This is a genomic window from Geothrix sp. (assembly GCF_020622065.1).
GTDB lineage: Bacteria > Acidobacteriota > Holophagae > Holophagales > Holophagaceae > Geothrix.
Genome location: NZ_JAHRYQ010000002.1, coordinates 64,867 through 174,782, shown reverse-complemented (window position 1 = coordinate 174,782; position 109,916 = coordinate 64,867). Strand labels below are relative to the sequence as shown.

Below are 109,916 nucleotides of genomic sequence, written 5' to 3'. Positions count from 1 at the left end.
ATGGCCGACAGGAAGACCGAATCTTCGTCATCCAGGCTGGCCGGCCCCTCGGGTTTGGGTACGGGCTTGGGCAAGGGCTTGGCGGCCGGACGCGCCGGGTCTTCAGGAGCCAACTGCTGCTTCAACTTCGCCAGATCCTGCTTCCACGCCATGAACCATCCTCATTCTGTCCAGAGTAGGCCATCGCGGCCCAGGCCCAAAGCCCGCTGTTGCAATTGCACCGCCCTGAGGCAAAACGCCGCGGTGGCTCTCCCCCTTCAACCGGAGTAAGCTGCGCGGGATCCAAGGATTGACGCCACTTGGCGTAACCTGGCACACCCTTCGCTCCGTAGCCATCCAAACCGCTCTTTCCTGGAGGCCCCATGCGCCGTCCCGCCCCGCTGCTCCTGCTCCCCCTGCTCCTTGCTTCGGGAGCCACCCTCTCGGCCCAGAGCCCGCACATCGGGTTCAGCCTGAACCTGCTCTTCCCCACGGGGGACTTCGCCAGCCAGACCTATCCCGCCTACTTCAGCCCCAGCGCCGGCCGAGTCATCGCCCCCCAGAAGGAGACCTACGATGTGGGCCTGGGTGGCAGCTTCACGGTCAGCTTCCCCGTGGATCGCAGCTTGGCGATCCGTCTGAACCTCAGCGGATCGGCCGAAAACGGCACCAACCGGGCCCCGGGCGAGACCAGCATCAACCTCCGCCACTCGCAGTTCAACCTGGGGGGCGACCTGCAGATCTTCCCCCAGGGCACGGCCTTCCGGCATCGCGGGCTCTATTTCGTGGCCGGTCTTTCTGCGGACTTCGAACAGTTTGATCGCAGCTTTGGCGACCCGCTGTACGACTACACCGACACCACGCGCAAGAGCCGCATGGGCGGTTCGCTGGGCCTCGGCCACAGCTTCGGTTACGACGCGGGGATGCGGTTCACCCTGGAAGCCACCTTCCACAAGACCCTGACCAGCCACGATGTCGCCGCCGGCGATCCCCCGGCCACCGACTTCGTGAAGGTGGGGTTCGGCTTCGTCTTCTAAACAGTCCCCGTTGCTGCGAAAAAGCGGCCCATCGGGCCGCTTTTTCGTAGCAACAAGGCCGGAGTATCAGCCTTTCTTCTTGGGGGCGGACTTCCGCTTCTTCGCGGGTTTCGCCGGTTCGGGTGCCTCATCCTTGCCCAGGAGGCCGTTCACCAGCCGGACGACATCCTTGTTGGCCGGGTCGAGCTTCTGGAGACGGCGGGCGTAGGTGAGCCGTTCGGATTGGGGACGGGCATCGTCGGCCTTCACCTGCTCGAGCTTCTCGGCCACGAAGCGGGTGGTGCCGCCGGCTTCGGCCATCTCGGCTTTCTCCTTGGCAAGGAACGCCTGCCAGTCGGCGGCGGCCTTGGCCGTGCTGTCCTTGGTCTGGCGGAGCCGGGTCAGGATGCCCTCGATGTCCTTCAGGGCCCGCTCACTGTGGGCGATGGCGGCCTTCTGCTCATCCATGAAGATCTTCAGCTGCTGACGGACCTTCATCTGATCCTGGGACAGCCCGGGTGCCTCTTCGAGTTCCTTGAGACGGGGGGCCTGCTTGGCCATGGCGTCCTGGAACTCGCGGAGCTTGAGCTCATGCTCCATGCGCGTCTTGGCCAGCAGGGGCTCGGCGGTGTGGAGGTTCTCCTCGGCCACCGCCTGGGCCTTCTGCAGGTGGACGACCGCGTCCTCCCAGCTGCCCTCGGCCACGCAGGCGCGGGCGGCCAGGCTGCGCAGGGCCACCAGGGCGTGCATGTCGTTGTAGTCCGAGGGATTCACGGTGAGACCTTCGCGGCCCAGGAGGGCCTCGACGCCCCGGCGCACGGTGGGGGCATCACCCCGTTCCAGCTGGATTTCCCAGGGACCCCTCACCTCCTTGAAGCGGTCGGTAAGGTTCTGGGCGCCCAGGCTCGTGGCCAGGGCGCAGGCAAGCAGGAAACCGAGGCGGCTCATGGACGCTCCTTCCAGGTGGGGTTCGGCGCGATCACTTCTTCTTCGCGCTGCCCTTCTTCGCGCCCTTGGCTTCCTTCACGAAGGGCTCCTTGCCCTGCTTCAGGTTGTCCAGGGCCTTCTGGGCACCGGCATTGCCGGGATCGAGCACCAGCAGGCGGTTGAGGAAGGCCGCCTGGGCCTGGGAGCCATTGAGCTTGGTGACATTCTCGGGGTTGCGAAGCACCGCATCGACCCAGTTCTTCTTGCCGACGATCTTCACCTTCTTGATCACCTGCTCGGTGTTGAACTTGGTGATCTCATCGTTCTGGCTGGCCAGGACCTCCTTGGACTTGGCGGCGGCCTCCTCTGCGGCCTTCAGCAGGCCGTCGGCCTCCTTGCGGTTGTCGGCGAGCACCTTGGTGATCTTGGGGGCATTGCCGAGGTTCTGCTTGTGGACGGGCAGGGCCGCGGCGATCTGATCGAGCTCCTGCTGCTCCTGGGGCGCCTTGGCGATCCGCGCCTTGAGCTCCTCCATGCCCTTGGCATCCAGCTTCTTCGTTTTGGCGTTCACCGCGGTCACATCCTCCTGGAGGGCGCTCAGGCTGGCCTGCAGCTCCTGCTGGCGGGAGGCGTTCTTGGCGAGGTAGTCCTGGGAATCCTTGGCGGCCTTCTCCCACTGGGCAGCGATGGGGGCCTGGGCCTTGTCCAGGTCGGCGCGGATGGCCTGGGCGGCCTTGACCCGCTTCTGCTGGATCTCCACGGCCTTCTCCCACTGGCCGGATTCGGCGGCCACATTGGCCCAGAGGCGGTAGAGGGACATGAGGCCCTGGGCGTTGTCCAGGCTCAGGCCGATGGTCTGGAGGTTCGCGCCGTTGAAGGCAGGGCGCTCGGCGGGAACCAGGGTCTCCATCTTCACCAGCGCTTCCTGGGCCCGGAAGGTCTTGAGCATCTGGTTGATGCCGGGCAGCTCGGTGTTGAACCGCTGGGCGAGATCGGCGCTGGCGGGGGCCTGGGCGACCAGTGCCACGGCGGAGAAAAGAACGATAGGCATCGGGCGCATGGCCACTCCACAAAAAAGTCCAGGTCCCAGGGTAGCGAAAAGGCCCGCGAACCGCCCGGTCCGAGGCAAACTTGTGATGGGATCAGGCCCCCCCACGCTTCTCCTCCAGATCCAGCCATTCCAGCTCAAGGACTTCCTGCTCGGCCCGGACCGCCTCCCGGTCCCGGAGGGCCTGGTGGCCGGGGCCGTCGGAGGTGAGGAAGGCCGAGGGGTCCGCCAGGCAGGCATCCACGGCGGCCAGCCGGGCGTGGAGGGCGTCCAGGGCTGCCTCCACCTCCACGAGCCGCCGTTGTTCCTTCTGGGACAGACCGGGTTTCCGGGGCCGGGGCGAATCGGCCTTGGGGGCCGGCCTGGAGGCCTCGGTCTTCACGGGCTCCTGAGCTGCCGCCCGGGCCTCCCGGAGGCTCCGCACGGTGGAGGGGGCCCCCTCGTACAGCTCCCACCGAGGGGTTCCCGCGGGGTTCCAGGCCAGGGTGTGCGTGGCCACCTGATCGAGGAAGAAGCGGTCGTGGCTCACCAGCAGCAGGGTGCCCCCGAAGCCGAGCAGGGCTTCCTCGAGGTTCTGGAGGGTGGGGATGTCCAGATCGTTCGTGGGCTCATCCAGCACCAGCAGGTCCGCGGGGCTGAGCATGGCCTTGGCCAGCAAGAGGCGGTTGCGCTCGCCGCCGCTGAGGGTGGCGGCGGGTCGGGCCTGCTGATCCACGGGGAAGCCGAACCGGGTGAGGTAGACATGGGCCAGGATGGTGCCGTTGCCGGTGTCCACCAGCGCGGCCCGGTCCGCGAGGTTGTCGAGGATGCTGCGGGCGCCATCCAGCTCACCCCGACCCTGGGAGATGGTGGTGGCGGCCATTTTCGGGTGCCGGACCACCTCGCCGGCCGTGGCTTCCAGCTCCCCGAGCAGAACCTTGAGCAGGGTGGATTTTCCGCAGCCGTTGGGCCCCAGCAGGGCGATGCGCATGCCGCGCTGGAGGGAGAGGTCCAGTCCGCCCAGCAGCTCGGCCCCTCCGGGGTAGGCGAAGCCCAGGCCCTCGGCACGGATCAGGGCATCGCTCCGGTTGCCGCCGGCGGCGAAGGTGAGGCCTTGCCGGATCTCCAGGCGCGTGCGGTCGTCCACCGTGTCCTTCAGATCCAGGACCTCCTGGATGCGGAGCTTGGACTTGCGGGTGCGGGCTTTGGCCCCGCGGCGCAGCCAGGCCATCTCGCGGCGCAGGCGGTTCTGCATGTGCTCGGTGAGGCGCGATTCCCGGAACTCCCGGTCGGACTTCTCCAGCAGGTAGTCGCTGTAGCCTCCTTCGTAGCTGCGGAGGGCGCCGTCCTCCAGCTCCAGCATCCGGGTAGCCACGGCGTCCAGCAGGTGGCGGTCGTGGGTGATGAGGAGCAGGGCGCCTTCGTAGGCCTGCAGCCAGGCCTCGAGGCGCTCCACCTGGTCCGGGTCCAGGTGGTTGGTGGGCTCGTCCAGCACCAGCACATCGGGCTCCTTGAGCCAGGCCTGGGCCAGGGCCACCCGCTTGCGCCAGCCGCCGGACAGGGATTCCACCTCCGCCTCCAGGTCGTCCAGGTTCCAGACGGTGGCCGCGGCCTTGAGGCGGGGGGTCAGGTCCCAGCCCCAGCGCTCGAGGTGATGCTCCACGCTTTGCAATTCGTCAAGAAGACGGGCCTCGACCGCCCCGGAGGCCCCGTGGAGGGTCTCGTGGATCTGCTGGTGGCGGGCAAGGAGGAGCGAGTGATCGGCCAGAGAGGCTTCCAGAGCCTGCCGGATCGTGGCTCCCGGGGCGAAATGGGGTTCCTGGCTCAGCCGCGCCACCCGCAGCCCCTGGGTGAGGACCACCTCGCCGGAATCCGGCGTCTCGTCGTTCGAAAGCAGACGGAAGAGGGTGCTCTTCCCCGCGCCGTTGCGGCCGATGAGTCCAACTTTTTCGCCCTGGAAGAGACCGAGGCTCAATCCATCCAAGATGGCTGTCGCGCCATATCGTTTCGTGACATTGATCAAACTCAGGGCGATGGACGGCAAGAAAGGCTCCTCGGACCTTTCAGATTCCCATAGTTGGAGTGATCCTTGGCGCGAAGATGCCGAGGAATCCATGACGCTACAGGAAGAACTCCAGTTGTCGAAGCTCCCGCCCCCGGGGGTCCAGCTGATGCTTCAGCTGATGCTCACGCGAGAGGCGGTGGTCCGGGTTCAGGAGCGGCTCTTCGAGGCGCACGGCCTCACCATCCAGCAGTACAATGTCCTGCGCATCGTCCGCGGCGGCCCGGTGAAGGGTCATCCGATCTACGAGATCGAGGGGCGGATGATCTACCGGTTCGCCAATGTGACTCGGCTGGTGGATCGGCTCGAGGTGCAGGGCCTGCTGAAGCGCGTGGCGGATCCCAAGGACCGTCGCGTGAGCCGAGTGGTCATCACCCCGAAGGGCCGTCGCCTCATGGAACGCCTGGATGAGCCCGTCCAGTCCCTGTCCACCCACATCACCAGCTGCTGCGACGAGTCGGAATGCCTGGCCATGGCCGATCAGCTGGAGCGCCTGCGGGAGCACTGCCAGCAGCAGGAGGGCATGCCGGAAATCCTGGTGGGCGCCGTCAACTGACCTTGACCATCAACCGATCCAGGAGGGTGTAGGCGGTTCCTTCCGGTACATCGTCCAGGCGCAGCCAGCGGCCACCGCCCAGGTTCATCCAGAGCCGCCGCTCCGAGGGATTCCACCAGCCTTCCCGGAGGGTGCGGGGGCCCGCGAGTTTTTGAGCGCCCTTCAGCTGGGCCGAGGTCGGCCGCGGGGTGGCCTCGACCGTCCACGCGCCCAAAGAGAGGACGCCCTTTTTCAGGCTCCACTGTCCGCCCGGAAGCCGCAGCTGGCTGCCGTCCGGGGTGGTCACCTGGTCGCCTTCGATGCGGATGCCGGCACCCCAGGGGGCCGGGCCGTCCTTTTCGGGGACCCAGCGGAGGCCGGAAAAGGCCATGGCCGCGCCTTCCCAGCCCACGGTGCCGAGGTCCGCAAGGTCCGTGTCGCCGAGCTTGATGCGGAGAGCCGAGGCGGGCGCCTGATCGAAGGTGGGGTCCACGGGTACCCAGCGGTCCTGGAGCTTCACCTCCACCCAGAAATGCAACCCCAAGGTCTCGCCCAGACCCACCCACCCCGTGACGCCCCGGGCCGGCACGCCCAGGCGCCGCAGGAGCGCCACCGCCAGCACACCGTGTTCCGTGCAGTCTCCCCGGGGGGTGCGACAAACCTCCAGGGCCGAGGCGAAGCCCACGGTGAAGTCCTTGTCCGTGATCCACTCGAAGACAAAGCCGGTCACCCGCTTCGCCAAGTCCCACCGGGATAGCCCCGGGGGCAGGGCCAGGCGCTGGAGCAGTCCGTCGAAGGCAGGATCTTGGAACGGCACCAGGGGGCTCGGTGCCAGGTAGCGAGCCTCCGCCGCGGCCGGCGGACCGGTCACTGGCCGCTGAACTGCCTCGCGGGTATCGGGGGCTGCGGCGCGCCGCAGGTGCCAGCGGCCCCCGGGCAGGCGCTGTTGCTGGGCATCCTGGGGCAGGTCCGGTACGGTCCCCTCCGCCTTCAGCGTCGCTTCCCGCAGCCAGGACTGGAAGGGATGCGGCGGCAGGGTCTGGAGGGTGCGTTCGAAGAATCCTTCCGACCCCTTGGCCAACGGCGCCGGAGGGGGCAGTTCCGCCCGCTGCATGAGGAGGGTGAGTCCGCCCAGCTCGGTCTTCTGGCGCAGCTCGCCGGCGGTCGGAGAGATCCAGGTCTCCACGGGCGTGGTCGCGGTGCCTTGGGTTTCCTGGCCCTTGAACCGCACGGCATCGGGGAACCCAGGCAGGGGGTCCGGCCCCACCGGTTCCAGGCTGAGGGTGCCCCACTGCTGGACGGGGAAGGAGAAAGTGGTGGCCGTCACGGGCCGGCGCAGGCGGGCGGCCTCCATCAGACGGGCGTCGAGTTCCTCGGGCCAGAGGATGGCCCCGGTGGGGATCTCCTTCTGCAGCGCCGCCCCATTCACGGGATGGAGCCGGAGGATCCCGGGGTTCGCGGGCGACCATTCCGCGCGGCCCTCGAAGGGGTCCCTGGAGAGCTGGAGTCGCCAGGTGAAGGTGATGGCCCCATCCGCGGCCCGGCGGGCGGTCTGATCCACCTCCTGGCGGATCTCCTCTCCCAGGCGGGCCAGGACCATCCATTCGCGGCTGCGGACCTCACGGAAACCGCCTATGCTGCGGGCCTGCTGGGAGGCTCCGCCCATCTCCTGGCCGCCCACCCATTGGCGGAAGCTCCGCAGGGGCGCCTCCTGGGCGAAAAGGACGATTCCGCTGAGGGTCACCACGAAAAGGGGGGATGCGCGCATCCCCCCAGTCTATCGGCCGGATGGCCCGGGAGACCGGCTTCAGCTGGTCATGCCCGCGGCCTTGCGCAGGTGGTGCATGCGCTCGCGGCGGTGAGCCTGGGCGGTGCCGCGCAGGTCGGCGGCCTTGGCCCGCTGTTCCGGGGTGAGGACGGCATCGACCTCCTGGCGGATCGAGCGGCCCGCCAGCATCATCTCGAAGCGTGCCGCCGAGGCCTTGTCGTGGAGGGCGCGCAGCTGGGCTTCGGGGGTGGCGGCCTCGCGGAAGGCCGTTTGGAGGGCCGTCTGGGCCTGGCGTGCGGTTTCGCGGCGGGCGGCCATCTCGGGGCGGTGCTTCTCGTGGATGGCGTGGATGCTGCTCTTCTGGGCTTCGGTCAGGTCCAGGGCGCGGGCCATGCGCCCGCCCCGCGGGCCGGAGCCCAAGCCAGAGCCGGGGCCGGGCATCTCGACGCCAGGCTGGGCCAGGAGGGGAAACACGCTGAAGGCGAGGACCGCGAGGGAACGGGTCAGAGGGGTCATGGGCTTCTCCTGCGAGGCCGTCATCGGCAGCCTCGTCATGAGAGACACCGGCGGAGCAGAGAGGTTGAATCCGGGCAGACTGGAAAGGTGATCCGTACCTGCGCTGCGATCGTCCTCAAAGCGGTCCCCTTTTCGGAGGGTGGGGCCGTGGTGTCCTTTCTGTCCGAGCACGGGGAGCGGCTCAAGGGCCTCGCCAAGGGCGTGAAGAAGCCCACGGCCAAGTGGGTGGCGGCCTTCGAGCCCCTGGGCATGGTGCGGGTGAGCTTCTTCGGGAAGGAGCAGACTGAGCTGAAGCGGGTCACCCGCTGCGAACTGACCTTCAGCCCCCTGACCCTGGGTCACCTGGAGTCCAGTCTGGTGATGGCCTGCCTGGCCGATCTCTTCGACCGCGTGGCCCGGGAAGGCGTGGAGGACGACCGGCTCTACCGCCTGCTGAGCGCTTGCGGACGGGCGCTCAAAGCCGAGCCGGACAATGCCCTGGGCATCCTCGCCTACGCCGAACACTGGCTGCTCCACTGCATGGGGCTGCTCCCCCACCCTCGGATCTGCGGGCGTTGCGGGAACGAGACCGCCCCACTCGCCCTGCTCAGCCCGGATCAGGGCTGGTGCTGTACGGCCTGCACGCCGGTGGACCGTGCCGAGGCCCTGCCGCCTGGAAGCCGTGAGTACCTGCGGCGGTTGCGGGTCGGGGGCGCCGAAACGGCTCCCAGGGTGGCGGCCGCCGACGAGACCCAGACCGCCGTGACGGCCCTGCTCCGGGCCCGGCTCCTCCAGGAACTCGGCGGGGGGCTCCGCAGCTACGATGTGCTCTGGCAGACACTTTGAGGGGCCTGGGCGCCCGTGACCGGACCAAACTTGGCCCTGGAACGGCCCGTGCCGATGGGGCTTCCATGGCTTTGAGGACGGGCATGGGTCAGAACGGCTCCTTCTGGAAACGCATCGTGGCCCGTCGCTGGACGGCGGATGCGGCCATGCTTCCGATCCTGGGCCTCGTGGCCTACCTGCTGTTCCGGGCCTCGGCTTCGCTGCGGCCCGCCGAGGGGGCCGCCTTGATGATGGTGGCCGTGGGATTGATCCTCCTGGGGCGCCGCTGGTTCTTCTGGTACCGAGATCTGGTCCCGGACGGATTCATCGCCGACTGGGCCCATCTGATCCTCCAGGGAGACCGGACGCCCCACGCCCCCCCCGCGGGGCTCCGCGAGGAGGCGAGGCTGGCCGCCACCGCCCTGAACGCCCTGATCGAGGACTGCCTCCGGACCCGGAAGGACCTGGAGCAGCTCCAGCAGGCGGTCGGACGGGAGTGGCGGGACCTGGACGACCTGCTGGGCCAGGCCCACCGGCAGCTTGCGGAAGAGGCGGAAGCGCGGGATTCCGCGCGGGAGCGGCTGGAGACCTTCGGCCGGGATCTCAAGCGCAGCATCGAGGGCCCCCTCCGGTTCGATCAGATCGAGTTGAACTACCGGCTCCGCCTGGATCAGCATCGCCTCCAGGGGCAGGCCTTCCGGACCTCGCTGGAACAGGCACAGGGGGGGCTGGATCAGTTCGAGAACCTGCTGGAGGAACTCCAGGATTCGTTCCCCCGCCTGCGCCGGGAGGAGGATGCTCTCGGCCGGCTGGCGGACGCCAGCATCCGTCAGGGCGCCCGGCTGAGCCTGGCGGTGAAGGGGCTGGTGGCCCACACGCCGCGGCTCCTGGAAGAGACCAAGGCCCGGACCGACCAGCTCCAGCAGTTCCGGAAGTCGGCGGACGGGGTGCGGGATCAGGCCGAGGCCCTGGCGCGGCGGATCGATGCCTTCCGGGACGAGTCCCAGCAGCGGATCCGATCGTTCGGCGGGGCGCAGGGATCCCTTCGGATCATCGACCAGGCGGCCCAGCAGACCGGGCTCCTGGCTGTGAATGCGGCGATCCTGGCCCAGCAGGGTGGCGGCGGGGCCGGGATGCAGGCCGTCGGCGGGCGCCTGCGCAGCTTGGCGGAGCAGACTTCGGGCGGCGCCTCGAACCTGGAGCGCGCCCTGGACCAGCACCAGCTGGAACTGGAACGGGAGAACACCGGCCTCTGGGACCTCCAGGAGGTGACCCAGCACCTGCGTTCCGGCATCCAGGAGCTGCTCCGGGTGGCTGGGCATTTGGACCAGCAGGGGCAGGACATGGAGCGGGCCCTGGAAACCCACCTGGGGCTGGTGGATCAGGTGCGCCAGACGGCGGATCGAGCCGAGCTCTCCCTCCACGAGGTACGCGAGCGCTCGGCGGCGATCGAAGCGGCTCTGGAACGGCAGTGGGGCGTGGAGGCGAAGGTGTTTCCGGAGCGGGAACGCCTGGCCCGGATCGCGCACCACCTGGTCGAGGTGGGCGATGAATTCGCCCGGGTCAGCCAGCAGAACATCGACGAGACCTGGCACATCCTCATCGGCCATCAGGAGATCCGGCGCAGTGAGGCCTACCTCCAGATCGCCTCGGGCGGGCTGCCGGGTCTTCTCGGGCCGACGGACCCTTCGGAATCCCCCGGGAACCGGCTCGTCTGGGCCCGGACCCAGCGCCACCCGCGTCTCCTGGTCGGACCCGGCGGCCAGCTGCCCATGGGCCGTCGGGACGAATCCGGTGGGGTGCGCCTGCGGCTGATGGGGCTGGATGCACTGGACCGCCCGGAACCTTCGGCCGTGGAAGCGTGGTCCTGCGATGCGGACGCGCGGATCTGGAGCCTGAAGCTGATCGAACCGCTGAGAACCGAGGACCATCGGCTCTCCCTGCTGGAAACCCTCAAGGAAAGCCCTCTGGTGGCCTGCCTCCCAGGGCTCGATCTGCGGATCTCCCCCGAGGGCGCCGACATCCTCCTGGCCACGCCCTATCCGGGGCTTCCCGTCTTCCTGGGTGGGCTCCGGCTGGAGATGCCGGTCGAAGTGGAGGCCTGGACCCAGGGCTTCCGGGAGATCGAGCACCGGGCCCCGGTCCACCAGCAGCTGATTTGGATCGGCCCCGAGGTTCACCCGGAGCTGCGGCAGGGTCTCATGCGCCTGATCCACCACTGGGTGCGCGACGATCACCGGCACGAGAGCTTCATGCCATGGCTGCCTTACGAAGGGCACCGTCCCCCTTGCCCCTGGCTTTCCGAGGGTGAGGTGACGGACCGCCTCGAGGGCTGGCCCGGGATCCGCTGCCTGGGTGTCGACGCCGATCCGATCCTCCTGCATCCCCTCAGAGACCGTCTGATCCAGGCGGGCGCCGTCGAAGGGGCGGAAGGCGCCGTGCTCTGCGCCATGGGGCTCGCCCACGCGCATCCCGAGGCGCTGCTCCTGAGGCTCTTCCAGGCCGACCTGGAGCTGGCCGGGGCCTTCCATCCCGAGCTGGTGCCCTTCCAGTCACGGCTTCGCGATGAGGTGCTGGCGGCCGAATCAAGCGATCCCTATCGGGCGGCCTGGCAGCTCCTGGAGGACCTGCAACGGAAGGGCTGGGCCCTTCCGTTGCCATCCGCATGACGAGCCTGTGACGAGCGGATCTGCTGAATGTTTCCCATGGGGTTGACAGCCGCGCTGCGCTGCCGATACCTGATTAAAGCGATCTTTGGACCTCCTCCAGACGGTGTGTGATCCAGGGCCCGGGATTGCCGCCAACCGATGTCCACCACCAGCGGTGGCTGCCGGATCTGCGGGAGGCCACGGAACGCCACCCACAGGAGATGTCATGTTCCCTTTCGCGTTCCCGCGCGGCCAGGGGCCTGCCTACGCGGACCTGCCGCCCACCCTCCAGCCCTGCGCCATCGCGGCCTCGGCACCCCCTTCCGAGTACCGGCTTGCGGCGACCCTGTCCGGGCTGGTCTACCTCCTGATCGGAGGCGCGGCTCTGGCGCTGGCGTCGCTCGCGCCCGCCGCCATCCTGCAGGTGAATCGCCCCACGAGACCCGAGCGGATCATCGAGTTCGAGGGGCCGCGAATGCCGCGGATCATCGAACATCGGCTTCCCGCTTCCGGGAACCCGGGTGGAGGCCTCGCCTTCCCCACGGCTCCGGTCGTGGCAGCGCCCCGCGTGGATCCTGAGATTCCCGCAGCGAGCCTCCCCACGGAGAATCATCGCGGGGATCTTCCGGTGGCGGGGCCCGGGCGCGCCGACTCCCTGGCCCAAGCCAATGGATCGGCCCAGGCCAACGGATCGGTCCTGTCCGTGGGAACGGCCGGCCCCGGGGTTCGAGACTTCACCATGATCGGGCTGAGGGAGCTTCGCCGCGTGGAGCCGGTGTACCCGGACTTCGCCCGCCGCGCGCGCATCCAGGGCTCGGTGGTCCTCTCGATGACGGTGGACGATCAGGGCGTGCCGATCCAGGTGCAGGTCCTGGAAGGTCCCCAGGCCCTTCACGAGGCCGCCCTGCAGGCGGCGCGGCAGTGGCGCTTCGAGCCGGCCCGGATCGATGGCCGGTCCGTGGCCGCCCGCTTCAAGCTCACCTTGAACTTCCGGCTGAGGTGATACCGTGAAGGTGTGGGTCAGGGCGTCGCTGTCCGCAAGGGCAGAGGAAAGTCCGGGCTCCGCAGGGTGCTGGGCCTGGTAACGCCAGGGCGGGGTGACCCGACGGACAGTGCAACAGAGAACAGACCGCCGATGGATCCTCGGATCACAGGTAAGGGTGAAACGGTGGGGTAAGAGCCCACCGCCGGACTGGCAACAGGACGGGCATGGTAAACCCCCCAGGGAGCAAGACCAAATAGGCCGGCGCACCGCGCAAGCGGCGAGGGTTGACCCGACCGAGCCGGCGGGTAGGTCGCACGAGGTGGGTGGTGACATTCATCCCAGAGGAATGACGCTCCACGACAGAACCCGGCTTACCGATCCACCACGGCCTCCGCAAGGGGGCCGTGCTTGTATCCTCCGGGGGTTCCGCGCTGCGCGCACACCCCCGGACCCCCACGCTCGGCCCGGCGAAGCCGTGCTTCGCTTTGCCCTGATTCCATAGCTCCGCGCTGCGCGCACACCCTGGACTCCGCGCGAAGCCCAGCGGGGCGCTGCTTCGCTTTGCCCCGATTCCAGGATTCCGCGCTGCGCGTATTTGATTGGAGTAGGCTGGTCTCCTCTCTGGATAGGCCTCTGATCAGCACCTCCCATCGCCACCTCGGCACGCCTGGAACGGGTGGTGGCGTCGTGCGCCCCGGCTGACGCATGGGCGCGGCATCGCACCGGGCCGCCATCGCGGCGGCCGGACGGACCTGTTTCCCGGAGATTCCCATGTTCCATGACCTACCCAGCCTGGCCCGTCGCCTCGAGGACGCCCAGGCCCGTCAGAACGAGCGCTTCAACCAAGCCGCCGGTGGCCGCAGCCTCTCCGTGGGTGGCGGCTTCGCCCATGCCCGCGGTCCGGGCCATCCTCTGAATCAGGCGTTGGGTCTGATCGACCCGATCGCCGAGGCCGAGCTCGAAGCCATTGAATCCTTTCTCGGCACGCCGACCGTGCTGGAGCTGAGCCCCGGCGCCGCCCCGGATCTATGGCCCCTGCTCGCCCGGCGGGGCTATCGCCTGCAGCAGTTCCAGCAGCTGTGGATCCGCTCCCTGGCCGAGGTGGAGGAGGCGCCGCCGCCATCGGAGGTCCGCAGAGCGGAACTGGAGGAGGCCGGCTCCTACAACCGAATCGTGGCGGCGGGATTCTTGGGACGGGACGACTGGCGCGGTCTGGTCCCTCCCTTCGAGGTTTCTCTCTCGGTCCCAGATGCCTGGGGGTTCCTGGCCGTCGTGGACGGAGAACCCGCCGGAGGCGGCATGCTTGGGATCGTCGACGGCGTGGCCCTCCTGTCGGGCGACGCCGTGATCCCCCGCTTCCGGGGCCGGGGCCTGCAGAAGGTGCTCATCCGGGCCCGCTTGGCCTTCGCGCAAGGGCGCGGCTGCGACCTTGCCTGCGCCTCCACGGCGCCGGGAACGGCCAGCCAGCGTTCGTACGAAGCCTGTGGCTTCCGCGTGGGCTATCCCAAGGTGGAGATGGCCCGGGACTGATCGGCGCGATGCGATAGTGGGGGGATGCGTCGCCCCGCACCCCCCACTGCTGCGCTCCTCGTGACGGCCCTTGCCTTTCATGTGGACATGCTCCTCTACTACCTGCTGGTACCCCTTCTGCCGCGGTATGCCCGCGACCTGCAGCTGAACCAGATGGAGGTGGGGATCCTCTTCGGCAGCTACGCCGTGGCGTTGCTGCTGGCGACTTTTCCCGTCGCTCTGCTCACGGACCGCTACGGCCGCCGCGGAACCATGCTCTGGGGTCTGGCGGGACTGATGGTCACGACGCTGGTGTTCGCGGTGTCGAAGCAGTACTGGCTGCTGGTGCTGGCGCGCTTCCTCCAGGGCGTGGCCGGCGCGGCGACTTGGCTGCCGGGCATGGCCCTGCTGGCGGATCACTTTCCGGCCGAATCCCGGGGAAAGGCCATGGGCACGGCCTTCGCCGCCGCGAATCTCGGGGTGCTGATCGGGCCTCCGCTTTCGGGTTTCCTCGATCAGCATGGCGGTCCTTCCACGCCTTTCCTGCTGGGCGCGGTCCTGGTGGCTCTGGACGCGGCGGGCCGGGCCTTCCTGTTGCCGGTGACGGAACCGAAAAGGGGCCCGAAGCTCCCTTTCCGACAGCTGCTGTCCAACCGGACCATCCGGGTCTTCGCCGGCGCCATGGCGCTGGGCTCCTGCCTGTGGGCCCTCCTGGAATCCACCCTGCCACTGGATTTCAACCGCAGGCTGGGCCAGTCTCCGACGCAGATCGGCCTCTGTTTCGCGGCGGCGGCCGTGGCGCACACCCTCACCTCGCCCCTGATGGGCCGTTTGTCGGACCGCATCGGCCGGGCCCGGGTGTTGCGCGTGGGGCTGGTCCTGGCGGCGATCCTGCTGCCCCTTCCCGCCCTGCTGCCCCGGTCCTGGATGGTGGTGGTGGCCATGATGGGGCTGGGCAGCACGGCGAGCTTCATCATGAGCCCCTGCAGTCCCGCCGTGGCGGACCAGGTGGAGCGGCTGGGGAGCCAGAGCTTCGCCTCGGCCTTCTCCATCCTGAACCTGGCCTACTCCGTAGGCATGATGGTGGGCCCTCTGGTGGGAGGGGCTCTGGTGCAGGGGTTGGGGCTGGCCTGGGCCCTGGGTCTGTCGGGTCTCGGCTTTGCCGCCTACCTGCTGGCCATGAAGGGCATCAGGACCTGACGGCCCGGTAGATCCACCGCTCGGCCGCGGCGTCCCAGGGGCGCCCATCCAGGCCACCGTAGGCCTCGATGGCGCGGAAGCCGGCCTGTGCGAGACAGGCTTGCACCTCGGCATCCGTGGGTATCCAGATGTCGTGGCGGAAGCCCTGGCCCTGGCAGCGCCGCTCGGTGAGGATGCGCCGGTGGTCGGGGCTCCAGGTGGCGCGCTCCTGGTAGCCCTCGTGGGGGAAGTCCAGCCAGTAGCCTTCCACTTCGGCCACGGAGGCCCGCAGGAAGTCCCGACCCACCAGATCCAGGAGCAGGGCGCCACCGGGGCGCAAGACCCGGCCGGCTTCCGACAGCTGGCGCAGGTTCTCCTCCTCCGTGGCGAAGTAGCCCCAACTCGTGAACGCGCAGAAGACGCCGTCGGCGCAACCGCCGCGGAAGGGAAGGGCCCGGAGGTCCAGACGGGCCAGGGGCGCCGGGTGTTCCTCGGCGTGGCGGCGCAGGTTGAGGGCGCTCAGGTCGCCTCCCACCACCTCCAGGCCCCGGGCCTTCAAGTGGGGATGGAGGCGCCCCCAGCCGCAGGGCAGGTCCAGCACGCGGCTTCCGGTCGGGAGATCCAGCAGGGCCGCGAGGGCAGGGCCTTCCAGGGCGGCATCGGCCGCCTTGTCCGCGTAGATCTGGAAATAGGCGGGGTGATCGAAATCCCAGGCGAACCAATCCATAGCGCGAGTGTGGCAGGGCATGGGACTTCCGGTGCATCAAAGCAGAAGCCCGGCTTAGCCGGGCTTCTGCGCATGCGTTGGGAGGGAACCTCCGGAGAGCATTACTCCTCGTCCGACTCCGCCTTCACCAGCTTCACCGCGGGAGGCACCTGGGGCGTGTTCACCATGCCCTTCCAGACATAGCGCGTGCCCCGCTTCTGGCCGCTCTTGGTGATGAGCTTGGCTTCCTCCAGTTCCGTGAACAGCCGGCGAAGCGTGGCCGGCGCCCAGTCGCAATCCTTGAGGTCCAGGGCCACCTGGGCCTCGAAACTGCTGAGGGAACCCTTGTCCTGCAGCTTCTGCATCAGGCCCTGCTTCAGATCCTCCAGTTCGGGTTTGGAACGGCGGGCCTTGGTCTTGAAGCCGGCGGGTTCCCCGGCCGCCACCGGGGCGGCGGGCTTTGCCGCGATCGGCGCAGGAGGCTGAATTCGGGCGGGGGTTTCGGCTTGGACCAGCAGGCCATCCAGATAGATGTCGCCCCGCTCGGGCCGGAACATCACCACCACGGAACCGGGTGCGATACCTTCCTGTTGAAGGGCCGTAATGATCCGCTCGCCGATGCGGGTCTCCTGTTCCGGTGCAAGATTGGGGGACTGGATAATGACGATGGCCATGGCGGCTCCACTATGTATACGATGAATTCATCATACCCTTTCTTTTTTCAGCAGTAAAATGCGATTAGCCGGGTGGACCGGATAGACTTCCCCACCGAGGATCCCATGCGAAAGCAGAAGACCGACCGCCCCGAAGAACAGCAGCGTTTCGAGACCTTCCTGCGCTCGCGCCAGTTGAAGTTGACAGGCGAGCGGCTGGAGCTGGTGGAGGAGGTCTTCGGCCAGGCCCACCACTTCGACGCGGACCAGCTCCACATGGCCTTGAAGCAGAAGGGCAAGGCCATCAGCCGCGCCACCGTCTACCGCACCCTCGACCTGCTGGTGCAGTGCGGGCTGGTGCGGAAGAGCAGCTTCGGTGACCAGCACGCCCACTACGAGGCGGTGCGGAGCGATGAGCACCACGACCACCTGATCTGCCTGAACTGCGACGCCATCATCGAGTTCTTCCGGCCCAAGCTCGAGGCGCTCCAGGACACCATCTGCCAGGAATACGGCTTCAAGCCCATGCACCACAGCCACCAGATCTTCGGGCTCTGCAAGGACTGCCAGGCGCTGGAGACCGACGCCCCCACCCTTGCCCACCGCCTGAGCCAGCTGAATGTCTGAAGGGTAATCCAGGGCTGCTGCATGTCCCTCGGCCTCATGCTCCAGTCTCATGGCCGTAGCCCGCGGCCCTGCGAGGCGCTAGGCTAGGCCATGCCGAAACTCACGCTCCAGGATCTCCAGCGCCTTCCCAAGACGGACCTGCATGTCCATCTCGACGGCAGCCTCCGCATTCCCACCATCCTCGAATTGGCCGAGCAGCAGAAGGTGAAGCTGCCGGCGGACAGCATGGAGGGCCTGCGCCCCTTCGTGGAGGTCGGCGAGGACTGCAAGTCCCTCGTGGAGTACCTCCGGGCCTTCGATGTGACGCTGTCCGTGATGCAGACCTACGAGAGCCTGGTCCGCACCGCCTTCGAGCTGGCCGAGGATGCGGCCAAGGAGAATGTCCGCTACATGGAGGTGCGGTACAGCCCCATCCTCCATCAGCAGAAGGGGCTCACGCTTCATGCCATCGTCCAGGCGGTGCTTGAGGGGCTGGCCCAGGCGGAGCGGAAGTACAACATCAAGACCGGCGTCATCCTCTGCGGCATGCGCCACATCTCGCCCGACATCTCGCTGCGCCTGGCGGATCTCACCGTGGCCTTCAAGAACAAGGGCGTGGTGGGCTTCGACCTGGCGGGCGCCGAGGAGAACTTTCCCGCCAAGCGCCACAAGGATGCCTTCGGCCGGGTCCTGCAGAACAACATCAACTGCACCCTGCACGCGGGCGAGGCCTACGGCCCCGAGAGCATCCACCAGGCCATCCACCTCTGCGGGGCGCACCGCATCGGCCACGGCGTGCGGCTCATCGAGGACGGCGACCTGCTGAACTATGTGAATGACCACCGCATTCCGCTGGAGTGCTGCCCGTCGAGCAATGTGCAGACCAAGGCCGTGAAGAAGATGGCCGATCACCCGATCCGGCTGTTCTATGACCTGGGCCTGCGCGTCACGGTGAACACGGACAACCGCATGGTCACGGCCACCACCGTGAGCCGCGAATTCCAGGTCATCCACGAAGAGCTGAACTTCAACCTCGAGGAGATCAAGGAGCTCATCATCATGGGCTTCAAGAGCGCCTTCCTGCCCTACGCCCTCAAGCGGGCCCTGCTCGCGGAAGTGGTGCACGAGCTGAAGGCCTTCAAGCCGGGCAGTCTGGAGAGCAAACGGGAGCAGCTCTGATATCCTGACTTTCGAGGTCAGGATTCATGCTGGATCGCTTCGCCGACTTTCTCGACCGCCACACCAAGGTCCTTCTCACCACGCACGAGAACCCGGATGGGGACGGCGTGGGCGCGGCGATCGCTCTGGCCGCCCACCTGAAAGGGCAGGGCAAGGCGGTCCGCATCGTGGTGACGCCGGTCCTTCCCGAGAACCTGCGCTTCCTGGATCCCGAGGGCTGGATCGAGGCCTTCGAGCCCGGCGGTGTCCATGCGGACCTGGCCGCCTGGCCCGATGCCTGGCTGCTCATCGACGCCTCGGAACCCCACCGGATGGGGCCGCTCTTCGCGGCGTTCCAGGGCACCGGGGCCGAACGCGCCTGCCTCGACCATCACCTCAAGGATGCCCCGCAGGGCTTCGATGACGAATTCACGGATCCCACGGCCAGCGCCAGCACGGAGCTGGTCTACGACCTGGTGCGGCCCCGCCTCGGCGGCGACCTTCCGCCCGTGATGGCCCAGGCCCTCTACGCCGGCATGGTGAGCGACACCGGCAATTTCCGGCACTCCAACACCACGCCGAAGATCCACCATGCCGCGGCCGATCTCATCGCCCAGGGCGTCCACCCCGCCCGCACCTACAACGCGCTCTATCAGACTGCCACGCCTGCCAAGCTCAAGCTCTTCGGCCGGGCCATGGGGGGACTCCAGCTGCGGGACGCCGGCCGCTTCGCCTATGTCGCCGTGACCGCGGCGGATCTGGCCGCCTGCGGCGCCACGCACGAGGATCTGGATGAGCTGGTGGAGGAACCCCGCAAGCTGTTCGGAGTGGAAGTCGCGGCCCTCTTTTCCGAGACCGCGGATGGCCGCGCCAAGGTCAGCCTGCGCTCCCGCGAGCGGGTGGATGTGAACGCGGTCTGCCGTTTGTTCGGCGGTGGCGGCCACCGGCTGGCTTCGGGCGCGAAGGTCGCGCAGCCCCTGCCAGCCTTCATCGCGCAGGTGGAGGCCGCCGTCCAGGCTCAGATGGCGAAGGATATTGTCTAGATTATAAGTAGGACACTATGGGGTTGCCCTGAACAGACCCTGACTTCAGACTTCTTATTCCCCTGGGCGGCATCCAATGGCGTGGACGCACCCCTTCCTGGAATCCCATGACCCCCAAAGAACCCAGCAGCGCCCCGAAGCTCGAACTCTTCTGCAAGCTGCAGGCGGAGAAGGTCCCCTTCATCGCCAAGGCCAATGTCCCGTCCATCTTCGGGAAGTTCACGGTCTACGGCTTCCTGGAGCACGCCACGGGCAAGGAGCACCTGGCCATCGTGGCGGGAGAGATCGACGCCCGGCGGCGCATCCCGGTGCGCATCCATTCCGAATGCTGGACGGGGGATGTGCTGGGCAGCCTCAAGTGCGACTGCCGGCAGCAGCTGGAGGAAGGCCTTCGCCATGTGGCCGAGCATGGTGGCATGGTGCTCTACCTGCGCCAGGAGGGCCGCGGCATCGGCCTCCTGAACAAGCTCAAGGCCTACGCGCTGCAGGAGCAGGGGCTCGACACCGTGGAGGCCAACCACTCGCTGGGCTTCCCCGATGACCTCCGCACCTACGACTGCGCCGTGGAGATGCTGAAGTTCTTCGGCATCACCAAGGTCAAGCTGCTGACCAACAACCCGCGCAAGATCGGCGCGCTGGAATCGGCGGGCATCGAGGTCGAGCGGGAGCGCCACCAGCTGGCTTCCAATCCCCACAACCTGCGCTATCTCAAGACCAAGGCCCGCAAGAGCGGCCACATGCTGGATTTCGAGGAAGAGGCGCTCTAGCGGATTCGGCGTTCAGCTGATAGCTATGTAGCCATGCCCGCACCCGTCTCCGACCAGACCATCTACGACATTTCGCATGTCATCCAGCTCTCGGTGGCGCCGGTCTTCCTGCTGACTTCCATCGGGACGATCCTGGGCGTGCTGTCCACGCGGCTGGCCCGCATCGTGGATCGGGCCCGCGCGCTGAAGGAGCTGCTCGAGACGGCTTCGGAAATCCGACTCGCGGCCATCCATGATGAGATGCACACCCTGGCGCGACGGCGGAACCTGATCAACCTGGCCATCACCTTCGGCACCACGGCGGCGCTGCTGGTCTGCGTCAGCATCGCCACGGTGTTCCTGGGCGCGGTGATGAAGGCCAGCGTGGCCGGGGCGGTGGCCTCGCTCTTCATCCTGGCCATGGCCGCCTTCGTGGCGGCGCTCGTGTTCTTCCTGCGGGAGATCCTCCTGGCGGTCCGGAGCCTCCACCTGGCCTGAGGCTACAGGCTCTTGATCGCCGCGATCTCCTGGGGGCTCAGATAGCGCCAGGCGCCGGGCTTCAGCAGGGGATCGGCCAGGGGGCCGAACTGCACCCGGCGCAGCTTGCTGACGGGGTGGCCCACGGCGGCGAACATGCGACGAATCTGCTGGTTCTTGCCTTCGGTGAGGGTCACCTTCAGCCAGGGATTGTCACCCTTCTCCGCGATCTCGATGTGGCAGGGCTTGAGGCGGCGCCCGCTGAGCAGGAAGCCTTCCTGGAATTCCTTCAGGAGTTCGGGCCGGGGGTTGCGGTGCACCTTGACGAGGTAGACCTTGGGAATCTCGTGTTCAGGTCCCATGAGCACCTGGGCCAGGGCCCCGTCGTTGGTCATGAGCAGCAGCCCTTCGGAGTTGAAGTCCAGGCGGCCCACCGGGTAGAGCCGGCCCGGCACGCCCTTGAGCAGCGCCATCACGGTGGGGCGGCCCTGGTCGTCCCGCACGGTGGTCACATAGCCCTTCGGCTTGTTCATGAGGATGTAGACCGGCGCCTCGCGCTGGATCTCGACCAGGTCCACAGTGATCTCGTCCCGGCGGGGATCCGCGCAGGTGCCCAGCTCGGTGACGGTCCTCCCGTTCACCTGCACACGGCCGTCGAGGATGATCTGTTCGCAGGCCCGGCGGCTGGCGATGCCCGCGGCGGCCAGGATCTTCTGCAGGCGGTCCTGCCCGGTCCGGGGAGGACGAGGCGAGGCGCCACCGCTGGGGTGAGGGGCTGCGGCTTTGCGCGGGGCCTGCTTGGCCGCGGGTCGGGTCTTGTCGATGGCCGGTCGCCGGGTGGGAGCGCCGGCAGAGGGGCGGGCGCCCGCACTCGAGGACGGGCGGGAGGCGGACGGTGACCGGGCTGGACCTGGGGCCGGACGGGCGGAAGCCGAGCCCCGAGTTACGCCGGCGGCCGGACGGCCGGTGGCAGGCTTGCGGGTGGTGGGCGCGGTGCGGGACCCCTTCGGGGCGGGCTTTCTCATGGCAGCTCCTTCGGCGTCTCCCGACGCGGAAGAGCCAGTCTATCAGGCCACGGGCGTCCGCGTGGCCCGCATGAAGTAGTGGATGCCCGAGGCCAGCACCAGGGCGGCCACCAGCCAGTACATCTCGGGGAGGAAGGGATCCATCCAGGGCCGGTAGCCCAGGGCGTTGAAGAGCAGGCCGAGCGAGACGGCGATCAGCTGCATGGCGGTACTGAGCTTGCCCAGCAGGCTCGGGTGGAACTTGCTGTCGCTGAGACGATCGACCGAGGCGAAGGCGTAGAACGAGATCACCAGATCCCGCGTGATGGCGAGGATGGCCACCCACACGGGGATGGGCGCGGCCATGCCCTGGGTGCGCCAGGCCAGGAGGATGAAGGCCGTGGTCATCAGCAGCTTGTCCGCGGCCGGATCCAGCACGGCCCCCAGGTCTGAGCGCTGGTTGAAGGCCCGGGCGATGAGGCCATCCAGCAGGTCGGTGAACCCTGCGGCGGCAAAGAGCCCGAAGGCCTGCCAGTGGTGGCCGTACCAGACCGCGATGGCGAAAAAGGGGATCGCCAGGATCCGCAGCAAGGTCAGCGCGTTGGGCAGAGTCAGTGGGCTGGAGGAGGTCATGTCCGGTCTAGTTTAGACGGAGATCACATCCTTTGACTTCCGGCTTGTAGCACCCTGAGGCTGAGCTACACTGGATCGTGGAGTTGAGATTATGACTCAAAATCTATCAATCCCCCTGAGCGACCTCCAACCGGGGGACGAGGGGGAGGTCATCCAGGTGCAGGCCCAGGGTCAGATCCGTCAGCGTCTGCTGGAGATGGGCTTCATCCGGGGGGCGCGCCTCCGGGTTGAGAAGCTGGCGCCGCTGGGCGATCCCATGGAGCTCGTGATCAAGGGCTACCACCTGTCGCTGCGGCGGGACGAGAGCGCCTGCATCCTCGTCCAGCGGGTGGCCTGATGGCCCTGACCATCGCCCTCGCGGGCAATCCGAACTGCGGGAAGACCACCCTGTTCAACGCCCTCACCGGGGCCCGGCATCATGTGGGCAACTGGCCCGGCGTCACCGTGGAGCGGCGCAGCGGAACCTTCGAGCAGGACGGCTCGACCCTGGAGGTGGTGGACCTGCCCGGCACCTACTCGCTGGCCGCCCGCAGCGAGGATGAGCGTGTGGCCGCCGGTTTCCTGGCTTCGCCCGATGTGGACCTGGTCCTGAATGTGCTCGACGCCTCGAACCTGGAGCGGAACCTCTACCTCAGCACCCAGCTGCTGGAACTCGGCAAGCCCGTGGCCTTCGTCCTGAACATGGTGGACGATGCCGAGAACCGCGGCGTGCGCATCGATGTGCCCGCCCTGGAGACGCTCCTGGGTGGCCCCGTGATCCCGACGGTGGGCAACCGCGAGCAGGGCATTCCCGAACTGAAAGCCCTGCTGGCCGCCCTGGCCCGGGGGGAATCCACCCGCTGCCGGCGCGTCACGGTGGACTACGGGCACGACATCGAGGGCGAGCTGCGGAAGCTCGAGACCGAGATCTGCCGCGACGAGCTGCTCGAGGCGGCCATGCCGCCCCGCTGGTTGGCCCTCCAGCTGCTGGAGAACAATGCCGATGCCAAGCGCCGGGTGTCGGAGAGCCACGCCAACGAGGCGATCAGCCAGCAGCTGGCGAAGAGCTTCGCCTTCCTGGAGCCGCACCTGGGCGCCGACGGCGCCACGCTGGTGGCCGAGCGGCGCTACGGTTTCGCACATGGCCTGGTGAAGGAAGTGGCCACGGCGCCGGACGAGGGCCGGACACCCACCTCCCGGCTGGATGCGATCCTCACCCACCGCCTGCTGGGCATCCCCATCTTCCTGGGCATCCTGGCCCTGGTGTACTCCGTGTCGTTCATCCTCGGGAAGATCCCCCAGGATTGGATCGCCGAGGGTTTCAAGGCGCTGTCCGGCTTCGCGGAAGCCCGCCTGCCCGCGGGCGAGCTGACCAGCCTGCTGGTCGATGGCGTGATCCCCGGCGTGAGCGCCGTGATCGTCTTCGTGCCCGTGATCATGATCCTCATGGGCTGCATCGCCTTCCTGGAGGACACGGGCTACATGGCCCGGGCGGCCTTCATCATGGACCGCCTCATGCATGTCATGGGCCTCCACGGGAAGAGCTTCATCCCCCTCATCATGGGCAGCGGCTGCAATGTGCCGGCCATCCAGGCGGCCCGCACCATCGAAAGCCGCCAGGACCGCCTCATCACGATCCTCGTGACGCCCCTGGTGAGCTGTTCGGCGCGCCTGCAGGTCTACATCGTCATCGCCGGGACTTTCTTCACGCCCTTCAAGGCGGCCCTCGCCATCATCGCCATGCACTTCCTGGGCCTGGGCCTGGCGGTGCTCATGGGCCGGCTGCTCCGCAGCGCCCTGTTCAGCGGACCCAGCTCGCCCTTCGTGATGGAGCTGCCGCCCTATCGGCTGCCGGTGCTGAAGGCCACGCTCATCCACATGTGGGAGAAGGGCTCGATCTTCCTCACCCGGGCCGGCACCACCATCTTCGCGGGGGCCACGCTGATCTGGTTCCTGTCGCGCTATCCCGGCATCGCCAACCGCGAATGGACCCTGGAATACCAGCAGCAGCGCCAGGCCGTCTCGGTGCTGGGCCTGCCGCAGGCCGAATCCGACGAGCGCCTGAGGGCCCTCCAGCTGGCCCACGAGAGCCGCATCGTGAACACCAGCCTCGCCGCCCGGCTGGGCCAGAAGGTGGAGCCCCTGCTGCGGCCCATCCTCGACCCCGACCACAAGCGGGCCGAGGCCTGGAAGGATGTCATCGCGCTCACGGCGGGTTTCGTGGCCAAGGAGATCGTGGTCTCCACCATGGCCGTCATCCATCAGGCCAGTGACGAGCCCAAGGAGGGCGAGCGCCTCAGCCCCCTGCAGGTGGCCCTGCGCGACAACTCCGGCCTGAGCCCCCTCACCGCCCTGGCCTTCATGGTCTTCACCCTGATCTACACCCCGTGCCTGGGCACCATCGCCATGATCCGCCGGGAGGCAGGCAGCTGGGGCTGGGCCGGCTTCACCGTGGCCTACGGGCTGGTCCTGGGCTGGGGGCTGGCCTGGGTCACCGTGGCCGTGGGCCGAGCCTTCGGATTCGCGTGAGGTGGCCATGAGCGTCCAATCCTTCCTCGCAGCCTCGGCGGCAGGCCTCGCGGCCCTCTACTTCCTGCGCGGAGCGGTCCAGGATCTGCGTGGAGGCAAGCCCGGGGGGAGCTGCGGGAAATGCTCTTCGGGGGGCTGCCCGGCCGCTCGGCGGAAATAGGGAACAGGCCCTAGAATCCATGGGTGGAGAAGGTGTGCCCATTGGTGGAACGCGGAAACCTGGAGATCGTCGTCCGAGGCGCGGAGGAACATAACCTCGCGGGCTTCGATGTGCGGATTCCGCGCCGGAGCCTCACGGTCATCACGGGGGTGTCCGGCTCCGGCAAGTCCTCACTGGCTTTCGACACCTTGTTCCGGGAAGGGCAGCGCCGCTTCCTGGGGACCCTGCCGTCCTACGCCCGCCAGTTCATGGGCGGGCTCGCGCGGCCGGCGGTGCGGAGCATCAGCGGGCTGGGCCCAGCGGTGGCCGTGGGCCAGCGCGCCAGCCTCGCCCATCCCCGGTCCACGGTGGGGACCCTCACGGAGGGATGGGATCTGCTGCGCCTGCTCTTCGCACGCCTGGGCACGGCGCCCGAGGGCGTCCATCCGACCCGGGGCCTGTTCTCCTTCAACGGCGAGGAGGGAGCCTGCCCCCACTGCAAGGGGCTCGGCGTGGAGGACCGCCTGGACCTGAACCTGCTGGTGGCCGATTCCGCCAGGTCCTTGAGGGACGGGGCGCTGCGCGTCAGCACCCCGAACGGCTACCTCATGTACTCGCAGGTGACGCTCCAGGTGCTGGACTCCGTGCTGCGGGTCCACGGCGGATCCGTGGACATCCCCTGGAGGGACCTGAGCGAGGAGGCGCGCCAGGTGGTGCTCTTCGGCTCCGACCGGCTGAAGATCCCCTACGGCAAGCATCCTCTGGAGTCGCGCCTGAAGTGGACGGGGATCACGGCCCGGCCGCGCCAGGAGGGCTTCTACCGGGGGCTGGTGCCGGTCATGGAGGAGATCCTGCGCGGCAAGCGCAACGATTCGATCCTCCGCTTCGTCCGGAGCTCCAGCTGCTCGGCCTGTCAGGGCGCGCGGTTGCGGCCCGAGGCGCTGGCGGTGACTTGGCGTGGGATGCGCATCGTGGACCTTGCCGCCATGACGGTGCGTGAGCTCCGGGACCACCTGGCGGGGGTCGTGTCCTCGCCCGGGGAAGCGCCCGTCCTGGAGCCCATCCGGGCCGACCTGCTGGCCCGCTGCGAGCTCCTGCTGGAACTGGGGCTGGGGTATCTGACCCTGGACCGCCCGGCCCCCAGCCTCTCCCGCGGCGAGGCCCAGCGGCTGCGCCTGATCAGCCTGGCGCTGGGGGAGCTGCGGGGCCTGCTGGTGGTCCTGGACGAGCCCACGGCCGGCCTCCATCCTCACGAGGTGGGTCGCCTGATCGCGGTGTTGAAGCGCCTCCGGGACCAGGGCCAGACGGTGGTGGTGGTGGAGCACGATGCCCTCGTGGCCCGCTCCGCCGACTGGTTGATCGACCTGGGGCCCGGGCCGGGGCGGGAGGGCGGGCAGCTGCTGTGGAGCGGCCCGCCTTCGGAACTCCTCGCGCGAAAGACCGAGGGGCCACCCACACCCACGCAGACCTGGCTGGCGGCCGGGCTGACGGGACCCGGGACCATGCCCCCGCGCCGACCCCGCGCGGACCAGGGAATCCTGCGCGTGGAGGGCCTGAACCGGAACAACCTCCAGAACCTCTCCCTGGAGCTGGAACCGGGTGCCCTCCATGTGATCTGCGGGGTGTCCGGAGCGGGGAAGACCTCTCTGCTCGAGGAAGTGGTGGCCCGCATCCAGGCTGGCCAGGTTCCCGGCGCCGCCTTCCGCCGCATCGTCCAGGTGGATGCCGATCCGATCGGGCGCACGCCCCGCTCCAATGCGGCGACCTACACCGGGGCCTTCGACCTCATCCGCGACCTGTTCGCGGCCACCGCCGAGGCCAAGGTGCGGGGACTGGGCAAGGGGCATTTCTCCTTCAACACGGCCGGGGGCCGCTGCGAGGCCTGCGAAGGCGCGGGCGTGCAGGAAATCGGCATGCGGTACCTGGGCAGCGTGGATCTGGTCTGCGACCTCTGCGGGGGGCGGCGCTTTCATCCCGAGGTTCTGGCGGTGCAGTACCGGAGGCGGAACATGGCGGACCTCCTGGAAGGGAGCATCGCCGAGGCTGCGGACCTCTTTGCGGATCACCCGAGGCTCCATCGCATCCTGGATGCGCTTCTGAAGGTGGGGCTGGGCTACCTGCCCCTGGGCCAGCCCGCCACGACGCTTTCCGGGGGCGAGGCCCAGCGGGTGAAGCTGGCCACGGAACTGGCCAAGGCCGACAAGGGCCCGGCCCTCATCGCCCTGGACGAGCCCACCACGGGACTCCACGCCGCTGATGTCGCGGTGCTCCTGGCAGCCTGGGACCACCTGCTCGCGGCGGGCCACACCCTGCTGGTGGTGGACAACGACCGGGAGGTGGTGCGTCGCGCGGACCGCGTGCTGGACCTCGGTCCAGGGAGCGGCCCCGAGGGGGGGCGCGCGGTGGCCTCCGGCCCTCCGGCCGCCCTCGTCGCGTGCCCGGACTCGCTCACGGGCGCCGCGCTGCGGGAGGTCCTGCCGCCCCTGCTCCCGACGGCCATCCGCGAGGACGATCCGCCCATCGAGCTGCTGGGGGTGCGCACGCACAACCTCCGGAACCTCGACCTGGTCATCCCGGCGCAGGGCCTGACCGTGGTGACGGGGCCTTCGGGATGCGGCAAGTCCTCGCTGGTCATCGATACGCTCCTGGCCGAGGCCCAGAACCGCTTCGCGGACCTGATCTCCCCCTGGGCACGGCGCCTCTTGCCGCGGAAGGGCGGCGCCGAACTGGACGCCGCCCGGGGGCTCCAGGCCGCCGTGGCGGTGCCCCAACGGGCGGGCCGTCGGAATCCCCGCTCCACGGTGGGCACCGTCACGGAGCTGGACGAACTGCTCCGCCTCCTGTTCGCCCGGGCCGGCGAGCGCCCCTGTCCCGCCTGCGAAGCCCCGGCCCAGGGCGACCGCTGCGGCTGCGGGCAGGGGCTCCCCGGGCTCTGGGCCTCGGATTTCTCGCCCCATTCGGAGCGCGGTGCCTGCCCGTCATGCAAAGGATTGGGTTTCCTCCAGCGCTGCGACCCCGAGCGGCTGGTGAGCCACCCGGACCGCCCTCTGGATGGGGGCGCCATGGACGGCACCCGCTTCGGCGCCTACCTGGGGGAACCGGACGGGCAGTTCGTGGCCACCCTCCGGCGCGCCGCGGAAGGGGCCGGGCTGGACCTCGGCCGGCCTTGGCGGGAGCTGGGGCCCGAGGAACGCAGGCTGGCGATGTCCGGCACGGGCAGCACGGTGCACGAGGTGGCCTGGCACTACCGGCGGGGGAAGGTGGTGGGCGTGCACCGGCTCCAGACGGAGTGGCCGGGTTTCGCGACCCTGGTGGATCGGGAATACGAGCGGATTCATGCCGACCCCAAGGGGGAGGAGTTGGAGGCCCTTCTGGTGGACAATCCCTGTCCAGAGTGTGGAGGGGAGCGGCTGAAGGCGGTTGCCCGGAGCGTCCGCTTTGGCGGACTGCGATTCCCCGAGGCCACGGGGTCGTCCATCGACCAGGCTCTCGGATGGCTGGGCGGGTTGGACATCCAGGGGCTTTCCCCGCGAATGGATGCGCTCACGCACGATCTCCGGGAAGACCTCCGCCGGCGGTTCCAGGCCCTCGCGGACGCTGGCCTGGGGTATCTGTCGGTGCGGCGGGAGATGGCGAGCCTCTCGGGTGGCGAGGCCCAGCGCGTGCGTTTGGCGGCCGCCCTGGACGGGGGCCTCGTGGGGGTCACCTACATCCTGGATGAGCCCTCCCGGGGGCTCCATGCACGGGACATCCAGCGCCTGGGCGGTGTGCTGAAGAAGCTCGCGGAGGCCGGCAATGCCGTCGTGGTGGTCGAGCACGAGAGCAGCCTCATCGCCGCGGCAGACCAGATCCTCGAATTGGGGCCCGGGGCAGGGCCTGAAGGGGGGCGCCTCCTCGCCGTGGGCACGCCGGAGGATCTGAAGCAGCTCCCGGGATCCCGCACCGGCGCCCAGCTCCGCCGCTCCCGCACCGTCATTGGCGGGCAGGGCGGGGCCACTCGGAGCCCGGCCGTCCGGGTGCGGGGAGCCCACCTCCACAACCTCCAGGGCATTGATGTGGCCTTCCCGGCCGGTGTCCTGGTGGGGGTGACGGGCGTATCTGGAAGCGGGAAATCAACCCTCGTCCTGGATGTGCTCGCGCCCTCGCTCCGGAATCACCTGCAGGGCCGGGGCCCCGTCGGCTGCGAGGGCATCGAGCTGACCACGGACATTGGGGAGGTGATCACGGCGAATCAGGAAGGCCTGGGCCTGGTGGGCCGGAGCACGGTCCTCACCCTCTCGGGCCTGAGCGAGATCCTCCGCAGGCGCTATGCGGCGACTCCCCGGGCCAAGGCCTCGAAGCTCTCGGCGAAGCATTTCTCCACCGCCGCTCCGGGCGGTCGCTGCGAGGCCTGTGAGGGGCGCGGCGTGATCACTGTGGCCATGGATCTGCTGCCGGATGTCACGGTGGGCTGCGAGGTCTGCCTGGGCCAGCGTTTCCAGCCCGAGGTGCTGGCGTGTCTGGTGGCAGGTCGGTCCATCGCCGCCACGCTGGAGGCCAGTGTGGCGGAGCTGGCGGAGGCCTTCGCCCAGGACGCCGCGGTGAGCAGGAGCCTGGGGGCGCTGCGCGAGGTCGGCCTGGGCTACCTTCGACTGGGGCAGGAGGCGGGCACCCTGTCGGAGGGTGAGCGCCAGCGCCTCCGCCTGGCCGGCCTGCTCGCCGCGCCCAGGAAGGGGAGGGTCGCCGTCTTGCTGGATGAGCCGACGCGCGGTCTGGGCTTCGAGGATGTGGACCGCCTGCGGGCCGCACTTCGTAGACTGGCGGGAGAAGGCCACCTCGTCGTGGCGGTCGAGCACGACCTGGATTTCATCGCCGCCTGCGATTGGATCATCGACCTGGGCCCCGAGGGAGGTGCCGCCGGGGGACGCGTGGTGGTCGAGGGGTCACCCGAGCGGGTGGCCGCCTGTGCCGCATCCTTCACGGGGCAGGCTCTGGCGATCCTCTGAACGGACGGATGGACCTACTCCCCGTGGGAACCTCGGCGGTCCTCTCCTGTGGCAGGACGGGGCCCATGGGTTTGCCGGTCCATCCCGATGGCGGAGATGTGCTAATTCTCCGCGGAGGGGTTGTCCACGCTGGCTTTTTGGAGGAGCAGCGCAATGTCCCTGGTGGGGGCATTTCCGAAGTAGCGCCCGTACTCCCGGGTGAACTGGGACACGCTCTGGTAGCCGACCTGGCGGCCGGCGCTCCCGGCATCCAGCTTCGTCAGCAGCATGAGGCGCCGGGCCTCCTGCAGGCGCAGCGCCTTCTGGTACTGCAGGGGGCTCATGTCGGTGACGGCCTTGAAATGCTGGTGGAAGGAGGAAGGGCTCATGTGGACGAGCGTGGCGAGGCGCTCGACATCCAGCGGTTTGTCGAAATGGGAACGAACCCACGACACCGCCTTGGAGATCCGATGGACCTTGCTCTTCTCCTGGCCGATCATCGCAAGCCGCAGGCCGAGGGAGCTTCGCAACAGCCGGATCAGGATCTCGTCCATGACCAGGGGCGCAAGCAGGTCGGCCTCCCCGGGCTGGGACGCGAGCTCCATGAGTCGTACGACCGCGTTGATCACATGCTCATCCACCTGGTCCACGCAGATGGCATGGCCGTCGTCCCGCTTCGGCAAGCCAAGGGGATAGACCTTGGCCGTCAGGTCGGCGACGCGGGCAGGGTCGAGGTCCAGCCGAATGCCAAGGTAGGGCGCATCCAGGCTGGCCTGGGTGACCTGGGCGGTGATGGGGACATCCACGGAATAGACCAGCATGCGCGAGGCGTCGTACTCGTAGATCTCCTTCCCGAGGATGACCCGCTTGGCGCCCTGGGCCACCATGCACAGGGCCGGCTGCATCACGGCGTGGTGCATCTCCTTCTCGATGCGGGAGGCCTTGGATACATGGACGCCCGAAAGCCGGAGGTCGAAGGTCCCGTCGTAGGGGGCATGGGCCATCAACCGGCGCGCGAGCTTGGCCAGATCGGTCGAGTCTTCTTCCAGATCCGTGGTGCGAGGAGAGGCGTGCAGTCTGGTCATGGAGAGTGTCCGCAGAACGACAACAGTTGTGGTGGGATGTTCGTCCCCGCAGGGTCCCTTGTGAATGAGCGTTCGGCGGTGGCACCTGGATCGTGGGGCCAGCGGGAGGGCTGAGACCTTACCATGACCGCCTGGGGGCCGGGGTTTAGGCTGATGGGTCCTGCGCATGACTGACCTTCTCCAGCCAGTTGAGCGCCTTGCCCTGGCTCTGCGCCTGGAGGACGATGTGGGTCATGGCCGTCGTGGGGGTAGCTCCGTGCCCGGTCACAGGCAGTGCTTCTCCAGATGGGATCTGTAGTCCTCCAGCGCACGCGGGATGTCGGGGGTCTTGAAGATGTCGAACACCCCGAAATCCGGGAGAATGTCGAACCCGATGAATTTGTAGTTCGAGGTGATGTGGAGGAACAGGTCCGCCGTCCCCTTGCCGCCGTATAGAAGGCTGTTGGGGTTATCAAAGGTTTCTTTTGGCGCATTCCAGGTGGCGGAGATCATGAACTTCTTTCCCTGCATGTGGCCACCCGAGCCGTACTGCCGAGTCGGGTCCTGGCGGGTGCGGCCATCACCTTCGAGCAGGGCCTTGGTGGTCAGTCCCAGATTGAAGACCTCATCCACATATTTCTTGTAGATCCATGGTGCAGAGAACCAGTTGACCGGCGTCTGGAGGAGGACCAGGTCGGCCGATACATGCTTCTGGACTTCTTCTTCCGGCTTATAGCCCCGCTCAATGTAGGTCTCGGCGACCTGGTGTCCCCGTTCGGCGAAGAACGCCTTGGCCTGGTCCATGAATGCCAAGTTCAGCTTGCCCTCGGACCAGCCAGGGTAGGAAAGGTGGGCGTTGATGATGAGTATGTTCATGGAAATCCTCTCCTGAAAATCGGGGGTCAACGCCCCACCAGCCGCTGCAGGTGCGCCGGATAGCGCTCCCCCCGCAGCTCAATCCCGGAGGCGGCGGCGCCAATGGCTTTCAGGTCCTCGGGGGTGAGTTCGAGGGCGGCACCCCCGAGGTTTTCTTCGAGCCGGTGCTGCTTCGTGGTGCCCGGGATGGGGACGATCCAGGGCTTCTGGGCCAGCAGCCAGGCCAGTGCGAGCTGGGCAGGCGTCGCATCTTTGGCCGCAGCGAGGCTCTTGAGTACCTCGACCAGGGCGAAATTCGCCTTGCGGGCCTCGGGCGTGAAGCGCGGAACGACATTGCGGAAGTCCGTGGGGTCGAAGGTGGTGGTCTCGTCGATCTTCCCCGTGAGGAAGCCCTTGCCCAGGGGGCTGAAGGGGACGAAGCCGATGCCCAGCTCCTCGAGCGTGGGGATGATCTCCACCTCCGGCTCCCGCCAGAACAGCGAGTACTCGCTCTGGAGGGCGGCCACCGGCTGGATGGCGTGGGCCTTCCGGATGGTCTGCACGCCGGCTTCCGACAGGCCGAAGTGCCTGACCTTGCCCTGCTGGATCAGCTCCTTCACAGCGCCTGCCACATCCTCGATGGGAACCTCGGGATCCACCCGGTGCTGGTAGAAGAGGTCGAGGGTCTCCACGCGGAGGCGCTTCAAGGAGGCCTCCGCCACGGCCTTGATGCGCTCGGGACGGCTGTTCAGGCCACCGGGATTCTGGCCGCTCACCTGATCGATGGCGAAGCCGAACTTGGTGGCGATGGCCACCTGGCCGCGGAAGGGCTCCAGGGCCTCGCCCACCAGCTCCTCGTTCACCCAGGGCCCGTAGACTTCGGCCGTGTCGAAGAAGGTGACGCCCTTCTCCACCGCGGCCCGGATGAGGGCGATGCCTTCCTGTTTGTCGACGGCGGGGCCGAGGCCGAAGCTCAGGCCCATGCAGCCCAGGCCGAGGGTCGAGACATTCAGACCGTGGGTGCCGAGGGTTCGCATCTTCATGGTGGTTCTCCTTGTCAGGTTGGTGAATCAGGACGCCTGGTGGATGCCCAGACTGCGTGGAGGCTCTTGGTCATGGAACGACTCTTTGGAGGAAGGCTCGGGCCACTACAGGGACAGGCCCATCTGGTAGGCCTCCTTCATGGCAGGGCTGCCCTTGATGTCCCCCATCTCCCAGGCGCCGGTGCCGTAGACGACCCCCTTTTCCTGGGTGTGGTCGAGGCAGGAGGTGAAGCCCCGGAACCCTTCGAGGGTGCGGTGCATCGCCTTCTTGTGGCCATCGGCGGCGGCCAGGATGAAGTAGAACTCCTTGCCGGAGATCTCCTGGTAGCGGGCGCAGGTGCGGTCAATGAGGGTCTTCATCTGCGCGGCCATGGTGTAGAAGTAGACCGGCGTGGCCATGACGATGACATCGGCGTGGACCATCTGGTCGAGCAGCCTCGCCATGTCGTCCCTCTGGGAGCACGTCTTCGCCCCCTTGGTGCAGGCGCCGCAGCCGGTGCAGTAGCCGATGGTCTTGTCTTTGAGGAAGACCTTCTCGGCGGCATGGCCACCCTCCACGGCGCCTGCGAGGAAGCGGTCGCAGAGGGTGTCCGAGTTGCCGCCCCTCCGAGGGCTGGAGGACAGGATGAGCACCTTCTTCCCCATGGCCGCCTCAGGCTTTCAGGGAGGCCAGGTCGAGCACGAAGCGGTACTTCACATCGCCCTTCAGCAGGCGTTCGTAGGCGGCGTTGATCTCCTGCACGCGGATCACTTCCACGTCGGAGACGATGCCGTGCTCGCCACAGAAATCCAGCAGCTCCTGGGTCTCCTTGGTGCCGCCGATGAGGGAGCCGGCCACGGACTTCCGGCCCAGCACCATGGGCGTGGTGTTCAACAGGCGCTCCAGGCCGCCCAGGTAACCCACCAGCACCAGGGTGCCGCTTGTGGCGAGGGTGGGGAGGTAGGGGTTCAGGTCGTGAATGTAGGGAACCGTATCGACGATCAGGTCGAAGCGATCTGCAACGGCGGCCATCTGGGCGGGATCCGTGGAGAGCACGATGTGGTCCGCGCCCAGGCGGCGGGCATCGGCCTCCTTGCCCTTGGAGCGGGTGAAGAGCGTCACCTCGGCGCCCAGGGCCTTGGCCAGCTTCAGGCCCATGTGGCCCAGGCCGCCGAGACCCACCACGGCCACCTGGCTGCCCGGGCCCACCTTCCAGTGCCGCAGGGGCGACCAGGTGGTGATGCCCGCGCAGAGCAGGGGCGCGGCGCCCTTCAAGTCCAGGCCATCGGGAACCTTCAGCACGAAGCGGTCCGACACCACGATCTGGTCCGAGTAGCCGCCCTGGGTCGTGGTGTGGTCGTGGCGATCCTGGCCGCCATAGGTGAAGGTGGAGCCTTCCTTGCAGTACTGCTCCTCGCCCTTCTCGCAGGGCTTGCAGTGACGGCAGGAATCCACCATGCAACCCACGCCCACGGCATCGCCGACCTTGAAGCGGGTCACCTGGGCGCCCACCTCGCGGACGCGGCCGATGATCTCGTGGCCGGGGACGATGGGGTAGGTGGTCCAGCCCCAGTCGTTCCGGGCGGTGTGCAGGTCCGAGTGGCAGACGCCGCAGTAGAGGATGTCGATCACCACATCGTCGGGGCGTGGGTCGCGCCGCTCGAAGTGGAAGGGGGCCAGATCCGCGGTGGCGGACTGCGCGGCGTAGCCAAGGGCGTTCAAGGGCATGATTCCTCCGATCCGGGGCCGACTCACCGACCACCGGTCACAGAAGGAAGTCTAGGAAACGGGCTGGGACCCAGCTTGCCCATTCCTCTGAAATCCTTTCCCAATCCTACGGACGAGCGGCCGACGACCCCTTCGCAGCCTTCCCGTCCCTGCGGGAGAGGCCTTGACGCATGGAGGGCGCTTGTTCAAACTACACCCCATGGGGTACTAGTTTGAACTCGTCCATGTATGGGGCCGGCGCCGAATACGCTCTGCATTCGCTGCTCACGCTGGCGACTCAGCCGGAGCCCGTCAGCGTGCGGGATCTTGCCACCTATCAAAAAATCCCCGAACGGTTCCTTGCCAAGATCTTCACCCGCCTGAAAAAAGCGGATCTCGTGAAAAGCATTGAGGGCATCTCAGGGGGCTTTTCGCTCGCCCGGCCAGCTGGAGAGATCCGGGTGATGGAGGTGCTGGCGGCGGTGGATCCGGACCGGACCTTGTTCGCCTGTGCCGAGATCCGCAGCCAGTGCGCCCTCTTTGATGCCACAGCCCCCGAATGGGCCACCGCGGGGACCTGCCGGATTCATGCCTTCATGCTCGACGCCGAGCGCGTCCTGCAGGAGTTCCTCGCCTCGAAAACGCTGGCGGATCTGGCTTGCGAATTCAAACGCAAGGCCCCGAAGGCCTTCACCCGGGAAACGGGAACCTGGTTCCAGCAACGCAAGAACACCCGGGTTCGACGACATCCCCGCAACCCGAACGGTTGATCTGCAGCAGCAGCGACCTTTCAAAAGCACCGCCGCTCCACCGCCCATGCCAGGAGGCAGTCATGGTCATCCCCGAAAAACTTATAGAAGTCCTGAAGCAGGATGGGGTGGTCGCCATCGCCACGCTGGGCCCGGACGGCCCGCACATGGTCAATACCTGGAATAGCTACATTCGCCTGACGGAAGATGGGCGGTTGCTGATCCCCGCCGGCTACATGAAGCGGACCGAGGCCAATGTCGCCTTCAACGACCAGGTGCTGGTCACCCTGGGGAGCGCCAAGGTCGCCGGCCAGCACGGCCCTGGAACAGGCTTCCTGATCAAGGGCCAAGCGGCTTTCCTCACCTCCGGGGCCGATTTCGAGGTGCTGAAGGCCAAGTTCACCTGGGCCAGGGCCACGCTGGTCATCACCCCTGAATCCATCACCCAGACCCTCTGAGCAGGCGCTCTGAGCCATGGCAACCTTCCTGGATCGCCTGTCGATGGGATCAAGGCGCATCCCGGATCGTGGCCTCGGCCCGCGCTCCCTCGCCCAATTGCTGCCGCCTCCAGACCGTGGGGGAGAACCCCGTCTCCTTGCGGAACCTGCGGGCGAAATAGGCCTGGGAACTGAAGCCGAGGTGCTCGGAGATGGTGCCCACGGGGAGGCTCGTATCGCTGAGCAACTGGCAGGCCCTGTCGAGTTGCTGCAGAAGGCGATAGCGCTGGGGGGTCAGGCCCGTGTGGTTGCGAAAACTTCTGCGGAACCACGAGTAGCTGACGCCCAGGTCTCCGGCGAAGGTCTCCAGTCCCATCCGGCTCCGCTCCGGATCCCCAAGAAGCCGATAGGCGTCCTGGATGAGGCCCTGCTTTCGGCTGACTTCACTGCCGGTGCGGTTGGCGCATTCCAGGCGGGCGAGCAGGTTCCCGAGCACCCCAGCCATCAGACGCCCTGAATCCGGCCCAGGAGCCTTGGCCAATTCCATCAGCTTCACCAGAAGGCCCAAGAGGCTTTCATCGAAGCCCGCCCGGATCACCCGGGGAAGTACGCCGAAGAAGCCCGCCTCCTCCCAACGCTCCATCCAGGCGCCACCAAAATCCACCTGGTGGATGCGGCAAGTCTGGTCGGGATCGGGCACCAGGTTTCCCCCGCTGGAGGCCGAGGAAAGGACGACATCCCCGGCTTCGACCCGCTGGCGCCGGCGACCCGGCGCCACCAGGATGGCGGCGCCCCGCACGACCCATCTCAGGCGCCAACGCCCCGAGGGCAGTCCCGGCTGATCCTCTCCCGAGGCGACGGCGCTCACATAGAGCCCCCAGGCCTCGTCCAGGTGGGTCGAGGGGATTCTCCAGACGGTGGCATGGGATTCGGGCACGGGGCGTCTCCGGACGCACTCATGATGGTGCCAAAAAATGCAAATGAACGGACAGAACTCCCCCTTTTTGAGAAGCCATCCCGGCGACTACGCTGTCAGCGAGTCCTCAGGAGCCGACATGCATGCGAGCCTTCAGCGCCTGAAGACCTACCTGCTCTGCGGCGTCTCCCATGTCATCCCCTTCGTGGCCTGCGGCGGCATCCTCATCGCCGTGGCCATCGCCTTCGCGCCCATGCGACCCGGCACCGGCCCGGACTTCAGCCAGGCCCCGGTCCTGAAGGTGATCATGGACATCGGCCTGGCCGCGTTCTCCCTGGTGGTCCCCGTGCTGGCGGGCTACATCGCCTTTGGCATGGCCGACCGTCCGGGCCTGGTACCCGGCTTCGTGGGTGGCTTCATCTCCAATGCGGTGGGGGCCGGATTCCTGGGAGGGCTCGCGGCGGGACTCCTGGCGGGCGGCGTGGTGCTGCTGTTGAGGCGGCTGCCGGTACATCGGCTGCTGCGGCCCATCATGCCCATCCTGGTGATCCCCGTGCTGTCCTCTCTGGTGGTGGGCCTGGTCATGTATGGCCTGCTGGGGGCGCCCATCAAGGGACTCATGGCCTGGCTGGCCCAGGCGCTCCAGAACCTGGGCAGCGGCAACCAGGTGCTCCTCGGCCTGGTGCTGGGCGCCATGATCGCCTTCGACATGGGTGGACCCGTGAACAAGGCGGCCTTCTTTTTCGGGGTGGCCATGATCCGGGAGGGCCATGTGGGCGTCATGGGCGCCTGTGCCGCCGCCATCTGCATCCCCCCCCTGGGCCTGGGCCTGGCGACGCTCCTGGCGCCTGGGCGCTGGACGGACAGCGAGCGTGAATCGGGTCTCGCGGCCCTGGCCATGGGCGCCATCGGCATCACGGAAGGGGCCATTCCCTTCGCCGCCGCCGACCCCGTCCGCGTGATCCCCACCATCATGGGCGGTTCCGCCCTGGGCGCCGTCATCGCCATGCTGGGCAGCGTGGGCGATCACGCGCCCCACGGAGGATTGATCGTCCTGCCCGTGGTGGACCACCGACTCTGGTACCTCGCCGCGATCGCCATCGGCACCTTGGCCGTTGCCGTGGCCATCAACCTCCTGCGGGCCCCCGCCCGCTCCGCCCAGCCTTCCGCGGAGGCCCCATGAAGATTCTCGCCATCACGGCTTGTCCCACCGGCATCGCCCACACCTATATGGCCGCCGAGCAGCTGGAACGCACAGGCAAGCAGTTGGGCCACAACATCAAGGTGGAAACCCAGGGTGCCATGGGCATTGAGAACCGGCTGACCGAGGCGGATGTGGAGGGTGCCGATGCTGTCATCCTGGCCTCGGATCTGCCCGTGCAGGGCCGGGAGCGCTTCGCCGGCATCGCCCGGATCCTCGAGGTTCCCGTGCAGCTGGCCATCAAGAACCCGGCCGAGATCTTCGCGCGTCTCTAGGGCCAAGATGGACTACGCCTTCGACTTCCCCCTGGCAGGCGGCCTCCACGCTTGGCCCGCCGCCGCCCTCCGTGAGCGGAGCGCAGCCCACTCCGCCCGCCTCGAGTTCCTGAATGAGCGCACGGGCCGGACCGCGTCCCTGGACAGCGTCCTGGGACTGCTGGCCACGGACACCCGCAAGGGCGACCCTTGCCGGATCCGGGTGGAAACCGGCGACGAGGCCGAGGCCCACCGCGACCTGGTGGCCTTCCTCCAGGGCCCCTTTCTGAGTTGCGACCGCAGCGCGGTGCCTGGGGCGCGGACCTCCTCCGTCGTCCCGCGCCTGGTGGAGCGAGCCGGCGGCCGCTGGTGGGCGGGGGTGGGCGTCTCCGAAGGCGTGGGCACCGGGCAGCTCGTGCGTCTGACCGTCGCCGCGCCCCGACCGGCCCAGGGGCTCTTGGGCGAAGCGCCGGTCGAGGTCGAACGGAAGGCTCTCCAGTTGGCTCTCGAGACGGTGGGAGACCGGCTGAAGGAGGAGATTCGGCACGCCGCGCATCCCGCTCAGCGCAGCGTGCTGGAGGTGCATCTGGCCCTCCTGGGCGATCCGACCTGGCGCGACGGCATCGAGGCCGCACTGCTGGAGGGCCTTACGGCCGCGGGCGCGGTGGAGGCTGCCACGCGGTCGGCGGAAGGCCCGCTGGCCCGCTCGGAGCATGCCGCCATCCGGGAACGGGCCCTGGATCTCCAGGATGTGGCTGACCGGTTGATCCGCGAGCTCTGCGGCGAGGATCCTGAGGCCTCCCGCCTGCGTCTCACGGCTCCCTCCGTGCTGGTGGCCGACCGGCTGGCGCCCTCAAGGCTCCTTGCCCTGGACCTCGAGCTCCTGCGGGGCCTCGTGCTGGCCGAAGGCGGCGGGACCTCCCATACGGCCATCCTCGCCCGTTCCTTCGGGATCCCCTGCGTGACCGCGCTGGTGCCGGAGGCCTTGGAAGGTCGCCGCCTGCTGGTGGACGGCCTGCGGGGCCTCGTCATCGCGGAGCCTACGCCGGAAGTCGAGGCCTACTACCGTGTCGAGGCAGAGGGCCAGCGCCAGCGGATGGGCCAGCAGAGGGGCCGCCCGGCCGCCTGGGTCGGAGCAAGGACACAGGACGGGCATGAGGTGCGCGTGCTCGGGAACATCTCCACCGCCGAGGAGACCAGCCGCGCCCTGGGGGCAGGGGCCGACGGCATCGGGTTGTTCCGCACGGAGATGCTGTTCCTCCACCGGCCGGCGCCCCCCGGGGAGGATGAGCAGGTCCAGGCCTATGGTCGGGTCCTCCGCGAAGCTGCAGGGCGGCCCGTCACCCTGAGGCTGCTCGATGTGGGGGGGGACAAGCCCCTGGCCTACCTGCCGCTGCTTCCGGAAATGAATCCCTTCCTGGGACGCCGGGGTGTCCGTTGGTATGCGGAGCAGGTGGATCTGGTGCGCACTCAGCTCAGGGCGGCCCTGCGGGCGGCGGCCCATGGCCCCCTTCGGCTCATGATCCCCATGGTGGCCGAGGTGGAGGAACTGCGCTGGGTCCGGGCCCTGATGGAGGAGGTGCGGGCTTCGCTTGTCGCGGAGGGCGTGAACCTTCCGGAAGTTCCCCTCGGCATCATGGTGGAGGTCCCCGCGGCCGCCTTGAACCTCGAGGCGCTGGGCCGGGAAGCAGATTTCCTCTCCGTGGGAACCAATGATCTGGTGCAGTACCTGTTCGCGGCGGATCGCGGGGATGCCGGCGTGGCGAAGGCCTGCCACGAGTGGCACCCGGCCACCCTGCGCCTTCTGGCCCACATCGCCCAGGGCGCGCGGGCTGCCGGAAAACCCGTGAGCATCTGCGGCGAGATGGCCAGCCGGCCGAAGCTCCTGCCCCTCCTGCTGGGCCTCGGCTTCGACGACCTCAGCGTGGCGCCCTCCGCGGTGGCCGCCATCCGGCACGCCCTCGCCCCTCTGGATCTGGAAGCCTGCCTCGACCTGACCCGGAGGGCGCTCCGGGCGGCCACAGCCACAGAGGTCGAAGGACTCCTGGACGAGGCCCTGAGGCCCGGTGTGGCTCCACCCCTTCTGGATCCGGACCTGGTGGTGCTCGAGGCCGCCTGCGGCACGAAGGAGGAGGCGATCAAGCTCCTCGTGGAGCGGCTCGCCAGCGCCGGGCGTACCCGGGATCCCCTCGATCTCGAGGAGGCCATCTGGGCCCGGGAGGCCGCCTACGCCACCGGCCTCGGCTTCGGCTTCGCGGTACCCCACTGCAAGAGCCCGGCCGTGGCCGCCAACGCCATCGCCATCCTGAGGCTGGCGGCCCCGGTCGCCTGGAGTGACGATGCCGAGGCGCGACTCGTCTTCCTCCTCATCTCGCGGCCCGACGGGGAGGACGAGCACCTCCGCATCTTCGCCCGCCTGGCCCGTCGCCTCATGGATGCGGGCTTCCGCCAGGGCCTCCTCGAAGCCCCCGACACCGAAGCCCTGCTCGACCTCCTCCGTCCGGACCTCTCGGCCTAAGACCACCCACGCCATTCCAGGAGCCCCCATGCGCCTTCTCCGCACCGCCGCCCTCACCGGCCTGGGCCTCGCGCTCGCGGCCGCGCCTCCGGATCTGTCGAAGGAGCGGACCCTCTATGTGATGAACTACTCCCACCTGGACACCCAGTGGCGCTGGTCCTACCCGCTGGTGGTCCGGGAGATGCTGCGGAACACGCTGTACGACAACTTCGCGCTGATGGAGCAGCACCCGGAGTATGTCTTCAATTGGAGCGGCGCGGGCCGCTACCAGATGTTCCAGGAGTATTTTCCGGGCGAGTACGCAAGGTTGAAGGGATATGTGGCCAAAGGCCAGTGGTTCCCCGCGGGCTCCGCCTGGGAGGAATCGGATGTGAATGTGCCGTCCTCGGAGTCCCTGATCCGCCAGCTGCTGCTGGGCCACACCTTCTTCAAGCGGGAATTCGGCACCGAAAGCTCCGAGTACATGCTGCCCGACTGTTTCGGCTTTCCCGCCTCCCTGCCGTCCATCCTGGCCCACTGCGGCCTGAAGGGCTTCTCCACCCAGAAGCTCACCTGGGGGTCGGCCAACGGCGTGCCCTTCAATGTGGGTCGCTGGGAAGGCCCCGACGGCCGCTCGATCATCGCGGCCCTGAACCCGGGGAGCTACGACGCGCACCTCACCACGCCCCTCACGGGGGAGGCCTGGGTGAAGCGGCTGGATGCCAACGGCGTCAGCAGTGGCCTGAAGGTGGACTACCTCTACAACGGCAACGGGGACGAAGGGAGCGCGCCCTTCGACGACTCGCTGCGGACCCTGTGGCAGGGCCTCGCGGCCAAGGGGCCGGTGAGGGTGATCGCCGGGAGGGCCGACCTGATGTTCGAGGCCATTACGGAAAGTCAGAAGGCCAAGCTGCCGGGCTACAAGGGGGACCTCCTGCTCACCCAGCACTCCGCGGGCTCTCTCACCTCGGCCGCCTTCATGAAGCAGATGAACCGGCAGGACGAGCTGCTGGCGGATGCGGCCGAAAAAGCCTCGGTGGCCGCCGACCTGCTCCAGGCCAGCCCCTATCCGGCCACGACCCTTGAGAAAGCCTGGGGCCTCATGCTGAGGAACCAGTTCCACGACATCCTGCCGGGCACCAGCCTGCCCAAGGCCTATGAGTATTCCTGGAACGATGGTCTCCTCGCCGCCAGGGCCTTCGAAGGCACGCTGGGGGACGCCGTGGGCGCCGTGGCCCGGGGCCTGGACACGCGCGTGGAGGGCGTGCCGATCGTGGTCTACAACGCCCTGGGCATCGCCCGGAAGGACCTGGTGGAGGCCCTGCTTCCCCGTGAACTCGAAGCCGAATCCCAGGTCACAGCGGTGGATGCCGCGGGCGCGGCCCTTCCCACCCAGATGACGACGGGGCCCGATGGCCGCCGCCGGGTGCTGTTCCAGGCCCATGTGCCCAGCCTGGGCTTCGCGGTGTACGGCCTGCGGCCGGGCAAGGCCCCCGCGGCCGGCGAGCTGAAGGTGCAAGGGCGCATGGCGGAGAATGCCCGCTACCGCGTGAAGCTCAACGGGGCCGGGGACATCGAGAGCGTATTCGACAAGCAGCTCAAGCGCGAGCTCTTGTCCGCACCCGCCCGGCTGGCCTTTCAGTCTGAGAAACCGCAGCGCTGGCCGGCCTGGAACATGGATTGGGCCGACCGCCAGAAACCTCCCCGCGCCCATGTGTCCGGTCCGGCCGCCATCCGTGTGAGCGAGGACGGGCCTGTCCGCGTCGCCTTGGAGGTCGTCCGGGAAAGCGAGGGCTCGCGCTTCGTCCAGACCATCCGGCTCGCCGCCGGGGCCGCCGGGGACCGCGTGGAGATTTCAAACCTCGTGGACTGGAAGACGCCGGAGGCCAGCCTGAAGGCCACCTTCCCCCTGGCCGCCGCCCATGCGAAGGCCACCTACAACCTGGACCTGGGCACCATCGAGCGGGGCAACAACGACCCGAAGAAGTACGAAGTGCCCACCCACGGTTGGATGGACCTCACGGACGCCCAGGCCGGGTACGGCGTGACCCTGCTGACGGGAGCCAAATACGGCACCGACAAGCCCGATGACCACACCCTGCGGCTGACGCTGCTCTACACGCCCGGCGTCGGCAAGGATTACCGCGAACAACGCTGGCAGGACTGGGGTCGCCACAGCTTCACCTACGGTCTGGCAGGCCATTCCGGGGGCTGGCAGGGCGCGCCCTGGCTCGCCCTGCGCCAGGATCAGCCCTTGGCCGCCTTCGCCGTCCCCAAACATGCGGGCTCGCTCGGCCGCAGCTTCAGCCTTCTGCGCACATCCACGCCGGATGTGGCCATTCAGGCACTCAAGCGGTCGGAGGATGGAACGGCCATCGTGGTCCGCCTTCAGGAGCTCCGGGGTTCACAGACTGAAATCGATCTCAGGGCCGCGGGTCCGATCCGCAGCGCGAAGGAACTGGATGGCCTCGAGCGATCCTTGGCTGAGCTGCCGTTGCAAAAGGGGACCCTGAAGCTGGCTTTCACGCCCTACCAGCTGCGGACGATCGGCTTGCAGGTGGAGGCTCCCGCCCGTCTGACCCCGCCATCGGCACAGCCCCTGCCGCTCCGGTTCGATGCGGCGGTCTTCAGCACCAACGCGAACCGCATGGAGGGCGGGGCCATGGAGCCCTATGCAAGCTACCCCTCCGAAATGATGGGCGAGGCGGTGGAGGCCGGCGGCATCCGCTTCCAGATCGGCCCCCGCGGTGACGGCCAGAAGAATGCGCTCACCTGTGCAGGCCAGACCTTGACTCTTCCCGAGGGAACCACGCGAGCGCACCTGCTGGTGGCCGCGACCAACGAGGATGTGAAGGCCGCTTTCATGGCCGGGGACCGGGCCGAGTTGGTGGAGGTCCCACGCTGGACCGGCTATGTGGGTTCCTGGGACAACCGCGTGTTCAAGGGCGAGGTTGATGAGAAAACCTACTCGATCAACAACGATCTGGAGCGCATCGCGCCGGCTTTCCTGAAGGCCGGCCGCCCGGTCTGGTGGGCCTCCCATCACCACGCCAAGGGCCAGGATGATGTCTATGCCTATTGCTACCTGTTCGCCATCGCCGTGGACATCCCGGCCGGAGCCAGGACCCTGACCCTCCCCAAGGATTCGCGGGTGAAGGTCTTTGCGGTCACGGCCACGACGCAGGACAACGCCGACATTCGTCCGCTGCAGCCCCTGTTCCCGGATCTCGCCAGGGATGCCGCCTTTAAGACCCGTTTCGACAAACCTTGATCACCCCGCCAAGCTCACGGGCCCATCGCTGATCGATCCATCGAGGATGCCCAGAAGCGATCTCCTGGACTCGCCGGGAACCCATGGGAATACCTCAAGTTCAACGGAGGAAGTCATGAAGAAGGCCCCGATGCTTTTCCAAGTGGACGAATCCCGAGACGGCAAGTTGCATGTCGCGGTCGCCCGGGACAAGAAGGGGGGATTCCTGGGTGTCGTTAGCGAAGCATCCAAGGAAGAGGCCCTCCGCGAGGTCAGGGCTTTGGCTCTGGAGGCTCTTCTGGATCAGGCGGATGCCGGGCATCCGCCACGGGACTTCCTGTTGCAGACGCCTTCCAGCTCTGGGACCTCCGTGGCCCTTTCGCTTCAGGAACTCACCCCGATCATTCTTCGCTACGAGCGCCGCATGCGTGGGATGCTGCCGGGGGGACCTTTGCGCAGAGGATGAGGATCAAATTAAATACAATAAAATAAATGACTTATTTACTTAAAAACAAGTAAAGGACTGGATTTGAACCGTCGCCGTCGCGGGGCGCTCATCCGGCGGCTGCCACTCGCAGGTCCAAATCCCGCCTGTCAGGTACGGGCGTACGCGAAAACCGGAGCACTCGGCTCCGGTTTTCATGCGTTTGGTAGCGGGGGCAGGATTTGAACCTGCGACCTTTGGGTTATGAGCCCAACGAGCTACCGGACTGCTCCACCCCGCGGTAGGAACTTGAGTGTAGCAGGGATTGCGGGAACGGCAAGGACGCACCTTGGGCGGGTGTTGGTATGCTCGACGGACGCTCGGGAGGTTCGATGAGACGCCACATGGTGGCTGCGTTGGTGCTGCTTGCGGCCACGGGGCTGGGGGCGGGGCCGCGGACCTGGACGCCGGAGAAGTGGTTCGACAAGGCGAAGTCGCCGAGGATCGCCAACTACCGCATCGAGGCAACCCTGGACTTCGAGCACAAGACGCTGGAGGGAACGGAGACCCTCTCCTGGCGCAACACGGGCACGGCCCCCACCCAGGAGCTGCCGCTGCACCTCTACCTGAACGCCTTCAAGGGCCCCCAGAGCCTGTTCGTGAAGGAAAGCGGCGGGCGCCTGCGCTCCGATCATCAGGACAGGCCCTCCGAAGCTTCCTCCTGGGGCTATTGCCGGCTCATCAGCGTGCGGATGGAGGGGCGGGAGCTCCAGGGCCATGTGGGCGAGGACGAGACGGTCCACTGGTTGAAGCTGCCGCGGGCCGTGGTCCCTGGCGAGACCATCCACCTGGAGATCACCTGGGAGAACCGCTATCCGAAGGTCTTTGCCCGCAGCGGCTGGGCCGGCGACTTCCTCATGTCCGGCCAGTGGTTCCCGAAGGTGGGCGTCTATCAGGGCGATCGCTGGAACTGCCACGCCTATCACGCCAACACGGAGTTCTTCGCCGATTTCGGCGTCTACGATGTGGCCCTGTCCCTGCCGAACGCGCTGGGGCTGGCCCATACCGGCACCCAGACCAACTTCATCACCGAGATCGAGAAGGATCCCAAGCGGCCGCTGAATGTGATCTGGCGCCTCCATGCCGAGGATGTCCATGATTTCGCTTGGGCCGTGATGCCCCGGGAGAGCTGGCGGAAACCCGCCATGCACGAGTATCGGGGCGTGCAGGTGTTCTACTACATCGACGACCGCCACCGGGGAAGCTTCCAGCGGCAGCGGCGCGCCGTGGAGAACGCCCTGCGCTGGAGCGAGGAATGGTACTTCAAGTACCCCTATCCGACGCTGACGGTGATTGACACACCCGAGCAGGCCGAAGGCGCCGACGGGATGGAATACCCCACCCTCATCACCGCCGGGTCGGTGGGGTTCGACCCCCTGCAGCGCCGCCTGGAACCCGAGCAGGTGACCGTTCACGAGTTCGGCCACCAGTTCTTCTACGGCATGCTGGCCAGCAACGAGTTCGAAGAGCCCTGGCTGGATGAGGGCTTCAACACCTGGTTCACGCACAAGGCTTTGGAACGCACCTATCACAGCCTGTTCAGCAGCCGGAGGTTCCGGGTATCCACGGATTTTCTGGAATGGGTGGGCTATTGGAACCAGCCCTCCGCGGATCCCCTGACGCGTTTCGGGTTCAAGACCCTCAACGCCCAGAGCTACTTCGTCACGGCCTACGGCAAGGCCACCCAGGTCCTCAACCAGCTCGAGGCGATGCTGGGCCGGCCGGTGATGGAGCAGGTCATGCGCGCCTACGCCCAGGAGATGGCCTTCCGGCATCCGGTCCGGCAGGACTTCAAGCGCATTGCCGAGCGGGTGTCGGGCCGTGATCTCTCAGGGTTCTGGCGGGATTTCGTCGAGGGTACCGAGGTGCTCGACTACGCCATCCGCGGCGCGAAGTCCCAGGAGGTCACCCAGGGCGGCTGGCTGATCTCGGAGAAGGGGCCTGTCTTCGCCGCGCCGCAGCCCGCCGCGCCTGGCCGGGTGGGTTCCATCACCCTCGAGCGGAGGGGGGGCCTCAAGGTGCCGATCACGCTGTGGGTGCGGCTGGAGAACCGGGAGGAGCAGCGGCTCGTCTGGGATGGCCAGGATCGGTGGATCACCTACGAGTTCAACTCGCCCGTCGTGGCGGCGGTCCTGGATCCCGATGGCAACTACCCGATGCTCAAGGACCGGCTCCACGCCAGCTACACCGCGAAGCCCGTGCGGCGGGGGTTCCACTACTGGTCGCACCTGGTCTGGGGCACGGTGGCCGGCTGGCTGCAGGGCTGCGGGATCGGGTGACATCCCCTTCGCGGGATGGACTCAGGGACGCGGTGGTGCCGCGTCCCCCATGCGGATGGTCCTGACGGTTCCCTGGGCGTCGAGGTCGATGAGGATGGGGAACCAGACCAGACCCAGCGCCTCGAAGGCCGGGCGGCTGGGGGCGAAGCGGGCGGTCCTCCCCGCGGCCAGGAGGCGCGTGGCGAGGGCCCGGCCCTCCTCCAGGAGGTGTTCGGGAAGGCTGGCACTGCGGGCATCCAGGCTGGCCTCGGCGCTGGGGATGACCCAGGCCACGCGGGGCGGAAGGTCCGGCAGCGGTCCCTTGCCGGCCGGGCAGATCCACACCTGGGGAGCCCCCAGCTGGTCCAGCCGCAGGTCCTGGTAATCCAGGCCCGGCAGGTTCCACAGGCGCAGGTCGGGGGTGGGGCCGCCCAGCAGGCCGAAGAGGCGCTGGAAGCCCGCCACGATGGATTCTGTCTCCAGGGTGGCGAGGGCCTTGAGCGCGGCGAACCGGGTCTCGTCCTTCTCCGCCAGGGCCCAGCAGAGGGCGTGGCGCAGGGCATAGCCGCGCGTGAGGGCCGGGCCGGCGGCCAGGAGGCGGTCCTCCCAGGCCTGCCGCACCTCGAGGGGGAAGTGCCCTTGGCAGACCTGGGCCTGGCCCCAGCGCCAGAGGGCCAGGGTCGTGCCGGATTGGCGGAGGGGCAGGGCCGCGAGGCGCCTCCCGAGCTGACTGGGGGGGGCCTTCAGGAGGGCCCGCAGCGCTTCCGCCTCCCGGTGGGCCGCCCCCGGGGGGAAGGGGTTGCCCGGCAGGGCGGTTCCGGGGTCGAAGGTGGCGGCGGCCCGCAGCCAACGGTCGGCTGCCGCGCCCGGACCGGGCTGCGCCGGGGGCAGGGGGCGGCCCCAGTCGTAGGCCTCGAGCAGGCGCTCCTCCCGCTCGGCGGGCGTCGGCGGCGCGGGCCGGATCTCAGCCGGGGGCGAGGAAGGGGATGGAACGGTCAGCAACACGGAGCTCCCTTGATGGCAGAATGATCCTCCGCATCATACGGGAGTCGTCTTGAGCCCTGCCCCTGCCAACCTCACGCCCCGGGAGCGCCTCGTGGTGGCCCTCGACCTGCCCACGGCCAAGGAGGCCCTGGCCATGGCGGACCGCCTGGCGGGCCGGGTGGGCATGCTGAAGGTGGGGCTGGAACTGTTCTGCGCCGAAGGGCCCGCCTTCGTGAAGGCGTTGCAGACCCGGGTGCCGGTGTTCCTGGATCTGAAGCTCCACGACATTCCCACCACCGTGCGCCGGGCCCTGGAGGTGCTGCTCCAACTGGATCCCCGCCTCATCAATGTCCACGCCCAGGGCGGCCCCGCCATGCTGGAGGCCGCGGTCGAAGCCGTGCGCGCCCATCGGGCCGCCGGGGGCCGCACGGAGCTGCTGGCGGTGACGGTGTTGACCAGCCTGGACCGGGAGGCCCTGGCGGCCCTGGGCCACGCGGGCCGGCCTGAAGATCTGGCCCTGGCCTACGCGAAGCTGGCCCAGCAGGCCGGCTGCGGCGGCGTCGTCTGCTCGGCCTGGGAGGCGGACAGCATCCGCGAGGCCTGCGGCGAGGCTTTCCATCGCTTGACCCCGGGCATCCGGCCCGCGGGTGCCGCCACCCAGGATCAGGCCCGCGTCATGACGCCCGCCCAGGCCCTGAAGCAAGGCTCCACCTGGCTGGTGGTGGGGCGGCCCATCACCCACGCGGCGGATCCCGCGGCGGCGGCGGAGGGCATCGTGGCGGAGATGGAAGGCCGATGACCGTCGGTTCCCCCCTCGTCTTCCGGCCCTCCTTCGCCCAGCGCGCCATGGCGGTCCTGCTCTTCGCCGGTTCCTGGCTGGTGGGGGTGCGCGCCCTGGCCCAGATCCTCGAACGCCTTCCTGTGCTGCGGGCCTCCCTGAAGGTGGCCGAGGCCGCGAGCGAACCCACCTGGTCCTTCTGGGTTGCGGTCATTGCGGCCATCGGCGCCGTGGTGGCCGGCAGCCTGCTCCTCATCGGCACCCTGCTGGGGGTGCTGCTGGTGGAGGGTTCCCAGGTGCTGGTGGATGAGCTGGGCCTCACCGTCGAGCACAACGCGCTGCCGGCACCGCTGGCCAGGAAGCTGGGCGCGGGGCGCCTGCTCTGGAAGCGGATCTCCCGCCTGGAGCGGTCGGGCCCCTTCTTCGTGCTGCGCGGGGGCGGCGAGCCCGGCCGCACCGGCCCCGCCGACCCGGTTCTCCGCTTTCTCCTGGTGGATGAGCTGGAGCGGCTGGTGCTCATGGTGCTGGAGCGCAGCCCCAACCTGAAACACGAGGACTGATGCCGGGTTGGATGGAGGTCTTCGGGTTCCTCACCGGGGCCGCCTGCGTGGCCCTGCTGGTGCGCCAGAACATCTGGAACTGGCCGCTCGGCATCGCCAATAACCTGGTTTTCATCGCCCTGTTCTACCGCACCGGTCTCTACGCGGATGTCGGGCTGCAGGGCTTCTACATCGCCATCTCGATCTACGGGTGGTGGAGTTGGCTCCACGGGGGGCGGGACCATGGCGCCCTGACCGTCACCCGGGTCAAGCCGGCGACGGCCGTCTTGCTGGCGGGGGGTGTCGCGGGCATCACGGTCGCTTTGACCTGGCTGCTCCGCCGGTACACGAACAGCACCGTGCCCGTGCTGGATTCCCTGATCACGGCCCTCAGCCTCGTCGCCCAGTTCATGATGACCCGCAAATGGATCGAGAACTGGCTGGTGTGGCTCACGGCCAACTGCATCTCCGTGGGGCTGCTGATCTACAAGGGGCTCTATGTGACCAGCGCGCTGTATCTCGTCTACCAGGTGCTGTGCGTCACGGGCCTGCTGGAATGGCGGCGGGCGCTGAAGGCGGAGGCTACATCTTCGGCCGGCTGAGGTAGGCTTCGGCGCCCTTCATCTCGGCGGTGGGGCCGTGGGCGGGTTTCTTGGTCCGGGCCTTGGTCTTCTTGAGGCCCCACAGGCCCGCCAGCTCGGTGGCTTCGGGATTGCCGGGGGCCAGGGCCAGCACTTCGGCCAGGTCGGCGCGGGCCCGGTCCAGCTGTCCGAGCTTCTCCCGCAGCAGGGCGCGCTTCATGAAGCCCCAGGGATTGGCAGGTTCCCGCGCGATGATCTCGGCGTATTCGGCTTCGGCTTCGACGAAGCGCCCTTCTTCTTCGGCGGCCTCGCCGCAGAGCAGGTTGGTGACGGAGCAGAAACCCAGCCAGCGCTTCTGCTCGGCGAATTCGGCGGGCGTGAAGCGGGACTTCGCCTTGGCCTGCTGAGCCACCTGGTCGATGTGGCGCAGGGCCTTCTCGGTGTGGGCATCGACCCGCGCAAAGACCTCGGCATCGCCGCTGGCCCGGTAGAAGTCCTTCTGGATGCGGCCCTCGGCACGGTACTGGTCGAACATCCGCGTCCCCGGGTAGAGGGCCAGGGGGCTGATCTGACAGTCCTGGGGCCGCGTGTCCCGGACGAAGGTCGCAGTCTCCTCCACATCCGCCCAGGTCTCGCCGGGGATGCCGGTGATGAGGTAGATGCCCAGGTTCATGCCCACCTTGCGCACCAGGCCCAGAGCCTTTCGGGCATGCCGCAGGTTGGTGCCCTTGTCCAGCAGCTGCAGCACCCGCTCGCTGCCGTGCTCCACGCCGAACTGCATGAACTCGCAACCGGCGCGCTTCATGGCCACCAGGCGATCCTCGTCCACCAGGTTCACGCGGCTCTGGCAGTTCCACAGGGGATGGAGGCCGCTGTCCTGGATGCCCTTCATGAGGGTGAGCACGCGGTCGCGGTTGGCGGTGAAGGTGTCATCCCGGAAGCTGAAGTAGGTGAGGCCGTGCTGCTCCCGGAGCAGGCGCATCTCGCGCAGCACCGACGGGGCGCTACGGAAGCGGATGGAGGTGCCCCAGAACTCCGGGGTATTGCAGAAGTTGCAGGTGGCGGGACAGCCGCGGCTGGTGCTCAGGTAGGCCAGCTGGCCCACATCATTGAGAAAATCCGCCTCCAGGTGCTCGGCGGGAATGCCCACGCCATCGAGGTCTTCCAGAGGCGGCTGAGGCAGGGTGGGGCCTTCGCGGAGGATGAGCCCCGGCGTTCGCCGCCAGAGATCCGACCCTGGGGCCGTCTTGAGCCGCTCGGCAATCCCCAGGAGCACGGCCTCGCCCTCGCCCTGCACGATGGCGTCCAGGGCGGGGCAGTCCTCGAAGACCTCCTCGGCCAGATGGGTGGGGTGGGGGCCGCCGGCCAGGAGGATGGCCTCCGGGCAGGCTTCCCGGGCCCAGGCCAGCAGCTCGTAGGATCGCTTCCGGTTGAAGGTGAACATGGAGACGCCCATCACGGCTGGATTCTGGGCCTTCAGGTAGGCCAGGACCTCCTTCCGGCCCCGGCCGCTCAGGTTGGCCACCCGGCAGGGGAAGGAACGGGACTTCAGCATCGCCTGCAGATAGCCGAGACCAATGGGAAGGAAAGTCATCCATTCATCCCCGAAACCGCTTCGGGGGGCGCTGTAGGTGAGGAGGGTGCGGGGCGGGGTCATGGGGTCCAAAAGCAGAGCTTTTCAGTGTACGGAACGGTACCCATGATGGATACAGACATTCCAGAGACAGCGGGCATTCCGAAGGCGGGGGAGACTTGGCGGGCAACCTGATCCGAAATCCGGAAGCGATCGAGGAGATCCTCAGACGCGCCTGCGACCGGCGCGAACTGATGATCCTGGTCACGCCCTACCTCCGGTTCGAATCGTCGTTCCTGCGTCTGGAGGCCAACGACCTCCAGGCCGCCGCCACCATGGGCCGCGAGGATGCCCTGTACGGCCTGCGCAATACCGATCTGCGCCTGCGGTTCCCCCACGGCGTGAGCTTCCTGGAAGCCTCCACCCAGCTCCTCGGTTTCGGCTTGGCTGAGGGGCGCCGGACCCTCCGCTTGGCGATTCCGGAGACCCTCTACGAGGAAGACCACCGCTCGGCCTACCGGGTGGAGCGGGTGGGCCGGGTGCCCGTGACCTTCAGCACCCCCAAGTACGACCTCGTCACGGGGACCTTGGTGGACATCAGCACCACCGGGGCGCGGATCTACAGCACCCGGGACATCCTGCAGGGAGAACTCCAGGCCGGGGACGAGATGGCCGTGACCATCTCGCTGGTGGAGGGCATCCGGATCAACACGAAGGTCAAGGTCCGCCATGTGCATGGCCGGACCTTCGGGATCGAGTTCCGGCCCCAGCTGGACGAGCGGGTGTTGCACCCCCTCTCCCGCTGGGTCTTCGAGCACCGGGAAGAGGACCTGGAACGCATCTCCCGGCGGGGCATCGAAACCGCCGTGGCCACGGAGGAGTCCCGCGCAACCGTCATCCAGGCGAGAGGGCTCGCGCTGGTGTCCGGGGATGCGGCGCTCGAGGAGAAGCTTCAGAACCTCCTGGGGGGCCTCCAGCCTTTGCACCGCGTGGCACCGACGGTCTCCGCGATCAAGGAGGCCCTGGCCCAGCATCCGGCGCTGCTGCTCTTCCATGTGCCCAGCCTGGGGTTGGACGAGCGGCGCCGGATGAAGGCCCTCCTGGAACCCGTCCAGGGCCGGGTGCCCTTCCTGCTGCTGGGCACGGGCATCGAGGGGGGTCCCCTGCTCGAACTGGGCACCGAGCTGAAGGCCACGGTCTCCATCGTGTTCAACCCGGAACGGGGGACTTTCTTCCAGCGCCTCGTCCAGGGGGTGCTGCGCCGCACCTACGAAGGCGGGGAATCCCCCATGGCGCCGGTGGAGCCCGAACCGTCCTGAAGGATGTCAAGCCTCGTTCGGCCCCGGCGAAACCGCTAGAATCAAGGCTTCCGGAGCCTCCATGTCCGCTGCCCACGAACCGGCTGTCACCGAATCCCTGGCCCTGGAGCTGGGGCTGTCCAAGGACGAGTGGCAGGTGCTCCTGCGTCTTCTGGATGGCCGCCTGCCCACCTACCCGGAACTGGGCGTGTTCAGCGCCATGTGGAGCGAGCACTGCTCCTACAAGTCCAGCCGAGTCCACCTGAAGAACCTGCCCACGGAAGGTCCCCGCGTCCTTCAGGGCCCTGGCGAGAACGCGGGTGTGGTGGACATCGGCGATGGCTGGGCCGTGGCCTTCAAGATGGAGAGCCACAACCACCCCAGCTTCATCGAGCCCTACCAGGGCGCGGCCACGGGGGTGGGCGGCATCCTGCGCGATGTGTTCACCATGGGCGCCCGGCCTCTGGCCAACCTCAACAGCCTGCGCTTCGGAGAGATCGACGCGCCGCGCATGAAGGGCCTGGTGAAAGGCGTGGCCGCAGGCATCTCGGGCTACGGCAACTGCATGGGCATCCCCATGCTGGGCGGCGATGTGGCCTTCGACGCCAGCTACAACGGCAACATCCTCGTGAACGCATTCACTCTGGGCGTGCTGCGCAGCGACAAGATCTTCAAGGGCTTCGCCTCGGGCATCGGCAACAAGATGATGTACATCGGCTCGAAGACCGGCCGCGACGGCATCCACGGCGCCAGCATGGCCTCGGCCGAATTTGGCGAGGGCAGCGAGGAGAAGCGTCCCACGGTGCAGGTGGGCGACCCCTTCACGGAAAAGCTGCTGCTCGAGGCCTGCCTGGAGATCTTCCAGACCGACTGGGTCATCGGCATCCAGGACATGGGCGCCGCGGGCCTCACCTCCAGCAGCTTCGAGATGGCCAGCCGGGCGGGCACGGGTCTGGAGATCCGGCTGGACCAAGTGCCCATGCGCGAAGAGGGCATGACCCCCTTCGAGCTGATGCTCAGCGAAAGCCAGGAGCGCATGCTGCTGGTGGCGCGCCCCGGCTGCGAAGAGAAGATCGTCGCCGTGCTGCACAAGTGGGGCCTGGACGCCTGCGTGGTGGGCGAAGTCACCGACAGCGGCCGCTTCATCGGCAGCTGGCACGGCGAGCCCGTCATCAACCTGCCCATCCAGCCCCTGGTGGATGCGGCGCCCAAATACGACCGGCCTCGCCAGCGCCCCGGCTACCTGGCCGCAGTGAACGCGGCCCCCCTGCCGGCGGACCTCAAGCCTGCGGAAGTGGAGCGCACCCTGCGCCAGCTCCTCCAGGCGCCCACGGTGGCGAGCAAGCGCTGGATCTTCGAGCAGTACGACGGCACCGTGCGTAGCAACACCCTGCTGGGCATGGGCCGAGGCGACGCGGGCATCATCCGCGTGAAGGACGAGGCGGGCCAGGACACGGGCAAGGCCGTGGCCATGTCGAGCGACTGCAACAGCCGCTTCTGCTACCTGGATCCCTTCTGGGGCGCCGCCCATGCGGTGGCCGAGGCCTGCCGCAACCTGGCCTGCGTGGGTGCCGAGCCCATCGGCCTCACGGACTGCCTCAACTACGGCAACCCCGAGAAGCCCGAGAACATGTGGACCTTCGAGCAGGGCTGCCTAGGCATCCGCCAGGCCTGCCTGGCTCTGGATGTGCCCATCGTCAGCGGCAATGTGAGCCTCTACAACGACACCGAAGGCCAGAGCATCTTCCCCACGCCCATGATCGCCGCCGTGGGTCTTGTCGAGGATTGCGCGGGCCCGGTGGCCATCGACGCGCCGGATGCCACGGCCCTGTCGAAGGTGGGCAACCGCATTTGCGGATCGTCTTTCCGCGCGGCCCACGACGGCATCTTCCTGTTGGGCGAGACCCGCGACGAGCTGGGCGGCAGCGAGTACTTGAAGCTCCGCACGGGCAAGGTGGAAGGCGCCTGCCCCGAGCTGCGCCTGGACGAGGAGCTGCGCCTGCAGGCCTGCGTGCGCGAGGGCATCCGCCTGGGGCTGATCCGCAGCGCCCACGACACCAGCGAGGGCGGCCTGCTGGTCACCGCGCTGGAGAGCGCCTTCGGTGCGGATGATGGCGAGGGCATGGGCTGCCAGCTGATGTTGACGAAGGGGGCCCTGCGCCTGGACAGCCTGCTGTTCGGCGAGACGGCCGGCCGCATCGTGGTGAGCGTGGCCGCCGAAGGCGAAGGCAGCCTGGCGACGCTCTGCGCCACCCACCGGGTGCCCTTTGCCAAGATTGGCACCACGGGCGGCGCGCGCATCACCCTGGCCGTGGATGGCCAGCCCCTGCTGGATGCCGAGGCGGCGGACCTGAAGGCGCTGCACGGGGAGGCCCTCGAGAAGTCCCTGACCTGACCCGGTGGCGGTGTGGGTATCCTCTCCCCCCGGGAAGGGGAGGCAGGCATGTCCGAACACCAGAGGTCTCCCCAGCCCCCGCTCCTCTTCCTGGCCTGCCTCCTGGCGGGCTGGGGTCTGGGGTTCCTGCGGCCCCTCGGCACGCACCTTCCGGATGCCCTGAGGCATGGGATGGGCGCCGCACTGCTGGCCGGCTTCCTGGTCCTCGGCGGGTGGGCGTTGATCACCTTCAAGGGCGCGGGGACCACGCCGAACCCCAATGGAGCGGCCACGGCGCTCCTGACCTCGGGCCCCTTCGGGTATTCCCGGAATCCCCTCTACCTGGGCCTCTCGGCCTGCCTCGCCGGGTTCGGGATGCTGCTGGACTCGGCCTGGGTGCTGCTGACAGTTCCCGTCCTGGTGCTTCTCCTGAACTGCCTCGTCATCGCCCGGGAGGAGGCCCGGCTGCGGGCTCAGTTCGGCGCGGCCTACGACGCCTATGTCCGCCGCGTGCGGCGGTGGATCTAGGCACCCCTAGATCCCCATGGCGGCGGGGGTCTTCAGCTTGGCCAGAACCTCCTGCGCCAGGGCCTCTTCGGCCTTGAGCTCCGCCTTGAAGGACCGGCTGTCCGTGTGGTGGATTTCCCGCTGGAGCCCTTCGAGGCGGTGTTCGAGCAGCCCCATCACGAGTTCCGTTTCCTTGGGGTCCAGGTAGACATCCATGGTGGCCTCCCGCGCGGCCCGGCGATCCGGCTGGGGAGCCGCGCCGGAGCCAATATCGGGCTTCAGATCGTTTCCCGCCAGGTTTCAGGCCTCGAAGTAGAGGGCCATCTCGTAGGGATGGGGCCGGTTCCGCACGGCGGCTTCCTGGGCGCGGAGGTGTTTGAGGTAGTCCTCCAGCTGGAGGCGGTCGAAGGCACCTCCCGCCAGCAGGAAGTCCATGTCGCCCTCCAGCGCCTCGCAGGCCTCCATGAGGCTGGTGGGCAGGCTCTTGATCTTCCGGCGCTGCTCCTCGGTCCAGCCGAAGATGTTCTGGTCGATGGGCCCGAAGCCCAGGGCCGTGGGATCCAGCTTCTTCTGGATGCCGTCGATGCCAGCGAGCAGCTGCGCGGCCAACGCGAGGTAGACATTGCAGGTGGCATCGGGCGGCCGGAACTCGAAGCGGGCCGTCTCGGGCTGGTCCGCATACTTGGGCACACGGATGGCGGCGGAACGGTTGCCCAGGGAGAAGAAGGCGCTGATGGGAGCCTCGAAGCCGGGCACCAGGCGGCGGTAGCTGTTGGTGCTGGGGTTCGTGAGGGCCAGCAGGGCCGGGCCGTGGGCCAGGATGCCGCCGATGTACCAGAGAGCCTCCTGGCTCATCTTTCCGTAGCCCTGCTCGTCGTAGAAGAGGTTCTTCCCGCCCTTCATCAGCATCTGGTGGAAGTGCATGCCGCTGCCGGCCTCGCCATAGAGGGGCTTGGGCATGAAGGTGGCCGTCTGGTTCCGGCGGTGGGCGACCATCTTCACGACATATTTCACGATCTGGGTGGCGTCGCCCGCCTTCAGCAGAGGGAAGAGCGGGGTTTCGATTTCACACTGGCCGGGGCCGCCCACCTCGTGGTGGTGGTATTTCACCTCGACGCCCATCTGCTCGAGCTCCATGCACATCTCGGCGCGCAGGTTGTAGAGCTGGTCCTTCGGCGCCATGGCGTGGTAGCCGCCGTGCAGGGGGATGAAGTGCCCGTGCCCCCCCTCGCCGCTGTGCCAGTCCGCCTCGCGGCTGTCCACGCGGTACGAGGCCGTGTTGACCCCGTTCTCGTAGCTCACCTTGTCGAAGACATAGAACTCGTACTCGGGGCCCCAGATGCTCTGATCGGCAATGCCCGTCTCCTTCAGGTAGGCCTCTGCGCGGATGGCGATGTTGCGGGGATCCACGGGGAAGGGCGCCTTGGTATCCGCTTCGTAGGCCGAGCAGATGAAGCTGAGGGTGGGGGCCTCCCAGAAGGGGTCCATGTGGCCGGTGGCCAGGTCCGGGATCAGGACCATGTCGCCGGACTTCACGGACTTCAGGCCCACGCTGGAGCCATCGAAACCCACGCCGTCCCGCATGAGCTGCTCATTGAACTGGGAGGCGGGAATGCTGACATGGTGCCAGCGGCCCCAGAGATCGCTGAAGGTGAGGTCGATCATGCGGACCGAATGGGCCTGGATGAACTGGCGGGCCTGCTCGAAACCGTTGAACACGGGGCCTCCATGGGACCCGGTCATTCTAGATCGATAGATCAACAAAGAATGTGATCTGGCTCAACCCTCGCTTCCCGTCGCTCATCGCCCGAGGAGGCGCGCCGGCAGCAGAAACAACCCCTTCACCAGCCCGAAGGCGCCTTCCACCGCGAAGCCCAGGAGGCGGAAAGGCAGGAGCAGCAGCCAGATCAGCGGGTAGAGGATCAGCGCCAGAAGGGCCAGGGGCCAGCAGACCACCAGCAGGATGAGCCAGAGCAGGAACGCGGCCATGGGAGCCTCCCGGATCACAGGATCCGCCGCCGCCTACCCCGGTGCAGGTGCGGATCGGCGAACGCGCTCCGGGAACCGGCGGACCGGCCGGCGGTATGATCCTTTCACCCCATCGAAGGACCACCCATGCCGCGCGAAGACGATTCCCTGGCTCTCGATCGCCGCTCGTTCCTGGGGGTGGGCCTGGCTACGGGTGCGGCGGCGCTCACCGGGGGCGACCTGAAGGTTGCTCCGGTGAAGGGGCTGGTTCTCGAGGAGGCCACCGTGGCCGGCCTTCAGGCGGGCTTGGCCGAGGGCCACTGGACGGCGGCGGACCTGGTGCGGAAGTACCAGGCCCGCATCCGGGCCCTGGATCAGGCGGGGCCGAAGCTGAACGCGGTGATCGAGCTGAACCCGGAGGCCTTGGCGCTGGCCAGGACCCTGGATGCGGAACGGAAGGCGGGCAAGCTCCGAGGCCCGCTGCATGGCATTCCGGTGCTCCTCAAGGACAACATCGACACGGCGGACGGCATGAAGACCACGGCGGGATCGCTGGCGCTGGCCGAGGCCCCCGCGCCCAGGGAGGACGCCTTCCTCGTGCGGAAGCTGCGCGAGGCCGGAGCCGTGGTCCTGGGGAAGACGAACCTCAGCGAGTGGGCGAATTTCCGGTCCACCCGCAGCAGCAGCGGCTGGAGCGGGCGCGGTGGGCAGACGCGCAACCCCTACGCCCTTGACCGCAGTCCCAGCGGCTCCAGCTCCGGGTCTGGCTCCGCGGTGGCGGCCAGCCTCTGTGCCGTGGCCGTGGGCACGGAAACGGACGGCTCCGTGGTGAGCCCGGCCAACGCCAATGGTGTGGTGGGCCTGAAGCCCACGGTGGGTCTGGTGAGCCGGAGCGGCATCATTCCCATCTCCCACACCCAGGACACGGCTGGCCCCATGACGCGCACGGTGCGCGACGCGGCGGTCCTGCTGACTGTCCTGGCCGGCAGCGACCCCCGGGACGCCGCCACCCGTGAAGCGGACGCCCGGCGGGAGGCCGACTACACCCGCTTCCTCGTGGCGGATGGCCTGAAGGGCGCGCGCCTCGGCGTGGTGAAGAACCTCCTGGGCGTCCATGCCCATGTGGATGCGGTGATCCGACCCGCCCTGGAGGCGCTCACGGCGCAGGGCGCCACCCTGGTGGATGTGGAGCTGAAGTCCTCGGCCTATGACGATGCGGAGTTCGAGGTGCTGCTCTACGAGTTCAAGGCGGACCTGGAGGCCTACCTGGCCGGAAGGGGCGGGGCCGTGAGGAACCTGGAAGGGCTCATGGCCTTCGACGAGCGGGAGAAGGGGCGGGAGATGCCCTTCTTCGGCCAGGAGATCCTGAAGCTGGCCCAGGCCAAGGGGCCGTTGACGGACCCCGCCTACCTCAAGGCCCTGGAGACCTGCGCCCAGGCGCGGCGGGACATCACCAGCCTGCTGGAGAAGCACCAGCTGCATGCCCTGGTGGGGCCCACCGGAGGCCCGGCCTGGCTCATCGACCACCTGAACGGCGACAGCTCCAGCCTCAGCTTCTCCAGCCCGGCGGCCGTGGCGGGCTGTCCCCACATCACGGTTCCCGCCGGGTACGCCTTCGGGATGCCCCTGGGCCTCTCGTTCGTGAGCGGGCCTTGGCAGGAGGGCCCGCTGCTGAAGCTGGCCTTCGGTTTCGAGCAGGCCACGCGCGCCCGGCGCCCGCCCCGCTTCCCGGTCTCCTGCGCCGTCCCCCGTTGACAGTCCCCAGGGTGAGGCCCACCCTGACTCACCTCCCAAGGAGAACGCATGAAACACATCCTGATCGCCCTCTTCCTGGCTGCCTCCGTGGTGGCCACCGCCCAGGAACCCAAGCCCACCGCACCCAAGACCGCTGCCGAGAAGAAGGCTGAGAAGAAGGCCAAGAAGGTCGAGGCCGCGGCTGCGAAGGCTGCTCCCGCGACCGCTGCCACCCCTGCCAAACCTGCTCCGGCCGCGGCGAAGCCCGCTCCGGCCCCCGCCGCGGCCCCGGCGCCCGCGCCGGCCAAACCCGCGCCCGCCGCGGCTGCCAAGGCTGCTCCAGCCAAGGCCGTGGCCGCCTCGACGGCCATCATCGCCAACAAGGACTCCAAGACCTACCACCGGGCCGACTGCAAGGTCGCCGCGAAGATGAAGGATGCCAACCGGACCTCCTTCGCTTCGGCAGCCGAGGCCGACAAGGCCGGCTACAAGGCCTGCAAGGTGTGCAAGCCCTGAGGGGCCGTCTTCAATCTCTCGTTTTCAGTCTTCAGTGGAGGTTCCGATGAAGCTTCTTCTTCCCGTGATGCTGGGCGCCGCGCTGGCGCTCTCAGCGCAGATTCCCAGCAAGGATGACCTCAAGAAACAGGCGGATGCGACCGTCGACAAGGGGAAGGCCAAGGCGGATGAAAAGGCCGATCAGTCCAAGGCCAAGGCCGACAAGAAGGCCTCCGATGCGAAAGCCAAGGTCGATGCCAAGGCCGGGGCCGTCCCCGTGGCCGGCGACCAGGTGAAGGCCGCCACCGCCAAGGGCGAAGGCGCCGCCAAGGCCGGTACGGACAAAGCCAAGGGCAAGACCCGGAAGGGCGCCGAAAAGGGCGCCACCAAGGCCAAGGCCGTGACCGAGAAGGCCGCTCAATAAATTCCGGGGGTTCCGCGCTACGCGCATACCCCCGGACCCCCTCGCTCAGCCCGGCGAAGCCGGGCTTTTGCATGGACCCTCCAGAGTGGGCTCCTGACGGCCTACTTCTTCGGGAACTGCCGGTCGTAGGCTTCCTGCGCGTATTCGCTGGGGGGCACGCCGAAGCGGCGCTTGAAGGCGCGGGTGAAGGCGCTGGCATCGTAGAAACCGAGGATCTTCGCCACATCGCTGGGACGCTCGCCGTTGGCCAGCAGGGTGACGGCGCGCTGGAGACGGCGCTCGATGAGGTACTGGTGGGGCGTGGTGCTGGTGGCCTCGCGGAAGAGGCGGATGAAGTGGTCCGGCGTGCAGCGGGCCATGGTGGCCAGCTCAGGCACGCTGTTCTTCGCGCCGATGTGGACTTCCATGTGGTCCAGCACCAGCTGCAGGGTCGAGCGGTTCAGGCGGTAGGGGAAGCGGCCCCGGTCCTCTTTTTCCGTCAGGCGGGAGAGCTCGGCACCCAGCAGGATGAGGAACAGCTCGCGGGTCATGAGCTGCACGCCGTCGGGGTTGGCCAGTTCCTGCGTGAAGATGCTGAACAGCTGCTTGAGGCTGAGGCTCCGCAGCACGGCGAAGCTGGATTCCTGCCATTTCCGCGGCGGGTTCTGCAGCGAGGAGAGCAGGGGCTCCGGGAAGGGGCCTTCCAGGAACAGGGCCGTGAAGCCGAAGGGCGCATTGGCGTGGTGACGCTTCAGCGTGTGACCGAACCCCGGGAGCAGGAGGGCCAGGTCGCCGGAACGGATCACCCCCTCTTCGCGGTCTTCGCTGGTGCAGACGCGCACCGCATGGGTGGGCTGCAACAGCGTCCAGGCTTCCCGCGCCGGCAGCAGCTTGGCGGGCACCGGGTCGCGCTTGAGAACGGCCAGGCGAAGGGGGCCGCTGGTGTAGGTCTGAAGGTTTTTGGTTTCAGTTTCGCTCATGGCTCAGGAATAAAAAGACATGCCCACCGGGGCGTCCCAGGAAGGATGACAGGAAAAGATTTTGTTGGGCATGGAATTTTCACAAGGCTCTGCCAAGGGCCTTTTCCGGGCCCCGAGGGTCGATCCCATCTGGCTCAGGCCTTGACTCAGGCCTTGGCGAAGGCCGTTTCGAGGCTTCGGAACACACCCAGGCCGCCAGTGGGGCCCAGCTTCGGATCCACGGCCCGCTCGGGGTGGGGCATCATGCCCAGCACATTCCCGCGGACATTCACGATGCCGGCGATGCCGTTCATGGCGCCGTTGGGCACATGGGTCTCGCCGATCTCGCCCTGGGCGGAGCAGTACCGGAAGGCGACGCCGCCCCGGGCCTCCAGGTCCGCCAGATCCGCGGGATCCAGCGTGAAGTTGCCCTCGGCATGGGCGATGGGCACGCGGAAGACCTCGCCGGCCTTCATGGCGCGGGTGAAGGGCAGGTCGGCCCGCTCCACGCGCAGGTGCACATCCGCATGGATGAACCGCAGGGATTCGTTGCGCAGCAGGGCGCCGGGCAGCAGCTGGGCCTCGCAGAGGATCTGGAAGCCGTTGCACACGCCCAGCACCAGGCCGCCGTTGTCCGCGTGGCGCTTCACATCCGCCATGATGGGGGCCAGGGCCGCGATGGCGCCGCAGCGCAGGTAGTCGCCGTAGCTGAAGCCGCCGGGCACGAAGACCAGTTCGGTATGTTCCGGCAGGCGCGTCTCCTGGTGCCAGACGGGAAGGGTGTCCCAGCCCATGACCGTGCCGCAGGCGTGAAGCGCGTCGTGGTCGCAGTTGGACCCGGGAAAGATCGGCACTGCCACCCGCATCAGACCACCTCGATGGAGGCTTTCTCCATCACCGGGTTGACCAGCAGCTTGTCGCACATGGCCAGGGCCTTGGCCTTCACCTCGGCGGGATCCGTGCCCGGGACCTCCATCTCGATGAGGCGGCCGATGCGCACATGGTCCACCGCGAAGCCGAAGCCATGCAGGCCCTGCTCCACCGCCTTGCCCTGGGGATCCAGGATTCCGGGCTTCAACTGCACCGACACGCGAACCTTCATGGCCCCTCCGCAGACACCAGTGTACCTGAGCGATCTCGGCCCCGGCAGGGTGGGCGGAAAGGAACCTTCGTGAAAGGCGGGGGGGTGGGCCTCACCCCTTCTTCCGGGTCCTCGGGATTGGTCGGGCGGCCTTTCCGGCGGCCGGTGCGGCCGTGGCGCTTCGCCTGGAGCGTCTGGGGGGCGGAGGCTCGCCGCTCCACCGATGGGCCTCGAGGTCGAGGTTGCCTTGGTCATCGACTTCGATGCCTTCGTCGCGCAGGCGCCCGATTTGCTCGAAGGCCCCCCACCAGCGGCCCCGGCTGGGGACATAGCCCCGGGTGTTCACCACGCGGTGCCAGGGCAGGTCCGTGTTTTCCGGAAGGCCCGACAGCACCATGCCCACCTGGCGCGGGCGCTGGGGGAAACCCGCCAGCAGCGCCACCTGGCCGTAGGAGGCGAGGTGCCCCTCCGGAATCTGCGCCACCACGGCCAGGACCGCGGCGCGGAAGTCCCGCGTCGGCGCGGGCGGCTCGAGACGCTTCGCAGGCTTCGGCCTCGGCATCGGGCTAGGCCTGCACGCCCGGCCGCTGATCCACGGGCACGCGGGAGCGGAAGCCGCCTTCATAGCTGTGCCAGTGGTCGAGGGCTTCTTCGGGGTAGGCCCAGCACCAGTAGCCGTCGCCGGAATCGAAATCGACCAGCCAGAGGCCCTTCACTTCGGCCTCGAGGTCCTGCATGCTCTGCTGCCAGCTTTGCACGAGGACCTGGAGCCGCTCGCGCAGGGCCTCGGACCGTGCCTCGTCCTTGGCGTCCTCCGCCTGGCTCAATTCCTCGGCCAGACTCGCAGCCAGTGTGTAGACAGGTTCTGTGATGGCCTTCACCTGGGGCATCAGGGCCCGCGCTTCATCCAAGGTGAAAATGCGGCCCATGGCGCCTCCGTTGCTCCATGATAAACCCATGCGGTTCGTGCCCCTGATTTCGTCCAGCCTTGATCCCGCGCGCTGGGTTCCCATGGGGCCGGTGGCCCTGGATTGGGACGGCGCCCTCCACGCAGCGTGGGCCCCGGCCGTGCGCCGGGGGGCTGCCGTGCATGTCGTGCATCTGCCGGGCCGGTCCCCGGTGGAGGAGGCCCTGGAGGTGCTGCGTCATGGCCTGGGCCCGGATTTCCTCGCCCTTCCCGTGAGCCGACCGGAGACCCGCGAGGCGGGCTTCCGGATCCTCGGCCACCTGGAATCCCTCCTGGAGGCCACCTCCGGGCGGGGACCGAAGCTGGCCCTGAAGATCGAGGCAGGCGCCGAGGCCGCGCTGGTGGACCTGCTGCGGCAGGCCCGGGCCGAGGCGGTGGGTTTCTGCTGGCATCCGGGCACCACCGATGCCGAGCTGCTGGCGGACCGCCTCTGGTGCGGCGTCTGCGGGCCCGGTTCGGACCTGCGCCCGCTGCAGCGGCTCGGCTACCGTTGGGACATGGCCCTGCCTGCGGTGGATCCTGGCGTCTTCCAGACCCAGGCGGCGGTGCTGGAGGCGGCCCATCCGCCCGTGCTGTTCCCTGCGGAGATGCCCGCCACGGCCCTGGGCCGGCCGGTGGTGCCGGACGACAGCGTGGTATTCGGCAGGCACCTCCTGCCGGGGCCGGATGGCGATGGCGTGGGGGGCCATTCATGACGCAGACCCTGCTGGTCATCGCCGGAGAGGACTCCGGCGATCTGCACGGCGCGGAGCTGCTCCGCGAATTGAAGGCCCGGCGCCCGGACCTGCGGATCATCGGCGTGGGCGGCCCGCGCATGACCCCCTTCCTGGATCGCAAGCTGGCGGATGTGAAGGACCTGGCCGTGGTGGGCTTCGTGGAGGTGATCAAGCACCTGCCGCGCCTGAACCGGCTCTTCAAGCAGATCCTGGCTGCCGCGGCGGAAGAGGGCATCGCCGGGGCGCTGCTCATCGACTACCCCGGCTTCAACCTGCGGCTGGCCAAGGCCCTGCGCAGGCAGCTGCCCGGCGTGAAGCTGCACCAGTATGTGTGCCCCCAGGTGTGGGCCTGGAAGAAGGGCCGCATCCCGGAGCTGGGTCGTACCCTGGATACGCTCTACTGCCTCTTCGATTTCGAGCCGGAGCTGTTCAGGGGCTATCCGGTGGAGGCCTGCTTCGTGGGGCACCCCCTGGTGGAGGTGGTGAAGCCCGAGTGCGACCGCGCCACCTTCTTTGCGGAAGCGGGCCTCGACCCGGCCCGGCCCCTGGTGGCGCTGCTGCCGGGCAGTCGCACGGGCGAGATCCAGCATCTGCTGCCGCCCATGGCCGAGCTGGCGGAGCAGTGGCGGACCGCCCGGCCCGAGGTGCAGTGGGTGCTCCCCGTGGCCCCCACCCTGGATCCGGCCTTCGTGCGGGCCCACCTGAAGGCCGCCCCCGTGACGCTGGTGGAGGGCCGCACCTACGCGGCCCGGGCCCATGCGGATGCGGCCCTGGTGGCCTCGGGTACCGCCACCCTGGAGACCGCCCTGCTGGGCACCCCCTTCGCCATCGTCTACAAGCTGAACGCGCTCACCTACCAGATGGCCCGGCGCATCGTGAAGGTCCCCCACTTCGGTCTGGCCAATGTGGTGGCGCGGCGCGAGGTGGCCCGGGAACTGCTGCAGGACGAGGTCAATCCCGAGCGGCTCGGCCGGGAGCTGGCCCGGCTGCTGGAGCCCGAGACGGCCCGGCGCCTTCGAGCCGAGCTGGGGGAAGTGCGGGGGCATCTCGGCGAACCTGGCGCCGCGGCGCGCGTGGCCGAGGACCTGCTAGGGAAGCTCTGAGGCGAATCGGTTCCATGGCGGAGCTCCGCCCTCCCGAACCTTGCTCCCCCTTGGCGGCATCTGATGAGCGGAGGTGCCCATGATTCCTTCCATGCTGCTGATTCCTGCCTTGCTGATTCAGGTCTCGGCCCCCCTCCCCGTGGTGGAGGCCAAGGACCTTCCCCAGGCCCCGCGGGGGCCCATGACGCCCCAGGTGCCGGATGCCGGGGCGGACTCCAGCCTCCTGGGCGAGGCACGCCGGTCCGCCCGCCGGGGGCCTTCCCTCTCCGCCCTCCAGCTTCCGGCGGGCAGTGTCCGAGTGAAGGACAAGATTCCGGATGTCAGCGGATGGCGGGCCTATGCCATCGAGGTGCCCGCGGGCGGGAAGGTGAAGGTCCATGTGGTGGAAGGCCGGAAGGCCTGGTTCCGGGTCCTGGCCGTGAACGCGTGGGGCCGCGATGAACAGGGCCTGCTCCAGAACCGGATCCATTCCGGCGAACCCCAGGCCACCTACCAGAACCCCAGCCGTGAGACCCGCACCCTCTACTTCATCGTGGACACCCTGGACGCAAACATGAGCGGTGAGGCCTTCGAGATCGAGGTCACCCGGGGCTGACCGCGGGCCGGCCCGGGAAGGCAGGGTTGACCGGCTCCGGGCGACCGGACAGAGTCTAGGGAGCTTTTCCTTCGGCCGCCCGGCAGGACTTCCCGTGGAGCCATCTGGTGGGGTCGGTATGTCCGCCGCAGGCGCTGTTTCGGCGCAGACGGCTCCTCGGATGCCCGGGTATCCCTGCGCCCAGGCCCGCTTCGATCAGGATGGGATTATGGAAATCAAGGTGCGGCGGCTGTTGAGGGTCCTCATGCCGCTGGTTTGCGTGGGCATCAGCGCCCAGGCCGGGGAATGGGAGCTGGGCGGCTCCTTTGCCATCGGGCAGGAATCGAAGGGGACCATCAGCAGCAACGGGAACTTCCCCGTGATGCCCTACACGGTGGTCACCAGCCGGTTCACGGGCCTGTGGTACCAGGGCGGTGTGCATGTGGGCTATCAGGTGGCCCGCCGCGGCCTCTGGGGGCTGTGGCTCCAAGGCCAGTATTCGGAAGGGTTGTCCCACCCATCGCTCTACCATTCCGGTGAGAACTACGCGGTCGGCTCCACCCTCCGCGAGACCTACAACGGCTCTGCGGACTACAAGTCCACGCTGCTGGGCGTGACCGTGACCCGGCAGCTGCCCGTCGGTGAGGTCGGCCTGAGCCTGGGATCGCGCTCCCACGACATGAGCATCACGGGGCGGCGCCAGACCCAGGTCAACGGCACCTTCACCTACGACCAGTACTCCGTCAGCCACAACTACCGGGACATGCTCGTCGCCGTCAGCTACACGCTCACCCAGGACCAGGGAGGCTTCCGGTCCTTCCAGAAGATCTCCCTGGGAACGGGCTTCGGCTCGTCGATCCCCGCCGTGAATCCAGGACCGAACGACTGGCGGATGAGTGAGGCCTACCTGGCGCAGGTCCGGCCGAGCCGGGATGTGCGGATCACGCTGGGCGTGCGGCTCTAAGGCGCTCCCGATTCTGCTGCCGCCTCCGGAACTCCCGGAAGCTTCTGGAGGCGCAGCGGCAGGGCATCCCGGAACGCCTTCTTCAGGGCGGCCGGGGCGCCGTGCCAGGCCTTCTGGGCGGCGGCGCGGGTGGGGAAGACGCCGTAGCAGGCCTGCCACCAGCGGAAGCCATCCGGGCGGACATAGGGCAGCACGATGACCTCCGGCGCCTTGGGGCCTGCGGCCCGGGCGACCTGTTTGAGGCCCGGCGCATGGCCGGAGACCACGAGCCGGAGGGTCCAGGAACCTGCTGGCGCGGCGCTGCGCAGCGCCGCGCCGCGGTGCAGGGCTTCGGGCAGGTCCATGCGGTCCAGCGGCTTGATCGCCTCTTCCGGATCCGCCAGGTCCTTTTCCGTGAGCACCCGGCGGGGCGCCTCCACGCGGACTTCGACGCTGCGGGAGGACCCGCCCATGAGGTTGCTCACGCTCAGGGTGTAGACGGTGGTCTTCTCCGGGACCACGGCGATGCTGGACTGGCCGTCCAGCTCCAGACCCCCGGGCTCCAGGCGCACCTTGGCGTCCCCCTGGCAGATCCAGCGCAGGTCCACCTGCTCGCCGGGTTTCACCATGGTGCGGCTGGCATCGAAGCTGCAAACCGTGGCGGTGGGGGTTTTGGCGATGGCAAGGGCCTGGTGCCCCAGCACCGCCACCTCCACCGTACGGCTCTGGCCCCCAGCGGCGTTGTTGGCGGTGATGGTGTAGCGCGTACTCTCCAGGGGCGTGACGGTCACTTCGCTCTTGCCGTCCAGCTCCATGCCGCCGGGTTCGAGGCGCACCTTGGCGCTGCCCGCGCATTCCCAGCGCAGCACCACGGGCTCACCCGGCAGCACGGCTTTGGCGCTGGCATCAAAGGCGCAGATGCGGGCGGCTTCACCCAGTGGGAGCCCGGGGGTGACGCGCACCTCCGCGTGGCCCAGTTCCGCGCCTCCCGGCGATCCATCGAAAAGACGGTAGGTGGTGGTGTACGAGGGGCGGAGGGTCACCTGCGAACCGCCCGGCAGGATCATGCCGCCCGGTTCCAGGCGCACCCGGGGTACCTGCGGGCAGGTCCAGCGGAGGAGCACCGACTCGCCCGGGCGGACCTCACTGGGTTCCACGACGACCGTGCAGGCGGGCGGTGCCTGGACCTGGGCGTAGGCGGCCACGAAGGGCAGGAGGGGGAGCATCGTGTGAGTGTAGCCGGTCAATTTCCCAGGTAGGTGAACCAGAACCGCACGCCGAGGTACTGGCCGTCATAGCCCTCGGGCAGCCGCTGGAGCGGCGCGGCGCGGAGGACGGCCATGCGGGCGCTTTCATCCATGGCGGCGTTCCCGCTGGGCACCTCGATGCGCACCCGGTCGAGGCTGCCGTCCCGGGCGATGCGGAAGTAGATCTGCACACGGCCCTGGGTGCTCGACACCCGGTTCCAGTTGGAAGTGATGCGGGCCTGGACCTGCTGGAGATACCAGACGAAGGGGAAGTTGCCATCCACCCCGCCCACGAGGCCCACGCCCCCCTGCACGCCGGCGCTGGGGTTGAGGCCGGGGATGCCGCTGCCGGCGCCGAAGGCCGCGCCGTTGCCCGAACCCACGGCGCCGGCCACGGGATTGGGCGTGGCGGTCTTGCCCTTGGCCGCGGTGGTGCCGGTGCCCTGGCTGGCGGCATCCTTGCTGTCGCCCCGGGCGGCGGCCTTGGTGGTCTTCGTGGCGAAGGGGTCGGGAGCCGTGGCGGAAGGCGAGGTGTCGCGGACGGGAGCCACCTCCTCCACGCGCCGCAGGCGCTCGCCGGCCTTGCCCACCTCCATGGCGTCGGACCCGCCGGAAGTGCCACCCATGGCCGCGGGCAGGTTCACCCAGGTGACCTTGGCCTCCTCGGGTTGGTCCGAAGAGCCGCCCCGGGGCCAGAAGAAGGCCACCCCCACGGCGAGGTGCAAGGCCAGGCTCAGGGCCAGCCCCGAGGACCATCCCAGCTCGCCCAGATGGGAGCGGCTGCGGAGGTAGGCCTGGAGATCCTGGCTCATTTCGCGTCGGTGCCGAGGGAGGGGGGCGGGACGGCGGGCGCGGCGGCGGTGACGAAGCCCACCTGGGTGAAGCCCGCCTCCCGGATGGCGTCCACCACCTGGATGACGCGGCCATAGGGCACATTGTGATCGGCGCGCACCAGCACCGGGCGCTTGCCGCCGCTCTGGGCCCGGGCCTTCAGCTGGTTGGCCAGCACGGGCAGGGCCATGAAGGCCTTGTCGAACTGCAGGCGGCCGTCGAAGGTGACGGACACCGTGAGGGCCTCGCTCTCCAGGTTGCGGCCCGTGCGGCTCTCGGGCAGCTTCACATCCACGCCCGTGGTCATCATGGGCGCCGCGATCATGAAGATGATCAGCAGCACCAGCATCACATCGATGAGGGGCGTCATGTTGATGTCGGCCATGGCGCCGCGCCTGGATCCTGGGGTGAAGGACATGGAACTCCCGGACTGAGGGTTCCAGTCTAGCGCGGCGCGGCGTGCGAGTCCGGTGACCGGCCGCTAAAGGGCCACCGGCGTCACGGCGTACTTCCCCTTCGCATCGCGGCTGACGGTGCCGGCGGGGAAGTCGGGATCGTGCTCGAAGATGCAGACGGTGCCCGTGCCTGCGACTTCCTGAAGCAGCTTCTGGCGCTCGTTCACGCAGGTGACGACATCCAGGTCATAGCCCATGACCCAGGCGGGCTGGATGTGACGGGCGGTGGGGATGAGGTCGGCCAGGTAGACCAGCCGCTGGCCACCGCCCTCGATCACCACATTCTGCAGGCCTTCGATGTGGCCGGGGGCGGGGCGCACGGAGATGCCGGGGAGGATCTCGGCGGCGCCGTCCACGGTGTCGAGAAGGTCCGCAGCCTCCAGGGGTTCCCAGTTCTGGGGCAGGTAGCTGGCCTTCACCCGCAGGTGGGGGTGTTTCGCATCGGCGAGATCCTTCGCCTGCACCACATGGCGGGCGTTGGGAAAACTGGGGACGAGTCCGCCGGCCGCATCGAAGCGCGTGCTGCCGCCTGCGTGGTCGAAGTGAAGGTGGGTCAGGATGCAGAGGGTGATGTCCGCGGGCTTCACGCCATGTTTCGCGAGGTTCGCATCCAGCACGCCCCGGCCCTCGAACTTGAAGCGGGCCATGAAGTCGTCGGTCTCCTTGTCGCCGTTGCCGTTGTCCACGAGGATGATGTGCTTCCTCCCGTCCACCTCGCCGCGGATCAGCAGGCAGTTGGTGGCCATGAGGATCTGGTTCTCCTCGTCGGCCGGGTAGAGCTTGTTCCAGACGACCTTCGGCACCGTGCCGAACATGGCACCGCCATCCAGCCGGAAGGTGCCGCCGCTGACGATCTGGACATCCCAGGGACCGAACTGCATGGAGACTCCTAGAACGAAAGGACCTTGCGGGCCGCCGCCAGCACCTTGTCGGCATTGGGCAGGACGGCGCGCTCGAGGATCCGGTTGAAGCCCACGGGGGTGAACTCCGAACCCACGCGCTCGACCGGGGCATCCAGCCAGGGGAAGCACTCGGAGGCGCAGATGGCCGCCAGCTCGCCGCCGAAACCGCCGAAGACCTTGTCCTCGTGGGCGATGAGCACGCGGTGCGTCTTCTTGACCGACTTGATGATGGCCGGCGTGTCCAGGGGGCTGAGGCTGCGGAGGTCGATCACTTCCGCGGACCTGCCCTCCTTCTCCAGCTTGGCGGCGGCCTCCAGGGCGAAGTGGACGGGTGTGCCGTAGGCGAGGATGGTGAGATCGGCGCCTTCGCGGCGGACGCGGGCCTTGCCGAAGGGCACGGCGAAGTCCGGCGGCACCACGGCATGGGCCATCTTGGCGTTGTAGAGGAATTTCGGTTCGAGGTAGAGCGTCGTCCCCCGGCTGCGCATGGCGGTGCGGAGCAGGCCCGCAGCATCGTCGGCGAAGGCGGGCACCACCACGCGGATGCCGGGCAGGGTGGTGAGCCAGCCCTCGACATTCTGTGAGTGGTAGAGGCCGCCGCCGATGTAGCCGCCGGAAGCCAGGCGGATGGTGATGTTGGGCGCGAACTGGCCATTGCTGCGCCAATAGTCGTGGCTGCATTCCACGATCTGCTCTGCCCCGGGCCAGATGTAGTCGGCGAACTCGGCGCCCTCGACCACCACGCGGATCTTGTCGTCGAGGCGCGAGAAGCCGTTGGCCGTGCCGATGATGAAGTCCTCGGCGATGGGGGCGTTGAACACGCGCTTCTCGCCGAATTCGGGCTGCATGCCCTTCGACACATTGAAGATGCCGCCCTTGTCCTTGTTGGCCATGTCCTGGCCCCAGATGAAGGTGTCCGGGTTGTGGCGGAACTCCTCCTTCAGGGTCTGGTTCAGGGCCGCGATCACGCTGAGGGTGTCGCCGGTGGCCTGGTGGGTGCCGTCGGGGTACTGGGCGGAAACCCAGCCTTCGGGAATCACGAAATCGTAGATGCTGGCGGGATCCGGGCTGGGCGCGGCCATGGCCTTGTCGTGGGCGGCCAGGTAGCGGGCCTGGTTCTCGGTCTCGATGGCGACGAGTTCAGCTTCGCTGAGGCCCTTGTCCAGGCAATAGGCGCGGAAGCGGGGCAGGGGATCCTTCGCCTTGGCCTCCGCCAGTTCGGCCTCGTCGCGGTAGAGTTCGTGGCGATCCGAGTTGGAGTGGCTGCCGATGCGGACGCACATGGCGTAGACCATTGCGGGGCCGTGGCCGGCGCGGACATGGGCCAGGGCCTCGCCCATGGCGCGCGTGGAGTCGAGGAAGTCGAGCCCATCGCACTTGATGATCTTCAGGTTCGGGAAGCCGCTGAAGTTGTCGCAGATGTACTCGTTGGCGCTCTGGTCGCGCTTGGGCACGGAGATGCCGTAGCCGTTGTCCTGGATCACGAAGATCACGGGCAGCTTCTCGCGGTCCGCCCCGTTGATGCTCTCGGAACAGTAGCCCTCGGACAGGGAGGACTCGCCCTGGCTGCAGAACACCACGCTGTCGCGGCCGTAGGTCTTCACGGCGCGGGCCAGGCCCACGGCATGCTGGGTGTGGTTGCCGGTGAGGCTGGACACATTCTGGATGCCGATGGAGGGCTTCGCGAAGTGGTTGCTCATGTGGCGGCCGCCGCTGGCCGGATCGGTGGCCTTGGAGATGCCGTTGAGGATGATCTCTTCGGGCGTGAGGCCCGCGGCGAGGCAGGTCATCAGGTCGCGATAGTAGGGGAAGAGGAAGTCGCGGCCCGGCCGGAAGGCCAGGCCCGCGGCCAGCTGGATGCCGTCGTGGCCCGCGCAGGGCGCGTGGTACGACCAGCCGATGGCCTGCTTCAGATAGTTGGGCGCCTTGCCGTCCAGCAGGCGCCCGAGGTGCATCAGTTCGTACCAGTGGCAGAGATCCTCGCGGCTGGGGGCCGTCTGCCCGTCCATCGCGTTCAGGGCCGCTTTCACCAGGGTCGGGGTTTCCAACATCCACCTCCATGGGGCCGGGTTTCACCGGCCGTACCAGAGCCTTTCATCTTCCCATGGACCCGCGGAACGGGCCAGCGAGCAGGTTGCGGGTCATCCCTTGGGACGAATCCAGACCAGCGGTGAACCCTCGCGGCAGGCGTCCGTAAAGGCTTTACCCACGCGCGTCAAAGCGGACTTCAAGGTCATGTCCTTCCCGTCGGGAAGCCAGAGCGTGGCGCCGGTGGGGTGGCGGCCGAGCGTCTCGTGAAGCCGCTCCAACAGCACCTCTGCGCCGGCTTCGGTGGTGTGCGGCATGAGCAGGAGATACTGGTCGGCGGACAGCTCGATGATGAGATCTTCGCCCCGCAGATGGGCTACGGCCGCGCCCAGACGGCCCTTGGTGCCCGCGACCATGGGTTGGGACCAGAGGGCGAGGGCCATGGGTTCCTGACGACGCCGGGCCATGAAGAGCGAGGCCCGTCGCCAGATGTCGAGGTAGTGGCGATTCGGAAGGCCGGACCGCGGGCTCTGGAGTGCGCTGTCCTCCACGATGGCGCTGCTCAACTCCAGGGCTTCGAGGGCGGACCGGAGCTCCTGCTTCAGGTTCTCCGATTCCAGCGTACGGGCCATGAGATCGCCCATGGCGCGAATCAAGGCGACCTCGCCGTGGTCAAAGGCCCGGGTCGCGTGATGCTGCACGCACAGGGTTCCCACGGCCTGATCGCCGATCTTCAGGGCCACGCCGGCGTAGGCCCGGATGCCGAGGGCGGTCCAGGCGGGGCTCTTGCGCCATCGGACCTCGGAGGCCGCATCGCGGATGGTGAGGGGCCGGTCCGGATGGGCCATGACCCAAGGGCAGAACCCCTGTTCGGGTGCCTCGAATACGCCGGCCATGGTGGCCCCGTTCCCCATGGCCCACCAGAACACCTCGTAGCCCAGGGCGGTGACGCGCGTGAGCATGGCCCGGTCCACGCCAAGGCGATCCACCAGGAGGGCCAAGCCGTGCTCGAAGAGGTGGACTGGGTCGGCCCGGCTGGCATTCAGGAGATCCGCCAGCGCGGCGAGGTGATCTGCCTTGGCGCTGCGTCGCTTGGCCACCTTCGCTGGGCTCACGCTCATCTCCAGTCGTCCCCCCTAGGGTGGCGGGCTTTTCGCGGGGTGCAAGGGCAGGGGGGAACTTACCAGCTGACGACGCGGAGGCTGGGACTGATCTCCTCCTGGAGCAGTCCCTCGATGTAGCGCAGGGTGCCGCTGGTGGAAGACGGGCAGGAGCCGCAGGCCCCGTGGTAGCTGATCTGGAGGGTCTGGCCGTCGAAGGAGATCACCTCCAGGCCGCCGCCATCCCCCGCGAGCCCGGGGCGGATGCGGGTGTCCAGCAGCTGGTTGATGCGCTCCAGGGTCGCGTCGGCATCGCCTCCGGGCTGGGCGGCCACATCGCCGGTGGCGTCCTCCGGCAGCTTGAGATCCTCGATGGCCTCGCAGATGGGATCGATAAGGTCGCTCCACTCCGCCGAGGCCTCCTTGTTCACGGTGACGAAGCGGTCCATGTAGAAGACAGAGGTCACCTTGCCCAGCCCGAAGAGGCTGGAGCCCAGCGGGTCACCCACGGCGGCGCCGAAATCCTTGAAGGACCGGGATCCTGCCTTGAGGATGGCCGGATGCACCAGGAATTTCAGGGCGTCGGGATTGGGGGTGGGTTCGATGTTGATGACTTTGGGCATGGAGGGCTCCCTATAAAGTTTACCAAATCCGTCAGGAATTTCGAGAGACATACTGGGATCGGAGATCCCATGACACGGACGACGCGGACCAAGGCCCTCTTGAGCTGGTCCAGCGGCAAGGATGCCGCCTGGGCCCTGCATGTCCTCCGGCAATCGAGCGAGGTGGAGGTGGTGGGGCTGCTCACCACCACCAATGAGGCGTTCGACCGCGTGGCCATGCATGGGGTCCGGGAGGCCCTGCTGGAGGCCCAGGCGGAGGCCGCAGGTCTGCCCTTGTGGAAGGTGCCGCTCCCCTGGCCCTGCTCCAACGAGGCCTATGAGGCCCGCATGGCCCAGGTCTGTGCCCGGGCGGTGGAGACCGGGGTCGAGGCCATGGCCTTCGGGGACCTGTTCCTGGAGGATGTCCGCGACTATCGCATCCAGAAGCTGGCGGGGACGGGGCTCAGCCCCCTCTTTCCCATCTGGAATCCCGACACGACCGGCGTCGCCGCCGACATGGTGGCTGCCGGGTTGAAGGCCACCCTGGTCTGCGTGGATCCCCGCGCGCTGGCCGCGTCTTTCGCGGGCCGGGCCTTTGATGCTTCATTGCTGGCGGACCTCCCCCCGACGGTGGACCCCTGCGGCGAGCGGGGGGAGTTCCACACCTTCGCCTGGGATGGGCCGATGTTCCGCCACCCGGTGGCCGTCCGGGGGGGTGAAGTGGTGGTGCGCGACGGCTTTGTCTTCGCGGATCTGGTGCCCGCATGACTTCGCCGCGGCCCGAAGGCGCCAATCGGATGGACCCGGGGAAGCCGCTCATCCTGGTGACCGGCGCCACGGGCTACATCGGGGGCCGCCTGGTGCCCCGGCTCCTGGCGGCGGGCCGCCGGATCCGGTGCCTCGCCCGCAATCCCGAGCGGCTGGCGGGCCGCCCCTGGCCGGGCGTGGAACTGGTCAAGGGCGATGTGTCCGACCCGGCATCCCTCGAGGCTGCGCTGCAGGGAGTGTCCCAGGTCTACTACCTGGTCCACGCCATGGCCGAAGACAGCCCCGATTTCCGGGGGAGGGATCTGCGGCAGGCCCTCACTTTCGCCGCCGCCTGCGCGAAGGCCGGGGTGCGCCGGATCATCTACCTTGGGGGCCTGGGGGATCCCACCCGCCACCGCAGCGATCACCTGGCCAGCCGCCAGGAGGTGGGGGCCGCCCTGGGTTCCTCGGGCGTGCCGGTGCTGGAATTCCGGGCCGCGGTGATCGTGGGCAGCGGCAGCGTCAGCTTCGAGATGATCCGCCACCTGACGGAGCGGCTGCCCATCATGATCACCCCGCGCTGGGTGAACACCCGCTGCCAACCCATCGGCGTGCGCGATGTGCTGGGCTACCTTACGGAAGCGCTCGAACACCCCGAGGTGGAGGGCGTCTTCGAGATCGGTGGCCAGGATGTCCTCGACTACCGGCGGATGATGCTGGGCTATGCCGAGATCCGCGGCCTGCGCCGGCTCATCCTTCCCATGCGCGTGCCGCTGCCGATCCTGTCCGCCCTGTGGGTGGACATGGTCACGCCCATCCCCCTGGAGCTGGTCAAACCCCTGATCGAAGGGATGACCACCGAGGTGGTGGTCCGCGATCCCCGGGCCCTGGAGGTCTTCCGGGTGCGGCCCATGGCCTACCGCGAGGCCTTGGCCCTGGCCCTGCAGCGTCTGGATGAGGATGCGGTGGAGACCACCTGGGCCACGAGCCTCTCCCGCGAGCAGGAGGAGCAGGTCCTCGGCTCTCACGAGGGCATGTTCCTCGAGCGCCACCACCGCCATGTCAAGGCCCCTCCCCGGGCCGTGTTCCAGGCTTTCTGCGCGCTGGGGGGCGAGAACGGCTGGCCCGCAGGGAACTGGCTCTGGCAGATCCGAGGATTCCTGGATCGCGCGGTGGGCGGCCTGGGGATGCGCCGGGGACGGCGCCACCCGCGGGACCTCCGCGTCGGTGATCCCGTGGACTTCTGGCGCGTGGAAGCGCTGGAGCCGGAGCGCCTGCTGCGCCTCCGGTCCGAAATGAGGCTGGATGGGCGTGCCTGGCTGCAGTTCACCGTGCGGGCCGAAGGGAGCGGCTCCCGGCTGGAGCAGACCGCATTCTTCGAGCCCCACGGCCTCCTGGGCCTCCTCTACTGGTATTCCGTCCTGCCCTTCCACCTGTTCGTGTTCCCGGGGATGATCCGGGCCCTGAAGCGCCGCGCCGAAGCCGCCATGACACAATCAGGCCCGGGGGCCTGATCATGCATGAAGCGCAACGGGATGCCTGCGTGGCCGCGGCCCAGGCCGGCGGTAAGATCCTGCTCGGTTTCTTTCGTCGGCTCGATCCCGCCACCATCACCGAGAAGACCAAGAACGATGTGGTGAGCGCCGCGGACCGCGATGCCGAGGCCGCCATCCGTGCCGAGTTGTACACCCGCTTCCCGGGGTACGGGTTTCTTGGCGAGGAGGGCGGGTTCACCCCGCCCGAGGTGCGCGGAGGCGAAGGGCCGAGCGGTCCCCTCGTGGAGCCTCGCTGGATTGTCGATCCCCTGGACGGCACCCTGAACTTCGTCCAGGGTTTCCCCCACTGGTGCGTCTCCGTGGCCCTGTGGGATGCCGAGGGCCCCGTGGTGGGCTGCGTGCTGGACCCCCTGCGCGAGGACTGCTTCCTGGCCGTGCGGGGCCAGGGTGCCACCTGGAACGGGAAGCCCATGCGCGTCTCGCAACAGGCGGGTCTGGACGGGGCCTTCCTGGCCACCGGCTTCGCCTTCCAGCTGGGCGACCGCTGGCCGAGGTTCAACGCGGCGCTGGGCCGCGTGTTTCCGCGGGCCAAGGGCATCCGCCGGGCCGGCAGCGCCGCCCTGGACTTGGCCCATGTGGCCTGCGGCATCTTCGACGGCTACTTCGAGCTGGGCCTCAAGCCCTGGGACCTCGCCGCGGGCGCGCTGCTGGTGCAGGAGGCCGGCGGTGTCATCACCGACTGGGATGGCGGGCAGGGGTGGTTCGAGACCGGGAACATGGTCGTGGGGACGCGGGGCGTGGCGCCGGAACTGCTTGAGAGCCTCCGAGCCTAGCGAAAGATCCACCCCGAAGACACGAGAACAGGAAGAAAGCCGGAGTCGCTTTGGCTTCGTGCGTTGGTGTCTTTGGGGTGGATCAGTAAAGCAATGCTTACGCCTCGCCCTTGGCCCGCCGGCTGTAGACGACGACATAGAGGCAGAGGGCCACCAGGGCGGTGAGGCCGAGCCATTCGCCGAGGGCGCCTTCGGCCTGGTGGGCGGTGAGGAGGGGGAAGCCCTCGGTCCACTTGAGCTTGATGAAGCTGGCCACCACGCCCATGATGGCGCCGCCGGCCATGAGGCCGCTGGCGATGAGCACGCCGCGGTTCTCGCGGGCTTTGGCGTCGGCCTCGCTGGTGCCGGCCCCATCTTTAGAAGACATCGGCCGGTTCACCCAGTGGGCCAGCAGGCCGCCCAGGAAGAGGGGCGTGTTCAGCTCGATGGGCAGGTACATGCCCAGCGCGAAGCCCAGGGCGGGCAGCTCCACCATGCGCAGCACGATGGAGAGCATGACGCCGAGGCCGAAGGCGTACCAGCGCAGGGGCATGGACACGGTGCCGAAGATGCCTTCGAGGATGGCCTTCATGGCGCTGGCCTGGGGCGCGGGGATGGAGGTGCCCAGCGCCATGGTGCCGTCCAGGTTCACCTGCTTGGCCATGAGCCACATGGCGATGCCGGTGAAGAGCGCTGCCACGAAGGTGCCCACGAACTTCCAGGCGATCTGGCGGGCGGGCGTGGCGCCGATCCAGTGGCCGATCTTCAGGTCGGTGCTGAAGGCGCCTGAGGCCGCCAGGGCCGTGCAGACGATGCCGCCCACCATCATGGTGAGGAACATCCCGTAGCCGCCGGTGAAGTTCAGCTTCAGCATCAGCACGCCGGTGATGACGAGGGTGAGCATGGTCATGCCGCTGATGGGGTTGGTGCCGATGGTGGCGATGGCGCGGGCGGCCACCGGAGCGAAGAAGAAGGAGATGACCATCACCACGAGGGTGGCCGTGAGGGCGGGCATCAGGGCCTGCTTGATGCCTAGGCCGAAGCTGAGGAAAGCCATGGTGCCCACCATGGCGGTGACGAGGCCCACGGCGACCATGGAGCCCGCGATGCTGCGTTCCGTGCGGACGGCCGTCTTGGGGGACTCCGCCGCGGCGTCGCGGTTCATGAGGGCTTTCATGTTGCTGATGATGCTGCGGATCATGTTGGGCATGGAGGCCAGTACACCCATGACCCCCGCGCCCGCGATGGCGCCCACGCCCACGATGCGGATGTAGGAGAAGAAGACCTGTTCCGGGGTCATGTCGGCGATGAGCTTGGTACCGGGTGCCACGACCAGGGGCACATACTGGCCGATGGCGTGGAAGAGGGGCACCAGCACGAACATGCTGAAGAACGAGCCGGCTGCGATCACGGCGGAATACTTCAGGCCGATGATGTAGCCGATGCCGAGCGTCGCCGCGCTGTTCAGGAAGTTGAAGGACATGAACCTGTCCCGGAGCGCCCGACCCACCCAGACATGCTCCAGGCGCAGGTACTCACCCATGCCGCGGAAGATCGAGGTGATGCCGTCATAGGCGGCGCCGATGCCCGCGGCCACGGCCAGTTCCTTGGCCTGGTTGCCGGCCTTCTCGCCCGTCACCAGGATCTCGGCGGTGGCGGTGGCTTCGGGCCAGGGGAAGATGCCGTGGTTCTCGACCATGAAGTGGTGGCGCAGGGGCACGAGGAACAGGATGCCGATGCAGCCGCCCAGGAAGCTCACCAGCACCACCTGCCACAGCGTGGGCGTGGGCACGCCGCTGCCGGGCGTCTGGGCCAGGATGTAGAGGGCGGGGATGGTGAAAGCCGCGCCGCTCACCACATGGCTGCTGTTGGCGCCGATGCTCTGGACGATGACATTCTCGAGGATCGTGTTCTTGCGCGGGAAGAAGCGGCTCAGGCCCACGGCCAGGATGGCGATGGGGATGGCGGCCTCGATGCCCTGGCCCAGCTTCAGGGCCAGGTAGGCCGCCGCCATGCTGAAGATCGCGCAGAAGATGAGGCCCATGGTGATGGCGCGAGGTGTGGTCTCGGGCATGCCGTCCTGGGGCACCAGGGGGATGTAGCTCTCGCCGGGCTCCAGCGCCCGCCGCGCATTCGCGGGCAGGCCCTTGATCTCCTGGGATTCGGATCCGTGGGACATGAAGGCTCCTGGGCGCTAGGCGGGATAGGCTTCGAGGACGGATGCCACCACGCGGCGCGACAGGCCGTGGTAGCCGGGACTGGCGGCAGCGAAGATCTCGCGGGCCAGGGTGCGGGTGCGCGGATGCTGGCCCAGGGCGCCATAGAGCGGCCGGAGGTACTTCATGCGTCCCACCCGCATCAGTACTTCGCGGATGCGTGCGAAGGCCGGTTCGTAGTCAGCGGCAGCGGCCAGCGTCAGCCACTCCACCAGGATCTCGTGGTTGCCCCGGCCCATGAGCTTGAAGTGCTCGTCCAGCCAGGCGCAATCCGCCTGGGTGAGCTGGCGCGGCAGCTTCTGGAGGTAGACCTGCAACTCCGCGGGCTTCCACGAGGCGATCTGGTGAGCGCTGGGGCGACCCCCCTCGATCCAGCTCTCGGCCAGCACCGTGAGGGTATCCAGCTGTACGCTGCGGAACTCGGGGGCGGTGGCAGGCAAACCAGGCTGATCCAGGTAGGCACGGGCATCCACGGCGGCAAGGGCCCCCGGGAGTTTCGCCTCCACGAAGGCGCAGAACTGCTCCGTGGTGATGGAGGTGAAGCGGAACGAGTCCATGTAGTCGCGGATGAAGTGCAGGAACCGCTCTTCGCCAACCTCCCGCTCCAGGGCCGCCACCAGGCGCGCCCCCTTCTCGTAGGGGATGCTGGAGAAGGCGTCATCGGGATCGATGCCTTCCAGGTGCATGCGCAACACGGTGAGCTGGGGCTCGTTCTTGAAGCGGTCGAGGCTGTCCTCCAGGGCCTTCTGCCCCATGGCCCAGCCCAGGGCGGCGGCGTCGTCGCCGTGGAGAATGCGGAGGATGCGGCGCTCCGCCCACACGGTGAAGCCCTCGTTCAGCCAGAAGTGCTCCATGCTGGCGTTGGTGACGAGGTTGCCGGTCCAGCTGTGGGCCAGTTCGTGGGCCACCACATCCACCAGGCTGCGGTCGCCCGCCAGCAGGGTGGGCGTGAGGAAGGTCATGCGCGGGTTCTCCATGCCGCCGTAGGGGAAGGAGGGGGGCAGGACGAGCATGTCGTAGCGATCCCACGGGTAGGGACCGAAGAGGCCTTCCGCTTTCACGATCATGTCTTCCACACCGGCGAATTCCCAGGCTGCGGCGGCCACCGTCTCGGGTTCGGCCCACACCCGGGCGCGGGGGCTGAGATCCCGCGATTCCAGGCGTCCCACGGCCAGGGCCAGCAGGTACGAGGGGATGGGCTGGGGCATGGTGAAGCGGTAGACATGACGGCCATCGCCGAGCGCCTCATCCCCGGCGGGGCCTGCCGACATCACGGCAGTGAGCCCCTCGGGCACGGTCACTTCCGCGAGATAGGCCACGCGGGCGATGGGCGTGTCCTGGCAGGGAACCATGGTGCGGGCGTGGATCTGCTGGCACTGGCTGAAGAGGTAGGGTGCGACCTTCCCTTCGGTCTGCTCGGGGTCCAGCCACTGGAGGGCCATGGCCTCGGCGCCCGTCCGGTAGCTGATGGCGACCTCCAGTGTGGCTGCCGGCACCTCCAGGCGCAGCCGCTGGCCCAGGATGGCGTCCGCCTCGCCCAGCTCCCAGGGGATGGGGCCGTGACCCGGCACCTGCACGGAACGGATCTCCAGGCCCTTGGTGTCGAGGTCGAGGGTGCCCGAGACCGGGCTGCCGAACTCCAGCACCACTTCACCATCGATGCGCTTGGCGGCAAAGTCCACACCCAGCTTCAGGCGCAGGCGCCGGGCCCTGGGCTGGGCGGAATCGTAGTACGAATGCGGATCCGGATGACGCATGGAAGACCTCGGGGAACCGCACATCATCCCATGGGGTCAGGAACGGCGGGCGTCACAAGTAGGAAGGCCCCGCAGCGCGGGGCCTTCCTACCGAAAAGGGCAGGGTTCCAACCCTGGGTTACTCCTCGTCGAGTGCCAGGCCCTCGACCTTCTTCACCTTGATGACCTCGCCGTGGTCCTTGACGATGCAGCGCAGCCAATCCTCAGGGGCCTTGGGGTGGGTGACCTCGCCCTTCTCGTTGCGGACATTCCCGTCCATGTACTTCCAGATGAGGAATTCGCCCAGCTTCTTCCAACGGGCCATGAGCTGCTCGGTCTCCTTGGCGGCGTACTGGGTGAGGTATTCGCGGGCGGCCCCGGGGTTCTGCTTGTAGAGCTCCAGGGCGGTGCGGTCCACCTCGGCCTGGTCGGCCAGGTAGCGGCCCTCGAACTCGCGCTGCACCTTCTGGACATCCACGATCATGTCGCTCCAGCGGGTGTAGGTGTAGTTGGAGACGAAGTTGAAAGTCCAGTAGGCGCTGTCCCAGTTGAAGGCATCGAAGTTGCCGGTGCCGATGGCGAAGGCCTTGGGTGTTTCCTTGATGCCGCAGGAGATGGGCACATAGACCGTGGTGTAGGTGTCGTCGACGCCGAACCAGAGGACGCCACCCACGGGATCAGGCATCCAGGAGCGGGCCTGGCTCACGAAGGAGAAGCCGGTCTGCTGAGTGCTGATGGCCCGCTCGTGGACATAGTCCTGGCCGTCGATCTTGAAGCCCATGGGCCGCCAGCGGTAGGGCAGCTTGTAGGGGCCGGCGCCGAAGTCCTTGGTCATGTCGAAGTCGGTGCCTTCGTAGTGGTCGCGCATGAGCTCCATGGCATCGCGCACATCGAGCTTCTGGTCGGGCTTGATGTAGAGCGGCATGGGCTTGGCGCCCTTTTCAGCCTTCACGAAGTCCATGGGGATCTTCTGGCTCTTGGCGGCCCGGTTGAAGATGCTCCAGACCCGGGCCTCGCAGCCGCGGAGGGCGCCGAAGGTCAGGGGCGCGTAGGTGTCGGCGAAGCTGAAGCTCTTGTCTTCGCCCTTGAACCAGCCCTTCTCGCGGGCGAAGGGGATCAGATCCTTGCTGTAGATCGCGGTCTTCGGGTCGTTCTGGGGGAACTGGCGGATGCGGGCCTGGTTGGCGTGGGCGCTGATGGTGCCGTCGGGCAGCTTGTAGGCGACCCACAGCGAGCCCTTCTGGCCCTTCCCCTTGCCGATCATCTCGAGGATCCACACCTCGTTGGGGTCGGCGATGGAGAAGCTCTCGCCGGTGCTGGCGTAGCCGAACTCCTCCGTCAGCTTCGTCATGACCTCGATGGCTTCGCGGGCGGTCTTGGCGCGTTCCAGGGCGATGTAGATGAGGCTGCCGTAATCGATGATGCCGCTGGGGCCCGCGAGGTCCTTCCGGCCCCCGAAGGTGGTCTCGGCGATGGTGAGCTGGTGCTCGTTCATGTTCCCGACGCGGGTGTAGGTCACGGGCGCTTCGGGGATCTGGCCCAGCAGCTTGCCCGTGTCGAAGGTGTAGCCGCTGTCCCACTCGCGGATGTCCCGCTTCTCGCCGGGCAGGTGCCGGCCGCCGCGCTTGAAGTAGAGCTCGCCGTAGAGCGTGTGGCTGTCGGCGGCGTAGGTGATCATGGTCGAGCCATCCTTGCTCGCGCCCTTGGTCACGAGCAGGTTGGTGCAGGCCTCCAGGGCCGCACCGGCGGCCAGGAGGGTGGCGAGGAGGACCAAGGGACGGATGCGCATGGGGATCCTTGTGGAAGAGGGGTTCAGAAGCGGAGGCTGGTGCCGAAGGCCAGGTAGGAGCGGGTCGAGCCGTAGCGGTGGTGGCCGTTGAAGGAGAGATCGGTGTTCACGAACCGGGCCTCCAGGGCGGCATGGGAATTGAATCTCCAGCCCGCGCCGGCGCTGAGGGTGAAGCCCAGATCGGAGTCGGTGTAGGTGCCGGGGTAGGTGGTGATGTTCCGCCGGGTTTCATTCCACAGCGTACCGCCCATGCCGAAGATGCCATACAGGCCGCTGCGGCTGTGGCCTTCCAGGTGGGGCATCCACTCGTAGGCCACGGAATAGCCCTCCATCCGGCTGTCAGCCAGTTGGGGGGTGGGGACATAGGCGGTGCCGTTCCAGATTCCCCAGACCCCGACCTGGACGGGATGGCTCGTGTCGGACTGCAGGTAGTCGATGCGGAGGCGGCCCAGGTGCCGGCTCTCCCGGTTGAAGTGGATCTGGAGCCCGGCCTGGAAGCCGATGGCGAAGGAGGAGCCCCAGGTTCCGACCGGCGCCACCGCGGCCAGGCCGATGCCCATGCGGTTGCCGTCAGGATTGTCCTGGGCGGCGAGACCGGGGCTGGCCAGGATCGCGAGGCCGACGAGGAGGGGTTTCATCCCCGCCTCACCAGATGGCCGTGGCGGCCTGGCCGGCGGGGGCGGCCCCGCACTGGAAGGCCTGGCGGAACTCGGGGAAATCCGCCACGGGTCCCAGTACGCGCCACTTCACGGGCGAATGCACATCCGTGGTCACCTGCAGCTTGAGCTGCTCGGTGCGCTGGTTGGTGCGCCAGCCCTGGGCGAAGGCGATGAAGAACCGCTGGTCCGGCGTGAAGCCGTCCACCGACTTCAGAGCCTTGCCCTTGGTGGCCAGCTTGAAGGCCTCGTAGGACACGCGCAGCCCGCCGATGTCGGCGATGTTCTCCCCGAGGGTGAGCTTGCCGTTGATGTGCAGGCCCGGCAGCACCTCGAAGGCATCGTACTGCTTCACGATGTGGTTGGCGCGGACCTCGAAGCGCTTGGCGTCTTCGGCGGTCCACCAGTCCTTCAGGTTGCCTTGCCAGTCGTACTGCCGGCCCTGATCGTCGAAGCCGTGGGTCAGCTCGTGGCCGATGGTGGAGGCCAGGGCGCCGTAGTTGGAGGCGTCATCGGCCTTCTCGTCGAAGAAGGGAGGCTGGAGGATGCCGGCCGGGAAGCACATCTCGTTCTGGCTGGGGTCGTAGTAGGCGTTGTTGGTCTGCGGCGTCATGTGCCACTCGTTCCGGTCCACCGGCTTGCCGAGCTTGGCCATGCGGCGCTGGAAATCAAAGACGGCCGCGGTCTGGACATTCAGGACATAGGGCCGGCGCGAGACCTGGAGGCTGCCGTAGTCGCGCCAGCGGTCGGGATAGCCGACCTTGCTGCGCATGGTGTCGAGCTTCTTGAGGGCCTCGGCCTTGGTGGCTTCGACCATCCAGTCGGCGGCCAGGATGCGGGCCCGCATGGCCTCTTTGTGGAAGTGGACCATCTGGAGCGCGCGGTCCTTGGCGGCCGGGCTGAAGGCGGTCTTCACGAAGAGCTGGCCGAGGTCTTCGCCCAGGGCGCGATCGGCGGCGGCGAGGACGCGCTTCCAGCGGGGGCGCAGCTCGGTGGTGCCCGAGAGGGTCTTCCCATAGAAGGCGAAGTTCTCCGTGACGAAGGCGGAGCCCAGGAAGGGCGAGGCGCTCCGCAGGACATGCCAGCGGAGGTAGACCTGCCAGGTCCCCATCGGCTCGGAACCGAGGAGGCCGCCCAGGGCCTTGAAGAACTCGGGCTGGCCCACCAGCACATGGGTCTCCCCGGCGGGAAGGGCCACGGTGGCGAAATAGGCGTTCCAGTCCAGGGGGGCCGTGGCAGCGAGGTCCTTGCGGGCCAGCTTGTGGTAGTTGGCCTGAGGATCCCGCAGCGCGACGAGGGTGCGGGAGGCCTGGGCCAGCTTCGTCTCCAGGGCCATGACCGTGCGGGCCGCGGCGCGGGCGGCCTCGGCGCTGTCCCCGGCCAGCGTGAAGATCCGGGCCACATGGCCTTCATAGGCCTGGCGGATGGCCTCGGCCTCCTTCCCCGGGCGCAGGTAGTAGTCGCGCTCGGGCAACCCGAGACCGCCCTGCCAGAAGCTGGCGATCATGGCGCTGCTGTCCTTGTCGTCGACCTGGACGCCGAAACTGAACCCGGCGTGGATGCCGAGGGCGTGGAGCCGGCCCATTTCAGCCACGAGGTCCTGGGGCGTCTTCACGGCCTGGATCGCGGTGAACAGGGGTGCCAGGGGGGCGAGGCCCGCCTTCTCGATGAGGGCCTCGTCCATGCCCGAGGCGTAGAAGTCGCCCACGCGCTGGGGAATGCTGCCCTTGGGACCGCCGGTCCGGGCGGAGGCTTCGAGGATGCCCTTCAGGATCGCGAAGTTCCGTTCATCGATCTCCTGGTTCACGCCGTAGGAGGCGTACTCGCCGGGGATCGCCACCTTGTCGAAGGCGCCGTTGGCATAGGCGTAGAAGTCCTTGCAGGGGGAGGCAGCCGCGTGGATGTGAGCGGGATCCACGCCGAGGATGGGCCGGGCCTCCGGGCGGGCAGGCGTTTCCGCCATGAGCGACGCCATCAGCGCCGAGACGAGCCATGCAGATCGAAGGTTCAATGCAGTTCCTTTCATCTAGCTCCGGGAGGCACCGCCTCCCGGAGTCACGGAGCGGACTACCAGATGGCCGGACGCACCTTCGCGTCCCGCTTCATGGCCTGGCCATCGGCGCAGCCGAACGCCTCGTAGAACTCGGGCAGGTTGGAGAGGGGGCCGTTGACCCGCTCGCGGCCGGGGCTGTGGGGATCGGTCTTGAGGCGCACGGAGAGGGCGGCCTCGCGGATGTGGTTGCGCCACACGGTGGCGGCGCCGAGGAAGAAGCGCTGGGGGCCGGTGAAACCGTCGATGGGGGCGGGGACGGCCTTGCCCTTCAGGCTGTTCTGGTAGGCGGCGAAGGCGATCTTCAAGCCGCCGATGTCGGCGATGTTCTCGCCCAGCGTGAGCTTGCCGTTCACATGCTCGCCCTTGATGGGTTCATAGGCGTCGTACTGCTTGACCACCAGGTCGGTGCGGGAGGCATAGGCCTTCTTGTCCGCGTCGGTCCACCAGTTCTTGAGGTTGCCTTCGGCGTCGAACTGGCTGCCGCTGTCGTCGAAGCCGTGGGTCATCTCGTGGCCGATGACGAAGCCCAGGGCGCCGTAGTTCACGGCGTCATCGGCCTTGGGATCGAAGAAGGGCGGCTGGAGGATGCCGGCCGGGAAGACGATCTCGTTCATCGTGGGGCTGTAGTAGGCGTTCACGGTGGGCGGCGTCATGCCCCACTCCGTCCTGTCGATGGGATGACCAAGCTTCTTCAGGTTTTCCTGGATGCGGAAGGCCGCCGCCCGGCGCACATTGCCGAAGTAGTCGTCGCGCCTCACCTCGAAGGCGTAGGTCTTCCACTTGTCGGGATAGCCGATCTTCACACCGAAGGCGTTGAGCTTCTTGAGGGCCTGCTGCTTGGTGTCGGCGCCCATCCAGTCCAGGTTGGCGATGCGTTCGCGCAGGGCCACCCGGAGGTTCTCCACCATGTCGAGCACCCGCTTCTTCGATTCGGGCGGGAAGGCGGTCTTCACATACAGCTGGCCCAGGGCCTCGCCCAGCATGCCGTCCGTGGTGGCCTCGATGCGCTTCGCGCGGGGTTCGCGCTCGGGGGTGCCGTTCAGGATCTTGCCGTGGAAGGCGAAGGACTCTTCGCCGAAGGCCTTGGGCAGCAGGTTGGCGGTGGCGCTGAGGGCCTGCCAGCGGAGGTAGGTGCGCCACTGGGGAGCGGGCACCTCGGCGGCGAGCTTGCCGAAGGCGTGGAAGAAGGACGGCTGGGTAAGGTTCAGGTCCGCCTGCTTCACGCCCCGGGCCTGGAAGTAGCTTTTCCAGTCGAAACCGGGCACTTCGGAGACCAGCTTGTCCAGGGTCCGCTTGTTGTAGGTCCTCTGCGGATCCCGCATCTCCACGCGGGTCCACTGGGCCTGGGCCATGCGGGTCTCGAGATCCAGGACCACCTTGGCGCGGGCCTGGGCGAGGCTGGGGGCATCGCCCGCCAGCTCCAGCATCTTGGCGATGTGAGCCTCGTATTTGGCGCGGATGTCCCGGCTGCGGGCGTCATCCTTCAGGTAGTAGTCGCGGTCGGGGAGTCCCGTGCCCCCCTGGTTGAGATAGCCCAGGTAGCGGGTGGATTCCTTGGCATCCTGGCGGACGAAGAAGCCGAAGCCGCCGGGCAGGCCCTGGTTGTGCAGCTTCGCCAGGAGGAGGGGGAGCTGCTTCGCGTCTTTCAGTCCCTCGATGGTGGCCAGCACCGGCTTCAGCGGTGTCAGGCCCCGCTTCTCGATGGCGGCTTCGTTCATGCCGGAGGCGTAGAAGTCGCCCAGTTTCTGCTGGACGCTGCCCTTGGTCCAGGCGGTCTTGGCGCTGGTCTCCTCAAGGATCTGCTTGAGGATGGCGCGGTTGCGCTCGCTCAGTTCCTCCATGGTGCCGTACCGGGATTTGTCCGCCGGAAGGCTGTGGGATTTCAGCCAGCCGCCGTTGGCGTAGGCGTAGAAGTCGTCGCAGGGCTTCACGGTGGTGTCGAGGTTCGCGGGATCGACCCCCGGTTTGGGCTGGGCCACCAGGGAGAAGGCCGCCAGGCCCAGGCAGAGGCAGAGGGATGCGCGCAGGGGGGTTGCCATGAATGACCTCGTATGATGAGGGTAAAAGCCTATCAGGAAGGAATTCGAAGGGATATGTGAACCACTTTCTGAATTTCCGCATGGATGACGCCATCGGCGTCCCGCAGGTCCACCGCGTAGGTGCGGTCGACCTTGGGTTGCTCCCGGAGCAGCCGGCGGATCTCCGCCACCTCGGCTTCGTCCACCCGGAAGGTGGCGCTCAGCGTGCTGCGCCCGGGCTTCCGGAACCGGATGGAGGCGGCCTTGTCCCACACGACGAACTCGGGGCCCAGGCGGTGGATCAACATGAGCATGTAGAAGGGATCCACCCCGGCGTACAGGCTGCCGCCGAAGATGGTACCCACATAGTTGCGGGTCCGCCAGGAAAGAGGGAGGCGGACCCGGATCTCGGACCAGTCGGCGGCGATGTAGGCCACCCGCGCGCCCGTGCCGCGGAAGCAGGGCCACAGGTTGAAGGCCCAGCGGAAGAGGCGGGTGCGGAGGGATTCACGCAAGGCCAGGGCCTAGAAGCGCACCGTCACGGTTTCGCCGTCCTTGATGTGAACGGTGTCGATGAAGCGCACCTGGCGGCTGCCGTAGGTGAGGATGAGGCTGGAGGTGCGGGAGCCGTGGCCGAAGTGGCGCACGCCCTGCAGCAGGTTGCCGTGGGTCACGCCGCAGGCGGCGAACACCACCTGCTTGCCGGGACAGAGGTCGTCGGTGCGGTAGATGCGGTTGAAATCCACACCCATGGCTTCGGCCTTTTCGCGGCTGGCGGTGTTGGTATCCACCTTGAGGCGGCCCAGGATCTCGCCATTGAGGCACTTCAGGGCGGCGGCGGACAGCACGCCCTCGGGGGCCCCGCCGGTGCCCATCACCGCATGGATGCCCGTGCCGCTCACGGCGGCGCTGATGGCGGCGCTGAGGTCGCCATCGCCGATGAGCTGGATGCGGGCGCCGGCCTTGCGGATGTCGGCGATGAGCTGGGCGTGGCGGTCGCGGTCGAGGACGCTGACGGTGATCTCGGAGACCTGGCGATCCAGGGACTTGGCGATGATGTCGAGGGTTTCCTGCACCGGGGCATCGAGGCTCACCTTGCCCTTGGCGGCAGGGCCCACCACGAGCTTCTCCATGTAGAGGTCCGGCGCGTGGAGCAGGCCCCCCTTTTCCGTGGCCGCCAGGACGGCGATGGCATTGGAGGCACCCGTGGCGCAGAGGTTCGTCCCTTCCAGCGGATCCACCGCAATGTCCACCGCCGGGTGGTCCCCGTCCAGATCCGCCCCCATGCCCACCTTCTCGCCGATGTAGAGCATGGGCGCCTCGTCCCGCTCGCCTTCGCCGATGACGATGGTCCCATCCATGCGGACGGTCTCCATGGCCTTCCGCATGGCCTCCACGGCGAGCTTGTCGCTGTGCTTGCGGCGGCCATGGCCGATGGAGGTGGCGCAGGCGAGGGCAGCCTCTTCGACCACCCGCAGGAATTCGAGGGACAGGGTATGTTCCATGGGGAGACTCCCGGGTAGACGGCGTGGTGGTCGAGGGCGGGGCCGGGTCAGGCCAGCCGGTTCACGCTCTGGCGGATCCAGTCGAGGAACGGCTCGGAGCCTTCTTCGACGGGGAACATCAGAATTTCGGGGACCTCATAGGTGTGCAGGTCCGTGATCACTTCCGAGACCTGGGGGAAGAGCTCCCGGGTGGTCTTGATGATCAGCATGACCTCTTCATCCAAATGGGTCTCGCCCTTGAAGTAGTAATAGCTCTTGATGCTGGGGACGATGTTCACGCAGGCCGCGTACGCCTGGTCCACCAGGGCCGCCGCAATGGTCAGGGCGGTTTCCTCGCTGCCGCAAGTGGTGAAGATGGTGCAGGCATCGGTCATCGAGTGGGCTCCCCGTCCGGCGGGCGGAACCGATCATTGTAGCCCGGGAGACGGGAAGCCGAGGATCACGAAAGGCGAGAATGGACCTGCGCGTGGTCTGACCACGGGCTTGGAATGGATTGAGCCGTTTCCTCGATTGGATCGCGACCCACCGAGGCGCGGGTTTGGATGCGTCCGGCCATGGCAGGACATCAAGGCACGCCTCGGGCGGTCCCATTCGGAGGTCGGCCGCCTCTCCTTCTGGGGGTTCGACCCATCCGGGTGTGGATTCGAACTGCGTCTGGCTTCGCCAGCCGCCGGTCCCGCTTCGGCGTGCCATCAAGGCACGCCTCGGGTGGTCCCATTCGGAGGTCCGAATCCTCTCGCCTGCTTCCGACCAATGAAAAAGGGTGCCGCAGCACCCTTTTTCATTGGTCGGGGCGAGAGGATTCGAACCTCCGACCTCTCGGTCCCGAACCGAGCGCTCTACCAGGCTGAGCCACGCCCCGACGAAGGTTTGACTCTACTGGAAACGGACGGGGGCGTCCAGCATGCAGCTATTCGGACTCCAGGCCGAGGCGGATCCGCTCTTTGCGGCGGGCTTCGAGCAGGCGCAGGGCGCGGCGAAGGGGATCGGGGTCCTTGGGGGCGGCGGGTGTCTCCACCGGGGGGTCGCAGGGCACGACCTGGAGGCCGGACAGGGTGAGTCCGAGCGCCCGGCGGATGCGGTCGCGGATCTGGGGCCAGACGGCCGCCGCGGCTTCGCGCAGGGGGCCGATGCGGGCGAGCTCCCAGCAGCCCATGACGAGAATGTCGCGCTCCACGCGCAGGGGGCGCGTGCGGTCCGCCAGGGCGGGCCCCACGACGAAGGGCCAGGCCTGGCGCAGCCGGGCTTCCGCCTTCTGGTTGGGCAGGCGGGCCCCGAGAGGGACGAGGCGCGGAGTGCGCTTCATGGCTTCCAGCGGGGCGGGGGAAGGGCGGCGCAGGCCCGCTCGCCATTGAGCAGCACCGGCGCGGCCAGGGTGGGGATCATCGTGTGGGTCTCCGCCTCGAAGAGGGGCTGCAGCAGGTTATGCAGCTCGCCGCCCTTGCGGAAGAGCACCTCGTCCACGCTCCGCACCCGGCTGGCGGGGATGGCGTTGGCTTCGCACATGGCGAGCACGCTTTCCACGGTGCTGGCCAAGGTGCGGGCCTCGATGAGGGCCACGAGCTCCGCCCGGTCCTTCACGCGGCCCCGGTTCTGCTTCCATTCGGGGCGGGCGTCGAGGTCCAGGTCCAGCCACATGGCGAGCACCTCGAACTGGCGGTCGCTGCCCACGCCGATGGCCACATCGCCATCGCTGCACCGGAAAGACTGGTAGGGCACGATCTGGGGATGGGCATTGCCCCAGCGCTGCGGGGGCTTGCCGGTCATGAGGGCGCCGGCCGCGACATTCACCAGGCCCGCCAGGGCGGCTTCCATCAGGGGCACCTCGATGTGGAGGGCCTCGCCGGTGCGCTCGCGGTGGAGCAGGGCGGCCTGGATGCCGTTGGCGCAGTAGAGCCCCGCCAGGACATCCACCAGGGCCACGCCCACCTTCATGGGGCGCCCCTCCTGCTCGCCGGTGATGGCCATCCAGCCGCTCTCCGCCTGGATGATGAAGTCGTAGCCCGCGCGGCGGGAGGCGGTGACATCCGAGGCGAAACCCCGGACGGAGGCCAGGATGAGCTTGGGGAACTTGGCGTGAAGCCGCTTCCAGCCGAGCCCCAGGCGGTCCGCGGAGTCGGCCCGGAAGTTCTCCACCAGCACATCGGCGTCCTTCAGAAGGTCGAAGAGGTCGGCCCTGCCCTCTTCCGTGTGCAGGTCGATGGGGCGGCTGCGCTTGCCCCGGTTGGCGCAGCGAAAATAGGCGCTCTCGCCTGACTCGCCGTGCTCGAAAGGGGGGCCCCAGCCACGGGTGGGGTCGCCTTCCGGAGGCTCCAGCTTCTGCACCTCGGCGCCGAAATCCGCCAGCAGCTGGGTGGAGAACGGACCGGCAAGCACGCAGGACAGATCCACGATCTTGAAGTGGGACAGGGGCTTGGGCATCGGGTTCTCCGACGCCCAGCCTACTTCAAGTCCCGGGGTGGAATCAGCTGGCGGCCACAGTCCGGCGGTAGGCGGAGGTCAGCGTGGCCGCGATCTCCTCGGGACTGTGGCCCAGGAAATCCTGGCGCTGCATGAGGTGGACGAGCTGGCCGTCCTTGAGGATGGCGGCCTGGGGGCTGGTGGGCATGGCGCCCTCGAAGTATTCGCGGGCCTGGGCGGTGGCCTCCTTCTCCATGCCGGCGAAGACAGTCACCAGATGGTCGAAGCGCAGGTCCTGGGTCCGCAGGGCCTCCGTGACGCCGGGCCGGGCCCCGGCCGCCGCGCAGCCGCAGACGCTGTTCACCACCAGCAGCGTGGTGCCCGGGGCCTGCAGCGCCGCGTCCACCTGGGCCGGCGTCAGCAGTTGCCGGAAGCCAACCTGGATCAGTTCCTCGCGCATCGGGGCGACCATGTATTCGGGGTAGTTCGACATGAGGTTCTCCGTTCAGGCAAAAAGTTTACCAATCGAGTCAAGATTGATCTAGATCACACTTGGTCCCATCACAAGGGAGGACCCATGAAGCTGGCACTGGTAGGCGGAAGTCTCCGCGCCGGTTCCCTCAACGCCCGGCTGCTGCGCCACCTCGCCCAGACGCTGGAAGGCCGGGGCCACGAGGTGGCGGCCTTCACCGGGGAGGCGCTGCGCCTGCCGCTCTACGAGGAGGGCGCCGCGCCCTCGGCCGAAGCCCTGACCCTGCATGGCGCCCTCCGGGAAGCCCACGGGCTGGTCATCGTGTCGCCGGAGTACAACTCGGGCATTCCGGGGCACCTGAAGAATGCCGTGGACTGGCTCAGCACCATGAAACCCAGCCCCTGGCCCGACCTGCCGGTGCTGCTCTGCAGTGCGAGCCCCGGAGCCTTCGGCGGCGCCCGCGGCCTGGTGGCCTGGCGGGCCACCCTCGCCAACATGGGCGCGCTGGCCCTGCCGGAAGCCATCACGGTGCCTCATGCGGACCAGCAGCTGGATGCGGAGGGCGCGCCCACCGACTCCCGCACCGCCGCTTCGGTCCCGAGGGCCCTGGAGAAGTTCCTCTCCCTGGCGGCGCGGCTCCATCCATGAGCCTCGGCCGTGGGGCCGTGTTCGTGCGATCCTGAATGACCTTTCCGGAGCCCGTCATGAAGGACTTCTTCAAGAGTTTCTTCGCCGCCCTGCTGGCCCTGATGGTGGCTGGCGGGTTGGCCGTCTTCCTGTTCTTCGGCCTGCTGGCGGCCGTCGGCTCCTCCGGCAAGCCCACGGTCCCGACCAAGGCCGTGCTGATCTTCGACCTGGACACCAGCCTGTCGGATGGTGACCGCGATCCTGAACCCAGCGAGGCCCTCAGCGAGGCCCTGGGTGGCGCCGGGAGCCACAGCCAGGCGCTTCCGGCGGCCATCGAGGCCCTGGACCGGGCCGCCGCCGACAGCCGCATCACGGCCCTGTTCCTCACGGGCAACCTGCAGGGCGCCGGTCCTGCCCAGCTGCGGGAGCTGCGGGAGGCCATCCAGCGGTTCAAGGCGAAGAAGCCCGTGCTGGCCTACAACCTGGGCTGGGCGAAGCGGGACTTCTACCTGGCCGCCGGCGCCACGACCGTGTTCATGAACCCCTTCGGCGAGATGGAACTGAACGGCCTGGCCAGCGAGCCCATGTTCTTCGGCGAGGCCTTCAAGAAGTACGGCGTGGAGGTTCAGGTAACCCGCGTGGGCAAGTACAAGAGCGCGGTGGAGCCCTTCATCACTGACCGCATGAGTGAACCCAACCGCGAACAGGTGCAGAAGCTGCTCGACGACATCTGGTCCGAGTGGAAGGAGACGGTCGCCAAGGACCGGAAGAAGGCTCCGGCGGAGCTGCAGGCCATCGCGGACGAACGGGGGCTCATCGAAGCGGACGAGGCGAAGAAGCTGAGCCTGATCGACCGCATCGCGCCCTATGACGAAGTGCTCGACGAGCTGAAGAAGCTGGCCGGGAAGCAGTCCAAGGATAAGGATTTCCCCCAGATCACCCTGGCCACCTACGCCGGCATCCCCGGCGAGGCGAAGACCGGCAAGACCCGCATCGCCGTCGTCGTGGCCGAGGGCGAGATCGTGGATGGCGAAGGCAAGTCCACCCAGGTGGGCGGCGAACGCCTCAGCCGGGAGCTGCGCCGCCTGCGCCTCGATGAGCGCGTCAAGGCCGTGGTGCTGCGCGTGAACAGCCCTGGCGGGAGCGCTTCCGCCTCGGAGCTCATCCAGCGGGAAGTCATCCTCACGAAGAAGGTGAAGCCCCTGGTGGTGTCCATGGGGCACCTGGCGGCCTCGGGCGGCTACTGGATCAGCACCTACGGCGACCGCATCTTCGCCGAGCCCAGCACCATCACGGGTTCCATCGGCGTCTTCGGCCTGCTGCCCAATGTGAAGAAGCTGGCCAACGAGCACGGCATCACCTGGGACAGTGTCCAGACCGCGAAGCTGGCCAACCCCATGACCCTGACGCGGCCCAAGAACGACCTGGAGCTGACGCGCATCCAGGGCCTGGTGGACCGCATCTACGACCAGTTCGTGACCAAGGTGGCCGACAGCCGGAAGATGAAGAAGGAAGCCGTCCACGAGATCGCCCAGGGGCGCGTGTGGTCGGGCCAGGAGGCCCTCAAGCTGGGCCTGGTGGACGAGATCGGCGGACTCGGCGCGGCGGTGAAGCACGCGGCGACCCTGGCCAAGGCGGACGGGGACTACTACCTGGTCGGCCCCGAGCGGGAGCAGGACACGCTCAAGGAGCTGCTGAAGAGCCTGGGTGGCAAGCCCCGGAAGCTGGCGAAACCGGGCCCCGTGGATGCGCTGGCGGGAGGCCTTCTGCGGCAGGTGGACCTGCTGACCTCGCTGAACGACCCCAGGGGCGTCTACGCCAGGCTGCCCTTCGAACTCGATCTGAAATAGCTTCATGGATTCGTCTTCCTTCATCTCCGCGGTCGTGCTGCTGGTGCTGGTGACCGATCCCCTGGGCAACATCCCGCTCTTCATCGGGCTGTTGCGGCAGGTGGATCCGGCCCGGCGGCAGCGGATCATCGTCCGCGAGGTGCTGTTCGCCTTCGCCATCCTGCTCTTCTTCGCGTTCTTCGGGCAGAAGGTGCTGCGCCTCATGCACCTCACGGACACCTCGCTCGGGATCGCGGGCGGCGTGATCCTCTTCCTCATCGCGTTGAAGATGGTCTTCCCCCATCCCGAGGGCCGGGGGGCTGACCACCCCATCCACGGGGAGCCCTTCCTCGTGCCCCTGGCCATCCCCTTCATCGCCGGCCCATCAGCCATCGCCACGGTGCTGCTGCTGGTCAGCCGCGAGCCGCACCGGCTCTGGGAATGGCTGGGGGCTCTGTCCGTGGCCATGGCGATCTCGGCCGTGGTGCTGGGCTTCGCGGAGAAGATCGCGGATTTCCTGGGGGAGCAGGTGACCCTGGCCTTCGAGCGGCTCATGGGCCTGGTGCTGACCGCCATCGCCATCGAGATGCTGCTGGCGGGCATCGAGAAATTCGTCCACCAGATCCGCCTCGCGGGAGCCTGACCGGCCCGCTCAAGATGCTCCTGATCCTTCCGATAGGAGGTACAGGAGCAGATGAATGAGGGTTCGTGCGTGCCTGCCAATGGGCCTGATGCTGCTCATGATGGCTTCCATCGGATGCGAGCGGAGCGAGACCCGGCGGGCCCGCCAGGCCATGGACCTGGTCCGGGCGATGGAGACCGAGCTGCAGACCACGGCCAAGCAGGCCGCCGGGGCCTTCTCGAATCGGGCGGATTTCGAAGATTTGCGGATGGCCTTCGGGGACGAGCGCTTCGACGCGGGGACGCCCTTGGGGCCGGACTTTCAGGGAAGCCTCGCGGCGATGCTCCAGGGGCTGCATGCCCAGTTGGAGAGGGAGCCGAAGGATGCGGGGTTTCCGAAGAAGGTGGCCCGCCGGGTCAACCAGTTCGGTCAATGGTGGTCGTTCGTCCGGCACTATCTCGAAACGAGGCGGGACCAGCTGAACCGGGCCGCAGCCAAGGGAGACGAGCCCGTGAACCTGCCCGGAGGACGGACGCTCCGCGGGGAGGTCCTCAAGACCCTGGCGGAGGTCATCAAAGTGGTGGAGGCCTTTGAGACCATCACGAACCGCTGCGCCCGGGGGATCGAGGGCATCGTCGCTCGCTCCTGAAGCCGGCCTCAGCTCCGGCGCTTGAGGCTGAGCTCGAGCACGAAAGTCGCCACGGGCTCGAAGGTCCCATCCGGGGCCTTCACTGCCGCCTGGATGGCCATGGGTTCGGTGATGCGGTCCTCCGAAGCCAGGGCCCGGCGCACCTGGTCGCGGATGGCCTCGCCATCCTCGCAGATGAAGTAGACATCGGATTCGGGACGCTTGAGAAAGGTGGCCTGGAAGGCCTTGAAGACCAGGGACACCGGCTGCCCGGATCGCTTGATCTGGTCCATGGCGAGCAGGCCCCCGGCACAGTCCGCCCCAATGGCCAGGGCGCCAAAGTACATCGAACCCAGGTGATTCCGGGTCCAGCGTCGAAGCGGAACCCGGACCACGCAGCGGGTTTCACTGAGTTCCACGACGCTGGGATGCACGGAAGCCAGGAGGGGGATCTTCAGCCAGCCGAAGAGGCGCATGCCAAAGGTCTGCCTGAACCGCTGCAGGGCCCCGGCCACGGGTCAGTCCCCGGCCTGGTTGACATCCAGCAGGCCCTCGGGCGGATCGAGGTCCAGGCGGCGATTGGGCAGGTCGAGGGTCCACCAGGCCTTGATGTAGGGGATGTCCCGCTGGCCGGTGCGCCCGGGCCGGAGGTCGCGCATCACCACCATGTCGTAGCCCGCAGGACCGGGATCAAGGCGCAGCACCTCGCCGACCTTCCGGCCTGCGATGAAGACCTCGCAACCGATCCACTGGTGCCGGAAGGTCTCGCCCTCGGGAAGTTCGGCGGCGGTCTCGGGCATCCAGAGCGCCCAGCCCTTGAGAGGCTCGGCGGCGGTGCGGTCGGGGATGTCCTTGAAGGCCAGGCAGGGGCGGTCCTGGTGCCAGCGGAAGCTTCGCAGGGCGACGGTGCGGGCGGGCGGGGCCGCCTCGGCGCTTTCCAGGTTCAGGTGGGGCGGGGCCAGCACCAGACCCTGGATGCCCTCAAGGCGTCCGGGTTCGTCCATGACCGAATGAAAGAGGAACTCGCCCTTGAGTCCCTGCACTTTGGCGAGATGGCCCGCGAGGAGCATCTAAGCCTCCCGCTCGTCCTCGTCGTCGAGTTCGAGGCCCACCACGAGGCCTGCCTTCTCGCCGGCGGTCTTGCAGAGGGTCCGCAGGGCGGAAATCATGCGCCCGTGCTTGCCGATGATGCGGCCGCGGTCCTTGGGATCGGCGAAGACGAGGACATCGCGCTTCTTCCCCTCGCCGCTGATCTCAATGCGGAGGGCCTCAGGATGATCCAGGAGGGGCGTCAGGACATCGCGCAGGAAGGCTTCAAGATTCATGGTCGCTCCGCATGGAACAAAGAAAGCCGGACCTCGGCCCGGCTTTCATGGATCTGAATCGGGCTAGATGATCTGGTTCTTCTTGAACAGATCGAGCACGGTCTTGGAGGGCTGGGCGCCCTTCTGCAGCCAGGACTTGGCCTTCTCGGCGTCGATGCGCACCGCCTCGCCGGAACCGGCGATGGGGTTCACGAAGCCCAGCACTTCCACGGCGCGGCCGGTGGGGATGCGGTCGTTCTCGGAGACGACGATGTGGTAGAACGGGCGCTTCTTGGCACCATTGCGAGCAAGACGGATCGAAAGCATGGGCACTCCCTGAGCAGGAAAGTGTATCGCGGAAAGGCGTCCTGCCCAAGCGCAAATTCAGGGGCCGAAGGCCGAGACCGGGAAGGTCCCTTCCAGCACGGCCTGCCGCTCACGGATGTTCCGCCGGAGCATGGGCCAGCGGGGGTGGGCCCGCATGCGTTCCAGGAACGGCGAGTTCTCGAACCAGCGGGCGCAGCTGAATCCCTGGACGAAGGCCCGCGTGGCGCAGTCCATGGCCCGGTCGGCGTCGCCCAGGAGTGCGTAGGCCTCCGCCTGCTTGAAGGTCAGCTCCCCATCGGGGATCCGCACCTTGCCGCGGACCTCGTCGATGAGCCGGAGTTGGGCCAGCCCCTGCTCTGTGCGGCCCTCCAGGAGAGCGCGGTAGACCTCGCAGAGATTCTGGAAGGGACCCGCACCCCCCAGCTCGCTGCCGGCCGTCATGTGGAGGAGGGCACCCTGGCGGTCACCCTTCAGCAGCGCGAGGTAGCCCTGATAGAACAGGATGTCCGGTTCCCTGCGGACCGCGCGGGCCTCCTGCAGTTCCTGTTCGAAGGCGGTCCAGTTCCCAAGATAGAGGTTGGTCGTTCCGACCGTCCAGGCGGAAGCCCCGCCCAAGGGGGACAGCAGGGCCTTCCGTTTCGCCAGCGCTGAGCTTGCCCCGGCCAGGAGGCCCGCCGTGCGGCCGGCATACGCGAAACCCTGGTAGAGGTCCGGGGCGTTCGGCCGGAGCCGCGCGGCCTCCCGCAGGACCCCCAAGGCGAGGCTCTGGTTTCCGGTATCGGTGAGCATGAGGGACCAGAGGAAGGTGGCCCGGGGGTGGCCCGGAACCAGGGCCACGGCCCGTTGGAAGGCCTTGTGGGTAAGGGAATTGAGTCCAATGCCGGCCTGTTCGGGGCTCACCCACAGGCTGCGGTAGAGGTGGTCGCCCAGGGTGACCCAGGCCGTGGCGCACTCCGGTTCGTCCTCCACCAGCCGCCGGGAGGCAGGCAAGTGGTTCGTGGCTTCCAGGTCATTCCGGATGGACATGGCCTGCAGCAGGGTCCAGAAGTGGTCTGGCGACTTGGGCAGGAGGTCCGAGCGGAAGCGTTGGGAGGCTTTCAGGGGCCAGTGCTGGATCCAGGTGTCCAGGGCCTCCCTGGGGTCGAGCGGGGGCAGCGATTCCTGGACCCACGGTTGTCCGGCCATCAGCTGGGCCGAAGTGATCCAGGCCATGGTCAGGGCCAGGCGCTGATTCTCCCGGCGGGCCTGGAAGCGGAACAGCAGCACACCTCCGGGCATCTGCCGGAGGGTGGCGGGATCGGGAATCGCCGCGAGGTGGGTGACCGCGGCTCCCGCCAGCACCTCGAGGTGGTCGGCCATCAGGGTTTCGAGGCCGGGATCCAGGTCCGGCTGGCCGGAGGCGGGAGCGATGATGAGCACCCGCAGGACCTTCCGGCTGCCCGTCTTCGCGCGCCATAGCGCCAGACCCCCCAGCAGCAGGCCCAGCAGCACCACCAGGATCAGCCAGGTCCTGGTCGAGCGGGGCTCCGGCCGAAGGGAGGTCACTAGAAGGGCAGGTTGGGCCCGCCGCCCATCTTGGCCATGCGCTGCATGCGGGCCATGAACTTGGGATCGTTCATCTGCCCCATCATCTTCTTCGTCTCCACGAACTGCTTGATGAGCTGGTTAATCTCGCTCACGGGGCGGCCGCTGCCCGAGGCGATGCGCCGCTTGCGTTTGCCGTCCAGCAGGTTGTGGTTGGCGCGCTCGGCGGGCGTCATGGAGTTGATGATGGCCTCGAGATGCTTGATGCGCTTGTCGGTGGCCACGCTCGCCAGCTGATCCTTCATCTGCCCCAGGCCCGGCAGCATGCCGAGGATCTTGTTCATGGAGCCCAGCTTCTGCACCTGCTGGAACTGCTTGCGCATGTCCTCGAGCGTGAACTGGTTCTTGGCCAGGCGCTTGGCCATGACCTCGGCTTCCTTCTCGTCGAGCTTGTCCTTGGCGTGCTCGATGAGGCTGAGGACATCGCCCATGCCCAGGATGCGCTGGGCCATGCGGTCGGGGTGGAAGCGCTGGAAGTCCTCCAGCTTCTCTCCCTCGCCCACGAACTTCAGGGGCTGGCCCGTGGCCTGCTTGATGCTGAAGGCCGCGCCGCCGCGGGTGTCGCCGTCGGTTTTGGTGAGCACCACGCCCGTGATGCCCAGCTTCTCGTGGAAGGCGGTGGCGCTCCGGACGGCGTCCTGGCCCGTCATGGCATCGGCCACGAAGAAGATCTCGTCCGGCGAGGTGGCGGTCTTGATGCGGGCCAGCTCCTCCATCAGCGTTTCGTCCAGGTGCAGACGGCCGGCGGTGTCGAGGATGACCGTGTCCCAGCCCTTCAGCTTCGCTTCGGCCAGGGCTGCGCCGCAGATGGCGACGGGGTCCTTTTCCTCCGTGTGGAAAGAGGGGACGCCGGCATCTTTGGCCACCACATGCAGTTGCTCGATGGCCGCGGGGCGGTAGACATCCGCGGGCACCAGCAAGGGGGAGCGGCCCAGCTTCTTGAGGAAGACCGCCAGCTTGCCGCAGGTGGTGGTCTTGCCCGCGCCCTGCAGGCCCACCATCATCACCACCGTCGGCGGCTTGGCGGCGAAGGCGATGGGGTGTTCCGGCGCCTGGCCGCCCATGATCTCCACCAGCTCCCGGTGGACGATGTCGATGAAGGCCTGGGTGGGATTGAGGCCCTGCATGACCTCGGCGCCCAGGGCCTTCTCCTTCACCCGCTGGAGGAAGGTGCGGGCCACGCTCACATGCACATCGGCTTCCAGGAGGGCCATGCGCACTTCGCGCAGCACGGCTTCGAGGTTGGCTTCCGTCAGCTTGGACTGGCCCCGGAGGGCCTTCATGGCCTGGCTGAGTTTCTGGGTGAGGCTGTCGAACATGGGACCCCGGCATGGACCAAAACGCTCATTGTACTGGGCGGGATGCACTTTCCCCTGTTGGAAAAGGGATCCTGGGGCATAATCCTGACAAAAGGAGTCGGGATTATGCCCAACCGCCTTTCCGAAAGCCTCAGCCCCTATCTCCTCCAACACGCCCACAACCCGGTGGACTGGTTTCCCTGGGGCGAAGAGGCCCTGGCCCGGGCCCGGGCCGAACAGAAGCCGATCTTCCTGAGCATCGGCTACAGCGCCTGCCACTGGTGCCATGTCATGGAGCGGGAGAGCTTCGAGAATCCGGCGGTGGCCGAACTCCTGAACGCCCATTTCGTGAGCATCAAGGTGGATCGGGAGGAACGGCCGGACCTGGACGACCTCTACATGGACGCCGTGCAAACGCTCACGGGCCGGGGCGGCTGGCCCATGAGTGTCTGGCTCACGCCAGAGCTGGAGCCCTTCTATGGCGGCACCTACTTCCCGCCGGAATCCCGCGGGGGTATGCCGGGCTTCATCCCATTGCTCACCCGCATCGCCGAGGCGTGGCGGGAGGATCGGACCGGGGTGCTCACCCAGGCCCGCAGCCTGGCCGAGGAACTGCAGCGCCAGGCCACCGTCGAGGCCGGGGCGCACCGGCCTGACGGCGAGGTGATCGAGGCGGCCCTCGCCCAGCTCCGGCAAGGCTTCGATGCCCGCTGGGGCGGCTTCGGCCCGGCCCCGAAGTTCCCCCAGCACATGGCCGTGGAGCTGATCCTGGCGCGGGGCACCGCGGCGGATCAGGTCATGGCGCTCCGCACGCTGGACGCCATGTGGGAAGGCGGCATGTATGACCACCTGGGCGGCGGCTTCGCCCGCTACAGCGTGGACGGCCAGTGGCTGGTGCCCCACTTCGAGAAGATGCTCTACGACAACGCCCAGTTGGCCGCCTGCTACCTCACGGCCTTCCAGGCCACGGGTGAGGCCCGCTACGCCCAGGTGGCCCGGGAGACCCTAGACTACTTGCTGCGGGACCTGCGCGATCCCAGCGGGGGCTTCCACTCCAGCGAGGATGCGGACAGCGAGGGCGAGGAGGGGAAGTTCTACGCCTTCACGCCGGCGGAGGTGCGCGAGGCGCTGGGGCCGGAGAATGGCGCGCGGTTCTGCGTGGCCTATGGCATCACGGAGGCCGGGACCTTCGGGCATGGCCAGAGCGTCGTGCATCGCTTCTCCCGGGGCCCGGCGGATGGCCTCTCTGAAGACGAGGACAAGGCCCTGCGGGAACAGCTGCGCCTCTGGCGGGACCGCCGGGTTCGGCCCGGCAAGGACGACAAGATCCTGGCCTCCTGGAATGGCCTCACCCTGTCGGCGTTGGCCCGGGGCTTCCAGGTGCTGGGCGATCCCCGGTACCTGGAGGCGGCCCAGGCCTGCGCAGCCTTCCTGCGCCGGGAGCTTTGGCGGGAGGGTCGCCTGCTGCGGGTGTGGCGCCAGGGCCGGGCGCACACGCCCGGCTTCCTGGAAGATGGTGCCGCCGTGGTGGAAGGCCTGGTGGATCTCTATGAAGCCGGCTTTGATCCGGCCTGGCTGCGCTGGGCGGAGGCCCTGGCGGAAGAACTGCTGGCCCGCTTCCAGGATCCTGCGGAAGGCGGTTTCTTCAGCACTGAAGAAGGCCAGGCCGATCTGATCTTCCGGCAGAAGCCGGGCTTCGACAACGCCGTCCCCAGCGGCAACACCCTGGCCGCCCGGGCCTTCCTGCGGTTGTCGCGGCACCTGCAGCGCGAGGATTTCCGGCTGGCGGCCGAGGGGGTCCTCCGCTGCTTCGGCCCCTGGCTGGCGCGGGCCCCCAGGGCCTTCCTGGGTCTGCTGGGCGCCCTGGACCTGGCCCTGCGGGAAGCCCTGGAGGTGGCCGTGTCCGGAGATCCGGCCAGCGACTCCGTGCAGGCCCTGCTGGCGGAAGTCCACCGCCGGCACCTGCCCGGCCGGGTGATCTCGGCCTCGTCGGACCAATTGCTGCCCCTGCATGAGGACCGGGGCTTCCCGGAAGGAACGGCGCTCGCCTTCGTATGCCGCGGGCAAACCTGCGCAGTGCCTGTCACGACGCCCTTGGAGTTGGCCACGCTGCTGAGGTGAGCGGTTGCAGCGGTTGTGATCCTGACCCCGCGACAGGGCCGCTACACTGGGTCCCTTCGCGCGGAAATCCGCGGAACCCGCGCCTGCCTGGCGCCGGCAAGCGGCGCAGCGATCACGCATAAGGGGCTGCCATGAAGACCTTCGGTTTTAAGATCGACCCGCTGACGGGCGAGGAATACTACGAGGTCTTGGTCCGGGGTCGCCAGGTCCTGAATGACCCCCATCTGAACAAGGCCTCTGCCTTCACCAAGGAGGAGCGCCTGAGCCTGGGGCTTGATGGCATGCTCCGGCCCGGCATTTCGACCCTGGATTCCCAGCTGGACCGCACCTACGAAGCCTTCCAGCGCAAGACTGACGACCTCGAACGCTACATCTACCTCACGGGCCTCCAGGACCGGAACGAGGTGCTCTTCTACCGACTGCTGATGGATCACCTGGACGAGATGGTGCCCATCATCTACACCCCCACCGTGGGCCAGGCCTGCCTTCAGTTGAGCCACATCCAGCGGCGTTACCGGGGCATCTACATCACGCCCGAAAACATCGGGAACATCGACCAGATCTTCCAGGGACTCTCCCAGCCGCAGGTGAACCTCATCGTCGTGACGGATGGCGAGCGCATTCTGGGCCTGGGCGACCTGGGCTCGGATGGCATGGGTATCCCCGTGGGCAAAGTCAGCCTCTATGTGGCCGCGGGTGGCGTGCACCCCGGCGTCTGCCTGCCCGTCACCCTGGATGTGGGCACCAACAACCCCCGCCTGCTGGAGGATCCCCTCTACCTGGGCATCCGCAAGCCCCGCCTCCGGGGGGCGGAGTATGAAGAGCTGGTGGAGAAGTTCGTTCTCGGCGTGAAGCGCAACTTCCCCGGCGCCCTGCTGCAATGGGAGGACTTCGCCAAGCAGACGGCCTTCAAGAACCTCGATCGCTACCGCGAGCGCATCCTCTCCTTCAACGACGACATCCAGGGCACCGGCTCCACCGCCCTCGCGGCGCTGATGACGGCCATGCGGATCAAGAAGAGCCGCTTCCAGGACGAGCGCTATGTGATCGTGGGCATGGGCCAGGCCGGAACCGGCATCGCCATGAACATCCGCGCGGCCCTCAAGGAGGAGGGGCTCTCCGACGCGGAGGCCCGCCAGCGGATCTTCGCGGTGGACATGCAGGGCCTGCTCATCGAAGGCGACCCGCTGCTGGAAGGGCCGCAGATGCCGCTGGCCCAGTGCCGCTCGGCGGTGGAAGGCTGGCAGCTGGACGATCCCTCCCGCATCGGTCTCCAGGATGTGGTGCGCAACGCCCATCCCTCCGTGCTCATCGGCGTCACGGCCCAGCCGAACCTCTTCAGCGAGGCCATCCTGGCGGAGACCGCCAAGCACTCGGAACGCCCCATCGTCCTGGCCCTGTCGAACCCCACCCACAAGTGCGAGTGCTCGCCCGAGGCCGTGTGGAAGGCCACGAACGGCAAGGGCCTCGTGGCCACGGGCAGCCCCTTCGCGCCGGTGGACTGGAACGGGCGGATGCTCCAGACCTCCCAGTGCAACAACATGTACATTTTCCCCGGCGTGGGCCTGGGGGCCTTGGTATGCAAGGCCTCGCGGATCACCGACGGCATGTTCCTGGCGGCCAGCAAGGCCATCAGTGCCTTCGTGACCCCCGACCAGGAGACCACGGGCCTGCTCCTGCCGGAGATGAAGGACATCCGGAAGGTGTCGCTTGCCGTGGCCAAGGCCGTGAGCATCGAGGCCCGCAATGTGGGCCTGGGGCGCCTGCTGGACGACGATCAGCTCGAAGCCATCCTCGCCAAGGCCCAGTGGGAGCCGCACTACACCGCCTACCGGCCCGGGACCATCGCGCGGAACTAGATCGGCCTCTTTTCCCCTTGTGAGGTTGGAACTGCGGCCTAGCCTGGGGGGCGGGAAGAGACTCTCTTTCCTCCCTCGGGGCGACCGTTTTCGCCAGCCCCTTCCGGCCAACGACCCATTCGGCCGAGACTCCTGGGCACCCCTCCTCGGGGTGCCCTTTTCATTCTTCGGGGCCCCGCACCCTGGTGTGGCAAAGCCGGCCGGAGCTTGCTCGGCATTCCTGGTCCTGTCCGGCTTGTTTCCGGATTGACAGCGGGAAGAATATACACAAAATTGTCTACACCATCTTGTGTAAGAGGTCCCATGAAGCGTCCCGTCAAGCCGACAGAAGTGGAGCTCAAGCTCCTGCGCATCCTGTGGGAGCTGGGCCCGGCCACGGTCAAGGAGGTCCATGCCTACCTGAGCCGCCGAGAGGACTATGCGTACACCGGCGTGCTGCGGATGTTCCAGGTGATGCTGGAGAAGGGCCTGGTGACCCGGGATGAGAGCCAACGCAGTCATGTCTACGCGCCTGCCCAGAGCCGGGCAACCACGGAGGGCGGCCTGGTGACGGACCTGACCGAGCGGTTGTTCGGGGGTTCGGCCGCGGCGCTGGTGCTTGCGGCCCTCCGCTCCGGAACCGTCAGCCCCGACGAGAAGAACCGCATTCGGGAGATGTTGGGCGGGGAGGAGCAATGACCGCCTTCATCCAGATCCTGGGCTGGTCCCTCATTCATTCGCTCTGGCAGGGCTGTCTCCTGGTGCTGCTGGCGGCGGGGGGTGGCCTCTTCCTGCGGGACCGCTCGCGCCACGCCTTGAATGGTCTGATCCTGTTCCTATGCCTGGTGGTGCCGGCGGGCACGGCCTGGCGGTTCCACCGCCCCGTGTCGGCGGGGCCGGGGCAGGTCGGCATGGACCTCCAGATCCTCGCGTCGCCCACCGTCCACCGCGCTTCGACGCTGACCATCGCCCCCCCGTTGCTGACCCGCCTGGAAGCGGCGCTTCAGCCCCGCCTGCCGGTGCTGGTGGCGCTGTGGGCGCTGGGGGCCGGCCTCATGGCCGTGCGCCTGGGCGGGGGCTTCGCGCTCAGCCTGCGCTGGAGACGGGAGGGGACCCCGGCCCCTCGCGAATGGGAGGCTGTGGTCAAGGCGCTGGCGGAGCGGATGGGCCTGCGGTGCTCCGTCCGTCTGCTCCTGACGAGGCGGGGCGACACGCCCATGGCCCTCGGCCTGTGGAGGCCCGTGGTGCTGGTTCCGGTCGCCCTGCTCACCAGCCTGCCTCAGGCCTATCTGGAGGCGCTCCTGGCCCATGAGCTGGCCCATGTGCACCGCCTGGACTACCTTGGCAACCTGCTTCAGGGCCTCGCCGAGACGCTGCTCTTCTTCCATCCCGCCGTCTGGTGGCTTTCGGCCCGGATCCGGGCCGAGCGCGAGGAACTCGCCGATGATCTGGCGGCCCGGAGCCTCGGCGATCCGCGGCGCCTGGCCCTGGCCCTCAATGCGCTGGATGACCTCCAGCCCGCCCTTCCGTTCCCGCTGTTTCCGGCCCTCGCGGCCCGAGGAGGACATTTGCTCGCGCGCATCGAACGGCTGCTCACGCCCAGGCCCGTCACGGGCTTCCATGGGGGGCTTCTCACCCTCCTCCTGATCCCCTGCGCGGTGGTGGCCTTGCGGGCGGCCACTCCGGCGAACCCTCCCATCGGAGCCCCGGCCGCGGTGGTGGCCCAGCTCGATGCCCTGGCGATCCGCGAAGGTGTGGATCCCCAGCTGCTCCGCAGCATGGCCTGGGTGGAGAGCGGCTTCAACTCAGCGGCCAGAAGCCCGCTGGGGGCTCTGGGCCTGCTCCAGGTCATGCCCGACACCGCCCGGACCTACGGCGCGAAGGACCTGAACGATCCCGCCCAGGTCATGGCGGCGGGGGCGAAGTACCTGCGCTTTCTCCTGGACCGCTATCAGGGGGATGTGGCGAAAGCCGTGGCGGCCTACAACTGCGGGGAGAGGGCCCTGGAGGAAGGGCGCATCACCGAGGAGGCGACCCGCTACCGTGCCTTGGTGATGGATGTGCTGGCCGCCAAGGCCGTGCAACCCGAGGCGCCGCTGGCGGACGGTGAGGTGCGAGGGGTGATCCGGGGCTCTGGGGGGCAGAAGACTCTTTATCTGCGCATCAGTGGCCGGGGGAACTTGGTTCTGAACATCCTGCCGTCGGAAGGCACCAAGGCGCTGGCGAGCATTCACATCGGGACGAGGCCCTCAGAGGAGCCGACGGCTGCCACTCCATGGGCCGAATCCAGGCCCAATGTTGTGTTCGATGCCTCCCAGGCCGGCGGCAGTCTTCTGATCCGCAGTGAGAACCCGGATTTCAGCTGGCGCGGCGAAACCCGCGTCCTGCTGGATGCCCCCTGGAAGACCTTCAGCTTCCGGATGGAACCGCCGAAGCCGTGATCTCGGCCGGTACGCAGAAGGGCCCGGCATCGCCGGGCCCTTCTGCGTCAGGAGGAAACGATCAGGCTGCGGCGATGCGGCGGCTGCGGTGCATCACTTCGGCTTCGAGTTCGGCTTCGAGGGCCTGGACCTGGCGGAGCACGGCCAGACCGCGCGGCGAGCTGCTCATCTGGTGCTCAAGCTGGTTGAAGACTTCGTGCAACCGCTCAGCGGTGGTCCAGAAGGCTGGGTTGTGCTGTCGGGCGGCGGTGTCCATGTGCATGGCGGCTCCGTGTGCTTCCTGGACATCATGATCGTCATTGCGGATGACTTAGGCTAGTGATAGACATCACAAGAAATGTCATGAGTTACGAAGTTTTTTGTCATGAAGTGCATGACAATTTCCGAAGGCCTTGAAAAACATGACATTCGGGTCGTTATAGGCCCGGTCAGGCCCGTCCCGGAGCCGCCGGCAGACCCCGGGTCGCCAGGAGATGACCGATGGCCACGGCCGCCGCATCCGCCGCATCGGCGGCCAGGGGCTCCTTCAAGTTCAGCAGGGTCATCACCATCTTTCCCACCTGGCTCTTGTCCGCCCACCCGTAGCCGCTGACGGCCTTCTTCACCTGCATGGGGTTGTAGTCGCCCACGGGCAGCCCGTGCAGGGCCGCCGTGAGCAGGATGCCTCCGCGGATCTGGCCCAGTTTCAAGGCGGTGGCGGCGTTCTTCTCCACGAAAGGGGATTCCACGGCCATGAAGCCGGGATGGTGGGCGGCGATGGCCTCCGCCAGCCGTTCATGGATATGCAGGGCCCGCTGGTCGAAATCCGCCCCCCGGGGGTTGCGGATGACGCCGGCCTCCACCAGGGTCATCCGCGATCCGAAGCGCTCGACCACGGCCCATCCACAGGCCAGGGAGCCCGGATCCACCCCCAGACAGCGCACAGGCGACGGGGCGACGATCATCGGCCCTTCCGCTTGGCCCCGCCCCGTGCGCTCCCCCGGACGCTTCCTTTAGGCGCCTTGGGCTTGGCTTCCCGGCCTTTGCCGCTGGCCACGCGGGCCTTCTTGGGTGGGCGCCCCTTGGGGGCGGTCTCGCGCTGCGGGTGTGTCTCCCGCGTCCGGGAAGCGCCCTTCCGGCGGGGCTGCTCCAGATCCCCTTCGCGCAGCACGGCCGGCGCGGCCAGCGTGGGGACGAAGACGCAACCCTTCCCGTGCGCATCCTGGGCCTTCGCTTCCGTGAGCCAGGCGCTGATGCGGCGGAGATCCTCGTCCACGGTGGTGATCTCGACTTCCACTGCATCGCCGATGGAGAGCACCACGGTGCCGCGCAGGCCCGTGGCCTTCATCCGATGTTCGTCCACCCAGAAGTTCCCGCCCAGGGCCGCCAGGGGCACACCGGCCTCCACGAAGGGCGATTCCAGCGTGATGAACACCACCTTGGCCGAGAAGCCCTGGATGCGGCCCCGGAAGCGCTGGCCGATGCGGGACTTCATGAGCAGGCAGGCCTTCCACTTGTCGTTCTCGCGCTCGGCCTCGGTCGCCTTCTGTTCCGCATCGCTGGCCCCCTTGGCCAGCACGGCCAGGTGGCTGTGGAGGCTCTCGGGCAGCTGCTCGCCCCGCAGGATCTTCTTCAGCAGGCGATGCACGATGAGGTCGGGATAGCGCCGGATCGGGCTGGTGAAGTGCAGGTAGTCCTGGAGCGCCAGGCCCGAATGGCCGATGTTGTCGACGCTGTACTCGGCCTTCTTGAGGCTGCGGAGCAGCAGGTTGTTGATCATGGCCTCCAGCGGCCCGCCCCGGATCTTGTCGAGCATGGCGTTGAGGTGCTCCGGCGTGGGCACCTCCTTGGGCTTGAGGAGCCCGAAGGCGCGGGCCACTTCGGCGAAGATCTCCAGCTTCAGCGGATCGGGTTCGTCGTGGATGCGGTAGATGGAGGGGATCTTCTTGCGGGTGAAGAAGCGCGCCACCGTTTCGTTCGCCAGCAGCATGAACTCCTCGATCATGCGGTGGGCGTCATGGCGGGGATAGCGCCGGGCGTCCACGGGACGGCCCTCCTCGTCGAAGATGAACTCCGCCTCCTCCGAGTCCAGGTTCATGGCTCCGCGTTCCAGGCGCACCTGGGTCAGGCGCCGGGAGAGCACCAGGGCTTCGTCCAGGTGGGCGCAGAGGGCTTCGCCCAGCTCGGCCCGCTTGCGGGTCGACAGGTCGATGCAGGCCTCCTTCACCTCGTCGTAGGTGAGGCGCTTCGCGCTGCGGATGACGCTTTCCGAAAGCCGCGTCTCCACGACCTCGAGTTCGGGCGAGATCGTCATCCAGGCCGTCATGGTGAGCCGGTCCACGCCTTCGCGCAGGCTGCAGAGGTCGCCGCTGAGGCGGTCCGGGATCATGGGAATAGCTTCATCCGGGAAATAGACCGAGGTGCCGCGCAGGCGGGCCTCCTCGTCCAGCGGGCCGCCCTCCGCGACATAGTGGCTCACATCGGCGATGTGCACGCCCAGCAGCCAGCCGCCGCCCTCGGACTTGGGCAGGGCCTCCAGGCTGATGGCGTCGTCGAAATCCTTCGCGGTGGGCGGATCCACGGTGCAGGTCAGCACTTCGCGGAGATCCTCTCTACCGCGGAGCCACTCGGCCGCAATGCGGGTGGGGAAGGGGGCCAATTCCTTCATGACGGCATCGGGGAAGGTCGTGCGGAGGTTGAACAGGGCTGCCGTGAGGCGGTTCTCGATCTTCAGGTCGGTCTTCTTCCCGAGCCGCGCCACCACGGTGCCGCGCAGCTGCTTGGCCTCGGGATCGGCGTCGAGCTTCACGCTGACGAGCTCGCCATCCTCGGCCAGATCCGTCGGTGGGACGGCGATGATCTGGGAGATCCGCGGTTCGAGGGGCACCACCCGCCAGCCCCAGGGCTGCTTCTGGAGGGTTCCGGGCAGGGGGACTTCGCCCCGGCCTTTGATCTCCAGGATCCGGGCCTTGAGGCGTCCATCCCAGCCTTCGCCGCTCACTTCGGCCACCACGCGGTCCCCGTGGATGGCGCCATGGGCGTCCCGCCAATCCACCAGAAGGTCCGCACCTGGGCCCTTGGGCATGCCGGGGATCCTCAGGAATCCGCCGGTGCCCTCGGGATGGCCGATGAAGGCCGCTTCAAAGCTTTCATACGGCCGGAGCGCCGGGCCCTGGGGCCGTGAAACCTGGGGCCTGGGCGTTCCAGGGGACTCCCGTCGGTCAGGGGTGCGCGACGGGGCGCGGACGGGGATGCGGGAGGAAGAACGACGGGCCATGCCTCAGGGTACAGCCCCGGAAGGGATCAGCCCTTCTTTCCCTTCTTGGTGGCCTTGGGTGCGGGGGCCGCAGCCTTGCCATTCAGGATGTCCAACTGGTGCTGGACCTTCTTGCTCTCGGGATCCAGGGTCGCGAGACGATACAGGAAGCGTGCCTTGCCGGCCTTGTCGCCCTGGGCCTCGAGGTAGGCGGGGCTGGACACGACGGCCTCGACCCACTTCGTCTTGTCGCCCTTGCCGCCCTTGTATTCGTTGATCTGGTCCTGCTCGCCCTGGAGCTTCTTCTCCATGATGGTGACCAGGGGATCGAAGGCTTCGGACTCGCGCTTGGTGACATCCAGGTAGGTCTGGAAGAACTTCACCCACTTGGCGCTGTCACCGACTTCCTTCTCCACGCCGAGGGCCAGGTCCAGTTCCTGGCGCTGGCCCGGATCGAGGGTGGTCATGGCCTTCAGTTCCTTGATGCGATCGGCGTTCTCTTCGAGCACCTGCTTGGCCCGGACACCGGAGGCGGTGTAGTAGGTCACGGTCTGGGTGAAAGGTTCCTTCACGGCCGCGTAGCTCTCGAGGCTCAGGGCCTTGGCCGTCTTCGCGTACTCGAGGGCCTTCTCCCAGGCGCCGGCCGCGTCCGCCGTCTCCAGCGCCATGCGGTAGGCCTGGCCCAGATCCATGTAGGTGGCGCAGCTCTGCACCATGGTCTGGTTGTTGGTCTTGTCGAAGGCGGGCTTCACGGTAGGAAGCAGGGCCTCGGCCCGCTTCTGGGCCTCGGGGAACTTCAGCTCGGCCAGGAGCTTGTCCACGGCGGGCCGCTCGGCCTTCACGCGGTCTCCCAGAGAAGGGGCCGGAGCCTGGGCCACCAGGGCCGCAGGAACGAGAAGGGTGGGGATGAGAGCGAATCTGCGCATCAGCTGAACCTGAGGTGAGAAGGGGGGTGGCCCCGGGGGGAAACCGCCATTGTCCCGGGATCGCCGTGCGTTGCCTAGTCCCGCGTTCCATCCCTGCCAAGGCTCACGATAACCGTTGTCACCCCAGAGTTTCAGACATGCCTCGGATCTCGGACTTGATGCGGTCCATCTCCTCGCGGTCGATCCTTCGCGCGGGGACGCCGCCCC

At 67.9% G+C, this 109,916-nt stretch carries 102 protein-coding genes, 2 tRNA genes and 1 other RNA gene (1 of these 105 running past the window's edge); 48 read left to right on the top strand and 57 right to left on the bottom strand.

All coding sequences use genetic code 11. From position 1 onward, the window contains the following. Nucleotides 1–152 carry the beginning of a Smr/MutS family protein gene (locus tag QZ647_RS10325; protein ID WP_291272087.1) on the bottom strand. The gene continues 676 nt to the left of window position 1, outside the view, so only the first 152 of its 828 coding nucleotides appear in the window; its start codon is at nucleotides 150–152; the stop codon falls past the left edge of the window. A gap of 210 nt (nucleotides 153–362) precedes the next feature. Between QZ647_RS10325 and QZ647_RS10320 the strand changes: the two genes are divergently transcribed. Further along, a complete protein-coding gene (locus QZ647_RS10320) occupies nucleotides 363–1,016 on the top strand; it encodes a hypothetical protein (RefSeq protein WP_291272086.1) in 654 nt (217 codons plus the stop codon). A gap of 66 nt (nucleotides 1,017–1,082) precedes the next feature. Here the strand turns inward: QZ647_RS10320 and QZ647_RS10315 are convergent, their stop codons facing one another. The 3 genes from QZ647_RS10315 to QZ647_RS10305 form a co-directional block, all read right to left on the bottom strand. Next, entirely contained in the window at nucleotides 1,083–1,943 is an 861-nt protein-coding gene (locus QZ647_RS10315; protein ID WP_291272085.1) for a hypothetical protein, read from the bottom strand. A gap of 31 nt (nucleotides 1,944–1,974) precedes the next feature. Beyond that, entirely contained in the window at nucleotides 1,975–2,982 is a 1,008-nt protein-coding gene (locus tag QZ647_RS10310) for a hypothetical protein (protein ID WP_291272084.1), read from the bottom strand. 82 nt (nucleotides 2,983–3,064) lie between these two features. Continuing rightward, nucleotides 3,065–4,993: an ABC-F family ATP-binding cassette domain-containing protein gene (locus QZ647_RS10305; RefSeq protein ID WP_291272083.1), complete on the bottom strand. Its 1,929-nt coding sequence runs from the start codon at nucleotides 4,991–4,993 to the stop codon at nucleotides 3,065–3,067. A gap of 70 nt (nucleotides 4,994–5,063) precedes the next feature. Between QZ647_RS10305 and QZ647_RS10300 the strand changes: the two genes are divergently transcribed. Continuing rightward, nucleotides 5,064–5,567, top strand: a complete 504-nt coding sequence (locus QZ647_RS10300; protein WP_291272082.1) for a MarR family transcriptional regulator — start codon at nucleotides 5,064–5,066, stop codon at nucleotides 5,565–5,567. Here the strand turns inward: QZ647_RS10300 and QZ647_RS10295 are convergent. Then, nucleotides 5,560–7,314, bottom strand: a complete 1,755-nt coding sequence (locus tag QZ647_RS10295) for a transglutaminase domain-containing protein (protein ID WP_291272081.1) — start codon at nucleotides 7,312–7,314, stop codon at nucleotides 5,560–5,562. The genes QZ647_RS10300 and QZ647_RS10295 overlap by 8 nt on opposite strands. A gap of 39 nt (nucleotides 7,315–7,353) precedes the next feature. After that, complete coding sequence (locus QZ647_RS10290; protein WP_291272080.1) at nucleotides 7,354–7,830, bottom strand: Spy/CpxP family protein refolding chaperone; 477 nt, start codon at nucleotides 7,828–7,830, stop codon at nucleotides 7,354–7,356. Between the two features lie 87 nt (nucleotides 7,831–7,917). Between QZ647_RS10290 and recO the strand changes: the two genes are divergently transcribed. The 6 genes from recO (at nucleotide 7,918) to QZ647_RS10260 (ending at nucleotide 14,976) form a co-directional block, all read left to right on the top strand. Next, complete coding sequence (recO, locus tag QZ647_RS10285) at nucleotides 7,918–8,655, top strand: DNA repair protein RecO (protein WP_291272079.1); 738 nt, start codon at nucleotides 7,918–7,920, stop codon at nucleotides 8,653–8,655. Nucleotides 8,656–8,720: 65 nt separating this feature from the next. Beyond that, on the top strand, nucleotides 8,721–11,303 hold the full coding sequence (locus QZ647_RS10280) for a methyl-accepting chemotaxis protein (protein WP_291272078.1): 2,583 nt from the start codon (nucleotides 8,721–8,723) through the stop codon (nucleotides 11,301–11,303). A gap of 205 nt (nucleotides 11,304–11,508) precedes the next feature. Further along, entirely contained in the window at nucleotides 11,509–12,285 is a 777-nt protein-coding gene (locus QZ647_RS10275) for an energy transducer TonB (RefSeq protein WP_291272077.1), read from the top strand. Nucleotides 12,286–12,294: 9 nt separating this feature from the next. Then, nucleotides 12,295–12,657: RNase P RNA component class A (gene rnpB / locus QZ647_RS10270), an RNA gene on the top strand. A 381-nt stretch (nucleotides 12,658–13,038) separates the two neighbouring features. After that, the gene (locus QZ647_RS10265) at nucleotides 13,039–13,797 is read left to right on the top strand and encodes a GNAT family N-acetyltransferase (protein WP_291272076.1); all 759 of its coding nucleotides are present in this window, start codon (nucleotides 13,039–13,041) and stop codon (nucleotides 13,795–13,797) included. 24 nt (nucleotides 13,798–13,821) lie between these two features. Continuing rightward, on the top strand, nucleotides 13,822–14,976 hold the full coding sequence (locus tag QZ647_RS10260) for an MFS transporter (RefSeq protein ID WP_291272075.1): 1,155 nt from the start codon (nucleotides 13,822–13,824) through the stop codon (nucleotides 14,974–14,976). Here QZ647_RS10260 and QZ647_RS10255 read toward each other — a convergent pair. Together QZ647_RS10255 and QZ647_RS10250 are read right to left on the bottom strand one after the other, a co-directional pair. Next, nucleotides 14,966–15,703: a class I SAM-dependent methyltransferase gene (locus tag QZ647_RS10255; protein WP_291272074.1), complete on the bottom strand. Its 738-nt coding sequence runs from the start codon at nucleotides 15,701–15,703 to the stop codon at nucleotides 14,966–14,968. The two genes, QZ647_RS10260 and QZ647_RS10255, sit on opposite strands and share 11 nt — an antisense overlap. 80 nt (nucleotides 15,704–15,783) lie before the next feature. Next, nucleotides 15,784–16,335, bottom strand: a complete 552-nt coding sequence (locus QZ647_RS10250) for a hypothetical protein (protein WP_291272073.1) — start codon at nucleotides 16,333–16,335, stop codon at nucleotides 15,784–15,786. Nucleotides 16,336–16,440: 105 nt separating this feature from the next. Between QZ647_RS10250 and QZ647_RS10245 the strand changes: the two genes are divergently transcribed. The 5 genes from QZ647_RS10245 (at nucleotide 16,441) to QZ647_RS10225 (ending at nucleotide 20,365) form a co-directional block, all read left to right on the top strand. Continuing rightward, nucleotides 16,441–16,941, top strand: a complete 501-nt coding sequence (locus QZ647_RS10245) for a transcriptional repressor (protein ID WP_286355399.1) — start codon at nucleotides 16,441–16,443, stop codon at nucleotides 16,939–16,941. A 90-nt stretch (nucleotides 16,942–17,031) separates the two neighbouring features. Further along, the gene (gene add, locus QZ647_RS10240) at nucleotides 17,032–18,099 is read left to right on the top strand and encodes an adenosine deaminase (RefSeq protein ID WP_291272072.1); all 1,068 of its coding nucleotides are present in this window, start codon (nucleotides 17,032–17,034) and stop codon (nucleotides 18,097–18,099) included. 26 nt (nucleotides 18,100–18,125) lie between these two features. Beyond that, nucleotides 18,126–19,121, top strand: coding sequence for a bifunctional oligoribonuclease/PAP phosphatase NrnA (locus QZ647_RS10235; protein ID WP_291272071.1), 996 nt, complete (start codon nucleotides 18,126–18,128; stop codon nucleotides 19,119–19,121). Between the two features lie 107 nt (nucleotides 19,122–19,228). Beyond that, nucleotides 19,229–19,888, top strand: coding sequence for a GTP cyclohydrolase II (ribA, locus tag QZ647_RS10230; RefSeq protein WP_286355402.1), 660 nt, complete (start codon nucleotides 19,229–19,231; stop codon nucleotides 19,886–19,888). Nucleotides 19,889–19,921: 33 nt separating this feature from the next. Then, a complete protein-coding gene (locus QZ647_RS10225; RefSeq protein ID WP_291272070.1) occupies nucleotides 19,922–20,365 on the top strand; it encodes a DUF2721 domain-containing protein in 444 nt (147 codons plus the stop codon). Between the two features lie 2 nt (nucleotides 20,366–20,367). On the opposite strand, the gene QZ647_RS10220 is transcribed toward QZ647_RS10225, so the two are convergent. Beyond that, nucleotides 20,368–21,369 (bottom strand): pseudouridine synthase, encoded by a 1,002-nt coding sequence (locus QZ647_RS10220; RefSeq protein WP_291272069.1) that lies wholly within the window; start codon nucleotides 21,367–21,369, stop codon nucleotides 20,368–20,370. 42 nt (nucleotides 21,370–21,411) lie between these two features. Continuing rightward, nucleotides 21,412–21,981 carry a CDP-diacylglycerol--glycerol-3-phosphate 3-phosphatidyltransferase gene (gene pgsA, locus QZ647_RS10215; RefSeq protein ID WP_291272068.1) on the bottom strand — a complete coding sequence of 190 codons (570 nt, stop codon included), beginning with the start codon at nucleotides 21,979–21,981 and terminating at the stop codon, nucleotides 21,412–21,414. A 91-nt stretch (nucleotides 21,982–22,072) separates the two neighbouring features. Between pgsA and QZ647_RS10210 the strand changes: the two genes are divergently transcribed. The 3 genes from QZ647_RS10210 to QZ647_RS10200 all read left to right on the top strand — a co-directional run bounded on the left by QZ647_RS10210 (nucleotide 22,073) and on the right by QZ647_RS10200 (nucleotide 29,613). Continuing rightward, nucleotides 22,073–22,318: a FeoA family protein gene (locus tag QZ647_RS10210; RefSeq protein ID WP_286355406.1), complete on the top strand. Its 246-nt coding sequence runs from the start codon at nucleotides 22,073–22,075 to the stop codon at nucleotides 22,316–22,318. Then, on the top strand, nucleotides 22,318–24,489 hold the full coding sequence (gene feoB / locus QZ647_RS10205) for a ferrous iron transport protein B (RefSeq protein WP_291272067.1): 2,172 nt from the start codon (nucleotides 22,318–22,320) through the stop codon (nucleotides 24,487–24,489). The genes QZ647_RS10210 and feoB overlap by 1 nt, the downstream gene beginning before the upstream one ends. Before the next feature lie 204 nt (nucleotides 24,490–24,693). Beyond that, entirely contained in the window at nucleotides 24,694–29,613 is a 4,920-nt protein-coding gene (locus tag QZ647_RS10200) for an excinuclease ABC subunit UvrA (RefSeq protein WP_291272066.1), read from the top strand. Between the two features lie 101 nt (nucleotides 29,614–29,714). Here the strand turns inward: QZ647_RS10200 and QZ647_RS10195 are convergent, their stop codons facing one another. From QZ647_RS10195 to QZ647_RS10175, 5 genes are all read right to left on the bottom strand, one after another. Then, nucleotides 29,715–30,677 (bottom strand): AraC family transcriptional regulator, encoded by a 963-nt coding sequence (locus QZ647_RS10195; protein ID WP_291272065.1) that lies wholly within the window; start codon nucleotides 30,675–30,677, stop codon nucleotides 29,715–29,717. A gap of 264 nt (nucleotides 30,678–30,941) precedes the next feature. Then, the gene (locus tag QZ647_RS10190; RefSeq protein WP_291272064.1) at nucleotides 30,942–31,532 is read right to left on the bottom strand and encodes an NAD(P)H-dependent oxidoreductase; all 591 of its coding nucleotides are present in this window, start codon (nucleotides 31,530–31,532) and stop codon (nucleotides 30,942–30,944) included. Nucleotides 31,533–31,558: 26 nt separating this feature from the next. Continuing rightward, nucleotides 31,559–32,554 (bottom strand): aldo/keto reductase, encoded by a 996-nt coding sequence (locus QZ647_RS10185; RefSeq protein WP_291272063.1) that lies wholly within the window; start codon nucleotides 32,552–32,554, stop codon nucleotides 31,559–31,561. A gap of 105 nt (nucleotides 32,555–32,659) precedes the next feature. Continuing rightward, nucleotides 32,660–33,199 (bottom strand): flavodoxin family protein, encoded by a 540-nt coding sequence (locus QZ647_RS10180; protein WP_291272062.1) that lies wholly within the window; start codon nucleotides 33,197–33,199, stop codon nucleotides 32,660–32,662. A 7-nt stretch (nucleotides 33,200–33,206) separates the two neighbouring features. Beyond that, the gene (locus tag QZ647_RS10175; protein WP_291272061.1) at nucleotides 33,207–34,262 is read right to left on the bottom strand and encodes an NAD(P)-dependent alcohol dehydrogenase; all 1,056 of its coding nucleotides are present in this window, start codon (nucleotides 34,260–34,262) and stop codon (nucleotides 33,207–33,209) included. 170 nt (nucleotides 34,263–34,432) lie between these two features. On the opposite strand from QZ647_RS10175, the gene QZ647_RS10170 reads away from it, so the two are divergent. Then, on the top strand, nucleotides 34,433–35,011 hold the full coding sequence (locus QZ647_RS10170) for an Rrf2 family transcriptional regulator (protein ID WP_291272060.1): 579 nt from the start codon (nucleotides 34,433–34,435) through the stop codon (nucleotides 35,009–35,011). A gap of 62 nt (nucleotides 35,012–35,073) precedes the next feature. Further along, nucleotides 35,074–35,448 carry a pyridoxamine 5'-phosphate oxidase family protein gene (locus tag QZ647_RS10165; RefSeq protein WP_291272059.1) on the top strand — a complete coding sequence of 125 codons (375 nt, stop codon included), beginning with the start codon at nucleotides 35,074–35,076 and terminating at the stop codon, nucleotides 35,446–35,448. Nucleotides 35,449–35,497: 49 nt separating this feature from the next. On the opposite strand, the gene QZ647_RS10160 is transcribed toward QZ647_RS10165, so the two are convergent. Beyond that, complete coding sequence (locus QZ647_RS10160) at nucleotides 35,498–36,364, bottom strand: AraC family transcriptional regulator (RefSeq protein WP_291272058.1); 867 nt, start codon at nucleotides 36,362–36,364, stop codon at nucleotides 35,498–35,500. A 118-nt stretch (nucleotides 36,365–36,482) separates the two neighbouring features. Between QZ647_RS10160 and QZ647_RS10155 the strand changes: the two genes are divergently transcribed. The 5 genes from QZ647_RS10155 to QZ647_RS10135 all read left to right on the top strand — a co-directional run bounded on the left by QZ647_RS10155 (nucleotide 36,483) and on the right by QZ647_RS10135 (nucleotide 44,011). Then, complete coding sequence (locus QZ647_RS10155) at nucleotides 36,483–37,526, top strand: fructose-specific PTS transporter subunit EIIC (RefSeq protein WP_291272057.1); 1,044 nt, start codon at nucleotides 36,483–36,485, stop codon at nucleotides 37,524–37,526. Continuing rightward, entirely contained in the window at nucleotides 37,523–37,819 is a 297-nt protein-coding gene (locus tag QZ647_RS10150; protein ID WP_291272056.1) for a PTS fructose transporter subunit IIB, read from the top strand. The genes QZ647_RS10155 and QZ647_RS10150 overlap by 4 nt, the downstream gene beginning before the upstream one ends. A 7-nt stretch (nucleotides 37,820–37,826) precedes the next feature. After that, nucleotides 37,827–40,316, top strand: coding sequence for a phosphoenolpyruvate--protein phosphotransferase (ptsP, locus tag QZ647_RS10145; protein WP_291272055.1), 2,490 nt, complete (start codon nucleotides 37,827–37,829; stop codon nucleotides 40,314–40,316). 28 nt (nucleotides 40,317–40,344) lie between these two features. Continuing rightward, a complete protein-coding gene (locus QZ647_RS10140) occupies nucleotides 40,345–43,566 on the top strand; it encodes an alpha-mannosidase (RefSeq protein WP_291272054.1) in 3,222 nt (1,073 codons plus the stop codon). Between the two features lie 115 nt (nucleotides 43,567–43,681). Further along, nucleotides 43,682–44,011 (top strand): hypothetical protein, encoded by a 330-nt coding sequence (locus QZ647_RS10135; RefSeq protein WP_291272053.1) that lies wholly within the window; start codon nucleotides 43,682–43,684, stop codon nucleotides 44,009–44,011. 182 nt (nucleotides 44,012–44,193) lie between these two features. Here QZ647_RS10135 and QZ647_RS10130 read toward each other — a convergent pair. After that, nucleotides 44,194–44,270 (bottom strand) — tRNA-Met (locus QZ647_RS10130). Between the two features lie 91 nt (nucleotides 44,271–44,361). On the opposite strand from QZ647_RS10130, the gene QZ647_RS10125 reads away from it, so the two are divergent. Further along, a complete protein-coding gene (locus tag QZ647_RS10125; RefSeq protein WP_291272052.1) occupies nucleotides 44,362–46,308 on the top strand; it encodes a M1 family aminopeptidase in 1,947 nt (648 codons plus the stop codon). Between the two features lie 21 nt (nucleotides 46,309–46,329). On the opposite strand, the gene QZ647_RS10120 is transcribed toward QZ647_RS10125, so the two are convergent. Next, nucleotides 46,330–47,289 carry a hypothetical protein gene (locus tag QZ647_RS10120; protein WP_291272051.1) on the bottom strand — a complete coding sequence of 320 codons (960 nt, stop codon included), beginning with the start codon at nucleotides 47,287–47,289 and terminating at the stop codon, nucleotides 46,330–46,332. A gap of 52 nt (nucleotides 47,290–47,341) precedes the next feature. Between QZ647_RS10120 and pyrF the strand changes: the two genes are divergently transcribed. Genes pyrF through pnuC form a run of 3 tightly spaced genes read left to right on the top strand, consistent with a single transcriptional unit; the run spans nucleotide 47,342 to nucleotide 49,190 of the window. Then, the gene (gene pyrF / locus QZ647_RS10115) at nucleotides 47,342–48,070 is read left to right on the top strand and encodes an orotidine-5'-phosphate decarboxylase (protein WP_291272050.1); all 729 of its coding nucleotides are present in this window, start codon (nucleotides 47,342–47,344) and stop codon (nucleotides 48,068–48,070) included. Beyond that, a complete protein-coding gene (locus QZ647_RS10110; protein ID WP_291272049.1) occupies nucleotides 48,067–48,609 on the top strand; it encodes a hypothetical protein in 543 nt (180 codons plus the stop codon). The genes pyrF and QZ647_RS10110 overlap by 4 nt, the downstream gene beginning before the upstream one ends. Beyond that, nucleotides 48,609–49,190 carry a nicotinamide riboside transporter PnuC gene (gene pnuC, locus QZ647_RS10105; protein WP_291272048.1) on the top strand — a complete coding sequence of 194 codons (582 nt, stop codon included), beginning with the start codon at nucleotides 48,609–48,611 and terminating at the stop codon, nucleotides 49,188–49,190. Before QZ647_RS10110 ends, pnuC begins: the two co-directional genes overlap by 1 nt. Here pnuC and QZ647_RS10100 read toward each other — a convergent pair. After that, nucleotides 49,171–50,826 (bottom strand): radical SAM protein, encoded by a 1,656-nt coding sequence (locus tag QZ647_RS10100; RefSeq protein ID WP_291272047.1) that lies wholly within the window; start codon nucleotides 50,824–50,826, stop codon nucleotides 49,171–49,173. The genes pnuC and QZ647_RS10100 overlap by 20 nt on opposite strands. Nucleotides 50,827–50,921: 95 nt before the next feature. On the opposite strand from QZ647_RS10100, the gene QZ647_RS10095 reads away from it, so the two are divergent. From QZ647_RS10095 to QZ647_RS10085, 3 genes are all read left to right on the top strand, one after another. Further along, on the top strand, nucleotides 50,922–52,061 hold the full coding sequence (locus QZ647_RS10095) for a PilZ domain-containing protein (RefSeq protein WP_291272046.1): 1,140 nt from the start codon (nucleotides 50,922–50,924) through the stop codon (nucleotides 52,059–52,061). 61 nt (nucleotides 52,062–52,122) lie between these two features. Then, nucleotides 52,123–54,435, top strand: a complete 2,313-nt coding sequence (purL, locus tag QZ647_RS10090) for a phosphoribosylformylglycinamidine synthase subunit PurL (protein ID WP_291272045.1) — start codon at nucleotides 52,123–52,125, stop codon at nucleotides 54,433–54,435. A gap of 48 nt (nucleotides 54,436–54,483) precedes the next feature. Beyond that, entirely contained in the window at nucleotides 54,484–54,942 is a 459-nt protein-coding gene (locus tag QZ647_RS10085) for an isoprenylcysteine carboxylmethyltransferase family protein (RefSeq protein ID WP_291272044.1), read from the top strand. A 6-nt stretch (nucleotides 54,943–54,948) separates the two neighbouring features. Here QZ647_RS10085 and QZ647_RS10080 read toward each other — a convergent pair whose 3' ends face one another. From QZ647_RS10080 to QZ647_RS10070, 3 genes are all read right to left on the bottom strand, one after another. Then, nucleotides 54,949–55,137 carry a hypothetical protein gene (locus QZ647_RS10080; protein ID WP_291272043.1) on the bottom strand — a complete coding sequence of 63 codons (189 nt, stop codon included), beginning with the start codon at nucleotides 55,135–55,137 and terminating at the stop codon, nucleotides 54,949–54,951. 84 nt (nucleotides 55,138–55,221) lie between these two features. Further along, nucleotides 55,222–56,640, bottom strand: coding sequence for a type I glutamate--ammonia ligase (glnA, locus tag QZ647_RS10075; protein ID WP_291272042.1), 1,419 nt, complete (start codon nucleotides 56,638–56,640; stop codon nucleotides 55,222–55,224). 81 nt (nucleotides 56,641–56,721) lie between these two features. After that, complete coding sequence (locus QZ647_RS10070) at nucleotides 56,722–56,910, bottom strand: hypothetical protein (protein ID WP_291272041.1); 189 nt, start codon at nucleotides 56,908–56,910, stop codon at nucleotides 56,722–56,724. Between the two features lie 126 nt (nucleotides 56,911–57,036). Between QZ647_RS10070 and QZ647_RS10065 the strand changes: the two genes are divergently transcribed. Genes QZ647_RS10065 through QZ647_RS10055 form a run of 3 tightly spaced genes read left to right on the top strand, consistent with a single transcriptional unit; the run spans nucleotide 57,037 to nucleotide 59,542 of the window. Next, complete coding sequence (locus QZ647_RS10065; protein WP_291272040.1) at nucleotides 57,037–58,644, top strand: amidase; 1,608 nt, start codon at nucleotides 57,037–57,039, stop codon at nucleotides 58,642–58,644. Between the two features lie 48 nt (nucleotides 58,645–58,692). After that, nucleotides 58,693–59,139, top strand: coding sequence for an Ada metal-binding domain-containing protein (locus tag QZ647_RS10060; protein WP_291272039.1), 447 nt, complete (start codon nucleotides 58,693–58,695; stop codon nucleotides 59,137–59,139). Nucleotides 59,140–59,185: 46 nt separating this feature from the next. After that, nucleotides 59,186–59,542 carry a hypothetical protein gene (locus QZ647_RS10055; RefSeq protein ID WP_291272038.1) on the top strand — a complete coding sequence of 119 codons (357 nt, stop codon included), beginning with the start codon at nucleotides 59,186–59,188 and terminating at the stop codon, nucleotides 59,540–59,542. A 101-nt stretch (nucleotides 59,543–59,643) separates the two neighbouring features. On the opposite strand, the gene QZ647_RS10050 is transcribed toward QZ647_RS10055, so the two are convergent. The 5 genes from QZ647_RS10050 to QZ647_RS10030 all read right to left on the bottom strand — a co-directional run bounded on the left by QZ647_RS10050 (nucleotide 59,644) and on the right by QZ647_RS10030 (nucleotide 62,490). Continuing rightward, complete coding sequence (locus QZ647_RS10050) at nucleotides 59,644–60,501, bottom strand: AraC family transcriptional regulator (RefSeq protein WP_286355443.1); 858 nt, start codon at nucleotides 60,499–60,501, stop codon at nucleotides 59,644–59,646. 146 nt (nucleotides 60,502–60,647) lie between these two features. Next, the gene (purQ, locus tag QZ647_RS10045) at nucleotides 60,648–61,346 is read right to left on the bottom strand and encodes a phosphoribosylformylglycinamidine synthase subunit PurQ (RefSeq protein ID WP_291272037.1); all 699 of its coding nucleotides are present in this window, start codon (nucleotides 61,344–61,346) and stop codon (nucleotides 60,648–60,650) included. Continuing rightward, nucleotides 61,346–61,582, bottom strand: a complete 237-nt coding sequence (gene purS, locus QZ647_RS10040; RefSeq protein ID WP_291272036.1) for a phosphoribosylformylglycinamidine synthase subunit PurS — start codon at nucleotides 61,580–61,582, stop codon at nucleotides 61,346–61,348. The genes purQ and purS overlap by 1 nt, the downstream gene beginning before the upstream one ends. Nucleotides 61,583–61,673: 91 nt before the next feature. After that, nucleotides 61,674–62,123, bottom strand: coding sequence for an MGMT family protein (locus QZ647_RS10035; protein ID WP_291272035.1), 450 nt, complete (start codon nucleotides 62,121–62,123; stop codon nucleotides 61,674–61,676). A 4-nt stretch (nucleotides 62,124–62,127) separates the two neighbouring features. After that, nucleotides 62,128–62,490, bottom strand: coding sequence for a DUF2203 domain-containing protein (locus tag QZ647_RS10030; RefSeq protein ID WP_291272034.1), 363 nt, complete (start codon nucleotides 62,488–62,490; stop codon nucleotides 62,128–62,130). A gap of 28 nt (nucleotides 62,491–62,518) precedes the next feature. On the opposite strand from QZ647_RS10030, the gene QZ647_RS10025 reads away from it, so the two are divergent. From QZ647_RS10025 to QZ647_RS10010, 4 genes are all read left to right on the top strand, one after another. Continuing rightward, the gene (locus tag QZ647_RS10025) at nucleotides 62,519–63,223 is read left to right on the top strand and encodes a hypothetical protein (RefSeq protein WP_291272033.1); all 705 of its coding nucleotides are present in this window, start codon (nucleotides 62,519–62,521) and stop codon (nucleotides 63,221–63,223) included. After that, a complete protein-coding gene (lpxB, locus tag QZ647_RS10020) occupies nucleotides 63,220–64,347 on the top strand; it encodes a lipid-A-disaccharide synthase (protein WP_291272032.1) in 1,128 nt (375 codons plus the stop codon). Before QZ647_RS10025 ends, lpxB begins: the two co-directional genes overlap by 4 nt. Before the next feature lie 79 nt (nucleotides 64,348–64,426). Further along, complete coding sequence (locus QZ647_RS10015) at nucleotides 64,427–64,942, top strand: hypothetical protein (protein ID WP_291272031.1); 516 nt, start codon at nucleotides 64,427–64,429, stop codon at nucleotides 64,940–64,942. Between the two features lie 208 nt (nucleotides 64,943–65,150). Continuing rightward, nucleotides 65,151–65,885, top strand: coding sequence for a hypothetical protein (locus tag QZ647_RS10010; RefSeq protein WP_291272030.1), 735 nt, complete (start codon nucleotides 65,151–65,153; stop codon nucleotides 65,883–65,885). Here QZ647_RS10010 and QZ647_RS10005 read toward each other — a convergent pair. The 7 genes from QZ647_RS10005 to QZ647_RS09975 form a co-directional block, all read right to left on the bottom strand. Beyond that, nucleotides 65,882–67,111: a hypothetical protein gene (locus QZ647_RS10005; protein ID WP_291272029.1), complete on the bottom strand. Its 1,230-nt coding sequence runs from the start codon at nucleotides 67,109–67,111 to the stop codon at nucleotides 65,882–65,884. The genes QZ647_RS10010 and QZ647_RS10005 overlap by 4 nt on opposite strands. Further along, the gene (locus QZ647_RS10000) at nucleotides 67,108–67,923 is read right to left on the bottom strand and encodes a cell envelope integrity protein TolA (protein ID WP_291272028.1); all 816 of its coding nucleotides are present in this window, start codon (nucleotides 67,921–67,923) and stop codon (nucleotides 67,108–67,110) included. The genes QZ647_RS10005 and QZ647_RS10000 overlap by 4 nt, the downstream gene beginning before the upstream one ends. Next, nucleotides 67,920–68,360 carry a biopolymer transporter ExbD gene (locus QZ647_RS09995; RefSeq protein ID WP_291272027.1) on the bottom strand — a complete coding sequence of 147 codons (441 nt, stop codon included), beginning with the start codon at nucleotides 68,358–68,360 and terminating at the stop codon, nucleotides 67,920–67,922. Before QZ647_RS09995 ends, QZ647_RS10000 begins: the two co-directional genes overlap by 4 nt. Nucleotides 68,361–68,423: 63 nt before the next feature. After that, nucleotides 68,424–69,278, bottom strand: a complete 855-nt coding sequence (locus QZ647_RS09990; protein ID WP_291272026.1) for an MBL fold metallo-hydrolase — start codon at nucleotides 69,276–69,278, stop codon at nucleotides 68,424–68,426. A gap of 8 nt (nucleotides 69,279–69,286) precedes the next feature. Beyond that, nucleotides 69,287–71,308, bottom strand: a complete 2,022-nt coding sequence (locus tag QZ647_RS09985; protein WP_366526180.1) for a thiamine pyrophosphate-dependent enzyme — start codon at nucleotides 71,306–71,308, stop codon at nucleotides 69,287–69,289. Between the two features lie 132 nt (nucleotides 71,309–71,440). Next, nucleotides 71,441–72,442: a GAF domain-containing protein gene (locus QZ647_RS09980; protein ID WP_291272024.1), complete on the bottom strand. Its 1,002-nt coding sequence runs from the start codon at nucleotides 72,440–72,442 to the stop codon at nucleotides 71,441–71,443. 65 nt (nucleotides 72,443–72,507) lie between these two features. Further along, nucleotides 72,508–73,050 (bottom strand): NifU family protein, encoded by a 543-nt coding sequence (locus QZ647_RS09975; protein WP_291272023.1) that lies wholly within the window; start codon nucleotides 73,048–73,050, stop codon nucleotides 72,508–72,510. Nucleotides 73,051–73,119: 69 nt separating this feature from the next. Here QZ647_RS09975 and QZ647_RS09970 point away from each other — a divergent pair, with 69 nt between their 5' ends. Genes QZ647_RS09970 through QZ647_RS09960 form a run of 3 tightly spaced genes read left to right on the top strand, consistent with a single transcriptional unit; the run spans nucleotide 73,120 to nucleotide 76,105 of the window. Next, nucleotides 73,120–73,797, top strand: coding sequence for a hypothetical protein (locus QZ647_RS09970; RefSeq protein WP_291272022.1), 678 nt, complete (start codon nucleotides 73,120–73,122; stop codon nucleotides 73,795–73,797). Then, nucleotides 73,794–75,290, top strand: coding sequence for an SDR family oxidoreductase (locus tag QZ647_RS09965; RefSeq protein ID WP_291272021.1), 1,497 nt, complete (start codon nucleotides 73,794–73,796; stop codon nucleotides 75,288–75,290). Before QZ647_RS09970 ends, QZ647_RS09965 begins: the two co-directional genes overlap by 4 nt. A 2-nt stretch (nucleotides 75,291–75,292) precedes the next feature. Beyond that, nucleotides 75,293–76,105, top strand: coding sequence for an inositol monophosphatase family protein (locus QZ647_RS09960; RefSeq protein ID WP_291272020.1), 813 nt, complete (start codon nucleotides 75,293–75,295; stop codon nucleotides 76,103–76,105). 97 nt (nucleotides 76,106–76,202) lie between these two features. On the opposite strand, the gene QZ647_RS09955 is transcribed toward QZ647_RS09960, so the two are convergent. The 13 genes from QZ647_RS09955 to QZ647_RS09895 form a co-directional block, all read right to left on the bottom strand. Then, the gene (locus QZ647_RS09955; RefSeq protein ID WP_291272019.1) at nucleotides 76,203–78,263 is read right to left on the bottom strand and encodes an oligopeptide transporter, OPT family; all 2,061 of its coding nucleotides are present in this window, start codon (nucleotides 78,261–78,263) and stop codon (nucleotides 76,203–76,205) included. A gap of 15 nt (nucleotides 78,264–78,278) precedes the next feature. Next, nucleotides 78,279–80,057, bottom strand: coding sequence for a M1 family metallopeptidase (locus tag QZ647_RS09950; protein ID WP_291272018.1), 1,779 nt, complete (start codon nucleotides 80,055–80,057; stop codon nucleotides 78,279–78,281). Between the two features lie 118 nt (nucleotides 80,058–80,175). Next, the gene (locus QZ647_RS09945; RefSeq protein WP_291272017.1) at nucleotides 80,176–81,825 is read right to left on the bottom strand and encodes a C69 family dipeptidase; all 1,650 of its coding nucleotides are present in this window, start codon (nucleotides 81,823–81,825) and stop codon (nucleotides 80,176–80,178) included. 23 nt (nucleotides 81,826–81,848) lie between these two features. Then, complete coding sequence (locus tag QZ647_RS09940) at nucleotides 81,849–82,463, bottom strand: outer membrane beta-barrel protein (RefSeq protein ID WP_291272016.1); 615 nt, start codon at nucleotides 82,461–82,463, stop codon at nucleotides 81,849–81,851. Nucleotides 82,464–82,470: 7 nt separating this feature from the next. Next, nucleotides 82,471–84,444, bottom strand: coding sequence for a M13 family metallopeptidase (locus QZ647_RS09935; protein ID WP_291272015.1), 1,974 nt, complete (start codon nucleotides 84,442–84,444; stop codon nucleotides 82,471–82,473). Nucleotides 84,445–84,548: 104 nt separating this feature from the next. Continuing rightward, the gene (locus QZ647_RS09930) at nucleotides 84,549–86,573 is read right to left on the bottom strand and encodes a M13 family metallopeptidase (protein ID WP_291272014.1); all 2,025 of its coding nucleotides are present in this window, start codon (nucleotides 86,571–86,573) and stop codon (nucleotides 84,549–84,551) included. Between the two features lie 32 nt (nucleotides 86,574–86,605). After that, complete coding sequence (locus tag QZ647_RS09925; RefSeq protein ID WP_291272013.1) at nucleotides 86,606–87,067, bottom strand: DUF4442 domain-containing protein; 462 nt, start codon at nucleotides 87,065–87,067, stop codon at nucleotides 86,606–86,608. 9 nt (nucleotides 87,068–87,076) lie between these two features. Next, entirely contained in the window at nucleotides 87,077–88,057 is a 981-nt protein-coding gene (glpX, locus tag QZ647_RS09920; protein WP_286355469.1) for a class II fructose-bisphosphatase, read from the bottom strand. A gap of 47 nt (nucleotides 88,058–88,104) precedes the next feature. Beyond that, on the bottom strand, nucleotides 88,105–88,431 hold the full coding sequence (cutA, locus tag QZ647_RS09915; protein ID WP_286355470.1) for a divalent-cation tolerance protein CutA: 327 nt from the start codon (nucleotides 88,429–88,431) through the stop codon (nucleotides 88,105–88,107). Nucleotides 88,432–88,842: 411 nt separating this feature from the next. Further along, nucleotides 88,843–88,919 (bottom strand) — tRNA-Pro (locus QZ647_RS09910). 48 nt (nucleotides 88,920–88,967) lie between these two features. Continuing rightward, a complete protein-coding gene (locus tag QZ647_RS09905; RefSeq protein ID WP_291272012.1) occupies nucleotides 88,968–89,363 on the bottom strand; it encodes a DciA family protein in 396 nt (131 codons plus the stop codon). Continuing rightward, nucleotides 89,360–90,478, bottom strand: a complete 1,119-nt coding sequence (locus QZ647_RS09900; RefSeq protein WP_291272011.1) for a CoA transferase — start codon at nucleotides 90,476–90,478, stop codon at nucleotides 89,360–89,362. The genes QZ647_RS09905 and QZ647_RS09900 overlap by 4 nt, the downstream gene beginning before the upstream one ends. A 43-nt stretch (nucleotides 90,479–90,521) precedes the next feature. After that, nucleotides 90,522–90,950: a BrxA/BrxB family bacilliredoxin gene (locus QZ647_RS09895; RefSeq protein ID WP_291272010.1), complete on the bottom strand. Its 429-nt coding sequence runs from the start codon at nucleotides 90,948–90,950 to the stop codon at nucleotides 90,522–90,524. An 84-nt stretch (nucleotides 90,951–91,034) separates the two neighbouring features. Here QZ647_RS09895 and QZ647_RS09890 point away from each other — a divergent pair, with 84 nt between their 5' ends. Genes QZ647_RS09890 through QZ647_RS09875 form a run of 4 tightly spaced genes read left to right on the top strand, consistent with a single transcriptional unit; the run spans nucleotide 91,035 to nucleotide 94,656 of the window. Next, nucleotides 91,035–91,577 (top strand): NADPH-dependent FMN reductase, encoded by a 543-nt coding sequence (locus tag QZ647_RS09890; RefSeq protein WP_291272009.1) that lies wholly within the window; start codon nucleotides 91,035–91,037, stop codon nucleotides 91,575–91,577. 56 nt (nucleotides 91,578–91,633) lie between these two features. After that, entirely contained in the window at nucleotides 91,634–93,406 is a 1,773-nt protein-coding gene (gene sppA / locus QZ647_RS09885) for a signal peptide peptidase SppA (RefSeq protein ID WP_291272008.1), read from the top strand. Between the two features lie 4 nt (nucleotides 93,407–93,410). After that, entirely contained in the window at nucleotides 93,411–94,028 is a 618-nt protein-coding gene (locus QZ647_RS09880; RefSeq protein ID WP_286355476.1) for a MarC family protein, read from the top strand. A 55-nt stretch (nucleotides 94,029–94,083) separates the two neighbouring features. Continuing rightward, nucleotides 94,084–94,656, top strand: a complete 573-nt coding sequence (locus QZ647_RS09875) for a hypothetical protein (protein WP_291272007.1) — start codon at nucleotides 94,084–94,086, stop codon at nucleotides 94,654–94,656. Between the two features lie 8 nt (nucleotides 94,657–94,664). Here the strand turns inward: QZ647_RS09875 and QZ647_RS09870 are convergent, their stop codons facing one another. The 6 genes from QZ647_RS09870 to ffh form a co-directional block, all read right to left on the bottom strand. Beyond that, a complete protein-coding gene (locus tag QZ647_RS09870) occupies nucleotides 94,665–95,150 on the bottom strand; it encodes a DUF4442 domain-containing protein (RefSeq protein WP_291272006.1) in 486 nt (161 codons plus the stop codon). Between the two features lie 3 nt (nucleotides 95,151–95,153). After that, nucleotides 95,154–95,705, bottom strand: a complete 552-nt coding sequence (locus QZ647_RS09865) for a hypothetical protein (protein WP_291272005.1) — start codon at nucleotides 95,703–95,705, stop codon at nucleotides 95,154–95,156. Next, on the bottom strand, nucleotides 95,706–95,960 hold the full coding sequence (locus QZ647_RS09860) for a KH domain-containing protein (RefSeq protein WP_291272004.1): 255 nt from the start codon (nucleotides 95,958–95,960) through the stop codon (nucleotides 95,706–95,708). It abuts the gene before it with no gap. A 63-nt stretch (nucleotides 95,961–96,023) separates the two neighbouring features. Then, nucleotides 96,024–96,266, bottom strand: a complete 243-nt coding sequence (gene rpsP, locus QZ647_RS09855) for a 30S ribosomal protein S16 (protein WP_286355481.1) — start codon at nucleotides 96,264–96,266, stop codon at nucleotides 96,024–96,026. Between the two features lie 57 nt (nucleotides 96,267–96,323). Continuing rightward, complete coding sequence (locus tag QZ647_RS09850; RefSeq protein WP_291272003.1) at nucleotides 96,324–97,811, bottom strand: hypothetical protein; 1,488 nt, start codon at nucleotides 97,809–97,811, stop codon at nucleotides 96,324–96,326. Then, on the bottom strand, nucleotides 97,811–99,169 hold the full coding sequence (gene ffh, locus QZ647_RS09845) for a signal recognition particle protein (protein WP_291272002.1): 1,359 nt from the start codon (nucleotides 99,167–99,169) through the stop codon (nucleotides 97,811–97,813). The genes QZ647_RS09850 and ffh overlap by 1 nt, the downstream gene beginning before the upstream one ends. Before the next feature lie 105 nt (nucleotides 99,170–99,274). Here ffh and QZ647_RS09840 point away from each other — a divergent pair, with 105 nt between their 5' ends. The 4 genes from QZ647_RS09840 to QZ647_RS09825 all read left to right on the top strand — a co-directional run bounded on the left by QZ647_RS09840 (nucleotide 99,275) and on the right by QZ647_RS09825 (nucleotide 105,548). After that, nucleotides 99,275–101,269: a thioredoxin domain-containing protein gene (locus QZ647_RS09840; RefSeq protein ID WP_291272001.1), complete on the top strand. Its 1,995-nt coding sequence runs from the start codon at nucleotides 99,275–99,277 to the stop codon at nucleotides 101,267–101,269. A gap of 131 nt (nucleotides 101,270–101,400) precedes the next feature. Then, entirely contained in the window at nucleotides 101,401–103,128 is a 1,728-nt protein-coding gene (locus QZ647_RS09835) for an NAD-dependent malic enzyme (RefSeq protein ID WP_291272000.1), read from the top strand. A gap of 303 nt (nucleotides 103,129–103,431) precedes the next feature. After that, entirely contained in the window at nucleotides 103,432–103,806 is a 375-nt protein-coding gene (locus tag QZ647_RS09830) for a BlaI/MecI/CopY family transcriptional regulator (RefSeq protein ID WP_291271999.1), read from the top strand. Then, the gene (locus QZ647_RS09825; RefSeq protein ID WP_291271998.1) at nucleotides 103,803–105,548 is read left to right on the top strand and encodes a transglycosylase SLT domain-containing protein; all 1,746 of its coding nucleotides are present in this window, start codon (nucleotides 103,803–103,805) and stop codon (nucleotides 105,546–105,548) included. Before QZ647_RS09830 ends, QZ647_RS09825 begins: the two co-directional genes overlap by 4 nt. A gap of 61 nt (nucleotides 105,549–105,609) precedes the next feature. On the opposite strand, the gene QZ647_RS09820 is transcribed toward QZ647_RS09825, so the two are convergent. The 4 genes from QZ647_RS09820 to QZ647_RS09805 all read right to left on the bottom strand — a co-directional run bounded on the left by QZ647_RS09820 (nucleotide 105,610) and on the right by QZ647_RS09805 (nucleotide 109,709). Then, complete coding sequence (locus tag QZ647_RS09820) at nucleotides 105,610–105,810, bottom strand: hypothetical protein (RefSeq protein WP_286355488.1); 201 nt, start codon at nucleotides 105,808–105,810, stop codon at nucleotides 105,610–105,612. Nucleotides 105,811–105,976: 166 nt separating this feature from the next. Further along, on the bottom strand, nucleotides 105,977–106,492 hold the full coding sequence (gene ruvC, locus QZ647_RS09815; protein ID WP_291271997.1) for a crossover junction endodeoxyribonuclease RuvC: 516 nt from the start codon (nucleotides 106,490–106,492) through the stop codon (nucleotides 105,977–105,979). After that, nucleotides 106,489–108,612: a VacB/RNase II family 3'-5' exoribonuclease gene (locus tag QZ647_RS09810; protein WP_291271996.1), complete on the bottom strand. Its 2,124-nt coding sequence runs from the start codon at nucleotides 108,610–108,612 to the stop codon at nucleotides 106,489–106,491. The genes ruvC and QZ647_RS09810 overlap by 4 nt, the downstream gene beginning before the upstream one ends. A gap of 218 nt (nucleotides 108,613–108,830) precedes the next feature. Further along, nucleotides 108,831–109,709 (bottom strand): hypothetical protein, encoded by an 879-nt coding sequence (locus tag QZ647_RS09805; protein ID WP_291271995.1) that lies wholly within the window; start codon nucleotides 109,707–109,709, stop codon nucleotides 108,831–108,833. Between the last annotated feature and the right edge of the window lie 207 nt (nucleotides 109,710–109,916).

What these genes read in the sequence shown, in the direction of transcription:
- QZ647_RS10320 (WP_291272086.1), top strand. Translation starts at nt 363, where the DNA reads ATGCGCCGTCCCGCCCCGCTGCTCCTGCTCCCCCTGCTCCTTGCTTCG.
- QZ647_RS09895 (WP_291272010.1), bottom strand. Translation starts at nt 90,950, where the DNA reads ATGTCGAACTACCCCGAATACATGGTCGCCCCGATGCGCGAGGAACTG.
- QZ647_RS09805 (WP_291271995.1), bottom strand. Translation starts at nt 109,709, where the DNA reads ATGCGCAGATTCGCTCTCATCCCCACCCTTCTCGTTCCTGCGGCCCTG.
- QZ647_RS09835 (WP_291272000.1), top strand. Translation starts at nt 101,401, where the DNA reads ATGAAGACCTTCGGTTTTAAGATCGACCCGCTGACGGGCGAGGAATAC.
- rpsP (WP_286355481.1), bottom strand. Translation starts at nt 96,266, where the DNA reads ATGCTTTCGATCCGTCTTGCTCGCAATGGTGCCAAGAAGCGCCCGTTC.
- QZ647_RS10000 (WP_291272028.1), bottom strand. Translation starts at nt 67,923, where the DNA reads ATGAGCCAGGATCTCCAGGCCTACCTCCGCAGCCGCTCCCATCTGGGC.
- QZ647_RS10080 (WP_291272043.1), bottom strand. Translation starts at nt 55,137, where the DNA reads ATGGATGTCTACCTGGACCCCAAGGAAACGGAACTCGTGATGGGGCTG.
- QZ647_RS09930 (WP_291272014.1), bottom strand. Translation starts at nt 86,573, where the DNA reads ATGGCAACCCCCCTGCGCGCATCCCTCTGCCTCTGCCTGGGCCTGGCG.
- QZ647_RS09890 (WP_291272009.1), top strand. Translation starts at nt 91,035, where the DNA reads ATGAAGCTGGCACTGGTAGGCGGAAGTCTCCGCGCCGGTTCCCTCAAC.
- QZ647_RS10030 (WP_291272034.1), bottom strand. Translation starts at nt 62,490, where the DNA reads ATGGGCCGCATTTTCACCTTGGATGAAGCGCGGGCCCTGATGCCCCAG.
- QZ647_RS09905 (WP_291272012.1), bottom strand. Translation starts at nt 89,363, where the DNA reads ATGAAGCGCACTCCGCGCCTCGTCCCTCTCGGGGCCCGCCTGCCCAAC.
- QZ647_RS10015 (WP_291272031.1), top strand. Translation starts at nt 64,427, where the DNA reads ATGATTCCTTCCATGCTGCTGATTCCTGCCTTGCTGATTCAGGTCTCG.
- QZ647_RS10190 (WP_291272064.1), bottom strand. Translation starts at nt 31,532, where the DNA reads ATGAACATACTCATCATCAACGCCCACCTTTCCTACCCTGGCTGGTCC.
- QZ647_RS10135 (WP_291272053.1), top strand. Translation starts at nt 43,682, where the DNA reads ATGAAGAAGGCCCCGATGCTTTTCCAAGTGGACGAATCCCGAGACGGC.
- QZ647_RS10025 (WP_291272033.1), top strand. Translation starts at nt 62,519, where the DNA reads ATGCGGTTCGTGCCCCTGATTTCGTCCAGCCTTGATCCCGCGCGCTGG.
- QZ647_RS10050 (WP_286355443.1), bottom strand. Translation starts at nt 60,501, where the DNA reads ATGAGCGAAACTGAAACCAAAAACCTTCAGACCTACACCAGCGGCCCC.
- ruvC (WP_291271997.1), bottom strand. Translation starts at nt 106,492, where the DNA reads ATGATCGTCGCCCCGTCGCCTGTGCGCTGTCTGGGGGTGGATCCGGGC.
- QZ647_RS10220 (WP_291272069.1), bottom strand. Translation starts at nt 21,369, where the DNA reads ATGAGAAAGCCCGCCCCGAAGGGGTCCCGCACCGCGCCCACCACCCGC.
- QZ647_RS09995 (WP_291272027.1), bottom strand. Translation starts at nt 68,360, where the DNA reads ATGTCCTTCACCCCAGGATCCAGGCGCGGCGCCATGGCCGACATCAAC.
- purL (WP_291272045.1), top strand. Translation starts at nt 52,123, where the DNA reads ATGTCCGCTGCCCACGAACCGGCTGTCACCGAATCCCTGGCCCTGGAG.
- ptsP (WP_291272055.1), top strand. Translation starts at nt 37,827, where the DNA reads ATGGACTACGCCTTCGACTTCCCCCTGGCAGGCGGCCTCCACGCTTGG.
- feoB (WP_291272067.1), top strand. Translation starts at nt 22,318, where the DNA reads ATGGCCCTGACCATCGCCCTCGCGGGCAATCCGAACTGCGGGAAGACC.
- ffh (WP_291272002.1), bottom strand. Translation starts at nt 99,169, where the DNA reads ATGTTCGACAGCCTCACCCAGAAACTCAGCCAGGCCATGAAGGCCCTC.
- QZ647_RS09960 (WP_291272020.1), top strand. Translation starts at nt 75,293, where the DNA reads ATGCATGAAGCGCAACGGGATGCCTGCGTGGCCGCGGCCCAGGCCGGC.
- QZ647_RS10175 (WP_291272061.1), bottom strand. Translation starts at nt 34,262, where the DNA reads ATGCCCTTGAACGCCCTTGGCTACGCCGCGCAGTCCGCCACCGCGGAT.
- QZ647_RS10100 (WP_291272047.1), bottom strand. Translation starts at nt 50,826, where the DNA reads ATGACCCCGCCCCGCACCCTCCTCACCTACAGCGCCCCCCGAAGCGGT.
- QZ647_RS09865 (WP_291272005.1), bottom strand. Translation starts at nt 95,705, where the DNA reads ATGCTCCTCGCGGGCCATCTCGCCAAAGTGCAGGGACTCAAGGGCGAG.
- QZ647_RS10210 (WP_286355406.1), top strand. Translation starts at nt 22,073, where the DNA reads ATGACTCAAAATCTATCAATCCCCCTGAGCGACCTCCAACCGGGGGAC.
- QZ647_RS09840 (WP_291272001.1), top strand. Translation starts at nt 99,275, where the DNA reads ATGCCCAACCGCCTTTCCGAAAGCCTCAGCCCCTATCTCCTCCAACAC.
- QZ647_RS10165 (WP_291272059.1), top strand. Translation starts at nt 35,074, where the DNA reads ATGGTCATCCCCGAAAAACTTATAGAAGTCCTGAAGCAGGATGGGGTG.
- QZ647_RS10140 (WP_291272054.1), top strand. Translation starts at nt 40,345, where the DNA reads ATGCGCCTTCTCCGCACCGCCGCCCTCACCGGCCTGGGCCTCGCGCTC.
- QZ647_RS09970 (WP_291272022.1), top strand. Translation starts at nt 73,120, where the DNA reads ATGACACGGACGACGCGGACCAAGGCCCTCTTGAGCTGGTCCAGCGGC.
- ribA (WP_286355402.1), top strand. Translation starts at nt 19,229, where the DNA reads ATGACCCCCAAAGAACCCAGCAGCGCCCCGAAGCTCGAACTCTTCTGC.
- QZ647_RS09955 (WP_291272019.1), bottom strand. Translation starts at nt 78,263, where the DNA reads ATGTCCCACGGATCCGAATCCCAGGAGATCAAGGGCCTGCCCGCGAAT.
- QZ647_RS10245 (WP_286355399.1), top strand. Translation starts at nt 16,441, where the DNA reads ATGCGAAAGCAGAAGACCGACCGCCCCGAAGAACAGCAGCGTTTCGAG.
- QZ647_RS10255 (WP_291272074.1), bottom strand. Translation starts at nt 15,703, where the DNA reads ATGCCCTGCCACACTCGCGCTATGGATTGGTTCGCCTGGGATTTCGAT.
- QZ647_RS10180 (WP_291272062.1), bottom strand. Translation starts at nt 33,199, where the DNA reads ATGGGGAAGAAGGTGCTCATCCTGTCCTCCAGCCCTCGGAGGGGCGGC.
- QZ647_RS10170 (WP_291272060.1), top strand. Translation starts at nt 34,433, where the DNA reads ATGGAGGGCGCTTGTTCAAACTACACCCCATGGGGTACTAGTTTGAAC.
- QZ647_RS09820 (WP_286355488.1), bottom strand. Translation starts at nt 105,810, where the DNA reads ATGCACATGGACACCGCCGCCCGACAGCACAACCCAGCCTTCTGGACC.
- QZ647_RS09940 (WP_291272016.1), bottom strand. Translation starts at nt 82,463, where the DNA reads ATGAAACCCCTCCTCGTCGGCCTCGCGATCCTGGCCAGCCCCGGTCTC.
- QZ647_RS10250 (WP_291272073.1), bottom strand. Translation starts at nt 16,335, where the DNA reads ATGGCCATCGTCATTATCCAGTCCCCCAATCTTGCACCGGAACAGGAG.
- purQ (WP_291272037.1), bottom strand. Translation starts at nt 61,346, where the DNA reads ATGCGGGTGGCAGTGCCGATCTTTCCCGGGTCCAACTGCGACCACGAC.
- QZ647_RS09945 (WP_291272017.1), bottom strand. Translation starts at nt 81,825, where the DNA reads ATGCGCATCCGTCCCTTGGTCCTCCTCGCCACCCTCCTGGCCGCCGGT.
- QZ647_RS09860 (WP_291272004.1), bottom strand. Translation starts at nt 95,960, where the DNA reads ATGAATCTTGAAGCCTTCCTGCGCGATGTCCTGACGCCCCTCCTGGAT.
- QZ647_RS10310 (WP_291272084.1), bottom strand. Translation starts at nt 2,982, where the DNA reads ATGCGCCCGATGCCTATCGTTCTTTTCTCCGCCGTGGCACTGGTCGCC.
- sppA (WP_291272008.1), top strand. Translation starts at nt 91,634, where the DNA reads ATGAAGGACTTCTTCAAGAGTTTCTTCGCCGCCCTGCTGGCCCTGATG.
- QZ647_RS10225 (WP_291272070.1), top strand. Translation starts at nt 19,922, where the DNA reads ATGCCCGCACCCGTCTCCGACCAGACCATCTACGACATTTCGCATGTC.
- pnuC (WP_291272048.1), top strand. Translation starts at nt 48,609, where the DNA reads ATGCCGGGTTGGATGGAGGTCTTCGGGTTCCTCACCGGGGCCGCCTGC.
- QZ647_RS10060 (WP_291272039.1), top strand. Translation starts at nt 58,693, where the DNA reads ATGAAACACATCCTGATCGCCCTCTTCCTGGCTGCCTCCGTGGTGGCC.
- QZ647_RS09975 (WP_291272023.1), bottom strand. Translation starts at nt 73,050, where the DNA reads ATGCCCAAAGTCATCAACATCGAACCCACCCCCAATCCCGACGCCCTG.
- QZ647_RS10055 (WP_291272038.1), top strand. Translation starts at nt 59,186, where the DNA reads ATGAAGCTTCTTCTTCCCGTGATGCTGGGCGCCGCGCTGGCGCTCTCA.
- QZ647_RS09950 (WP_291272018.1), bottom strand. Translation starts at nt 80,057, where the DNA reads ATGCGTCATCCGGATCCGCATTCGTACTACGATTCCGCCCAGCCCAGG.
- QZ647_RS09935 (WP_291272015.1), bottom strand. Translation starts at nt 84,444, where the DNA reads ATGGCGGAAACGCCTGCCCGCCCGGAGGCCCGGCCCATCCTCGGCGTG.
- QZ647_RS10070 (WP_291272041.1), bottom strand. Translation starts at nt 56,910, where the DNA reads ATGGCCGCGTTCCTGCTCTGGCTCATCCTGCTGGTGGTCTGCTGGCCC.
- glpX (WP_286355469.1), bottom strand. Translation starts at nt 88,057, where the DNA reads ATGGAACATACCCTGTCCCTCGAATTCCTGCGGGTGGTCGAAGAGGCT.
- QZ647_RS10265 (WP_291272076.1), top strand. Translation starts at nt 13,039, where the DNA reads ATGTTCCATGACCTACCCAGCCTGGCCCGTCGCCTCGAGGACGCCCAG.
- QZ647_RS10290 (WP_291272080.1), bottom strand. Translation starts at nt 7,830, where the DNA reads ATGACCCCTCTGACCCGTTCCCTCGCGGTCCTCGCCTTCAGCGTGTTT.
- QZ647_RS10300 (WP_291272082.1), top strand. Translation starts at nt 5,064, where the DNA reads ATGACGCTACAGGAAGAACTCCAGTTGTCGAAGCTCCCGCCCCCGGGG.
- QZ647_RS10085 (WP_291272044.1), top strand. Translation starts at nt 54,484, where the DNA reads ATGTCCGAACACCAGAGGTCTCCCCAGCCCCCGCTCCTCTTCCTGGCC.
- QZ647_RS09830 (WP_291271999.1), top strand. Translation starts at nt 103,432, where the DNA reads ATGAAGCGTCCCGTCAAGCCGACAGAAGTGGAGCTCAAGCTCCTGCGC.
- lpxB (WP_291272032.1), top strand. Translation starts at nt 63,220, where the DNA reads ATGACGCAGACCCTGCTGGTCATCGCCGGAGAGGACTCCGGCGATCTG.
- QZ647_RS09900 (WP_291272011.1), bottom strand. Translation starts at nt 90,478, where the DNA reads ATGCCCAAGCCCCTGTCCCACTTCAAGATCGTGGATCTGTCCTGCGTG.
- QZ647_RS10235 (WP_291272071.1), top strand. Translation starts at nt 18,126, where the DNA reads ATGCTGGATCGCTTCGCCGACTTTCTCGACCGCCACACCAAGGTCCTT.
- QZ647_RS10155 (WP_291272057.1), top strand. Translation starts at nt 36,483, where the DNA reads ATGCATGCGAGCCTTCAGCGCCTGAAGACCTACCTGCTCTGCGGCGTC.
- QZ647_RS09810 (WP_291271996.1), bottom strand. Translation starts at nt 108,612, where the DNA reads ATGCCCAAGGGCCCAGGTGCGGACCTTCTGGTGGATTGGCGGGACGCC.
- QZ647_RS10010 (WP_291272030.1), top strand. Translation starts at nt 65,151, where the DNA reads ATGGAAATCAAGGTGCGGCGGCTGTTGAGGGTCCTCATGCCGCTGGTT.
- QZ647_RS10260 (WP_291272075.1), top strand. Translation starts at nt 13,822, where the DNA reads ATGCGTCGCCCCGCACCCCCCACTGCTGCGCTCCTCGTGACGGCCCTT.
- QZ647_RS09985 (WP_366526180.1), bottom strand. Translation starts at nt 71,308, where the DNA reads ATGGACGGGCAGACGGCCCCCAGCCGCGAGGATCTCTGCCACTGGTAC.
- QZ647_RS10110 (WP_291272049.1), top strand. Translation starts at nt 48,067, where the DNA reads ATGACCGTCGGTTCCCCCCTCGTCTTCCGGCCCTCCTTCGCCCAGCGC.
- QZ647_RS10275 (WP_291272077.1), top strand. Translation starts at nt 11,509, where the DNA reads ATGTTCCCTTTCGCGTTCCCGCGCGGCCAGGGGCCTGCCTACGCGGAC.
- QZ647_RS10150 (WP_291272056.1), top strand. Translation starts at nt 37,523, where the DNA reads ATGAAGATTCTCGCCATCACGGCTTGTCCCACCGGCATCGCCCACACC.
- cutA (WP_286355470.1), bottom strand. Translation starts at nt 88,431, where the DNA reads ATGACCGATGCCTGCACCATCTTCACCACTTGCGGCAGCGAGGAAACC.
- QZ647_RS10280 (WP_291272078.1), top strand. Translation starts at nt 8,721, where the DNA reads ATGGCTTTGAGGACGGGCATGGGTCAGAACGGCTCCTTCTGGAAACGC.
- QZ647_RS09825 (WP_291271998.1), top strand. Translation starts at nt 103,803, where the DNA reads ATGACCGCCTTCATCCAGATCCTGGGCTGGTCCCTCATTCATTCGCTC.
- QZ647_RS10065 (WP_291272040.1), top strand. Translation starts at nt 57,037, where the DNA reads ATGCCGCGCGAAGACGATTCCCTGGCTCTCGATCGCCGCTCGTTCCTG.
- QZ647_RS09965 (WP_291272021.1), top strand. Translation starts at nt 73,794, where the DNA reads ATGACTTCGCCGCGGCCCGAAGGCGCCAATCGGATGGACCCGGGGAAG.
- QZ647_RS10295 (WP_291272081.1), bottom strand. Translation starts at nt 7,314, where the DNA reads ATGCGCGCATCCCCCCTTTTCGTGGTGACCCTCAGCGGAATCGTCCTT.
- QZ647_RS10315 (WP_291272085.1), bottom strand. Translation starts at nt 1,943, where the DNA reads ATGAGCCGCCTCGGTTTCCTGCTTGCCTGCGCCCTGGCCACGAGCCTG.
- QZ647_RS09880 (WP_286355476.1), top strand. Translation starts at nt 93,411, where the DNA reads ATGGATTCGTCTTCCTTCATCTCCGCGGTCGTGCTGCTGGTGCTGGTG.
- QZ647_RS10125 (WP_291272052.1), top strand. Translation starts at nt 44,362, where the DNA reads ATGAGACGCCACATGGTGGCTGCGTTGGTGCTGCTTGCGGCCACGGGG.
- purS (WP_291272036.1), bottom strand. Translation starts at nt 61,582, where the DNA reads ATGAAGGTTCGCGTGTCGGTGCAGTTGAAGCCCGGAATCCTGGATCCC.
- pgsA (WP_291272068.1), bottom strand. Translation starts at nt 21,981, where the DNA reads ATGACCTCCTCCAGCCCACTGACTCTGCCCAACGCGCTGACCTTGCTG.
- QZ647_RS10185 (WP_291272063.1), bottom strand. Translation starts at nt 32,554, where the DNA reads ATGAAGATGCGAACCCTCGGCACCCACGGTCTGAATGTCTCGACCCTC.
- QZ647_RS10035 (WP_291272035.1), bottom strand. Translation starts at nt 62,123, where the DNA reads ATGCCGAGGCCGAAGCCTGCGAAGCGTCTCGAGCCGCCCGCGCCGACG.
- QZ647_RS10195 (WP_291272065.1), bottom strand. Translation starts at nt 30,677, where the DNA reads ATGACCAGACTGCACGCCTCTCCTCGCACCACGGATCTGGAAGAAGAC.
- add (WP_291272072.1), top strand. Translation starts at nt 17,032, where the DNA reads ATGCCGAAACTCACGCTCCAGGATCTCCAGCGCCTTCCCAAGACGGAC.
- QZ647_RS09875 (WP_291272007.1), top strand. Translation starts at nt 94,084, where the DNA reads ATGAGGGTTCGTGCGTGCCTGCCAATGGGCCTGATGCTGCTCATGATG.
- QZ647_RS09990 (WP_291272026.1), bottom strand. Translation starts at nt 69,278, where the DNA reads ATGCAGTTCGGTCCCTGGGATGTCCAGATCGTCAGCGGCGGCACCTTC.